Origin of the sequence: Pseudooceanicola pacificus, assembly GCF_009789075.1 — a bacterium.
GTDB classification, from domain to species: domain Bacteria; phylum Pseudomonadota; class Alphaproteobacteria; order Rhodobacterales; family Rhodobacteraceae; genus Pseudooceanicola; species Pseudooceanicola pacificus.
Genome location: NZ_WNXQ01000007.1, coordinates 1 through 111051, shown reverse-complemented (window position 1 = coordinate 111051; position 111051 = coordinate 1). Strand labels below are relative to the sequence as shown.

The 111051-nt window shown below is 66.9% G+C and carries 110 protein-coding genes and 1 tRNA gene (1 of these 111 only partly in view); 67 read left to right on the top strand and 44 right to left on the bottom strand.

The genetic code is table 11. The features are described from left to right. A protein-coding gene (locus GLS40_RS12900; RefSeq protein WP_160383142.1) for an SDR family NAD(P)-dependent oxidoreductase crosses the window boundary here: on the bottom strand, positions 1–696 show its 5' portion. 57 nt of this gene lie to the left of the window's left edge; only the first 696 of its 753 coding nucleotides appear in the window; the start codon lies at positions 694–696; its stop codon lies off the left edge, out of view. A 201-nt stretch (positions 697–897) separates the two neighbouring features. On the opposite strand from GLS40_RS12900, the gene GLS40_RS12895 reads away from it, so the two are divergent. The 8 genes from GLS40_RS12895 to GLS40_RS12860 all read left to right on the top strand — a co-directional run bounded on the left by GLS40_RS12895 (position 898) and on the right by GLS40_RS12860 (position 10449). Next, positions 898–1347, top strand: coding sequence for a methyltransferase family protein (locus GLS40_RS12895; protein ID WP_202076142.1), 450 nt, complete (start codon positions 898–900; stop codon positions 1345–1347). A 127-nt stretch (positions 1348–1474) separates the two neighbouring features. Next, positions 1475–3049 (top strand): Re/Si-specific NAD(P)(+) transhydrogenase subunit alpha, encoded by a 1575-nt coding sequence (locus GLS40_RS12890; RefSeq protein WP_160383141.1) that lies wholly within the window; start codon positions 1475–1477, stop codon positions 3047–3049. A gap of 13 nt (positions 3050–3062) precedes the next feature. Further along, entirely contained in the window at positions 3063–4496 is a 1434-nt protein-coding gene (locus tag GLS40_RS12885; protein ID WP_160383140.1) for an NAD(P)(+) transhydrogenase (Re/Si-specific) subunit beta, read from the top strand. Between the two features lie 496 nt (positions 4497–4992). After that, positions 4993–5913 carry a LysR family transcriptional regulator gene (locus tag GLS40_RS12880; RefSeq protein WP_235905908.1) on the top strand — a complete coding sequence of 307 codons (921 nt, stop codon included), beginning with the start codon at positions 4993–4995 and terminating at the stop codon, positions 5911–5913. A 109-nt stretch (positions 5914–6022) separates the two neighbouring features. After that, entirely contained in the window at positions 6023–7552 is a 1530-nt protein-coding gene (locus GLS40_RS12875) for an amidase (protein ID WP_160383139.1), read from the top strand. An 11-nt stretch (positions 7553–7563) separates the two neighbouring features. Beyond that, positions 7564–8847, top strand: coding sequence for a TRAP transporter large permease (locus tag GLS40_RS12870; RefSeq protein ID WP_160383138.1), 1284 nt, complete (start codon positions 7564–7566; stop codon positions 8845–8847). Between the two features lie 23 nt (positions 8848–8870). After that, the gene (locus GLS40_RS12865; RefSeq protein ID WP_160383137.1) at positions 8871–9845 is read left to right on the top strand and encodes a TRAP transporter substrate-binding protein; all 975 of its coding nucleotides are present in this window, start codon (positions 8871–8873) and stop codon (positions 9843–9845) included. A gap of 64 nt (positions 9846–9909) precedes the next feature. Next, positions 9910–10449 carry a TRAP transporter small permease gene (locus tag GLS40_RS12860; protein WP_160383136.1) on the top strand — a complete coding sequence of 180 codons (540 nt, stop codon included), beginning with the start codon at positions 9910–9912 and terminating at the stop codon, positions 10447–10449. A gap of 296 nt (positions 10450–10745) precedes the next feature. Here the strand turns inward: GLS40_RS12860 and GLS40_RS12855 are convergent, their stop codons facing one another. The 4 genes from GLS40_RS12855 to GLS40_RS12840 form a co-directional block, all read right to left on the bottom strand. Further along, positions 10746–11807 carry a YeeE/YedE thiosulfate transporter family protein gene (locus GLS40_RS12855; protein ID WP_160383135.1) on the bottom strand — a complete coding sequence of 354 codons (1062 nt, stop codon included), beginning with the start codon at positions 11805–11807 and terminating at the stop codon, positions 10746–10748. Positions 11808–12027: 220 nt separating this feature from the next. Further along, the gene (locus tag GLS40_RS12850; protein ID WP_160383134.1) at positions 12028–12990 is read right to left on the bottom strand and encodes an ABC transporter permease; all 963 of its coding nucleotides are present in this window, start codon (positions 12988–12990) and stop codon (positions 12028–12030) included. Next, on the bottom strand, positions 12983–13990 hold the full coding sequence (locus GLS40_RS12845; RefSeq protein WP_160383133.1) for an ABC transporter permease: 1008 nt from the start codon (positions 13988–13990) through the stop codon (positions 12983–12985). Before GLS40_RS12845 ends, GLS40_RS12850 begins: the two co-directional genes overlap by 8 nt. Before the next feature lie 118 nt (positions 13991–14108). Continuing rightward, positions 14109–15818, bottom strand: coding sequence for a peptide ABC transporter substrate-binding protein (locus GLS40_RS12840; protein ID WP_160383132.1), 1710 nt, complete (start codon positions 15816–15818; stop codon positions 14109–14111). A gap of 269 nt (positions 15819–16087) precedes the next feature. On the opposite strand from GLS40_RS12840, the gene GLS40_RS12835 reads away from it, so the two are divergent. From GLS40_RS12835 to GLS40_RS12820, 4 genes are all read left to right on the top strand, one after another. Beyond that, positions 16088–17908, top strand: coding sequence for an ABC transporter ATP-binding protein (locus GLS40_RS12835; protein WP_160383131.1), 1821 nt, complete (start codon positions 16088–16090; stop codon positions 17906–17908). A gap of 301 nt (positions 17909–18209) precedes the next feature. Then, a complete protein-coding gene (gene argE / locus GLS40_RS12830; protein ID WP_160383130.1) occupies positions 18210–19373 on the top strand; it encodes an acetylornithine deacetylase in 1164 nt (387 codons plus the stop codon). 3 nt (positions 19374–19376) lie between these two features. Continuing rightward, positions 19377–20543, top strand: coding sequence for a M20 aminoacylase family protein (locus tag GLS40_RS12825; RefSeq protein WP_160383129.1), 1167 nt, complete (start codon positions 19377–19379; stop codon positions 20541–20543). 24 nt (positions 20544–20567) lie between these two features. Continuing rightward, a complete protein-coding gene (locus GLS40_RS12820; protein ID WP_160383128.1) occupies positions 20568–21731 on the top strand; it encodes a M20 aminoacylase family protein in 1164 nt (387 codons plus the stop codon). Between the two features lie 284 nt (positions 21732–22015). On the opposite strand, the gene GLS40_RS12815 is transcribed toward GLS40_RS12820, so the two are convergent. From GLS40_RS12815 to moaA, 3 genes are read right to left on the bottom strand one after another with little or no spacing between them, the layout of a single operon-like run. After that, positions 22016–23074, bottom strand: coding sequence for a glycosyltransferase family 4 protein (locus GLS40_RS12815; protein WP_160383127.1), 1059 nt, complete (start codon positions 23072–23074; stop codon positions 22016–22018). 59 nt (positions 23075–23133) lie between these two features. Continuing rightward, complete coding sequence (locus tag GLS40_RS12810; RefSeq protein ID WP_160383126.1) at positions 23134–24438, bottom strand: 3-deoxy-D-manno-octulosonic acid transferase; 1305 nt, start codon at positions 24436–24438, stop codon at positions 23134–23136. Continuing rightward, positions 24438–25445, bottom strand: a complete 1008-nt coding sequence (moaA, locus tag GLS40_RS12805; protein ID WP_160383125.1) for a GTP 3',8-cyclase MoaA — start codon at positions 25443–25445, stop codon at positions 24438–24440. The genes GLS40_RS12810 and moaA overlap by 1 nt, the downstream gene beginning before the upstream one ends. A gap of 85 nt (positions 25446–25530) precedes the next feature. Between moaA and GLS40_RS12800 the strand changes: the two genes are divergently transcribed. Continuing rightward, entirely contained in the window at positions 25531–26022 is a 492-nt protein-coding gene (locus GLS40_RS12800) for a hypothetical protein (RefSeq protein ID WP_160383124.1), read from the top strand. 107 nt (positions 26023–26129) lie between these two features. Here the strand turns inward: GLS40_RS12800 and GLS40_RS12795 are convergent, their stop codons facing one another. Genes GLS40_RS12795 through glmU form a run of 5 tightly spaced genes read right to left on the bottom strand, consistent with a single transcriptional unit; the run spans position 26130 to position 30819 of the window. Next, positions 26130–26810, bottom strand: coding sequence for a DNA alkylation repair protein (locus tag GLS40_RS12795; RefSeq protein WP_202076138.1), 681 nt, complete (start codon positions 26808–26810; stop codon positions 26130–26132). Positions 26811–26819: 9 nt separating this feature from the next. Further along, on the bottom strand, positions 26820–27392 hold the full coding sequence (locus GLS40_RS12790; protein WP_160383123.1) for a pyridoxamine 5'-phosphate oxidase family protein: 573 nt from the start codon (positions 27390–27392) through the stop codon (positions 26820–26822). Positions 27393–27404: 12 nt separating this feature from the next. Continuing rightward, positions 27405–27623 carry a 4-oxalocrotonate tautomerase gene (locus GLS40_RS12785; protein WP_160383122.1) on the bottom strand — a complete coding sequence of 73 codons (219 nt, stop codon included), beginning with the start codon at positions 27621–27623 and terminating at the stop codon, positions 27405–27407. Positions 27624–27653: 30 nt separating this feature from the next. After that, the gene (gene glmS, locus GLS40_RS12780) at positions 27654–29471 is read right to left on the bottom strand and encodes a glutamine--fructose-6-phosphate transaminase (isomerizing) (protein ID WP_160383121.1); all 1818 of its coding nucleotides are present in this window, start codon (positions 29469–29471) and stop codon (positions 27654–27656) included. A gap of 4 nt (positions 29472–29475) precedes the next feature. Continuing rightward, positions 29476–30819, bottom strand: a complete 1344-nt coding sequence (gene glmU / locus GLS40_RS12775; RefSeq protein ID WP_160383120.1) for a bifunctional UDP-N-acetylglucosamine diphosphorylase/glucosamine-1-phosphate N-acetyltransferase GlmU — start codon at positions 30817–30819, stop codon at positions 29476–29478. A gap of 141 nt (positions 30820–30960) precedes the next feature. Here glmU and GLS40_RS12770 point away from each other — a divergent pair, with 141 nt between their 5' ends. Together GLS40_RS12770 and GLS40_RS12765 are read left to right on the top strand one after the other, a co-directional pair. Then, positions 30961–31629 (top strand): HAD-IA family hydrolase, encoded by a 669-nt coding sequence (locus GLS40_RS12770; protein ID WP_160383119.1) that lies wholly within the window; start codon positions 30961–30963, stop codon positions 31627–31629. Between the two features lie 48 nt (positions 31630–31677). After that, on the top strand, positions 31678–32877 hold the full coding sequence (locus GLS40_RS12765) for a DegT/DnrJ/EryC1/StrS family aminotransferase (RefSeq protein ID WP_160383118.1): 1200 nt from the start codon (positions 31678–31680) through the stop codon (positions 32875–32877). Between the two features lie 548 nt (positions 32878–33425). Here GLS40_RS12765 and GLS40_RS12760 read toward each other — a convergent pair. Beyond that, the gene (locus tag GLS40_RS12760) at positions 33426–33899 is read right to left on the bottom strand and encodes a CreA family protein (RefSeq protein ID WP_160383117.1); all 474 of its coding nucleotides are present in this window, start codon (positions 33897–33899) and stop codon (positions 33426–33428) included. Then, positions 33899–34378, bottom strand: a complete 480-nt coding sequence (locus tag GLS40_RS12755) for a pyridoxamine 5'-phosphate oxidase family protein (protein ID WP_202076137.1) — start codon at positions 34376–34378, stop codon at positions 33899–33901. Before GLS40_RS12755 ends, GLS40_RS12760 begins: the two co-directional genes overlap by 1 nt. Positions 34379–34522: 144 nt before the next feature. On the opposite strand from GLS40_RS12755, the gene GLS40_RS12750 reads away from it, so the two are divergent. The 39 genes from GLS40_RS12750 to GLS40_RS12560 all read left to right on the top strand — a co-directional run bounded on the left by GLS40_RS12750 (position 34523) and on the right by GLS40_RS12560 (position 70419). Further along, entirely contained in the window at positions 34523–35686 is a 1164-nt protein-coding gene (locus GLS40_RS12750; RefSeq protein ID WP_160383116.1) for an isovaleryl-CoA dehydrogenase, read from the top strand. 3 nt (positions 35687–35689) lie between these two features. After that, complete coding sequence (locus tag GLS40_RS12745; RefSeq protein ID WP_160383115.1) at positions 35690–36010, top strand: hypothetical protein; 321 nt, start codon at positions 35690–35692, stop codon at positions 36008–36010. Beyond that, complete coding sequence (locus tag GLS40_RS12740; RefSeq protein ID WP_160383114.1) at positions 35997–37556, top strand: AMP-binding protein; 1560 nt, start codon at positions 35997–35999, stop codon at positions 37554–37556. The genes GLS40_RS12745 and GLS40_RS12740 overlap by 14 nt, the downstream gene beginning before the upstream one ends. Beyond that, entirely contained in the window at positions 37553–39157 is a 1605-nt protein-coding gene (locus tag GLS40_RS12735; protein ID WP_160383113.1) for a carboxyl transferase domain-containing protein, read from the top strand. Before GLS40_RS12740 ends, GLS40_RS12735 begins: the two co-directional genes overlap by 4 nt. 15 nt (positions 39158–39172) lie before the next feature. After that, the gene (locus tag GLS40_RS12730) at positions 39173–40135 is read left to right on the top strand and encodes an NAD(P)H-dependent flavin oxidoreductase (protein ID WP_160383112.1); all 963 of its coding nucleotides are present in this window, start codon (positions 39173–39175) and stop codon (positions 40133–40135) included. 36 nt (positions 40136–40171) lie between these two features. Further along, on the top strand, positions 40172–42109 hold the full coding sequence (locus tag GLS40_RS12725) for an ATP-binding protein (RefSeq protein ID WP_160383111.1): 1938 nt from the start codon (positions 40172–40174) through the stop codon (positions 42107–42109). 349 nt (positions 42110–42458) lie between these two features. After that, on the top strand, positions 42459–43124 hold the full coding sequence (locus GLS40_RS12720) for a glutathione S-transferase family protein (RefSeq protein ID WP_160383110.1): 666 nt from the start codon (positions 42459–42461) through the stop codon (positions 43122–43124). Further along, positions 43121–43780, top strand: a complete 660-nt coding sequence (locus GLS40_RS12715) for a glutathione S-transferase family protein (RefSeq protein ID WP_160383109.1) — start codon at positions 43121–43123, stop codon at positions 43778–43780. The genes GLS40_RS12720 and GLS40_RS12715 overlap by 4 nt, the downstream gene beginning before the upstream one ends. A 106-nt stretch (positions 43781–43886) precedes the next feature. Continuing rightward, positions 43887–45551, top strand: coding sequence for a vWA domain-containing protein (locus GLS40_RS12710; protein WP_160383108.1), 1665 nt, complete (start codon positions 43887–43889; stop codon positions 45549–45551). A 321-nt stretch (positions 45552–45872) separates the two neighbouring features. Next, positions 45873–46238: an NADH-quinone oxidoreductase subunit A gene (locus GLS40_RS12705; RefSeq protein ID WP_160383107.1), complete on the top strand. Its 366-nt coding sequence runs from the start codon at positions 45873–45875 to the stop codon at positions 46236–46238. After that, on the top strand, positions 46229–46762 hold the full coding sequence (locus tag GLS40_RS12700) for a NuoB/complex I 20 kDa subunit family protein (RefSeq protein ID WP_160383106.1): 534 nt from the start codon (positions 46229–46231) through the stop codon (positions 46760–46762). Before GLS40_RS12705 ends, GLS40_RS12700 begins: the two co-directional genes overlap by 10 nt. Positions 46763–46765: 3 nt before the next feature. Beyond that, positions 46766–47380: an NADH-quinone oxidoreductase subunit C gene (locus GLS40_RS12695; protein WP_160383105.1), complete on the top strand. Its 615-nt coding sequence runs from the start codon at positions 46766–46768 to the stop codon at positions 47378–47380. Next, entirely contained in the window at positions 47377–47568 is a 192-nt protein-coding gene (locus tag GLS40_RS12690) for a hypothetical protein (protein WP_235905907.1), read from the top strand. Before GLS40_RS12695 ends, GLS40_RS12690 begins: the two co-directional genes overlap by 4 nt. Next, positions 47565–47960 carry a nuclear transport factor 2 family protein gene (locus GLS40_RS12685; RefSeq protein WP_160383104.1) on the top strand — a complete coding sequence of 132 codons (396 nt, stop codon included), beginning with the start codon at positions 47565–47567 and terminating at the stop codon, positions 47958–47960. Before GLS40_RS12690 ends, GLS40_RS12685 begins: the two co-directional genes overlap by 4 nt. 21 nt (positions 47961–47981) lie before the next feature. Beyond that, positions 47982–49196: an NADH-quinone oxidoreductase subunit D gene (locus GLS40_RS12680; RefSeq protein ID WP_202076148.1), complete on the top strand. Its 1215-nt coding sequence runs from the start codon at positions 47982–47984 to the stop codon at positions 49194–49196. A 76-nt stretch (positions 49197–49272) separates the two neighbouring features. After that, positions 49273–49578 carry a hypothetical protein gene (locus GLS40_RS12675; RefSeq protein ID WP_235905906.1) on the top strand — a complete coding sequence of 102 codons (306 nt, stop codon included), beginning with the start codon at positions 49273–49275 and terminating at the stop codon, positions 49576–49578. Next, a complete protein-coding gene (locus GLS40_RS12670; protein WP_160383102.1) occupies positions 49578–50756 on the top strand; it encodes an NADH-quinone oxidoreductase subunit E in 1179 nt (392 codons plus the stop codon). Before GLS40_RS12675 ends, GLS40_RS12670 begins: the two co-directional genes overlap by 1 nt. Before the next feature lie 55 nt (positions 50757–50811). Continuing rightward, positions 50812–51618, top strand: a complete 807-nt coding sequence (locus GLS40_RS17995) for an endonuclease (protein ID WP_235905919.1) — start codon at positions 50812–50814, stop codon at positions 51616–51618. A gap of 12 nt (positions 51619–51630) precedes the next feature. Then, positions 51631–51870, top strand: coding sequence for a DUF5337 domain-containing protein (locus GLS40_RS12660; protein WP_328598900.1), 240 nt, complete (start codon positions 51631–51633; stop codon positions 51868–51870). Between the two features lie 4 nt (positions 51871–51874). Further along, positions 51875–53170: an NADH-quinone oxidoreductase subunit NuoF gene (nuoF, locus tag GLS40_RS12655; RefSeq protein ID WP_160383100.1), complete on the top strand. Its 1296-nt coding sequence runs from the start codon at positions 51875–51877 to the stop codon at positions 53168–53170. 9 nt (positions 53171–53179) lie between these two features. Beyond that, positions 53180–53800 (top strand): DUF3291 domain-containing protein, encoded by a 621-nt coding sequence (locus GLS40_RS12650; protein WP_328598899.1) that lies wholly within the window; start codon positions 53180–53182, stop codon positions 53798–53800. Then, positions 53797–54504: a class I SAM-dependent methyltransferase gene (locus tag GLS40_RS12645; protein WP_160383099.1), complete on the top strand. Its 708-nt coding sequence runs from the start codon at positions 53797–53799 to the stop codon at positions 54502–54504. The genes GLS40_RS12650 and GLS40_RS12645 overlap by 4 nt, the downstream gene beginning before the upstream one ends. Beyond that, the gene (locus GLS40_RS12640) at positions 54504–54875 is read left to right on the top strand and encodes a hypothetical protein (RefSeq protein ID WP_160383098.1); all 372 of its coding nucleotides are present in this window, start codon (positions 54504–54506) and stop codon (positions 54873–54875) included. Before GLS40_RS12645 ends, GLS40_RS12640 begins: the two co-directional genes overlap by 1 nt. Then, complete coding sequence (locus tag GLS40_RS12635) at positions 54866–55366, top strand: DUF3291 domain-containing protein (protein ID WP_160383097.1); 501 nt, start codon at positions 54866–54868, stop codon at positions 55364–55366. The genes GLS40_RS12640 and GLS40_RS12635 overlap by 10 nt, the downstream gene beginning before the upstream one ends. Positions 55367–55496: 130 nt before the next feature. After that, positions 55497–55895 carry a DUF5333 domain-containing protein gene (locus GLS40_RS12630; RefSeq protein WP_160383096.1) on the top strand — a complete coding sequence of 133 codons (399 nt, stop codon included), beginning with the start codon at positions 55497–55499 and terminating at the stop codon, positions 55893–55895. A 6-nt stretch (positions 55896–55901) separates the two neighbouring features. Continuing rightward, the gene (gene nuoG / locus GLS40_RS12625) at positions 55902–57920 is read left to right on the top strand and encodes an NADH-quinone oxidoreductase subunit NuoG (RefSeq protein ID WP_160383095.1); all 2019 of its coding nucleotides are present in this window, start codon (positions 55902–55904) and stop codon (positions 57918–57920) included. Positions 57921–58123: 203 nt separating this feature from the next. Further along, entirely contained in the window at positions 58124–58462 is a 339-nt protein-coding gene (locus GLS40_RS12620; protein ID WP_235905913.1) for a hypothetical protein, read from the top strand. A gap of 20 nt (positions 58463–58482) precedes the next feature. Further along, complete coding sequence (gene nuoH, locus GLS40_RS12615) at positions 58483–59523, top strand: NADH-quinone oxidoreductase subunit NuoH (RefSeq protein ID WP_160383094.1); 1041 nt, start codon at positions 58483–58485, stop codon at positions 59521–59523. Between the two features lies 1 nt (position 59524). Continuing rightward, positions 59525–60019: an NADH-quinone oxidoreductase subunit NuoI gene (gene nuoI / locus GLS40_RS12610; protein WP_160383093.1), complete on the top strand. Its 495-nt coding sequence runs from the start codon at positions 59525–59527 to the stop codon at positions 60017–60019. A gap of 36 nt (positions 60020–60055) precedes the next feature. Next, positions 60056–60463: a carboxymuconolactone decarboxylase family protein gene (locus GLS40_RS12605; RefSeq protein WP_160383092.1), complete on the top strand. Its 408-nt coding sequence runs from the start codon at positions 60056–60058 to the stop codon at positions 60461–60463. After that, the gene (locus GLS40_RS12600) at positions 60460–61068 is read left to right on the top strand and encodes an NADH-quinone oxidoreductase subunit J (protein WP_160383091.1); all 609 of its coding nucleotides are present in this window, start codon (positions 60460–60462) and stop codon (positions 61066–61068) included. Before GLS40_RS12605 ends, GLS40_RS12600 begins: the two co-directional genes overlap by 4 nt. 167 nt (positions 61069–61235) lie before the next feature. Beyond that, a complete protein-coding gene (locus GLS40_RS12595; RefSeq protein WP_160383090.1) occupies positions 61236–61703 on the top strand; it encodes a hypothetical protein in 468 nt (155 codons plus the stop codon). A 14-nt stretch (positions 61704–61717) separates the two neighbouring features. Beyond that, positions 61718–62023, top strand: a complete 306-nt coding sequence (gene nuoK / locus GLS40_RS12590; protein WP_160383089.1) for an NADH-quinone oxidoreductase subunit NuoK — start codon at positions 61718–61720, stop codon at positions 62021–62023. A 4-nt stretch (positions 62024–62027) separates the two neighbouring features. After that, positions 62028–64181, top strand: a complete 2154-nt coding sequence (gene nuoL, locus GLS40_RS12585) for an NADH-quinone oxidoreductase subunit L (RefSeq protein WP_160383088.1) — start codon at positions 62028–62030, stop codon at positions 64179–64181. Next, positions 64181–65725 carry an NADH-quinone oxidoreductase subunit M gene (locus tag GLS40_RS12580; RefSeq protein WP_160383087.1) on the top strand — a complete coding sequence of 515 codons (1545 nt, stop codon included), beginning with the start codon at positions 64181–64183 and terminating at the stop codon, positions 65723–65725. The genes nuoL and GLS40_RS12580 overlap by 1 nt, the downstream gene beginning before the upstream one ends. A 12-nt stretch (positions 65726–65737) precedes the next feature. Then, entirely contained in the window at positions 65738–67177 is a 1440-nt protein-coding gene (gene nuoN, locus GLS40_RS12575; RefSeq protein ID WP_160383086.1) for an NADH-quinone oxidoreductase subunit NuoN, read from the top strand. Next, positions 67174–67947: a biotin--[acetyl-CoA-carboxylase] ligase gene (locus GLS40_RS12570; RefSeq protein ID WP_160383085.1), complete on the top strand. Its 774-nt coding sequence runs from the start codon at positions 67174–67176 to the stop codon at positions 67945–67947. Before nuoN ends, GLS40_RS12570 begins: the two co-directional genes overlap by 4 nt. Positions 67948–67975: 28 nt before the next feature. Next, positions 67976–68755, top strand: coding sequence for a type III pantothenate kinase (locus GLS40_RS12565; RefSeq protein ID WP_160383084.1), 780 nt, complete (start codon positions 67976–67978; stop codon positions 68753–68755). After that, positions 68752–70419 (top strand): ribonuclease J, encoded by a 1668-nt coding sequence (locus GLS40_RS12560; protein ID WP_160383083.1) that lies wholly within the window; start codon positions 68752–68754, stop codon positions 70417–70419. Before GLS40_RS12565 ends, GLS40_RS12560 begins: the two co-directional genes overlap by 4 nt. 123 nt (positions 70420–70542) lie before the next feature. Here the strand turns inward: GLS40_RS12560 and GLS40_RS12555 are convergent, their stop codons facing one another. From GLS40_RS12555 to GLS40_RS12525, 8 genes are all read right to left on the bottom strand, one after another. After that, complete coding sequence (locus tag GLS40_RS12555) at positions 70543–70887, bottom strand: PilZ domain-containing protein (RefSeq protein WP_160383082.1); 345 nt, start codon at positions 70885–70887, stop codon at positions 70543–70545. A gap of 135 nt (positions 70888–71022) precedes the next feature. After that, complete coding sequence (locus tag GLS40_RS12550; RefSeq protein ID WP_160383081.1) at positions 71023–72510, bottom strand: DEAD/DEAH box helicase; 1488 nt, start codon at positions 72508–72510, stop codon at positions 71023–71025. A gap of 217 nt (positions 72511–72727) precedes the next feature. Continuing rightward, complete coding sequence (locus GLS40_RS12545; protein ID WP_160383080.1) at positions 72728–73393, bottom strand: DedA family protein; 666 nt, start codon at positions 73391–73393, stop codon at positions 72728–72730. A 117-nt stretch (positions 73394–73510) separates the two neighbouring features. Then, positions 73511–74695 carry a vWA domain-containing protein gene (locus GLS40_RS12540; RefSeq protein WP_160383079.1) on the bottom strand — a complete coding sequence of 395 codons (1185 nt, stop codon included), beginning with the start codon at positions 74693–74695 and terminating at the stop codon, positions 73511–73513. Positions 74696–74699: 4 nt separating this feature from the next. Then, entirely contained in the window at positions 74700–74867 is a 168-nt protein-coding gene (locus tag GLS40_RS17850; protein ID WP_202076135.1) for a hypothetical protein, read from the bottom strand. 1 nt (position 74868) lies between these two features. Then, on the bottom strand, positions 74869–76239 hold the full coding sequence (locus GLS40_RS12535; RefSeq protein ID WP_202076134.1) for a DUF2927 domain-containing protein: 1371 nt from the start codon (positions 76237–76239) through the stop codon (positions 74869–74871). Next, positions 76239–76694: a GNAT family N-acetyltransferase gene (locus tag GLS40_RS12530; protein ID WP_160383078.1), complete on the bottom strand. Its 456-nt coding sequence runs from the start codon at positions 76692–76694 to the stop codon at positions 76239–76241. The genes GLS40_RS12535 and GLS40_RS12530 overlap by 1 nt, the downstream gene beginning before the upstream one ends. Before the next feature lie 82 nt (positions 76695–76776). Further along, on the bottom strand, positions 76777–77616 hold the full coding sequence (locus GLS40_RS12525) for an AAA family ATPase (protein WP_160383077.1): 840 nt from the start codon (positions 77614–77616) through the stop codon (positions 76777–76779). 734 nt (positions 77617–78350) lie between these two features. On the opposite strand from GLS40_RS12525, the gene dksA reads away from it, so the two are divergent. Then, positions 78351–78773, top strand: coding sequence for an RNA polymerase-binding protein DksA (gene dksA, locus GLS40_RS12520; RefSeq protein ID WP_160383076.1), 423 nt, complete (start codon positions 78351–78353; stop codon positions 78771–78773). Positions 78774–78892: 119 nt separating this feature from the next. After that, on the top strand, positions 78893–80113 hold the full coding sequence (locus GLS40_RS12515; protein WP_160383075.1) for an FAD-dependent monooxygenase: 1221 nt from the start codon (positions 78893–78895) through the stop codon (positions 80111–80113). Between the two features lie 4 nt (positions 80114–80117). Here GLS40_RS12515 and mnmA read toward each other — a convergent pair whose 3' ends face one another. Continuing rightward, complete coding sequence (gene mnmA, locus GLS40_RS12510; protein ID WP_160383074.1) at positions 80118–81260, bottom strand: tRNA 2-thiouridine(34) synthase MnmA; 1143 nt, start codon at positions 81258–81260, stop codon at positions 80118–80120. Positions 81261–81405: 145 nt separating this feature from the next. Between mnmA and sciP the strand changes: the two genes are divergently transcribed. The 5 genes from sciP (at position 81406) to GLS40_RS17845 (ending at position 87257) form a co-directional block, all read left to right on the top strand. After that, positions 81406–81684: a CtrA inhibitor SciP gene (gene sciP, locus GLS40_RS12505; protein WP_160383073.1), complete on the top strand. Its 279-nt coding sequence runs from the start codon at positions 81406–81408 to the stop codon at positions 81682–81684. A 120-nt stretch (positions 81685–81804) separates the two neighbouring features. Beyond that, positions 81805–82521, top strand: a complete 717-nt coding sequence (ctrA, locus tag GLS40_RS12500; protein WP_160383072.1) for a response regulator transcription factor CtrA — start codon at positions 81805–81807, stop codon at positions 82519–82521. A gap of 150 nt (positions 82522–82671) precedes the next feature. After that, positions 82672–84924 (top strand): NAD-dependent DNA ligase LigA, encoded by a 2253-nt coding sequence (gene ligA / locus GLS40_RS12495; protein WP_160383071.1) that lies wholly within the window; start codon positions 82672–82674, stop codon positions 84922–84924. Beyond that, a complete protein-coding gene (gene recG / locus GLS40_RS12490) occupies positions 84921–87011 on the top strand; it encodes an ATP-dependent DNA helicase RecG (RefSeq protein WP_160383070.1) in 2091 nt (696 codons plus the stop codon). Before ligA ends, recG begins: the two co-directional genes overlap by 4 nt. Before the next feature lie 87 nt (positions 87012–87098). Further along, positions 87099–87257, top strand: a complete 159-nt coding sequence (locus GLS40_RS17845) for a hypothetical protein (protein WP_202076161.1) — start codon at positions 87099–87101, stop codon at positions 87255–87257. A gap of 208 nt (positions 87258–87465) precedes the next feature. Here GLS40_RS17845 and GLS40_RS12485 read toward each other — a convergent pair whose 3' ends face one another. After that, positions 87466–88902, bottom strand: a complete 1437-nt coding sequence (locus tag GLS40_RS12485; RefSeq protein ID WP_160383069.1) for a methyl-accepting chemotaxis protein — start codon at positions 88900–88902, stop codon at positions 87466–87468. A gap of 55 nt (positions 88903–88957) precedes the next feature. Then, a complete protein-coding gene (locus tag GLS40_RS12480) occupies positions 88958–89410 on the bottom strand; it encodes an iron-sulfur cluster assembly scaffold protein (RefSeq protein ID WP_160383068.1) in 453 nt (150 codons plus the stop codon). Positions 89411–89475: 65 nt separating this feature from the next. Here GLS40_RS12480 and hisI point away from each other — a divergent pair, with 65 nt between their 5' ends. Further along, entirely contained in the window at positions 89476–89835 is a 360-nt protein-coding gene (gene hisI, locus GLS40_RS12475) for a phosphoribosyl-AMP cyclohydrolase (protein ID WP_160383067.1), read from the top strand. On the opposite strand, the gene gluQRS is transcribed toward hisI, so the two are convergent. From gluQRS to GLS40_RS12455, 4 genes are all read right to left on the bottom strand, one after another. Next, a complete protein-coding gene (gene gluQRS, locus GLS40_RS12470) occupies positions 89816–90700 on the bottom strand; it encodes a tRNA glutamyl-Q(34) synthetase GluQRS (protein WP_160383066.1) in 885 nt (294 codons plus the stop codon). The two genes, hisI and gluQRS, sit on opposite strands and share 20 nt — an antisense overlap. A gap of 34 nt (positions 90701–90734) precedes the next feature. After that, positions 90735–92087 carry a methylenetetrahydrofolate--tRNA-(uracil(54)-C(5))-methyltransferase (FADH(2)-oxidizing) TrmFO gene (trmFO, locus tag GLS40_RS12465; RefSeq protein WP_160383065.1) on the bottom strand — a complete coding sequence of 451 codons (1353 nt, stop codon included), beginning with the start codon at positions 92085–92087 and terminating at the stop codon, positions 90735–90737. 39 nt (positions 92088–92126) lie between these two features. After that, positions 92127–93437, bottom strand: coding sequence for a cytochrome-c peroxidase (locus GLS40_RS12460; RefSeq protein ID WP_160383064.1), 1311 nt, complete (start codon positions 93435–93437; stop codon positions 92127–92129). 194 nt (positions 93438–93631) lie between these two features. Further along, on the bottom strand, positions 93632–94417 hold the full coding sequence (locus tag GLS40_RS12455) for an enoyl-CoA hydratase (protein ID WP_160383063.1): 786 nt from the start codon (positions 94415–94417) through the stop codon (positions 93632–93634). A 57-nt stretch (positions 94418–94474) separates the two neighbouring features. Here GLS40_RS12455 and GLS40_RS12450 point away from each other — a divergent pair, with 57 nt between their 5' ends. From GLS40_RS12450 to rpsI, 3 genes are all read left to right on the top strand, one after another. Next, the gene (locus tag GLS40_RS12450) at positions 94475–94924 is read left to right on the top strand and encodes a PaaI family thioesterase (RefSeq protein ID WP_160383062.1); all 450 of its coding nucleotides are present in this window, start codon (positions 94475–94477) and stop codon (positions 94922–94924) included. Positions 94925–95120: 196 nt separating this feature from the next. Beyond that, the gene (rplM, locus tag GLS40_RS12445; RefSeq protein WP_160383061.1) at positions 95121–95582 is read left to right on the top strand and encodes a 50S ribosomal protein L13; all 462 of its coding nucleotides are present in this window, start codon (positions 95121–95123) and stop codon (positions 95580–95582) included. Between the two features lie 2 nt (positions 95583–95584). After that, a complete protein-coding gene (gene rpsI / locus GLS40_RS12440; RefSeq protein WP_160383060.1) occupies positions 95585–96085 on the top strand; it encodes a 30S ribosomal protein S9 in 501 nt (166 codons plus the stop codon). Positions 96086–96306: 221 nt separating this feature from the next. Here the strand turns inward: rpsI and GLS40_RS12435 are convergent, their stop codons facing one another. From GLS40_RS12435 to GLS40_RS12390, 10 genes are all read right to left on the bottom strand, one after another. Further along, positions 96307–96927: a TetR/AcrR family transcriptional regulator gene (locus GLS40_RS12435; protein WP_160383059.1), complete on the bottom strand. Its 621-nt coding sequence runs from the start codon at positions 96925–96927 to the stop codon at positions 96307–96309. Beyond that, positions 96920–97789: a polyphosphate kinase 2 gene (gene ppk2, locus GLS40_RS12430; RefSeq protein ID WP_160383058.1), complete on the bottom strand. Its 870-nt coding sequence runs from the start codon at positions 97787–97789 to the stop codon at positions 96920–96922. Before ppk2 ends, GLS40_RS12435 begins: the two co-directional genes overlap by 8 nt. Before the next feature lie 108 nt (positions 97790–97897). Then, positions 97898–98848, bottom strand: a complete 951-nt coding sequence (locus GLS40_RS12425; protein ID WP_328598898.1) for an alpha/beta fold hydrolase — start codon at positions 98846–98848, stop codon at positions 97898–97900. Continuing rightward, positions 98841–99773: a homoserine O-succinyltransferase gene (locus GLS40_RS12420; RefSeq protein ID WP_160383056.1), complete on the bottom strand. Its 933-nt coding sequence runs from the start codon at positions 99771–99773 to the stop codon at positions 98841–98843. The genes GLS40_RS12425 and GLS40_RS12420 overlap by 8 nt, the downstream gene beginning before the upstream one ends. Before the next feature lie 51 nt (positions 99774–99824). Further along, positions 99825–100682 (bottom strand): ATPase, encoded by an 858-nt coding sequence (locus tag GLS40_RS12415; protein WP_160383055.1) that lies wholly within the window; start codon positions 100680–100682, stop codon positions 99825–99827. A 51-nt stretch (positions 100683–100733) separates the two neighbouring features. Further along, on the bottom strand, positions 100734–101657 hold the full coding sequence (locus tag GLS40_RS12410; protein WP_160383054.1) for a DMT family transporter: 924 nt from the start codon (positions 101655–101657) through the stop codon (positions 100734–100736). Positions 101658–101708: 51 nt separating this feature from the next. Continuing rightward, positions 101709–102581 (bottom strand): DMT family transporter, encoded by an 873-nt coding sequence (locus GLS40_RS12405; protein WP_160383053.1) that lies wholly within the window; start codon positions 102579–102581, stop codon positions 101709–101711. A gap of 54 nt (positions 102582–102635) precedes the next feature. Further along, positions 102636–103160, bottom strand: a complete 525-nt coding sequence (locus tag GLS40_RS12400) for a DUF1697 domain-containing protein (RefSeq protein ID WP_160383052.1) — start codon at positions 103158–103160, stop codon at positions 102636–102638. Further along, positions 103157–104422 carry a cation:proton antiporter gene (locus GLS40_RS12395; RefSeq protein WP_160383051.1) on the bottom strand — a complete coding sequence of 422 codons (1266 nt, stop codon included), beginning with the start codon at positions 104420–104422 and terminating at the stop codon, positions 103157–103159. Before GLS40_RS12395 ends, GLS40_RS12400 begins: the two co-directional genes overlap by 4 nt. Positions 104423–104766: 344 nt before the next feature. Then, entirely contained in the window at positions 104767–105465 is a 699-nt protein-coding gene (locus GLS40_RS12390) for an endonuclease/exonuclease/phosphatase family protein (protein WP_160383050.1), read from the bottom strand. Between the two features lie 37 nt (positions 105466–105502). Between GLS40_RS12390 and GLS40_RS12385 the strand changes: the two genes are divergently transcribed. Together GLS40_RS12385 and GLS40_RS12380 are read left to right on the top strand one after the other, a co-directional pair. Next, a complete protein-coding gene (locus GLS40_RS12385) occupies positions 105503–106138 on the top strand; it encodes a hypothetical protein (RefSeq protein ID WP_160383049.1) in 636 nt (211 codons plus the stop codon). Positions 106139–106178: 40 nt separating this feature from the next. After that, a complete protein-coding gene (locus tag GLS40_RS12380; RefSeq protein ID WP_235905905.1) occupies positions 106179–107051 on the top strand; it encodes a DMT family transporter in 873 nt (290 codons plus the stop codon). A 130-nt stretch (positions 107052–107181) separates the two neighbouring features. Here the strand turns inward: GLS40_RS12380 and GLS40_RS12375 are convergent. The 4 genes from GLS40_RS12375 to GLS40_RS12360 all read right to left on the bottom strand — a co-directional run. After that, positions 107182–107256, bottom strand: a tRNA-Gly gene (locus GLS40_RS12375). A gap of 105 nt (positions 107257–107361) precedes the next feature. After that, a complete protein-coding gene (locus GLS40_RS12370) occupies positions 107362–108672 on the bottom strand; it encodes a type IV secretory system conjugative DNA transfer family protein (protein WP_235905911.1) in 1311 nt (436 codons plus the stop codon). Positions 108673–109125: 453 nt separating this feature from the next. After that, the gene (locus GLS40_RS12365) at positions 109126–109899 is read right to left on the bottom strand and encodes a thermonuclease family protein (protein ID WP_160383046.1); all 774 of its coding nucleotides are present in this window, start codon (positions 109897–109899) and stop codon (positions 109126–109128) included. Between the two features lie 193 nt (positions 109900–110092). Continuing rightward, on the bottom strand, positions 110093–111051 hold a 959-nt coding region (locus GLS40_RS12360; RefSeq protein ID WP_160383045.1), incomplete at its 5' end, for a biotin/lipoyl-containing protein.

Genomic DNA, 111051 nt, shown 5'->3' with positions numbered 1-111051 from the left:
ATTGCAGAGCCAGAGCGCGGCGGCGGCAACCTCCTCGGGCGCGATCAGCCGCTTGTGGCGGTTGGCGCTGATCATGATGTCGCGCGCCTCTTGCTGCGAAACGCCGGCGCGTTGCGAGATGCTGTCGGTGTTGCGGGTCACGATCGGTGTGTCGACATAGCCCGGGCAGATCGTGTTGAAGGTATAGGGCGCGCCCATGAAATCCTCGGCAAAGGACCGGATCATGCCGATCACCCCGTGTTTGGAGGCGGCATAGGCCCCGGCACCGGCCGATCCGCGCAGCCCGGCGATGGAGGAGACGGCGATGACCCGCCCCCAGTCGGTGGTGATCATCGACTGCAGGCTTTCGCGCACGGTGTAGAAACAGCCGTCGAGGTTGGTGGCCATGATCTTGCGCCAGAATTCCGATGAGGTCTTGTGCAGCTTGCGCCCCTCGGCGATTCCGGCATTGGCGACGCAGATCTGCACAGGGCCGCGGACCTCGACCGCCCGGGCGGTGACATCGCGGATCATCGCCTCGTCCGTCACGTCCATGACCAGCGGGTGCATCCCCGGTTCCGCCACGTCCTTGAGCACATCCATCCGGCGCCCGGTGATCGTCACCTCGGCCCCCTGCGCGACAAGCGCCCGCGCGATGGCCAGCCCGATCCCCGTGCCGCCACCCGTGACGATGGCGTGTTTTCCCTTGAGATACATCCCGTCCTCCTCTGGCTTCGGGCCAGCTTAGCCGAGGGGGCGAGGGGGCAAGGGCGCCCTTACAGCGGCGCGGCGCGGCGTGTTGGCGCGCCTTGGCAACCCCCTGCAACACTTGGCGGAATCGGGATGCGCGGGAAAATGTTCCAATGCGGCAACAGGCCTATTGGCGCGGCCCCGAACCGGGCATATAGCGGTGGCATGATGAAGTGGATCGACATGCCCCCGGTGTGGCTCGCCAGCTTCCTGGCACTGGCCTGGGCGCAGAAAAGATGGCTGCCCTCGGGGCTGGACCTGGGCGAGGCATGGCCGGCCTTCCTGGGCGGGCTGCTGGTGGGCGGGGGCGTCCTGCTGCTGGCCCTGGCCGCGATGGAGATCCGGCGCCACCGCACCACGATCATCCCGCGGCGGGAGGCCTCGGCCCTGGTGACCACGGGCATCTACCGCCGCTCGCGCAATCCGATCTACCTGGGCGACACGATGATCCTGCTGGGCATGATCTGCTACTGGGAGGCGATCCTGTCGCTTGCCCTGGTGCCGGTTTTTGTCTGGAGCATCGAGATGCGGTTCATTGTGCCCGAGGAAGATCATTTGCGCCGCAAGTTTCGCATGGATTTCGCACGCTACTGCCAGAATACCCGTCGATGGGTTTGACTCGACACGACAGAACGTGCATCCCCTTTCGTAACCTCGCGCAACAATATTGCGCGTAAATTGATTTATCGCGGGCCGGCATCAGTCGACGCGCGAATGAATGGTGGTCAGAAGGGAGACTCCAAGAGTGAAGATCGGAACGCCAAAAGAAGTGTTCGAGGGCGAGGCGCGCGTCGCCATGACGCCGGACTCGGCGCTGCAGTTGCAGAAGCTGGGACACGAATGCTTCGTGGAAACCGGCGCGGGTGAAAAGGCGGGATTCACCGATGCCGCCTATGAGAAGGCCGGCGTGACCGTCCTGCCCACGGCCGAGGCCCTCTGGTCAGAGGTCGACGTGATCGCCAAGGTCCGTCCGCCGTCGGATGCCGAAGCAGGCATGCTGACCGCCGACAAGACGTTGATCTCGTTCTTCTATCCCGCCTCCAACGAGGCGTTGATGGAGCTGTGCAAATCCAAGGGTGCCTCTGTCATCGCGATGGACATGGTGCCCCGCATCAGCCGCGCGCAGAAGATGGACGCACTGTCGTCGATGGCCAATATCGCGGGCTACCGCGCGGTGATCGAGGCGGGCAACAACTTTGGCCGGTTCTTCACCGGCCAGGTGACCGCCGCGGGCAAGGTGCCCCCGGCCAAGGTGCTGATCGTCGGCGCCGGCGTGGCGGGTCTTGCCGCCATCGGCACCTCGACCTCGCTGGGTGCGATCACCTATGCCTTCGACGTGCGCCCGGAAGTGGCCGAGCAGATCGAGTCGATGGGGGCCGAATTCGTCTACCTCGATTTCGAGGAAAAGGCCGCGGACGGTGCTGCCACCGGCGGCTATGCCGCGCCCTCCAGCCCCGAATTCCAGGCCAAGCAGCTTGAGAAATTCCGCGAGCTGGCGCCCGATATCGACATCGTCATCACCACCGCCCTGATCCCGAACCGGCCCGCGCCGGTGCTCTGGACCAAGGACATGGTCGAGATGATGAAGCCCGGTTCGGTCATCGTCGACCTGGCGGCCGAGCGTGGCGGGAACTGCGAACTGACGGTTCCGGACGAAAAGCTGGTGACGGAAAACGGCGTGACCATCGTGGGTTACACCGATTTCCCCAGCCGGATGGCGACCCAGTCCTCGACGCTCTATTCGACCAATATCCGCCACATGATGACGGATCTGACGCCCGGGAAGGACGGCGTCGTCAACCACAACATGGAAGACGACGTGATCCGCGGCGCAACGGTGGCCCACAAGGGCGAGATCACCTGGCCGCCGCCACCGCCGAAGGTCGCCGCCATCGCGGCGCAGAAGCCCAAGGAAAAACCCAAGGAGCTGACGGCGGAAGAGAAACGCGCGGCCGAGGTCGCCGCGTTCAAGAAGCAGACGCGCAGCCAGGTCACCCTGCTGGCCGTCGGCGCGGTGATTCTGCTGGCCATCGGCCTGGTGGCGCCCGCCAGCTTCATGCAGCACTTCATCGTCTTCGTGCTGTCGGTCTTCATCGGCTTCCAGGTGATCTGGAATGTGTCGCATTCGCTGCACACGCCGCTGATGGCCGTGACCAACGCGATCTCGTCGATCATCATCCTGGGCGCGCTGATGCAGATCGGCTCGGGTTCGTTCCTGGTGATCCTGCTGGCGGCGCTGTCCGTCTTCATGGCCGGGATCAACATCTTCGGCGGCTTCCTCGTGACGCGGCGCATGCTCGCCATGTTCCAGAAATCGTAAGGAGCGGGTGACAATGGAATTCGGATTCACCACGGCGGCCTATGTGGTTGCGGCCGTCCTCTTCATCCTCTCGCTCGGCGGCCTTTCGGGGCAGGAGAGCGCGAAACGCGCGGTCTGGTACGGCATCACCGGCATGGCGCTGGCGGTCTGCGCCACGCTCATCGGCCCCGGGTCGGGCCTGTGGCTGCTGTCGCTGCTGCTGATCGCGGGCGGCGGTGCCATCGGCTATGTGGTCGCGCAGCGTGTCCAGATGACCGAGATGCCGCAGCTTGTCGCCGCGATGCACTCGCTGGTCGGCCTGGCGGCGGTCTTTGTCGGCTATAACGCGCATTTCGAGCTGAGCCGCGTGCTGGCCATGGACCCGGCCGAACGCGAGGCGCTGCACGGCTTTGCCGAGCTGCTGGCGCACAAGACAAGCGTCGAGCAGTCGATCCTGCGGGTCGAGCTGTTCCTGGGCATCTTCATCGGGGCCGTGACCTTCACCGGCTCGGTGATCGCCTACGGCAAGCTGGCGGGCAAGGTCAGCTCGGCGGCGACCAAGCTGCCGGGCGGGCATGTCTTGAACGCCGCGGCCGCGGCGCTCTCGGTCCTCTGCCTGATCTGGTACTTCGGCTCGGGCGGGTTCCTGCCGCTGTTCCTGATGACGCTCTTCGCGCTGTTCATCGGCTATCACCTGATCATGGGGATCGGCGGGGCGGACATGCCTGTCGTGGTGTCGATGCTCAACTCGTATTCGGGCTGGGCGGCGGCGGCCATCGGCTTCAGCCTCGGCAACGATCTGCTGATCGTGGTCGGCGCGCTGGTGGGCTCTTCGGGCGCGATCCTGTCCTACATCATGTGCAAGGCGATGAACCGGTCCTTCGTGTCGGTCATCCTGGGCGGCTTCGGCGGCTCGGCGGGCCCCGCGATGGAGGTCGAGGGCGAGCAGATCGCAATCGACGCCGACGGCGTGGCCACCGCGCTGGACGAGGCGGATTCGGTCATCATCATCCCGGGCTACGGCATGGCCGTGGCGCAGGCGCAGCAGTCGGTGTCCGAGCTGACCAAGCGGCTGCGGGCCAAGGGCAAAGAGGTGCGTTTTGCCATCCACCCGGTGGCGGGCCGTCTGCCCGGGCACATGAACGTGCTGCTGGCCGAGGCCAAGGTGCCCTATGACATCGTGCTGGAGATGGACGAGATCAACGAGGACTTCCCGGATACGGACGTCGTCATCGTCATCGGCTCGAACGACATCGTGAACCCGGCGGCGCAGGACGACCCGAACTCTCCCATCGCCGGGATGCCGGTGCTGGAGTGCTGGAAGGCCAAGCAGGTCTTTGTCTCCAAGCGGGGGCAGGGCACCGGCTACTCGGGTATCGAGAACCCGCTGTTCTTCAAGGACAACACCCGGATGTTCTATGGCGATGCGAAGAAGTCGCTGGACGAGCTTCTGACCAAGATCAGCTGAACAGGCGGGGGCGGAGATCGCCCCCCGCCCCTTGCCCCGGTCGGGCAGAGGGGGCGACATCGGAACGGGCGGCTCTGCGGGGCCGCCCGTTTCCGTCCGGACCTGCGGCGGCTGGCCTGTCGGCGTTGACTGTTCGCACGAATGGGATACCAAGGGCCGCCGGCCTGACCCGCTCTCAGGCGTCGGGGACCGGCTGCACCCCGCAGCGATCTCTGCGTCACCTGTCCGCTTGCAGGTGAATGCCCCTGGTCTTCGACCGCTCTTGTCACCTGTCCCCGCCGACACCGGACCACCCAACCGTCGACCAAAATCCCCGTGGCCAAGACGCATCCCAGGGCCGCGAGGCGGGGCCATTGCGATCCCCCGCCGCGTGGCGCCCCCGCTCAACCGGGCTGCAATCCAGTTGAACTCGCCCCCGCAAGCGGCATAGTTGCACGGTCTTGGTCAGTGGAAAGCGGTCATGCCGAACTTGCAGCGCGGGACTCTCACAAGGCAGTTGACGCTTCGCCATCTGCGCGTGATCCACGGGCTGGCCGAACACCGCCTTGTCGCGCGGGTGTCGGCGGCCCTGAACGTCACGCAGCCTGCCGTGTCCAAACAGATTGCAGAGCTGGAAGAGATCGTCGGCACCCCGATCATCCGGCGCGAACGCAACCGCCTGCACCTGACCCCGGTGGGGCTGAGGCTGGCAGAGCACGCGCGTCAGGTGCTCAACCAGCTTGACCGGGCCGAATTCGACCTGCAGGCGATGGCCAGCGGCGTCGCGGGCACCGTGAATATCGGCGTTGTCAGCTCTGTCGCGCCCATCGTTCTGCCCAAGGCGATCAGCCTGTTCAAGAACGCGGCGCCAAATGCGAGTCTGGCCATCACCGAGGGGCATTTCGTCTCTCTCTTTCCGCGGCTGGAGGCGGGGCAGCTCGACCTGCTGATTGCCCGGATCTGGCAGCCGGGCGACCTGGAGGGGATCGACCAGACGGTCCTGCTCAGGGAACCGCTGGTCATCGTGGCCGGGCGGGGCCATCCGCTGGCGGCGATGGAGCGGATCACCTGGAAGGAGGCGGTGCGCTGGCCCTGGATCCGGCCGCAGCCGGATTCGGTGGCCCGCCGGGCCGGCGATGCGCTCTTTGCCGAGTGCGGGGTCACGCCGCCGGGCAATACGATCTCGTCCCTGTCCCTGGCGCTCAACCTCGAACTGTTCCAGGAACTGCCGGTCCTGGGCATGTACCCGCAGAGCCTGGCCAAGGTCCATGTCGCCCGGGGCGAGCTGGTGGTGCTGCCGCTTGAAACCGGCGATTTCCTGTCCGAGGCGCGGTGTTTCTGGAAAACCGGCGCTCTGCAGGACAACAGCGCCTTCGCGCTGTTCATGAATTGCCTGATGCAGACCTCGCAACCCGGTAAAACCATTCCGTTTGGTTAAGGTTTCTGGCGAAAAACTCACTGTTTTTGCCGAAATCCCCATCATACCTTGAGCAAAGTTTCTGGGAGGAGCTGGCGCTCGCGGATCGTGACGGCCAGTCGGAGAGAATATGGACGACGCGAAAACCGTTGGGCTGCCCGCCCGGCAGGTCCTTGCCGCCTTTGCGCGGGGGGAGCTGACCCCAAGCGCCTATCTGGAGGCCTGCCTGTCGCGTATTTCGCGTGTGAACCCCTTCATCAACGCGCTGACCGCTTTTGACACCGAACGCGCCGTGGCCGAGGCCGCGCAGGCCGGTGCACGCTGGCGCGCCGGGTCGCCGCGCGGCCCGCTCGACGGGCTGCCGCTTGGGGTCAAGGATCTGCAGGATACCGCCGGTCTGCTGACCACGCATGGCAGCCCCCGGGCCAAGGCGAACCTGCCGGCCAGCGACCTGCCCATGGTGGCCCGTCTGCGTGCGGCCGGTGCCATCGTTCTGGCCAAGACCAATGTGCCCGAGCTTGGGGCAGGCGGAAACACCCGCAACCCGGTCTGGGGCGCGACCGGCAATCCGTTCAACCCGGCGCTGACCGTCGGCGGCTCCTCGGGCGGATCGGCCGCGGCGCTGGCCGCTGATCTGCTGCCGATCTGCACCGGATCGGACACGGGCGGATCCCTGCGCCTGCCCGCCGCGATCTGCGGTATCGTCGGCTACCGCCCGTCGGTCGACGTGGTGGCCCATCCGACCCGGCCGCTCGGCTGGTCGGGGATTTCGGTCCTCGGGCCGATGGCGCGCGATGTCGATGATCTGATCCTGATGCTGCGCTCCGTGCACTGGGCGCATCGCAACGACCCGCTGTCTGTATCCTACCCCGCCGACAGGTTCGACAACCTGGCGGACAGGCCGCTGCATGGGCTTCGCCTGGGCTATTGCGAGGATTTCGGCGGCGCGCCGGTCGATCCGGATATCCGCGCGACCTTCCTCAAACGCATCGAAAAGATCGCCCCTAAGGTCGCGGAGTGCCGCCCGGTCGACATGAGCCTCGGCGCGATGGACCGGGTGTTCGACATCCTGCGCGCCGAAGGCTTCCTGACGGCCTTTGACGGCCCGGTGCGCGAGACACCCGACCTGTTCGGCCCGACGATCCACGCCAATGTCGACCTGGGCCGGACCTTCACCCTGGCAGACCGGGGCTGGGCCCATGCCGAACAGACCCGCATCCTGCGGGCCTTCAACGCGCGGATGCAGGGGCTGGACGCGATCCTTCTGCCAACCGTGCCGGTCACGCCGTTCCCCTGGAGCGAACCCCATGTCGCGCAGATCGACGGCACGGAGATGGATATCTATTACCGCTGGCTGGCGCTGACCTATCGCGGATCGCTGTCGGGCGGCCCCGCGATCACGCTGCCCGCCGGGCGGGACGGGGCGGGCATGCCCTTCGGGCTGCAGATGCTGGGCGCTCTCAGGGGCGATGACGAACTGCTGGCCGTGGCCCGCACGATGGAGGCCTTTCTGGAACAGGACCCCGAAACCGCCCGCCCGCGTCCCGACCTGTCGCGGTTGCGCGCCGTGACGCCGGATCTTCGGTCGATCGTGACGCATCCGCCCGTTCTTCATCCACCACGGCCGGGCGCTGACCCGACCGTGCGCACCGCCGTCTGAGGTCCCCGACCATGTGGTTTCTCCCCGCTCTCTTCCTGCTGCTGCTGATCAGCGGCACGGCCTTCGCCTATCTCATGGGGGCGGTGTCGGTCTTTGCCTTCATCATGGCGGGCAAGGCGCAGTTCCTGTCGGTGATGCCGCAGCGCATCTTTGCGCAGCTCGACGTCTTTGCCTTCATGGCGATGCCGCTGTTCATCCTGACGGCCGAGATCATGACGCGGGCCGGGGTGACGCGCAGCCTGATAGATTTCGCCCTGTCCATCGTCGGACGCATGCGCGGCGGGCTGGGGCATGTGAACATCCTGACATCGGTCTTCTTCGCCGGGATTTCCGGCTCGGCCATCGCCGACAGCGCCGCCCTGTCGCGCACCTTCGTCCCCGAGATGGAGGCGCGCGGATACGATCGATACTATGCGGGCGCGATCACCGCCGCCTCGTCCATGATCGGGCCGATCATCCCGCCGTCGATCATCATGATCATCTACGGCGGGCTGACGGGGGCCTCTGTCGCCGCGCTCTTCGCCGCAGGGGTCGTTCCCGGTGTGCTTCTGGCCGTGGCGCTCATGGTGCTGAACGCGGTGATCGCCCGGATCCGCAATCATCCCGGCGGTGCCTCGCCCGACCTGCCGAAGTTCTGGCCCAGCCTGCTGCGCGCGGCCCCCGCGTTGCTGCTGCCCGTGGTGATCCTGGGCAGCCTTGTGCTGGGCCTTGCGACCCCAACCGAAGGCTCGGCCGTCGCGGTCCTTTTCGCGTTGATCGCCGGGCAGTTCTACACCGGGCTGAACCGCAGGATGATCCTCGATGCGCTGGAAGCGACCGCACGGCTGACCGGCACGATCTTCATCATCCTCGCGGCGATTTCGATCCTCGGCTTCCTTGCCGGTCAGCTGGGGTGGAGCGAGGCGCTGGCCGGCTGGGTTGCGAGCTTTGGCCTGACGGGCACGAAGTACCTGTTCTTCCTTGTCGGCATCTTCCTGATCGCGGGCATGTTCATGGACACCCCGGTGGCGCTGACGCTGCTGATCCCGCTCTTCGCGCCGCAGGCGGTGGAGCAGGGGATCAACCCGACACATCTGGGGATCGTGCTGTGCTTCAACCTCTGCGTCGGGCTGATCACGCCCCCGCTCGGCAAATGCCTCGTCGTCGTGTCGGCGCTGACCAACCTCAACTACTGGCGGCTGGCCTATACCGCGCTGCCCTTCGTGGCGGTGCAGGTCGCGCTGCTCTTCTCGCTCGCCTACTGGCCGGAACTCTGCCTCTGGCTGCCGCGCCTGGCGGGCTTTTCCGTCGATTAAGACCCACCAAGGGAGGACTGATAGTGAAACTGAAACAAATCGCGCTGGCTGCGCTCATGGCCACCGCCTCGGCCGCCTCGGCCGAAGTGAAGATCGCGCTGGACAGCGCGCCCGAACTCGAGAATTCGGGCACCTATAACTGGGTGCAAGGCTTCAAGGGCGTTCTGGAAGACGCCGGGATGGATGTGCGCGAGATGCCGCGCGACTCCGTCGGCAACGAGGCCGAGAAATTCGACCAGCTCTCCACCGGTCTGCTTGAACTGTCGCTTTCGGACGTGCGTGCCATCGCCCAGGTCGATCCGTTCATCTACGGCCTGCGCCTGCCGTATATCTTCGACGACTCCGCCCACATGCAGCGCGCATTGGCCGAGGGCAAAATCTTCGACCGGGTGAACGAAGCCGTCGCCGGTCAGGATGTCATGCTGCTGGCCATCGTGCCGATCGGCCCGTCCTCGGGCATCATCACGACCGATGCGGCCGTGCGCACCCCCGAAGACATGGCCGACCTGCGGATGCGGGCGCTGGATGACGCGCAGATCGCGATGTACAAGGCCTGGGGCACCACCGGGACCATCGTGCCCTGGGGCGAAGTGCCCGCGGGCCTGCAGACCGGCGTGATCGACGGCTACCTGAATTCGCCCTTCATCCCGATTGCCTTTGGCCAGACCGATTTCGTCAAGAACTTCTCGGACTCGCGGACGATCATCCCGATCCGGGCCGTGATCGTGTCGAAGATGTGGTACGATGGCCTGTCGGAGGACCAGCGCCAAGTGGTCAACGACGGTGTGGCCGCGGGCAACGCGGCGGCCCAGGCCTGGCTCGACAAGGTCTCCAGCGCGGCGCTCACGGCGCTGGAGGACAAGGGCGTGACCGTGCAGCGCCTGACGGACGAGGAACGCGGCGCGTTCCGCAAGCTGTCGCAGCAAGTCTATGACTCCGGCCTGATGCCGTCCGAAGACGTCAAGGTCTGGACCGATCTGTCCAGCGCCACCCGCTGAACCACCGGGGGGCGCCGCATCCGGCGCCCTCACCCCTCTCCCCCAGATCCGACGAGGATAGCCGGTGTCCAATTTGATCATGGCCCTGAGCAACGGACTTCACCGCACCGCCCGCAGCGTTGCCATCTTCGCCGTGGCGGGCATGTTCGTCACGGTGATGGTTCAGGTCGTCGCGCGCTACATCTTCTCGTCCCCGCCGATCTGGACCGAGGACGTGGCCCGTTACATGATGGTCTGGACCGGGCTTCTGGGCACGACGCTGTCCTTCAAGACCCGCTCTGACGCGATCCTGATGCAGAGCGTCTTTCCCCCGCGTCCCTCTGTCCTGGGGCTGATTGCCGAGGCGATCCGCTCGGCCGCGGTGCTGAGCTTCATCCTGCCGGTCATCTGGTTTTCCTTCATGGGGCTGCGCGGCGGACTGGCCAAAGGCTACCTGGGCCGCCAGTCGGGCCTGACGGCCGACACCCTGGGGATCGCCATGATCTGGATCGCCGTGGTCGTGCCGATTGCCATGATCATCATCCTGATCCACCTCGCCGCGCAATGGGCGGAAGACCCGGCCGCACAGCGTGACGCATCGCCCGCCGAGGGCGGGCTGGACTGACGGGCGTTGGACACCCCGCGCTTCGCAAGCGCGGCGGTCCCGCGCAGGGAGCCGAGCCTGGGCGAGACTGTCGCCCGGGGGGAGGGGGTCCGGTCAGAGCGCTGTTTGCAGTGCCCCCGACGCGGGACGCGGCGGTATGGAGAGGCATCGCCCGCGGTATCCAGGGACAGTTCCATTGACCACGGTGGAGGGGGCGCTGCCCCCGCCCGCGCTGCGCGCGGACTCCCCCGGAGTATTTTGGACGAGATGAAGGATCGGGGCAGGCGAAGAGGCCGGCGGTGGTCGCGGGGCCGGGTCTATTCGGCCGGCTGTGCGGCGTGGCGGCTGTCCGGGGCGGCGCGCGGGGCGAGGAGGGCGTCGGCCAGCTTGGCGCCGGCCGCGATGGAGGCCAGCGCGATCAGCGCGGCGAGGCCCAGCGTCGGGACCCCGGCGAGGCCCGCGCCGATGGTGCAGCCCCCGGCCAGCACGCCGCCAAGGCCCATCATCGCGGCACCGGCGAGGTAGCGGCCGGTCTGGCGCGGGCTTTCGAAGCTCTGCCAGCGGAAGGTGCCGAAGATCAGCGCCGCCGCCAGCGCACCCGCCAGCACGCCGCCCACCAGCCCGGTGCCGAAGCCCGCGGGCACGGCGGTGGAGGCGACGGTCCAGAACAGCGTCTCGGTCATCGGTGCGATGAAGGACAGGCTTTCCAGCGTGATCGGGTCGAACTCGTCGTAAAGGACATAGCCCGTGCCGACCCAGCCCAGCGGGACCAGCAGCCCCAGCAGGGCGGCCATGACCAGCGTGCCGGGGCGGTTGCCCGAACGGACCACCAGCGCCAGGGCCGAGATGACCAGCACGGCGGTCCAGACCACGCTGCCGCCCGGCCAGTTGGCAAGCGAGCCGGCGCTGCCCAGGTCGAACGTGACCGAGGCGAGGGCGGTGCGCAGCGGGGCCAGCACGCCCTTGAGCGTGGCATGGGCGACAATGGCGAAGACCACGATCACCAGTGCCGCGCGCAGGTTGCCCCCGGCGGCCAGCACGCTGAGGCGCGAGATGCAGCCGCGCGTCAGCACCATGCCCGCGCCGAACAGCGCGCCTCCGCCCAGCAGGGCCAGGATCGGCAGGCTGGCCGTGGTGTAGCGGTGCCCTTCGAAATCCAGTACCCCCGCCCAGGTGGCGGCCTGGGTGCCCAGGACGGCGACCGCGAGGGCCAGCATCCAGACGCCGGTCGCCTGCCGCCGGTCCTCGCCCACCAGGGCGCGGCGGAAGCAGAAGGCCGTGCGCTCGGCCAGCAGGCCGAAGACGGCGCCCAGGACGAGGGCCAGGATGACGCTGGCGGCGCGGGGGGTGAGGGTCTCGAACCCGAAAGACTCGAACATCGTGCGGACTCCATGCGCGATCGGTACCAGCCCATTACAAAGCCGGGCGGGCACAGTTCAAGAGATGCGCAGGTGTGAATACCTGTTTCCGCCGGAACGTTTTTCCGGCTGCCTTGCCAGGGGGCGGACAGTCGTCCAATTGGGCGGTGGCGGGCGGAAAGCGGTGATGTCCCGGCCGCGCGGGGGCCGGGACAGGTGCCTTATTTTCAGGCGGGGCGGCTCAACGGCCCCGGATGCGGGGATCGAGCGCGTCGCGCAGCCCGTCGCCGAGATAGTTCACCGAGAGCACCGAGAGCGAGATCGCGATCCCGGGCAGCATCACCCGCTCGGGGTTCTGCTGCATGTAGTCGACCGCGTCGAACAGCAGGCGGCCCCAGGTCGGGAAGTCGGGCGGGAAGCCCAGGCCGAGGAAGGACAGCGCGCTTTCGGTGATGATCGCATTGGCGATGCCCAGGGTGGCCGAGACCACGATGGGCGAGACCACGTTGGGCAGGATGTGCCGCAGGATCATCTTGAACGGCGTTGTCCCGATCGAACGGGCGGCGAGAACGAATTCCCGCTCCTTCAGCGCCAGCACGTCGCCGCGCACGATACGCGCGGTCGGCATCCACGAGGTGATGCCGATGGCCACCACCATCAGGATGAAGATCCCCGTCTCGGGCCCGAAGTTCTTGGACAGCATGTCGCGGAACAGCATGACCATGACCAGCAGCAGGGGCAGCAGGGGCAGGGCCAGGAACAGGTCCGTCAGGCGCATCAGCGGCCCGTCGATGCGGCGGAAATAGCCCGCCAGCACCCCGACAAGCGAGCCGAGGAACAGCGCCAGCAGCATCGCGGTGACACCCACCGCGACCGAGACCTGCCCGCCCGCCATCATCCGGGCCATCATGTCGCGGCCCAGCTGGTCGGTCCCGAAGGGATGCGCCAGGCTGGGGCCCTGGTTGCGGGCGCGGATGTCGATATAGGACGGGTCGATCTGCCAGAGCAGCGGGCCGAGGAAGACGCCGGCCAGGATCAGGATGAAGACCACCGCGCCGGCCATCGCGCCCTTGTGGTGGGTGAACTGGCTCCAGACATCGGCCCACTGGCTGCGGGGCGGCGCGGTCGGCACCGGCGCGGCCAGCACCGCGGCGGCCGGTGTCGTGGCGGGGGTCTGGTCTTCGGGAGAGTTCGGCTCAGTCATAACGGATCCGCGGGTCGAGGAGGCCATAGAGGACATCCGCGATCAGGTTGAAGAGGACGATGAGCACCGCGAAGATGAAGGTCAGCGTCTGCACCATCGGGATGTCGTTGGCCTGGATGGCGGTGATCAGCAGCTGGCCGATGCCGTTCACCTTGAACACCTGCTCGGTGATGATCGCGCCGCCAAAAATCTGCGGCACGCCAAGCGCGATGACGGTGACCACCGGGATCATCGAGTTGCGCAGCACATGCACCAGAACGACAACACGTTCGTTCAGGCCCTTGGCACGGGCGGTGCGCACATAGTCCTGGTTGAGGTTGTCCAGCATCGAGGCGCGCATGAACCGGCTGAGCTGCGCGGTGATCTGCAGCGCCAGCACCATCACCGGCATGATCATCTGCCTGAGCTGGACCATGAAGGTTTCCCAGTCATAGACCTTGTGGGTGGTGTCGTAGATCGATGGCAGCCAGCCCAGGTTGACCGCAAAGATCACGATCACCAGCACGCCGGAAAAGAACGGCGGCACCGAGAAGCCGACCATCGACACGAAGGTGCCGACATTGTCGAAGATCGAATACTGGCGATAGGCCGAATAGATGCCGATCGGCAGGGCGATGACGATGGCCACCAGATAGGCGGTGCCCACGACCCACAGGGTCTGCGGCATGCGCTGGATGACGATGTCCATCACCGGCGAGCGGGTCTGCCAGGACAGCACGCGCGAATCGCCGGCCGAGAAATGGGTGTTGAAGATGCTGTCGATCAGCACCTGCGGTTCGATCCAGAAGAACTGGACCAGCCATTTCCAGAAACGGATGGGCAGCGGCTCTCCCAGTCCCAGGGACTGGCGGATCTGCTCGCGCACCTCGGGCGGGATCGTCAGCGGCAGCTGTGCCGTGGGATCGCCGGGCGCCAGGTCGAGCAGCAAGAAGATCACCAGCGCGATGAAGAGCAGCGTCGGAATCGAAAGGAGAAGCCGTCGGAAAAAGTAGGTCAGCATACAGGCGGCCTGCTTTCTTTGGAGAGCGGAGGAATGTGCATATCGGAGGAGTGCCGGGCGCGCCGCGCCGCAGAAGGGGCAGGGGGGCGGTACGAAGCCGCCCCCCTGCGTTGCCTGATCACTTGATCCGGTACCAGTCAGCGATGTTCCACAGTTCGCTGTCCCAGTCGTTCATCAGAACGCCGCCCAGCGAATTGGCGTGGGCCGACTGACCGCCACGGTAGACGAGCGGAATGATCGAATAGCTCTGCATGATCATGTCGTTCATCTGCTTGGCCAGATCGGCACGCTTGTCCAGTTCCGCGGTCCGCGACATTTCGGTCACGAGCTCGTCATAGGCCGGGTCGCAGAAGCGCTGGATGTTGGCGCCCTGCCACTGCGACTTGGGCGTCGGGATGTCCGAGCAGCGCCAGTTCGCCATATAGGCCTCGGGGTCCACGCCGGAGAAGTTGTTGGTGTACATCTCGATGTCGGCATAGAACTTCTGGAAGGTATCCGGCGAGGACGGGTCACCGCCGAAGAAGACCGAAGCGTCGATGTTGCGCAGCTCGGTTTCGACACCCAGCTCGGACCACCACTGCTTGATCAGCGCCTGAGCGTCCTGACGCACGGCGTTGGTCGAGGTCTGGTAGAGAACGGACAGGCGCATGCCGTCCTTGGTGCGGATGCCGTCGCCGCCGGGAACCCAGCCGGCGTCATCCAGCAGCTTCTTGGCGCCTTCGATATCCTGCGTCATGCAGTCGTCGTTGGCGGTCGAGGCATAGGCCTCGGGCCCGGGCAGCACGTTGCAGGTCACCTTGCCCGCGCGGCCATAGCCGATGTCCACCAGCAGCTGGCGGTCGATGGCCATCGACAGCGCCTTGCCGACCATCGGATCGGTCAGGAACGGGTGCTTGTTCTCGCCGTTCATGAAGACCGACCGCTTGTCCGGGCCGAGCGCCGAGTCGGGGTTGGTCTGGTTCAGGTGCAGACGCTCGACCGAGGTCGCGAAGGCCACGACGACCTCGCCCTTGCCGGCGGCTGCCATCTTGTCCAGCACTTCAGGCGCAAGCTGCAGGTTCCAGGCGTAGTCGAATTCGCCGGTTTCCAGAACCGAACGCGCCGCCGAGGCCGCGTCGCCGCCGCCCTTGAAGGTGATGCTCGCGAAGGCCGGCTTGCTGGCATCGCGGTAGTTCTCGTTGGCCGAGAGGGTGATCACGTCGTTCGGCTTGAACTCGTCCACCACGAAGGGGCCGGTCCCGATCGGGCCGAAGTTGGCGTCGGTGCATTCCGGGGCGCTGGCGCCCAGGCAGTCCTTGAACTGCGCTTCCTGGATGATCGGCGATTCCGACCCCACGAAGGCGGTGTAGGGGAAGGGCTTGGGCTCCTTGAACTTGACCACGACCGTCATGGGATCGGGGGCCTCGACCGCTTCGACACCGTCGAAATAGGACACCTGCGCGCAGCCGCTGTCGGGGTGGGTGCAGTATTTCCAGGTGAAAACGGCGTCCGACGCGGTGAAGTCCGAGCCGTCCGACCATTTCACGCCCTCAGAGAGCTTGTAGGTGATCGACTTCAGATCCTCGGCCACGCCGCCGTTTTCGACGGTGGGGATCTCGTCGATCAGCATCGGCACCATCTCGCCCTTCTCGTTGAAGCGGATGAGCGGTTCGATGATCATCGAGGAGCTTTCGACTTCCTTGGTGCCGCCCGACAGGAACGGGTTCAGCGTGGAAGGCGCTTGCCAGTAGATGATGTTGAGCTGCCCGTCTTCGCCGCGTTCGGCGAATGCAGCGGGCGCGAATGCGAGCGAAGCCGCAGCGCCCAGCAATAGGGTTCTAACCTTCATGTCTTACTCCTTGTTGGTCCGACACGGGGCCTTCTTTCGGGCCCGCGCCGCTGGTACAGGACGTTCGTCCGTGGAAGGCACCCTGCACCGGACGTCCCCGGAGGGTCAGCGAGACCCTCCCCACGGTTGCGACTCATCGAAAACGGGATCCGATTAAATTGCAAGCCTCCGTCGGGGCTGACGCAGAGAGAACTGCTTGGCCCGTTTGACATTTCGGGGATGCTGTCTGTAGCGTCAGCACATTCTTCAAGCAGGACGGACCACCGCGTATGCTGGACCACCCCATCGCCCGTATCGAAAATCTTCGCGTGGAATTCGAAACCCGCGGCGGAAACGTCGTGGGGGTTGAGGATGTCAGCTTCTCCATCAACCCGGGCGAGACTGTCGCCGTGGTGGGGGAATCGGGGTCCGGCAAGTCCGTCTCGTCCCTGTCGCTGATGCGGCTGGTGGAATTCGGCGGCGGCAAGATCACCGGCGGGCACCTGCTGTTCGACCGGGTCAAGGGCGGCGAGCTGGATATTGCCAGTGCCGATCAGGACCTGATGCGCACGATCCGCGGCAACGAAATCGGCATGATCTTTCAAGAGCCTATGACCGCGCTGAACCCCGTTTTCACCGTCGGCCGCCAGCTGACCGAGGGCCTGCGCGTGCACAAGGGCATGAGCAAGGACCAGGCCTATGCCCGCGCGCTGGAGCTGCTGAAACAGGTGCGCATCCCCGAACCGGAGCGGCGGCTGAAGCAGTTCCCGCACGAGCTTTCGGGCGGCATGCGCCAGCGCGTGGTGATCGCGATGGCCCTGGCCTGCGAGCCGCGCCTGCTGATCGCGGACGAGCCGACCACCGCGCTTGACGTGACGATCCAGGCCGAGATCCTGGCCCTGATCGACCGCCTGAAACGGGAAACCGGCACGGCGGTGATGTTCATCACCCATGACATGGCGGTCGTGGCGCAGATGGCGGACCGCGTTGTCGTCATGTACCGCGGCAACAAGGTCGAAGAGGGGACAGTTCAGGAGATCTTCGACTCACCCAAGCACGATTACACCAAGGCCCTGCTGGCCGCGGTGCCCAAGCTGGGCGAGATGACCGGCAAGGCCTATCCCGAACCGATGCGCCTGCTGGGCGTGGACGCGGACGAGGTCAAGCCGATCGTCGGATCCGAGGACGATCTGCTGGTGGTCAAGCACCTGACCACGCGATTCCCGGTCAAGGGCGGGTTCTTCCGCCGTACGGTGGCGAACGTTCACGCGGTCGAGGATGTGTCCTTCACCATCAAGAAGGGCCAGACCCTCAGCCTGGTGGGCGAATCCGGCTGCGGCAAATCTTCGGCCGGGCGCTCGCTGCTGCGCCTGGTCGAACCGAAGTCGGGGCATATCTACCTCGACGGCAAGGACATCATGGCGCTGGATCAGGGCGGGCTGCGCAAGGCCCGGCTGGACATGCAGATGGTGTTCCAGGATCCCTTTGCCAGCCTCAATCCGCAGATGCAGCTGGCCGACCAGGTGGCCGAGCCGATGTGGAACTACGGCACCAAGAAGGGGGCCGATCTGCAAAAGGCCGTGGAGCGCCTGTTCGACCGGGTGGAGCTGCCGCGCAGCTTCCTGCGCCGCTTTCCGCATGAGCTGTCGGGCGGCCAGCGCCAGCGCGTGGCCATTGCCCGCGCCCTGGCCCTGAACCCCAAGCTGATCGTCGCGGACGAGGCGGTGTCGGCGCTGGACGTGTCGGTGCAGGCGCAGGTTCTGAACCTGATGATGGAACTGCAGGCCGATCTGGGCCTGTCCTTCCTGTTCATCAGCCACGACATGGCGGTTGTCGAACGGGTCAGCCATCACGTGGGTGTGATGTACCTGGGCCGCATCGTCGAGATGGGCAGCCGCCGCGCGGTGTTCGAAAACCCGCAGCACCCCTATACCCAGGCCCTGATGAAGGCCGTGCCCGTCGCCGATCCGGCCCGCCGTAAGGGCGAGCACGAATTGAATTTCAAGCCGATTCCCTCGCCCATCCACCCGGTGGACTACGAACCGGCGATGTCGGAATATCGCAAGGTGGCCGACGACCATATCGTCCTGACCACGGACAGCGGTTACTGATCGGACCTTTTCCTATGCCGGCCCCTGTGGACGTCACGCTTGTATTCCTGTCCGATGCGATGACTCTGACCGGAACACGCCGCGACCGGCGGGACCGGCCGTCGGCCCGTGCCCCTGGCCGGCGGACGGACATCGCGCCCGGCCCGCTGCATCCGGCCGCCGACGACATGACATTCGACCTTCCCCACCGGGCCCCGGCCAAGGGCCGCCACCGGCGCGGGTGTTCCGAAACGCCGGCCCCGCGCCGGCATCTGCAATCGGCCGTCTCTGACGCGCCGGAAACCACGAAAGAAGCCCGACGATGAGCACCCGCCTCACGCCCTACGAGATCATGGAGAAGCTCGTCTCCTTCCCCACGGTCAGCCGCGACACCAACCTTCCGCTGATCGACTGGGTCGAGGACTACCTGACCTCGCACGGTGTCGAGGTGTTCCGCCACCTGCACCCCGACGAACCCAAGGCGGGCCTGTGGTGCCACGCCGGGCCGATGGTCGAGGGCGCGGTGGTGCTGTCGGGCCATACCGATGTGGTGCCGGTCGACGGGCAGGACTGGTCCAGCGACCCCTTCACCGTCACCGAACGCGACGGCCGCTATTACGGCCGCGGCTGCTGCGACATGAAGGGTTTCGACGCGCTGGCGATCTGGGCGATGGTCGAGGCGGCCAATTCCGACATCAAGCGCCCCCTGCAGCTGGCCCTGACCTATGACGAGGAAATCGGCCTTGCCGGGGCCGAACCGCTGCTGAGCGACGCCAAGGACAAGTTTCCCAAGGGCGAACTGGCGATCATCGGCGAGCCGTCGACCATGCAGGTGGTCACCGGCCACAAGTCGGGCCTGGCCTATTACGTGCATTTCATCGGCTACGAGGTACATTCCTCGATGTCGCATATCGGTGTCTCGGCGATCCACGAGGCGGCCAAGATGATCGTCTGGGCCAACGAGATGAACGCCCTGGGCATGGCCAAGCAGCCCGAGGGCGTGGATGCCATGTTCAACCCGCCCTGGACCAATGTGCATGTCGGCATGATCGAGGGCGGCACCGCGCATAACATCACCGCCAAGGACTGCAATTTCGTCATCGGTTTCCGCTGCGTGCCCGGCGATCCGCATGAGCTCTGGGCCGAGCGTTTCAAGGCCGAGGTCGCCCGCATCGAGGCCGAGATGAAGGCCATCCGCCCCGAGGCCCGGATCGAGTACACCACCCGGTTCGACGGCCCCGGCCTGACCCCGGAAACCGACGGCGCCGCCGAGCGCTTCACCCGGATGCTGACCGGCGACAACGGCAGCCATGTGGTGTCCTACGGGACCGAGGCCGGGTATTTCCAGAACCACGGATATTCGTCCGTGGTCTGCGGCCCCGGCGACATCGCGCAGGCCCACCAGCCGGACGAGTTCATCGAGATTTCCCAGTTCAACGCGGGCCACGACTTCATGCGCCGCGTGCTGGAGCACCTGAAAGGATAAGCCATGCCCGTGCGCAACCGTATTGCCGAGATGCAGGCCGAGATCGCCGAATGGCGGCAGGATTTCCACCGCCACCCCGAAATCCTCTACGAGGTGCACCGCACCGCCTCGGTGGTGGCCGAGAAGCTGCGCGCCTTTGGCTGCGACGAGGTGGTCGAGGGGATCGGCCGCACCGGCGTCGTCGGTGTCATCAAGGGCAAGTCCGACACCAGCGGCCGGGTGCTGGGCCTGCGCGCCGACATGGACGCCCTGCCGATCCACGAGGCGACGGGGCTCGATTACAAATCCGAAACCGACGGCGCGATGCATGCCTGTGGCCATGACGGCCATACCGCGATCCTGCTGGGCGCGGCGAAATACCTGGCCGAGACGCGGAATTTCGACGGCACTGCCGTGGTGATCTTTCAACCGGCCGAGGAAGGCGGGGCAGGGGCGCTGGCCATGTGCCAGGACGGGCTGATGGACCGGTTCGCCATCCAGGAGGTCTATGGCCTGCACAACATGCCCGGTCTGCCGGTGGGTGAATTCGCCATTGCCTCCGGCGGCGTTCTGGCCGCCTGCGACGAGATCACCGTGACGATCAAGGGCAAGGGCGGCCATGCCGCGCAGCCGCACAAGGCGATCGACCCGGTGCTTGCGGCCTCCAACGTGGTGCAGGCGCTGCAATCCGTGGCCTCGCGCAATGTCGACCCCACCGGGCAGATCGTCGTCTCGGTCTGCACCTTCCGCACGGTGACCGAGGCCTATAACGTGATCCCGGAAACCGTGCTGCTGAAGGGCACGGTCCGCACGCTGGATCCGGCGGTGCGCGAACTGGCCGCCGAGCGGGTGCCCGCGATCATCCACCACACTGCGCAGATCTACGGTGCCACCGCCGAGGTGGAGTACAAGCGCGGCTACCCGATCACGCTGAACGCCGAGGAGAACACCGACTATGCCGCAGACGCGGCCGAGGTCGTCTCGGGCCCGCTGGACCGGAACACGCCCCCGCATCTGGGCGGCGAGGATTTCGCCTATATGCTGGAAGAGCGCCCCGGCGCCTATATCTTCCTCGGCAACGGGGACAGCGCGCCGCTGCACCATCCGGAATACAACTTTGACGATGCCGCGATTCCCGCCGGCTGCAGCTGGTTCGCCGAGATGGTCGAACGCCGCATGCCCGCCGCCTGAGCCGCGCCAGGAAAGGACCCAGAAATGCCTGTCAAGAACCGCTTTGCCGAACTCCAGGCCGAGATCACCGAATGGCGCCGAGATCTGCACGAGAACCCCGAAATCCTGTTCGACGTGCACCGCACCGCCGGCGTGGTCGAGGAAAAGCTCAAATCCTTCGGCTGTGACGAGGTGGTCACCGGCATCGGGCGTACCGGCGTGGTGGCCGTGATCAAGGGCAAGTCCGATACCTCGGGCAAGGTGATCGGGCTGCGCGCCGACATGGACGCGCTGCCGATCCTCGAAGCGACCGGGCTCGACTATGCCTCGAAAACCAAGGGCGCGATGCATGCCTGCGGCCATGACGGCCACACCGCCATGCTGCTCGGCGCCGCCAAGTACCTGTCCGAGACGCGGAATTTCGACGGCACCGTCGTGGTGATCTTTCAGCCCGCCGAAGAGGGCGGCGGCGGCGGCAAGTTCATGTGCCAGGACGGCATGATGGACCGGTTCGGCATCCAGGAGGTCTATGGCATGCACAACTGGCCCGGCATGCCGCTTGGCCAGTTCGCGATCCGGCCCGGCCCCTTCTTTGCCGCAACCGACCAGTTCGAGATCACCGTGAACGGCAGGGGTGGCCACGCCGCGCAACCGCAGAAGACGGTGGACCCGACGGTCATGGCCTCGCATCTGGTGCTGGCGCTGCAATCCATCGCCTCGCGCAATGCCGACCCGATCGAGCAGATCGTCGTCTCGGTCACCTCCTTTGTCACGGCAAGCCAGGCGTTCAACGTGATCCCGCCCTCGGTCACCCTGCGCGGCACCATCCGCACCCTGACGCCCGGGATGCGCAAGCTGGCCGAGGACCGGCTGAAGGCCATCGCCACCTCGACCTGTCTGGCCTATGGCGGCGAGGCCGATGTGAATTTCCTGCCCGGCTATCCGGCGATGGTGAATTCCGAGGCCCAGACCGAATTCGCGGCCGAGGTCGCGGCGGCGGTCGCGGGCAGCTGCGACGTGGCCGATATCACCATGGGCGGCGAGGATTTCGCCTATATGCTGGAAGAACGTCCCGGCGCCTATATCCTGGTGGGCAACGGCGACAGCGCCCCGGTCCATACGCCGCAGTATAATTTCGACGACGAGGCGATCCCGGCAGGCTGTTCCTGGTGGGCCGAGATCGTCGAACGCCGGATGCCCGCCGCCTGAGTCGCGCGGCCTGCCGCATGCCCGCGGCCTGATCCGTACGGCCGGGTAGGGCGGGAAGCCGGATGCCCTGCCGCGACCCTCTCCCCCGGGACAGGGTCGGGGCGAGCGGGTTCGTCGCGGCTTTTCTGTACGCTCGTGTATGGTCTATGCGGACTCCGGTCGACATGCCCCGGTTGGGTTTAGGTTCTGCTCAGGCGCCGAGCGCCCGGCACCGGCTCGCACAGCGCAGCACCCGATGCGTGCCTTTGCGACGGATGCAATGGCCGTCCTTCCGCAAGCTGCCGTCAGCCGTCCTGCCCCAGCAGTTCGCGGTAGAGCGCCACAAGCGCCGCCGCCTCGTCCTCGATCCGGAAATGCGCCAGCACATGGCTGCGCGCCGCGGCGCCCATACGCGCCAGCTCGGCGGGGTTGTCCAGCAGCGCCCCGGCGCCCTCGACCATCGCCGCGATATCCTCGGCCGGGATCAGGCGGCCGGTCTCGCCATCGGCCACCAGCTCTTCGAAGGCGCCGACCCGGGTCGCCAGCACCGGCACGCCGCAGGACATCGCCTCCAGCGGGGTCAGGCCGAACCCCTCCCATCGCTGCGGCGCGACGTAGAGGTCCAGCGCGCGGTACCAGTCGGACATCTGCCAGACCGCCACCTCGGGCAGGAAACGGATGCGGTCCTCCAGCCCGGCCTCGGCGACGCGCGCCTGCAGACCGGCCTCGAAGGCCTGGTGCTTCTCGGTCGCGCGGCCCATCACCAGCGCCACCACGCCGGAGCGCGTGGCCAGCAGGCGGATCATCGCATCGACAAAATCGCCGGTGCCCTTCTGTTCGCGGATCCGCCCGTAACAGCCGACCAGCAGCGCGTCCTGCGGCAGGCCCAGCAAGCGCCGCTGCGCGGATTTGTCGATGGCGGGCACGAAGCCCTCGGTGTCGATCCCGTGGTGGATCACGGTCGAGCTGCGGTCGAGGTAACCCGCCGTGCGCGCCGAGGTCGACACCACCGCATCCATCTGCGCGATCAGCCACTTGGTGAACCCGGTGTGATGGCGCTGCGAGGCCGAGGTGAACAGCAGCTTGAGCCGCTTGCCCAATACCCGCTTCAGCGCGATGCCCGCCAGCATCTCGACATTGCGGCGGGCGTGCCAGACGCGGGCCCCCGAGGGACCGCTGCGCGACATGAAGGGCAGGGCGGCGAGGGGCACCTGCGGCACGACGGGCGGCATCTCGGGCGCGGCGGCGGCGATGGCGATCTGCTGCGCCTGCAACGGGACCAGGCGCACCACGGTCGAGGTCACGCCGGACAGGCGCCGCTTGAAGTTCGGCGCGATCACGTCGATGCGGGCGATATCTTCCATGGTGTCCTCTGCAACAGGCCAGCCGAGGTCTATCCTCCGCAAGGCGGATCGGGAAGGGCTCAGTCCAGCAGGGTGTCGAGTACGGAACGCGCCAGCCCGTCCAGCCGTTCCTCCTGCGCCGTCGCCAGCCGCTCTGCGCGTCGGCCGATATCCGCCATGCGGCCCGGGTCGTCCAGCAGGTCGGCCAGCGCCCGGCCGAGCGCGGCGCCGTCGCGCACCTCCAGCGCCGCGCCGCGATCGTCGAAATCCGCATAGGCCTGGGCAAAGTTCGCGTGGTTCGGCCCGTGCAGCACCGCCGCCCCGGCCCGCGCGGGTTCGTAGAGGTTGTGCCCGCCCTGCATCCCGAAGCTCGCGCCCAGGAACAGCACCGGGGCCAGGGCGTACCACAGCCCCATCTCGCCCATCGTGTCGGCGACATAGACCTCGGCCCCGCCGGGATCCTCGCCCGCGCCGCGCCGGCGGGTGGTCAGGCCCTGGATACGGGCCATGGCGGCGACCTCCTCGCCCCGCTCGGGGTGGCGGGGGGCCAGGATCAGGCGCAGGCCCGGGTGACGGGCCCGGGCGGCGGCATGGGCGCTGAGCACCGCGTCCTCCTCGCCCGGGTGGGTCGAGGCGGCCAGCCACAGCGGCCCGTCCGCGTATTCGCGGTGCATCTCCTTCAGCATCGCCGCGTCCACCGGCAGGGGCGCCGACATCGCCTTGAGGTTCGGCCCCTGCGCCAGCATCGTGGTATCGGCACCCAGGGCGCGCAGCCCCTCGGCCGTGGTCTGATCCTGCGTGCGGATCAGCGAGAAATGCCGCAGCAGCCAGCGCGCCGTATCCGGGAACTTGGCCCAGTTGCGCAGCGAGCCGCGCGACATCCGCGCATTCAGCAGCGCCAGGGGCGCGCCCGAGGCATGCGCCTCGGCCACCATCTGGGGCCAGAGCTCGCTTTCGATCAGCACCACCGCATCGGGCCGCCAATGCGCCAGGAACCGCCGCAGGGCCGGCGCGGTATCGAGCGGCGCGAACTGATGCAGGCAGCCCTCGGGCATCCGCCGCGCCATCACCTGGGCCGAGGTGCCGGTGCCCGTGGTGATCAGCGCCGAGATTTCGGGACGCAACGCCAGGATCCGCCCGATCAGCGCCAGCGCCGAGACGCTTTCGCCCACGCTGGCCGCGTGAAACCAGATCAGCCTGCCCGCGGGCCGGGCCAGGGTGGCATGGCCCATACGTTCGGGAATGCGATCCGCCGGGGTGCCCTGCCGCGCCAGCTTGTGGCGCACGCGGGAATAGGCCAGCGGCGCGATGGCGCGGGCGACAAGCCGGTAGAATCGGTAGAACGGCGGCGGCGGGCCGGGATCGGGCCGCAGGGCGGCGGACATCAGCCGCCCGTGTGGCTCATATGGCGCGAGACCTGGCCATCGGCCCGCTGGCGGGAATAGTCGAAATCGTGCCCCTTGGGCTTGTGCGCGATCGCGTTGCGGATCGCCTCGCGCAGGGGCGCGTCATCGCCCGGATGATTGCGCAGGGCGGGGCGCAGGTCGGCCATGTCCTCCTGCCCCAGGCACATGTAAAGCTGCCCGGTGCAGGTCATCCGCACCCGGTTGCAGCTTTCGCAGAAGTTATGCGTCAGCGGTGTGATGAAGCCGATCTTCTGCCCGGTTTCCTCGACCCGCACATAGCGCGCCGGGCCGCCGGTCCGTTCCGGCAGGTCGGTCAGGGTGTAGCGGGTGGCCATCTGGGCGCGCAGGTCGTTCAGCGACCAGTACTGGCCGACGCGATCCTCGTTGCCCAGGTCGCCCATCGGCATGACCTCGATCCAGGTCAGGTCCATGCCGCGCGCGGCGCAGAATTCGGCCAGGGTGAACAGCTCGTCCTCGTTGAACCCCTTCAGCGCCACGGCGTTCAGCTTGACGCTGAGGCCCGCGGCCTGTGCGGCATCCAGCCCCTTCAACACCTGCTCCAGCCGGCCCCAGCGGGTGACACGGGCGAATTTCTCGTCATCCAGCGTGTCGAGAGAGACATTCACCCGCCGCACCCCGGCGGCGTAAAGCTGATCGGCGAACCGCGCCAGCTGCGAGCCATTGGTCGTCAGCGTCAGCTCGTCCAGCGCGCCCGAGTCGAGGTGGCGCGTCATCCCCTCGAAGAAGGTCATGATATCGCGCCGCACCAGCGGCTCGCCCCCGGTGATCCTGAGCTTGCGCACCCCCAGCCCGACAAAGGCGCTGCACATGCGGTCGAGCTCTTCCAGGGTCAGCAATTCCTTCTTGGGAAGGAAGGTCATATGCTCGGCCATGCAGTAGACGCAGCGGAAGTCGCAGCGGTCGGTGACCGAGACTCGCAGGTATGAAATCGGCCGGGCGAAGGGATCTATGAGCGGAGCTTCCATGCCGCGAACCTATGCCTCGGCGGGGATCCGGGCAAGAGGCGGTTGTGCAATTGATGCTTAGGTCCAATGTCCCTAACCTTGTGGCATGACTCGCATTTCCCGTTCGCCGCTTGCGGCCCATGCCATTCTCCTTGCCCTGGCCGTCGCGGTTTCGGGCTGTTCCGTCGTCGACCGCTTCAAGCCGGGCGGCAGGACGCCCGAGCCGACGGAGGCCGCGATGCCCGCGCCCGACGCGGGCGACGAGGCAGCCGCCGGGGACGACGCAGAGGCCGCCATCGCCGCGGACACCACCGCCGGGGACGAGAAACCGGCCGATCCCACGCCGGGGCCGGCGGGCAAGCTGGGCACCACCGTCGCCTCGCTGGGCGATCCGGCCGAGCCGGGGATGTGGCTGGAAACCCCGCTGGTCAAGGTCAGGGGGCCGGGGCAGGTGGTCTATCAGGGCCGCACCGCGGATGTGGAATTGCGCCCCATCGACGGGCCCGCCACCTCGGGCAGCCGCATGTCGCTGGCCGCCTTCCAGACGCTTCAAGTTTCAGTGATCGACCTGCCAACCATCGAGGTGCGGCGGAAATGATCCGCCACATGGTGCGGGGCTGAGTCGCAGGGCGGACTCGCTGCGCGTGGCGCACCACTGTCAGCGCCATGCCCGCGCAGGCCCGAAGGCGCCGCCCGCCGGAGCGGCTAGATATATTTCGACGCTTCCTTGCGGGCAAAGTGCTTCATCCCCGCGCCGTGGTCGGACAGGAAGGCGCGCACCCGTTCGGGATCGTGTTTGGACAGGTCGCGCAGCCACCAGGCGATGGCCTTCTGGATGAACCACTCCCGATCCGGCACATAACCTGCCGCCCAGCCCAGCACCCGTTCGCGCGCCGCGCGTTCGGCCTGCGACGGGTGGTTCTGCTTTGTCAGCGGCAGGGTGATCACCAGCGCCGCGCGCCGGGTCCAGAGGTGATCGGACCGGGTCCAGCCCTCGACCTCGTCCAAGCGCGAGAGATCCGCCATGATCCGCCGTTCGCCCGCGTCGCAGGCGTGATCGGCAATGGCCCAGGCGTCGAAATCCGGGACCCACGACCGGATCAGCGCCCAGACCTCCGCGTCCGGCCGGATCCGGGCCTGGGTCAGCAGCTTGGCGGCGGCGATGCGCGCCTCGTGGATATCGCTGCGCCACAGGCCGGCCGCGACCTCCAGGCGCTGTTCCAGCTGCATCTGCTGCCGCCAGTCGCGGGCCAACTCGTTCAGCACCGGGTTCGCCACACCCAGATAGCCGCGCGCCACCTTGTGATAGGCGGCCTGCTGCGCGGCCTTGTCGGCATCGCCCCGGGCGCGCAGGATCGCAAGCGCGGCGTCTGCGGTCAGGCTCATCTCAGGTCCTCAGGGGGTCTTGGCATCCGCCGACAGGTTCCCGGCGACGATGCCGGTCTCCATCCCGTCGATGGTCTGCCGGTTGCGGTCGGCCCAATAGGCGCGCAGCCCCTCGGGCCCGCGCTGTTCGGCCCAGCTGGTCAGCACCTCGCGGTCTTCCCTGTAGTCGTAGAGCGGCACGGCATAGCCGCAGGACTGCTGGAACATCTCGACCGTCATGTCATAGACCTGCCGCGCGCCGATCGCCTCGGGGAACAGGCCGTTCAGCGACTCCCAGTCGGGATCGTTGCGATGGACGGTGCGGGCGGTGCCATAGGCGCGCAGGATGTTCGGCGGCCCCTCGAAGGTGCACCACATCACCGTCATCCGGTTGACCCGCAGCAGATGGCCCGCCGTCTCGTTCCCCGATCCGGTCAGGTTGCGCCAGATCAGGCGGTTCGGGCCCATCACCTTCAGGCTGTCCATGCCCTTGGGGGAAATGTTCACCCGCCCGTCCTCGGCCGCGGTGCCGACAAAGAAGATATGCTGCTTCTCGATGACCTTGCGGTAGCGGTCCTCGATGCTGTCGTATTTGGTGGCCATCTCGCCCTCCTGTCACGCGCCGGATTTCAGCGTCAGGGCCCGCGCGCTTGCCCGGGCTGGGTCAGCGCCGCCCCGGCTTGCGCTCTTCACCTCGCGCATGCGGGCCGGGGGAGTGTCCCAAATCCTCGGCCCCGCGACCAGGCCGCAGGCGCGGGCGGTTTCGCGCATGATGCGGGCCTTTTCCGTGTCGTCGAACCCGCCGCCCAGCACGTGGATGTCGATCAGTGGCATGTCTGTCCTCCCGGCGCTGCGCAGGGCAGGTTACTCCACGGTCACCGACTTGGCGAGGTTTCTGGGCTGGTCCACGTCGGTGCCCTTGGCGATGGCCGTGTGATAGGCCAGAAGCTGAGCGGGCAGGGCATAGAGAATGGGCGTCAGCAGCGGGTCGATCCGGGGCAGCGTGATCGAGCGCCAGACCTCGCCGGCCTGTTCGATCCCCGCGCTGTCCGAAATCAGCAGCACCTTGCCGCCACGGGCCATGACCTCCTGCATGTTCGACACGGTCTTGTCGTAGAGCGCGTCGCGCGGGGCCATGACAACCACCGGCACATGGCTGTCGATCAGGGCGATGGGGCCGTGCTTGAGTTCGCCCGATGCATAAGCTTCGGCGTGTATATAGCTGATTTCCTTCATTTTCAGCGCGCCTTCCATGGCGATCGGGAACATCAGCCCCCGTCCCAGGAAAAGCACGTCCTGTGCCTCGGCCAGCTCGTTGGAGACATGGGCGGCAAAGGCGTCGGTATCCAGCGCATTGCCGATCACCGCCGGCAGGTTGCGCAGCTGCGACAGGACATCGGCCAGCCGCTCGGGGCTGATCTCGCCCCGCTGGCGGGCGGCTTCCAGCGCCAGTATCAGCAGCACCGTAAGCTGACAGGTAAAGGCCTTGGTCGAGGCGACGCCGACCTCCACCCCCGCGTGGATCGGCAGCACCAGGTCGCTTTCCCGCGCGATGGAGCTTTCGGCGACATTGACCACCGCCAGGATGGACGACGCCTTGCCCTCGCAGTACCGCAGGGCCGCCAGGGTGTCCGCCGTCTCGCCCGATTGCGACACGAACAGCGCCGCCGTCCGCGCCGGGATCGGCGGTTCGCGGTAGCGGAATTCCGAGGCGACATCGACCTCGACCGGCAGCCGCGCCAGCTGTTCGAACCAGTATTTCGCGGTCAGGCAGGCGTAGTAGGCCGTCCCGCAGGCCACCAGTGTCAGGCGGTCGACGGCGGTGAAATCGAAGCCGCCGTCGGGCAGGGCGATGGTGTCGCCGTCGGGCATGTAGGCCCTGATCGCCTCGCCGATCACGCGGGGCTGCTCGGCGATCTCCTTGCCCATGAAATGCTTGTGCCCGCCCTTGTCGACCATCGTGTTGTCGATGCGGATCGTCTTGACCGGCCGGTTCGCCAGCGACCCGTTGGCATCGCGGATCTCGATGCTCTGGCGGGTGACGATGGCCATGTCGCCCTCTTCCAGATAGGTGATCCGGTCGGTCAGCGGGGCCAGCGCGATGGCGTCCGAGCCGACGTAATTCTCGCCATCCCCGTGGCCCACGGCCAGCGGCGGGCCCTTGCGGGCGGCGATCAGCAGGTTGTCGTCGCTCTCGAACAGGAAGACGAGGGCAAAGGCGCCCTCCAGCCGCGCGATGGTGGCCGCGGCCGCGTCGACGGGCGACATGCCCTCCGACAGGTGGTGATTGGCCAGCAGGGCGACGGTTTCGGTATCCGTCTCGGTCTGGTGCGCGATGCCCTTGGAGGCGAGATCGGCGCGCAGCTCGCGAAAGTTCTCGATGATCCCGTTATGCACCACGGCCACCGGCCCGGCGCGGTGCGGGTGGGCGTTGCCCTCGGTCGGTGCCCCATGCGTCGCCCAGCGGGTGTGCCCGATGCCCGACTTGCCGGCGAGCGGGTCATAGACCAGCGCGTCGGACAGGTTGACCAGCTTGCCGACCGCGCGGCGGCGGTCCAGCCTGCCGTCCTGGATCGTGGCGATGCCCGCGCTGTCGTAGCCGCGGTATTCCAGCCGCTTCAGCGCCTCGACCAGAAAGGGCGCCGCCTCGTGAGAGCCGAGGTATCCGATGATTCCGCACATGGGCTCAGCCCCCCTTTGCCTTCTTGGCCCGCAGGATCTCGAACAGCTTGCGGGCCATTCCGGGCTTGTTGACCTGTTTCGCACGGGCAATCGCCAGGGCGCCGGGTTCGACATCGGCGGTGATCACCGCGCCGGTTGCCGTCATCGCGTCGTCCCCGACCGAGACGGGGGCAACCAGCATCGTGTCCGACCCGATGAAGACGCGGGCGCCGATCCGGGTCTTGTGCTTGAAGACGCCGTCGTAATTGCAGGTGATCGTGCCCGCGCCGATGTTGGTCTCCTCGCCCACCTCGGCATCGCCGATATAGGTCAGGTGGTTCACCTTGGCCCCCCGGTCGATGCGCGAGGCCTTGATCTCGACGAAATTCCCGATGTGCACATCCTCGGCCAGTTCCGCCCCCGGGCGCAGCCGGGCAAAGGGCCCGACGATGGCCCCGCGCGAGACATGGCAGCCCTCCAGATGGCTGAAGGCCCGGATGCGCGCGCCGGATTCGACCGTCACCTCGGGGCCGAAGACGACGTTGGGCTCCACCTCGGTATCCCGGCCGATTACGGTGTCATGCGAAAAGAAGACCGTGTCGGGTGCGGTCAGCGTCACCCCGTCCTCCATCGCAGTGGCGCGGGCGCGGGCCTGAAAGGCGGCCTCGGCGGCGGCAAGCTGGTCGCGGGAATTGACGCCCAGCGTCTCGGCCTCGTCACAGGTGACGGCGGTGGCCGACAGGCCCCGGTCGCGGGCGATCTGCACGATATCGGTCAGGTAGTATTCCCCGGCGGCATTGTCGTTGCCCACCGCCGCGATCAGGGAAAACAGCGTCGCGGCATCGGCGCAGACGACGCCGGAATTGCACAGGGTGATCTGCCGCTCGGCGGCGTCGGCATCCTTGAACTCGACAATGCGCTCCAGTGCCTCGCCCGCCATGACAAGACGGCCATAGCGGCCCGGGTCGGCGGCCTCGAACCCCAGCACGACGACGTCATGGCGCAAGCGCGCCTCGCGCATCGCCTCCAGCGTTTCGGTCGAGATGAAGGGCGTGTCGCCATAGAGCACCAGGGCATCGCCCTCGAAGCTTGTCAGCAGGGGCGCGGCCTGGGCCACGGCATGGCCTGTGCCAAGCTGTTCCTGCTGCACCACGATCTCGGCGGCCTCGTCCCAGTCCCGCGCGGCGGCGCTGACCTGGTCGGCCCCGTAGCCCGCGACAACCACCATGCGCGCGGGGTCCAGCGCCAAGCCGGCCTTCATCGCATGCACCAGCATGGGCGCGTTGCCGATCCTGTGCAGCACCTTGGGCAGGTCCGAGTTCATGCGGGTTCCGGCCCCCGCCGCGAGGATGACAAGTGCGATGCTCATGGATGCCTGTGGCGCCTTCCGGGTTGTTCTTGGCTTCAGCCCGTTTTATCCGGATGGCAGGCCCGTGCAAGGGAGCCACGGTTAACGTTTGATTGCGGCCTGTGACAAGGGCTGCGCGATTTTCCGCCACAGGGGGCAGATATGGTGCCGGTCACGGTGATCTTCGATCTCGACGGAACGCTGGCCGATACCAGCGGCGACCTGCTGGCGGCGGCCAATGCCTGTTTTCGCGACATCGGCGCGGGGGATGTGCTGGGCCCGGCCGATGCCGGCACGGCGCTGAACGGCGGGCGGGCGATGCTGCGCCTTGGCATGGGCCGCATCGGACGCGAGGGGGACGAGGCCGAGGTCGACCGGCTCTATCCCGTTCTGCTGGGCCATTACGGCGCGGCGATCGACACCCATACGGCGATCTATCCCGGCGCGATGGCGGCGGTGGCGCGGCTGGTGGAGCAGGGCCATGCGGTCGGCATCTGCACCAACAAGCCCGAGGGGCTGGCGCAACTGCTGCTGACCCGGCTGGGGGTGCGCGACGCCTTTGCCTCGCTCGTCGGCTCTGACACGCTGGCGGTGCGCAAGCCCGATCCGGCGCCGCTGCGCGAGGCCGTGCGCCGGGCGGGCGGCGATCCCCTGCGCGCCTGCCTGATCGGCGACAGCCGCACCGACCGGGACACCGCGCGGGCGGCGGGCGTGCCCTGTGTCCTCGTGGGCTTTGGCCCGGCGGGGGGCGACATGGCGGCGCTGGAGCCCGAGGCGATCATCGGCCATTTCGATGAGCTGCCCGGCGTGGTGGCGCGGCTCTTCGCCTGAGCGTCATCGCCCATTGACGCCGCCGCCACGCGGCGCGAAGGATGGCGCATGGAGCGTTTCACCGGCAGTTTCACCCAGCAGGAGCCGATCCCGGAAGAAGGGATCGAGGCCGCGCTTGCCGTGCTGCGCCACGGCCGCCTGCACCGTTACAACGTCGCCGCCGGAGAGGTGGGCGAGGTCGCGCTGCTGGAACAGGAATTCGCCGCCGCCATGGGGTCGCGCTATGCGCTGGCCGTGGCCTCGGGCGGGCATGCGATGGCGACGGCGCTGCGCGCGGTCGGGGTGAAGCCGGGCGATGCGGTGCTGTCGAACGCCTTCACGCTGGCACCGGTGCCGGGGGCGATTGCCTCGATGGGCGCGGTGCCGGTCTATGTCGGCGTGACCGAGGCGCTGACCATCGACCTGGATGATCTGGCCGCTAAGGTGGACCGCGCCCGGGTGCTGCTGCTGTCGCATATGCGCGGGCATATCTGCGACATGGACCGGCTGATGGCGATCTGCGATGCCGCCGGGGTGGTGGTGATCGAGGACTGCGCCCACACGATGGGCGCCACCTGGAATGGCGTGATGTCCGGGCGACACGGGCTGATCGGGTGTTATTCCACCCAGACCTACAAGCATATGAATTCGGGCGAGGGCGGGTTCCTGATCTCGGATGATGACGAGGTGATGGCCCGCGCGGTGATCCTGTCGGGCAGCTACATGCTCTACGGCCGTCATCTGGCCGCGCCGGGGCCGGAGGTCTTCGAGCGGGTGAAATACGTCACGCCCAATGTCTCGGGCCGGATGGACAACCTGCGCGCCGCGATCCTGCGCCCGCAGCTGCGGCGGCTGACCGAACAATGCGCCGCCTGGACCGAACGGTATCAGCTGGTCGAGGAGGGGCTGCGCGGCACGCCCGGCCTGACGGTGATCGACCGGCCCGGGGCCGAGGTCTATGTCGGATCGTCGATCCAGTTCCTGCTGCTGGACTGGACCGAGCGGGCGATCGGCGAGGTCCTGTCGCGCTGTGCCGCCCGGGGGGTGGAGCTGAAGTGGTTCGGCGGGGCCGAGCCCACGGCCTTTACCTCGCGCTACGATTCCTGGCGCTATGCCCCGGTCGAGCGGATGCCCGCGACCGACCGCATCCTGCGCGGGATCATGGACATGCGCCTGCCGCTGACCTTCTCGCTGGAGGACTGCGCGCTGCTGGCCCGGATCATCCGGGCCGAGGTGGCCGCGGTTCAGCAGGGGATGGCGGCGGAGTAGGGCCGGCGGGTGGGGGCGTCCGGTCGTGTGGCCGAGTCCTGTGGCCGATAGGTTCCTGGGCTGAGACGGGCTGCCAGCCTAGTCTTGTCCTCTCCACACCGATCTTCGCGTTGCTCACCGGGTTCTCCTGCGCGTGAGCGTGCGTACGGAGGGCGGCGCCCGACCCTGGGAGGGCATGCGCCCCGGCTGGTGCTCGACGCTTCGCAAGCAAGCATTGATGCCGGAAATGCGGCGTATGACATCGCCAAGCGCCCTCCCGGGGGGAGGGTCGGGCGCCGCCCGGCCTGCGGCCGGGCGTGACGGTTCCGCTTATGTGCGGTGCTTCCTTCCGGGTGCATGGGTGAAGACTGTCCCGAACACGCTCCAGTGGAGCGTTTCAGGTCAGAATGCGCCAATCGCAGGCGGGTGACGCTCGGCGGACCGCCGGGCGGGACGGTTCCGCTTTTGTGCGGTGCGTCCTCCCCGGGGGAAAAATCCCTCTCGGAATCGCTCCGGACCTCCGTTTCAGATCCGAACGCGCGACGCGCAGGCGGGCGTCGCCCCCGCCCTCACTCCAGCCCCTTCACCTCACCCGCGTTCCACAGAGGCACCGTCGAGATCGCCAGCTTCGCCGACCCGTCCGTCAGCTCTGCCGCATGGGCCAGATAGATCAGCGTCTTGTTCTTCGCGTCATAGATCCGTTTCACCCGCAGCGACTTCAGGATGATCGAGCGCGAGGTGCGAAAGACGTCCTCGCCTTCCTCGCTCCGGTCGATGTCGCCGATGGTGATCGGCCCGGTCTGGCGGCAGGCGATGGAGGCGTTCGAGGGGTCCTCGAACCAGTTCCCCTTGGACAGCCGGTCGATCAGGCCACGGTCGAAATAGGCGACATGACAGGTCACGCCCTCGACCTCGGGGTCGTTGACCGCCTCGATTATGATGTCGTTGCCGATCCAGTCGACCCCGACCTCGCCCACCTGTTCCGCCGCAACCGGAGAGGCGACCGCGGCAGCCAGGGCCGCCGCACAGAGCGCCGCGCGCATCAGAACCGCACCACGCCGTGATCGCCCGCATCGGGCGTCTTGCCGGTCAGGCTGGCCCTGGCGATCTGGTAGAGGAACCCGGCGCCGCCCTCGGTCAGCCAGACCTCGGCCCGGGCGGGGGTGAACTGCACCAGCCGCACATTGGCATCTTCGCGCCCGTCCTTGAACCAGGCGGCGGCCACCGGCGACCAGAGCGCGTCGAGCTTGGCCTTGTCGTCCGAAACGCTCAGCCGCCCCTCGACCCGCGCATAGATACGGGCACTGTCATCCGCGACGACATACTGCACGGATGACCCGGACTGCGCGGCCCTGTGGCATTCGGTGCCCTCGGCGGTGATGAACCACAGCGCGCGGCGCGCGGGATCGGTGAAATGCGACATTGGCACCACCCGGTCGCCATCGGTGTGCAGCATGCCGGCGGTGACATCGTCGATTCGGTCCCAGAAGGCGTCTTTCTGGTCTTGCGTCAGGTCTTTCATGACAGGGTCCTTTCCTTGGCATCCTGCAGGGATGCGCTTGCCGGTGCAACGCACGGCGCCCGGCGGATGTTCCAGCCGCTTGACCCGGTCCGGGCAATATGCGAGCAATATGAACAAGTGTTCATTAAGCTGGAGGAGGCGCCGATGTTCACCGGGTCCATGCGGTTCGATCTGGGCGAGGACGTGAATGCGCTGCGCGAGGCGGTGCATCGCTGGGCGCAGGACAGGATCAGGCCGATCGCGGCCGAGATCGACGCCTCCAACACCTTCCCTCCCGAGCTCTGGACAGAGCTGGGCGAGATGGGCCTGCTGGGCGTCACCGTGCCCGAGGAATACGGCGGCGCGGGGCTGGGCTACCTGGCCCATACGGTCGCGGTGGAAGAGATCGCGCGCGCCTCGGCCTCGGTCTCCCTGTCCTACGGGGCGCATTCCAACCTCTGCGTGAACCAGATCAACCTGAACGGCACGCCGGAGCAGAAGGCGAAATACCTGCCAGGCCTGATCTCGGGTGCGCATGTGGGCGCGCTGGCGATGAGCGAGCCTTCGGCCGGTTCGGACGTCGTGTCGATGAAGCTGCGCGCCGAGAAGCGCAACGATCACTACCGGCTGAACGGCAACAAATACTGGATCACCAACGGTCCCGATGCCGACACGCTGGTCGTCTATGCCAAGACCGACCCCGATGCCGGGTCCAAGGGGATCACCGCCTTTCTGATCGAAAAGTCGATGACCGGCTTTTCCACCTCGAAACATTTCGACAAGCTGGGCATGCGCGGGTCCAACACGGCCGAGCTGATCTTCGAAGATGTCGAGGTGCCGTTCGAGAACATCCTGGGCGAAGAGGGCAAGGGCGTGCGCGTCCTGATGTCGGGCCTGGATTACGAGCGTGTCGTGCTGTCGGGGATCGGCACGGGGATCATGGCGGCCTGCCTGGACGAGGTGATGCCCTATATGGCCGAGCGCAAGCAGTTCGGCCAGCCGATCGGGACCTTCCAGCTGATGCAGGGCAAGATCGCCGACATGTACACCAAGATGAATTCGGCCCGCGCCTATGTCTACGAGGTCGCCAAGGCCTGCGACCGGGGCGAGGTCACGCGCCAGGACGCGGCGGCCTGCGTGCTCTATGCCTCGGAAGAGGCGATGGTTGTCGCCCATCAGGCGGTGCAGGCCTTTGGCGGCGCGGGCTACCTGAACGACAATCCCGTGGGCCGCATCTTCCGCGATGCCAAGCTGATGGAGATCGGGGCGGGCACGTCCGAGATCCGCCGGATGCTGATCGGGCGGGAACTTATGGGCCAGATGGGATGAGCGATGCGCCCCGCCCGCATCGGCCTGCTGGCCCTGCTGGCCGCCGCGGCCTTCCTTGGCCTGCGGTTCGGCTGGCACCATGCCACCCGCAGCGAAAGCGACGCGGTGGCGCGGACGGTGGAGCATTACCTGCGGATGGAGCGGGATCGCGGCCACGCGCCCAAGGCCACGGACTGCAGTGCCAAACCGGACGGAACGCGCGGCGGCTGGCTGATCGTGACCTGCCTGCCGGGGCACCTGCCGCCGGGACAGGGTTACGAGATCGGCCTGGACGACTGGGGCCGCATGCGGATCCGGAGCCCGTATCGCGATGCTGAGCCATGACCGGACATATGACGAGATCCGCGCCGGATTCCGCTGGGACCTGCCGGTGCGCCTGAACATGGCGGCGCAGGTCTGCGACCACTGGGCAGAGCGCGATCCCTCGCGCACGGCGGTGATCGACCTGACGGGCACGCGGCGGCGCGATGTGTCCTACGCCGCGCTGCGCGAAATGGCCGAACGGCTGGCGCTGGCGCTGCGCGACATGGGCGTCGGGCGGGGCGACCGGGTGGGCGTGCTGCGCTCGCAGGATGCCTGGTGCGCGGCGGCCCATATCGCGGCGTGGAAGATCGGGGCGATCTCGGTGCCGCTGTTCAAGCTGTTCCGCGAGGACGCCCTGGCCAGCCGGCTGCGCGATTCCGGCGCCCGGATCGTGGTGGCCGATGACGAGGGGCAGCGCATGCTGGCGCCCCTGGGCCTTGCCGCGCTGGTGCCCGAGGCGGCGGAACTGCCCGACGGCATCTGCCCGACCGGGGAGACAGGCCCCGAGGACCCGGCGGTGCTGATCTACACCAGCGGCACCACGGGCAGCCCCAAGGGCGCGCTGCACGGGCACCGGCTGCTGACCGGCCATCTGCCGGGGGTCGAACTGTCGCACGATCTGCTGGGCCAGGAGGGCGATTGCCTCTGGACCCCGGCGGACTGGGCCTGGATCGGCGGGCTGTTCGACGTGCTGATGCCGGGCCTCGCGCTTGGCGTGCCGGTGGTCGCCGCGCGGATGGCCAAGTTCGAGGTCGCGGAATGTCGCAGGATCATCGCCGAAGCCTCTGTCCGAAATGTGTTTTTCCCGCCAACCGCCCTCAGGATGCTGAAGGCGGCGGATGCGGGGATCGCCGGGTTGCGGACTGTTGCCAGCGGCGGCGAGCCCCTGGGGGCCGAGATGCTGGACTGGGGGCGCCGGGCGCTTGGACTCACCATCAACGAATTCTACGGCCAGACGGAATGCAACATGATCGTCTCGGCCTGCGCCGCGCTCTACCCGGTGGTGCCGGGTGCCATCGGGCGGCCCGTGCCGGGGCACGAGGTGGCCGTGATCGGGCCGGGCGGCCAGCCGGTGGAGGGCGAGGGCGACGTGGCGGTGAAACGCGGCTCGGCCTCCATGCTGCTGGAATACTGGCACAAACCGCAGGAGACGGCGGCGAAGTTCCGGGGCGAGTGGATGCTGACCGGCGACCGGGGCGTGATGGCCGAGGGCGTGCTGCGTTTCCTCGGCCGCGAGGATGACGTGATCACCAGCGCGGGGTACCGCATCGGCCCGGCCGAGATCGAGGACTGCCTGCTGAAACATCCCGCCGTGGCGACCTGCGGCGTGATCGGCAAGCCGGATGCGCTGAGAACGGAAATCGTGAAAGCTTACATTGTGTTGCGGGACGGAGTTGAAGCGTCGGACGCGCTGGCGGAAGAGCTGATGGCCCATGTGGGCGCGCGGCTGGCCAGCTATTCCCGCCCGCGCGAGGTGGCATTTGTCGCGGCCCTGCCGATGACCGTGACCGGCAAGGTGATCCGCAAGGAATTGAAGGCCCGTGCGGCCCGGGAGGTGATGGCATGAAACTGGTCTCGAAGGCCCTGACCGGGTCGGAAGAGTTCCGCGCAAACGTCAAGGGCCACATGGAAGCCATTGAAATCGTGCGCGAAGCGGCCCAACTGGCGGCCGAGGGCGGGGGCGGCAAGGCGCGCGAGCGGCATATCTCACGCGGCAAGATGCTGCCCCGGGACCGGGTGGCCAACCTGCTCGACCCCGGCTCGCCCTTCCTGGAAATCGGCGCAACCGCCGCGCATGGCATGTACGACGGCGCGGCGCCGGGCGCCGGGCTGATCGCGGGCATCGGCCAGGTCGCCGGGCGCGATGTCATGGTGGTCTGCAACGACGCCACCGTGAAGGGCGGCACCTACTATCCCGTCACCGTGAAAAAACACTTGCGGGCGCAGGAGATAGCCGGGGAAAATCTTCTGCCCTGCATCTACCTGGTCGACAGCGGCGGGGCCAATCTGCCGAACCAGGACGAGGTCTTTCCCGACCGCGATCACTTTGGTCGCATCTTCTACAACCAGGCGCGGATGAGCGCGAAGGGAATCCCGCAGATCGCCGTCGTCATGGGCTCCTGCACCGCCGGGGGCGCCTATGTCCCCGCGATGTCCGACGTCACGATCATCGTCAAGGAGCAGGGCACGATCTTCCTGGCCGGCCCGCCGCTGGTGAAGGCCGCAACCGGAGAGGTCGTGTCCGCCGAGGAACTGGGCGGCGGCGACGTGCACACCCGCCTGTCGGGCGTGGCCGATTACCTGGCCGAGGATGACGGCCATGCCCTGGCGCTGGCCCGGCAGGCCGTCGCCTCGCTGAACCGCGTGCCCTGGCAGGGCGTGCAATGGCAGGCGGCCGAGGCCCCGGCCTATGACCCCGAGGACCTGCTGGGTGTCGTGCCGCCCGACCTGCGCACGCCCTATGACATCCGCGAGCTGATCGCCCGGGTGGTCGACGGTTCGCGTTTCGACGAGTTCAAGGCGCGCTTTGGCGAGACGCTGGTAACCGGCTTCGCCCATGTCGAGGGCTGCCCGGTCGGCATCATCGCCAACAACGGCGTGCTTTTCAGCGAGTCCGCCCAGAAGGGCACGCATTTTATCGAGATCTGCTCGCAGCGGAACATCCCCCTGGTGTTCCTGCAGAACATCACCGGCTTCATTGTTGGCCGGAAATACGAGAACGAGGGGATCGCCCGCCACGGGGCCAAGATGGTGACCGCCGTGGCCACCACCTCGGTTCCCAAGATCACGATGGTTGTCGGCGGCTCTTTCGGTGCGGGAAATTATGGCATGGCGGGAAGGGCTTATCAGCCGCGCTTCATGTGGTCCTGGCCGATCTCGCGGGTCTCTGTCATGGGCGGGCCGCAGGCGGCGGGCGTGCTGGCCACCGTGCGCCGCGATGCCATCGAACGCGCGGGCGGCACCTGGTCGCCAGAGGAGGAGGCCGAATTCAAACGCCCCACCATCGAAATGTTCGAACGCCAGTCCCATCCGCTCTATGCCTCGGCCCGGCTCTGGGATGACGGGATCATCGACCCGCGCAAGACCCGATCCGTGCTGGCGCTCAGCCTGCGGGCCAGCCTGAACGCGCCGATCGAGGACACGCGCTTTGGCGTGTTCCGGATGTAGATTGGAGGGCTGGCCATGATCTCGACCAGACTGACGGACCGTTTCGGCCTCGACCATCCGGTTGTCAGCGCGCCGATGGCCCGCGCCGGGGGCGGACGGCTTGCCGCTGCCGTGACGGCGGGCGGCGGGCTGGGCCTGATCGGCGGGGGCTATTGCGACCGCGACTGGATCCGCGCGGAACTGGACGCGGCGGGGAATGCCGCCGTGGGCATGGGCTTCATCACCTGGAAGCTCGACCAGGCGCCGGGGCTGCTGGAGGAGGTGCTGGAGCGCCGCCCGCGCGCCGTCTTCCTCAGCTTCGGCGACCCGGTGCCCCATGCCGCGGCCATCGCCGGGGCAGGCGTGCCGCTCTTCGCCCAGGTTCAGAGTGTCGAGGATGCCCGCCGCGCGGTCGCGGCCGGTGCCGCTGTCATCGTCGCCCAGGGGACCGAAGCGGGCGGGCACGGCGCAAAACGCGCGACCCTGACGCTGGTGCCCGAGGTGGCGGATTACCTCGCCGCCGCCGCGCCCGACACGATCCTGCTGGCCGCCGGTGGCATTGCCGATGGCCGGGGGCTGGCGGCGGCGCTGATGCTGGGGGCCGAGGGCGTGCTTTGCGGCACCCGCTTCTGGGCCACGGCGGAATCGCTGGTGCCCGAGGCGCAGAAGCGCGCGGCGCTTGAGGCGGATGGCGATGCGACCCTGCGCGGCTCGGTCATCGACGTGGCGCGCGGGATCGACTGGCCCGCCCGGTTCGACCTGCGGACCATGCGCAACCCGTTCATCGACAGGTGGCAGGGCGACCTGCCGGGGCTGGCGGGCAACGCGGCGGAAAAAGCGGCCTTTGCCCGGGCCGCCGATGCGGGGGATATCGACACCGCCCCGGCCATCGTGGGCGAGGGGATCGGCGTGATCCGCGACCTGCCCGGCGCCGCCGAGATTCCCGCCCGCCTTGTGGCCGAGGCCGAGGCGCTGTTGACCGGCGGGTGGCGGAGATGAGGCGGGCAGGCGGAACGCAAGGAACGGAGCATTAGGATGTTCGACAAGATACTCATCGCGAACCGGGGCGAAATCGCCTGCCGCGTGATCCGCTCCGCGCAGGAGATGGGGATCGCCACCGTGGCGGTCTATTCCGATGCCGATGCTGCCGCGATGCATGTCGCGCTGGCCGACGAGGCGGTGCATATCGGCGGGCCCGCGCCAGCCGAAAGCTATCTGCGGGGCGACAGGATCATTGCCGCCGCGCAGGCCAGCGGGGCGCAGGCGATCCACCCCGGCTACGGCTTTCTCTCCGAGAACCCGGATTTTGTCGAGGCGGTAGAGGCCGCCGGGCTGACCTTCATCGGGCCCTCCGCCCGGGCGATCAGGGCCATGGGCCTAAAGGACGCCGCCAAGGCGCTGATGGAGGAGGCGGGCGTGCCCGTCGTGCCCGGCTATCACGGGGCCGACCAGTCGGACGATCTGCTGAAGGAGGCGGCCGAGGGGATCGGCTATCCGGTGCTGATCAAGGCCGTCGCGGGTGGCGGGGGCAAGGGAATGCGGCTGGTCGAGCGTGGCGCGGATTTCGCCGATGCGCTGGCCAGCGCGCGCAGCGAGGCGCAGACCGCATTTGGCAATCCGGCCGTGCTGATCGAGAAATTCGTGACCGCGCCCCGGCATATCGAGGTGCAGGTCTTTGGCGACGGCACCCGGGCGGTGCATCTGTTCGAGCGGGACTGCTCGCTGCAGCGGCGGCATCAGAAGGTGATCGAGGAAGCGCCTGCGCCCGGCATGACCGAAGAGGTGCGCGCCGCCATGGGCGCCGCCGCCGTGCGCGCGGCCGAGGCGATTGGCTATGCCGGGGCGGGGACGGTGGAATTCATCGTCGACGGTTCGGACGGGCTGCGGGCGGACGGGTTCTGGTTCATGGAGATGAACACCCGGCTGCAGGTCGAACATCCGGTGACCGAGGCGATCACAGGCGTCGACCTGGTCGAATGGCAGATTCGCGTCGCCTCGGGCGAGCCTCTGCCCGTGGCGCAGGCGGATCTGACGATCACCGGCCATGCCTTCGAGGCGCGGCTATATGCCGAGGATGTGCCGCGCGGGTTCCTGCCCGCGACCGGTACGCTGTCCCATCTGGCCTTTCCCGGCGGTTGCCGCGCGGATACCGGGGTGCGGACCGGCGACCGGATTTCCCCGCATTACGACCCGATGATCGCCAAGGTGATCGTGCATGGGCCGACGCGCCGGATCGCCTTGCAAAAGCTCGCGCGCGCCCTGGCGGGGACCGAGGTGGCGGGCAGCGTGACCAACCTCGCCTTCCTGGGCGCCTTGGCGGCGCATGAGGGCTTTGCCCGGGGCGAGGTGGACACCGGGCTGATCGGGCGCGACCTGCAGGCGCTGGTGGCCGAGCCCGAGGTGCCGGTGCAGGCGGTGGCCTGGGCGGGCCTCGTGGCGCTTGGGCTGGACCGTGCGCCGGGGGCCTTCGACGGCTTCGCGCTCTGGGTGCCGATGCGCCGGGCGGTTGTGCTGAGCCTTGGCGATGTCGTTTACGATATCTCTGTCGAGTCCGGCGGCGGCGGCGAGATGACCGTGCGTTTTGATACGGCCGAGGTGACGGCGCGCTGGCGCGACGGACGCTGGACGCTGGATGGCACCCCTGCGCCTGCGCATCATCATGCGGCGGACCGGGTGACCGTCTTTCGCAACCACGGGCTGGCCTTTGACGTGCCGGACCCGCTGGCCCGCGATGCCACCGCGGCCTCGGGCGATGTGGTCGAGGCGCCGATGCCCGGCATGGTCAAGGCGATGATGGCGGGGGCCGGGGATCACGTGACCGCCGGGCAGCGTCTGGCGGTGCTGGAGGCGATGAAGATGGAACATGTCCTGGCCGCCCCGCGTGACGGAATCGTCGCCGAGGTTCTGGTGAGCGAGGGCACCCAGGTGGAGGCCGGGGCCGCGCTGATCCGGCTGGAGGCGGTCGAAGACTGAGACGGCATGGATTTGCAAATTGCCGGGGTGACCTCTTTGCAAACCGCAGATGCGGGGAGGCCCTGTGCAACTTTGCCCCCATCCTGGCGCATCCGTTCGCACAGGGCAGGTGCGGCGGGGTGCCAGGTGACGTGGCACCCACGCTGTCCCATCCGAGTGAAAACGGCAGGGACTGTGAGGCCCGTCGCGACTTTGCAAATACCCTGGTTCAGCCCTTTGCAAGGTGCCCGGAGAGCAGGGCGGGAGGACGCCGGGCAGGGGGATTTGCAAACTGTCCGATCACCCCGTTTGCAAATCCGTCTGCGGCGTGGTTTGCAGTGACATCCATATGCATACCGGGGGTCAGCCGATGATCGTACTGCACCATGTCCACCAGACACGCTCCATGCGGGTGCTCTGGCTGCTGAACGAGCTGGGCGTGGACTTCACCGTCATCGGCCATCCCTTCGACCGCACCTTGCGGGACCCGGAATACCTTGTCCTGTCCCCCGCCGGCCGCGTGCCCGCGCTGGAAATCGACGGCGAGCGGATGTTCGAGAGCCTCGCGATCATGCAGTACCTGTGCGAGAAATTCCCCTCGCGCCTTGGCGGCGATCCCAGGGCGCTGGACCGGGCCGAATGGCTGAGCTGGCTGAACTTTTCCGAAACCATCAGCCAGCACACCGCCGCGCTGACGCAGCAGCACGTGATGCTCTACGAGGATTCCATGCGCTCGCCCATCGTGATGCGGCTGGAGGCGGCGCGGATCGGCAAGTGCTACGCCGCGATCGAGGCGCGCCTGTCGACCCCGATCGAGAACCGCGAGACCCTGCTGACCAGCGGCTTTTCCGCCGCCGATATCGCGGTCGGGCAGGCGGTCTACATGGCGCAGTTCTTTGCCCGGCTCGACGATTACCCGGAAACCGCGAAATGGTACGCGCGCCTGGCCGAGCGCCCGGCCTTTCGCGCCAGCCTGCCGCCCGAGGGGGCGGCCCTGTTCGAACGGGATTTCTTTCCCGCATGGGAGGACGGATGACCATCAGACTGCATCACATCGCCTGTTCGCGCAGCTTTCGCATCCTGTGGCTGCTGCAGGAAATGGGCATCACGCCCGAGATCGTGACCTATTCGATCACCGACGGATCGCTGCGCACGCCGGACTATCTGGAACTGTCGCCCGCCGGCCGGGTGCCCGCGCTCGAAATCGACGGGCACGTGCTCTACGAAAGCGGCGCGATCACGGAATATCTGTGCGAGACCCGGCCCGACCATGGCCTGGGCCGAGCGCCGGGCGACCCTGAGCGGATCGCCTATCTGGAGGCGCTGCATTACGCCGAGACGATGGGCAACCTGATCGCCAACCTGAACCTGCAGTGGCTGTTCCTGCGCGATCCCGCGCAGCGCTCCGAGACGGTGCTGAAGGTCGAGGCCCGCCGCCTGGCCGGCACGATGGCCCCGCTGGAACGGATGCTGGCAGGGCAGGACCATGTGCTGCCCTCGGGCTTTTCCGCCGCCGACACGATGCTGGGTTACAACATGCTGGCCGCGCCGCGCTATGTGCGGATGGACCCCTTTCCGAAGCTCGCCGCCTATTGCGAACGCATGGCGGCGCGCCCGGCTTACAGGGCCGCGGCCGAGATGGACGGGGCACAGCAGTTCTATCGCCAGGATTTCTACGAGGTCGGTTCCTGAGGCCCTGGCCCGGCGCATGGCCGCAAGGTGGGGTATACCCGTCTTTGGTCATGGGCCGAAATAATGGTATGCTGTCGCTGATATTTTAGAGCGACAGGAATTTACCATGTTCAAACAATTTGTTGCAGCCTGTCTTGCGGTGCTGTGCCTTGCGCTTCCGGCGCGGTCTCAGGACCGTTCGATGATCGTTCTGGACGGATCCGGCTCGATGTGGGGGCAGATCGACGGGGTGGCCAAGATCACCATCGCCCGCGACACCCTGCGCGACGTGCTGGCCGCCGTGCCCGAGGGCAACGAGCTGGGTCTGATGGTCTATGGCCACCGCCGCAAGGGCGATTGCGCGGATATCGAGCTGGCGGTGCCGGCGGGACGGGGGACGGCCGGTGCGATTTCGGATTTCGCCGCCGGGCTGAAGCCGAAGGGCAAGACGCCGCTGTCCGCCGCCGTGAAGCAGGCCGCCGAACAGATGCGCTATACCGAGGACAAGGCGACGGTGATCCTGGTCACCGACGGGCTGGAAACCTGCGATGCCGACCCCTGTGCCCTGGGCGCGATGCTGGAGGAAACCGGCGTCGATTTCACCGCGCATGTGGTGGGCTTTGGCCTGACCGCCGAGGAGGGCGCGCAGGTGTCCTGCCTGGCTGAGGAAACCGGCGGGCGCTATATCGAGGCCTCCAATGCCGCGACCCTGGGCGAGGCCCTGACGCAGACGGTGGTGGCCGTGGCCGAACCGGCCCCCGTGCCCGAAGCCGCGCCCCAGCCCGCGCCGGAACCCGAACCCGCGATCACCGTGAACCTCAAGGCCCATGCGACCCTGTCCGAGGGCGGGCCCGCCTATGACGAAAAGAAACTCCGCTGGGAGCTGACCCCGGTTGACGCCAATGACAAGCCGGTGGGCCGGCGCGCCGCCGAGACCTATAATGCGGCATTCGAGGCCGATGTTCCGGCCGGGCGTTACCTTCTGTTCACCCGGTTCGGGGGCGTGATCCGCGAACGGATTGTCGAGCTGAACCGCGATGCGCTGAGCGAGATCGTCGTCAACATGGATGCCGGGCTGCTGACCCTGGTGCCCAAACGGGCCGCCGATCAGGAGGGGGCGGACAAGGCCGTGCAGGTCAAGGCGCGCAACGGCGATGTGGAACAGGCCGGATATGGCGAGAGCACGTTCCTGATGCCGGCGGGGGATTTGTCGCTGCTGGCACGTCACGCCGCCGCCGAGGTCACCGAGACCGTGACCCTGGCCGCGGGGCAGAGCCTGCGCCACGAGATGATCGTTTCGACCGGTGTGGTGCTGCCGCATGCGCTCTATTCCGAGGCGGGCCCGGCGATCGAGGACAACTCCGTCAACTTCCGCTATGTGCCCGCCGAGAAGCCGATCAGCGGCAAGCGCCGGCAGATCGGGGCGAACTACGGCTCCAACCGCTACAACCTGCCTGCGGGGGACTACCAGGTGCTGGCCAGATTGGGGTCGGTCGATGTCGAAGGCCCGCTGTTCACGGTTCATCCGAACCAGCTGACGGAGGTGACGGTCAATCTGGACGCCGGGGTGCTGCATGTCTCGGCCCCCGGGGGGTATCAGATCCGCCTGCTCACCAAGGACATGATGACCGGCAAGGAGCGCCAGATCAACGCCCAGTACGGCGAGGAATTCCAGAGGGTCGTGCCCGCAGGCACCTACATCGTCGATGTCCGCTACAAGATCGACAAGGCCGATGTGCAGCAGCAGGTCTCGGTCAAGGCCGGCACCCGCGAAGAGGTGACGGTCGAGTGATCGGGGGAATCGCGCGCTCCGCGGGGGGCGCGCGGTGCAGATCCGGGCCGCAGGGTGCGGCGCCCTGACGCCGGGTCATCCTGCCAGCGCGCGCTGCGGGCTGGCCGGGCGGGGGTGCTGGCCGGTCCGGGGGCCTTGAGGGGCTTGGTTTTTCTGCCTGTGCACAATGTGCGGCCCAACCGGGGGCAGGGGGCGATCCAAGTGCCCGGAAAGTCATGCAATGTGAACGCCTTTGGTTGACCATGCCAAGGGGCGAGAGTAAACCCTGACCAGCCAATGCGGGCCCCCGGGGGCCTGCCCGCGCAAGCAAAGGAGCCGCTCGTGGAAGAGATGCTGAGGGAATACCTCCCCATCCTCGTGTTTCTGGCCATCGCGATCGTGCTGGGCCTCGTGCTTGTCCTCGCCGCTGTCATCGTCGCGGTCCGCAACCCGGACCCTGAAAAGGTCAGCGCCTACGAATGCGGTTTCAACGCCTTCGACGATGCGCGGATGAAGTTCGACGTCCGGTTCTATCTGGTCTCGATCCTGTTCATCATCTTCGATCTCGAAATCGCCATGCTGTTTCCCTGGGCTGTCGCCTTCAAGGATGTCAGTATGGTCGGCTTCTGGTCGATGATGGTTTTCCTGGCCGTACTGACCATCGGCTTCTGCTACGAATGGAAGAAAGGGGCGCTGGAATGGCAGTGAGCACCGCCGTGAATACCGCCGGGGCCGACCCCGAGGTCGCGACCCAGGCCCTCAACCGCGAGCTGCAGGACAAGGGTTTCCTGCTGACCTCGTCCGAGGACATCATCAACTGGGCGCGCACCGGCTCGCTGCACTGGATGACCTTCGGTCTGGCCTGCTGCGCGGTCGAGATGATGCACACCTCGATGCCGCGCTACGACGCCGAACGTTTCGGCATCGCGCCGCGCGCCTCTCCGCGCCAGTCCGACGTGATGATCGTCGCCGGCACGCTGACCAACAAGATGGCCCCCGCGCTGCGCAAGGTCTACGACCAGATGCCCGAGCCGCGTTACGTGATCTCGATGGGATCCTGCGCCAATGGCGGCGGCTATTATCACTACAGCTATTCCGTGGTGCGCGGTTGCGACCGGATCGTTCCGGTCGACATCTACGTGCCCGGCTGCCCGCCCACGGCCGAGGCGCTGCTTTACGGCATCCTGCAACTCGCCCGCAAAATCCGCCGCACCGGCACGATCACGAGGTAAGCCATGCCCCTGGACATTGCCGCGCTCGAGGAACTCGGCGCCACGATCGAGCTGAAGCGCCCCGACAACGTGCTCGCCTGGGATGTCACCCACGGCGAGCTGAACATCGACGTGACCCCGTCGGGCATAGCGGATTTCGTGGAATTCCTGCGGACCGAACCGACGTGCAAGTTTTCGAGCCTGGTGGACATCACCGCAGTCGACTACCCCGAGCGCCCGAAACGGTTCGACGTGGTCTATCACTTCCTGTCGATGTACCAGAACCAGCGCATCCGCCTGCGCGCCGCCCTGCGGGAAGAGGAGATGATCCCCTCGATCACCGCCGTGCATCCTAGCGCCAATTGGTTCGAGCGCGAGGTCTTCGACATGTTCGGGATCATCTTCTCGGGCCACCCGGATCTGCGCCGCATCCTGACCGACTATGGCTTTCGCGGCTATCCGCTGCGCAAGGATTTCCCGACCACCGGCTATACCGAGGTCCGCTATGACGAGGCCGCCAAGCGCGTCGTCTACGAGCCGGTGAAGCTGGTGCAGGAATACCGGCAGTTCGACTTCATGTCGCCGTGGGAGGGTGCCGAATACATCCTGCCGGGCGACGACAAGAAGGACGCGAAATGATGGGCATGGGCGGCGGCATCTTCTGGTGGATCGTGATGGCGGTGCTGCTGGTCATCCCGTTCTACCGCATCCTGCCGCGCTATGGCCTGCCGGCCTATGCGGCCTTTCTGGCGGTCTTTCCGCTGGTGGCGCTGATCCTGCTGTGGATCATCGCCTTCAAGGACAAGTTCGACGAGGCGGCGAAATGATGGACGGCGCAACGATCGACACGCTTGAGGCCGAGGTGCGCGCCGCTGCGGACAGCTATGCCCGGGCGCTTCACATGGCCGATGGCGCGGCGCTGGATGCGCTCTGCGCCGCCTGCTTCGCGATGAGCTGTTCCGAGGGCGGGCAGATCGTGACCTTCGACCGGGCGACCTTCATCGCGCGGGTCGGCGGGCGCGACGCGCTGGACGGCGCCCCGGATTACGCGGTGAGCGAGGTCCGGATCGCCGGTCCCGAGATGGCCCATGTCGAGCTTGAGGTCGCGGTGCCGCCGCGCCGCTTCCGCGACTATCTGGGCTTTCTCAAGGTCGATGGCGAATGGCGGCTGGCAACGAAACTCTACCGGGTCGTGGACGGCCCGGCGATGGTGGGCTGAGGCCCCGGAGGTAGGCAGATGATGGACGGTTCGAACCAGTTCGGCGACGCCCAGACGGGCGAGCAGAAGATCCGCAACTTCAACATCAACTTCGGCCCGCAGCACCCCGCGGCCCACGGCGTGCTGCGCCTTGTTCTCGAACTCGACGGCGAGATCGTGGAACGCTGCGACCCGCATATCGGCCTGCTGCACCGCGGCACCGAAAAGCTGATGGAAAGCCGCACCTATCTGCAGAACCTGCCGTATTTCGACCGGCTGGACTATGTGGCCCCGATGAACCAGGAACATGCCTGGTGTCTGGCCATCGAAAAGCTCTGCGGTGTCGAGGTGCCCCGCCGCGCCAGCCTGATCCGGGTGCTCTATTCGGAAATCGGGCGCGTGCTGAACCACCTGCTGAACGTGACCACGCAGGCCATGGACGTGGGCGCGCTGACGCCGCCGCTCTGGGGCTTCGAGGAACGCGAGAAGCTGATGATCTTTTACGAGCGGGCCTGCGGCGCGCGTCTGCACGCAGCCTATTTCCGGCCCGGCGGCGTGCATCAGGACCTGACGCCCAAGCTGATCGACGATATCGAGGAATGGGCCAGGGAATTCCCGTCTGTGCTCGACGATATCGACAGCCTGCTGACCGAGAACCGGATTTTCAAGCAGCGCAATGCCGACATCGGCGTGGTGAGCGAGGAAGACATCCAGCTCTACGGCTTCTCGGGCGTGATGGTGCGCGGTTCGGGCCTGGCCTGGGACCTGCGGCGCGCGCAGCCCTATGAATGCTACGACGAGTTCGATTTCCAGATTCCCGTGGGCAAGAACGGCGACTGCTACGATCGCTACCTCTGCCGGATGGAAGAGATGCGGCAATCGACCTCGATCATCCTGCAGGCCATCGCCAAGCTGCGCGAGACGCCCGGCGACGTGATGACCCGCGGCAAGATCACCCCGCCCAAGCGCGGCGAGATGAAGACCTCGATGGAAGCGCTGATCCATCACTTCAAGCTCTATACCGAGGGCTTCCGCGTCCCCGAGGGCGAGGTCTACGCCGCCGTCGAGGCACCGAAGGGCGAATTCGGCGTCTACCTCGTGGCGGACGGCACCAACAAGCCCTACCGCGCCAAGCTGCGCGCGCCGGGCTACCTGCACCTTCAGGCGATGGACCATATCGCCACCGGCCACCAGCTGGCCGATGTGGCGGCGATCATCGGCACGATGGACATCGTGTTCGGCGAGGTCGACCGCTGAAACCGGGACCGGCCCGCCGCCGCGGCGGGCGGAGAACTTGACATGCACGGCCCCCGGCAGAATGACTGCGGGCCGGATGAGCCAGAGGACGACCGACGTGAACATTATCCGCATGACTGCCGCCATTGCCGCGCTGGCCCTGACCAGCGCATGCGCCATGCCGCCGCAGGGGGCGAGCCCGGAACAGATGGCCGCCTATGACAATGCCGTCGCCTCGATGGGCTGCGAGATGCGGACCGAACGCGAATACCTGGCGGTCGAGCTGCAGACCGGCCTGACCCGTGAACAGACCATCCAGGCCGGCCAGTTCCGCATGGCCTCGGGCGCGGCGGTTCCGCTGGAAGGCGGCGGTGTCAAGCTGGTGACGGGGGCCTGTGCCTGATGCTGCGCCGTCTCTACCACGAACAGCCCGACAGCTTTGCCTTCACCCCGGCCAACCGGGCCTGGGCCGAGGGTCAGATTTCCAAATACCCCGAGGGGCGGCAGGCGTCGGCCATCATCCCGCTGCTCTGGCGCGCGCAGGAGCAGGAGGGCTGGCTGAGCCGTCCGGCCATCGAACATGTCGCCGCGATGCTGGACATGGCCTATATCCGGGCCCTTGAGGTCGCGACCTTCTACTTCATGTTCCAGCTGCAACCCGTTGGCAGCGTTGCACATGTTCAGGTCTGCGGCACCACCTCCTGCATGATCTGCGGGGCCGAGGATCTGATCGGCGTCTGCAAGGACAAGATCGCCGCCAAGGCACATGAACTGTCGGGCGATGGCAGGTTCTCGTGGGAAGAGGTCGAATGCCTGGGCGCTTGCGCCAACGCGCCGATGGTGCAGATCGGCAAGGATTATTACGAGGATCTGACCGCCGAGTCGTTTGCGGCCCTGCTGGATGACTTTGCCGCCGGCAAGGTGCCGGTGCCCGGCCCGCAGAATGGCCGCTATGCCGCGGAACCGCTGAGCGGGCTGACCAGCCTGACGGAATACGACAGCGGCAAGACGCAGTACAATGCCTCGGCGCAGGCCGCGGTGGATCTGCAGGACACCATCAAGCGCATCGACGGGACCGAGGTGCCGCTGCTGACGCCCTGGAAGGGCGACACCAAACATCCCGAGACCCGGGGCGACACCTCGGCCGATCCGCGTCCCGCCGCCGGCAAGCCCGCGGACGAGACCGGCGTGAGCGAGCAGGAGGCGACAGCCAAAGGCACCGGCGGACCGGCGCCTGAAGCGCAGGCCGAAGCCCCGGCAGATGACCAGCCCGTGGCCGCCGAAGGCCCGGGGGTGAAGCCCGAGGGGCTGAGCGCGGCGCGCGGCGGCCAGGCCGACGACCTGAAACAGATCAAGGGCGTGGGTCCCAAGCTGGAGGACCTGCTGCATTCGATGGGGTTCTACCACTTCGACCAGATCGCCGCCTGGGGACCCGAGGAAATCGCATGGGTCGACCAGAACCTGCAGGGCTTCAAGGGCCGCGTGACCCGCGACACCTGGGTCGCGCAGGCGAAAAAGCTGGCGGCGGGCGAGGAGACGGAATTCTCGTCGCGGGTGAAGAAGGGTGACGTCTACGACTGACGGGGCAACTGCATGGGTGTGACCGGCACGATCCGGATCACGAGAGGGGACTGAGATGGACATGAACACGGCCGAAGGACGCTGCAGGGCGATCTGCTGGATTGTCGGTGCCGTGGTGGCCATCATCGCCTATGTCCTGTTCCGGCCCGCCCTGGCCATCCTGCTGGCCCTGATCGTGGCCCTGGTGCTGGGCGTGATCGTGGCCACGGTGCTGATGCGGCTGTTCTGTGTGGGCAAGGCGGGGTCCGCGCCCTCCGAGGCGCTGTCGCCCGATGCGGTGGCGCCTCCGGCCTCGGCGCCCGTGCCGGGGGCAGGGGCCGCGCTCACCGCCGATCCGGCCCTGGGCGCGCAGGGCGGCGCGCCGGTGGCAACCGCGGCCACCCCGCCGGTCCCGGCGCCCGAGCCCGTGCGGGAGGACACCGTGGCCCCCGCGGTGGACGCGATGCCGGTCGAGGACGAGCCTGCGGAGGTGCCGGACGCCCCGGCAAAGATGGCGAAGATGCCCGATATCTCGGACCCCGAGGTCGAGGATGCGGATGCCGGCACCGCCGCCGATATGGCGGTTCCGGGCGAGGGGAGCCGCCCCGAAGGTCTGACCGCCCCGCGCGACGGGCAGGCGGACGACCTGAAGCGGATCAAGGGTGTCGGCCCCAAGCTGGAGCAGCTGTGCAACCAGATGGGGTTCTGGCACTTCGACCAGATCGCCGCCTGGGGGGCGGAGGAGGTCGCCTGGGTCGACCAGAACCTGGTCGGCTTCAAGGGCCGGGTCAGCCGGGACGACTGGGTCGGGCAGGCCAAGCTGCTGGCCACCGGCGCAGAGACGGAATTTTCCAAACGCGTCGACAAGGGTGACGTGTATTGACCGATGGACGGAATGAACAGGGAAGACACCGAACGGGCCTATGCCCGCAAGGGCCGCACCGTGGGGCTGGCGATCGCCGCGACCATGGTGATCTGGCTGGGCGGTACCACGCTGGTGGCCGCCATGGGCTGGCAGGCGCGTTACGTCTTCCTGTTCGACCTCGCCGCGATGGCCGCATTCGTGTGGATTTTTGCGGTGTTGTGGCAGATGTGGCGCTTGCGCCAGGAATTGAAAGACAGCGGGCAGAGGTAATGTGATGCTCAAGGACCAGGACCGGATTTTCACGAACCTCTACGGGATGCATGACCGTACCCTGAAGGGCGCGCAGCAGCGCGGCCATTGGGATGGCACGGCGGGCATCATCCAGAAGGGGCGCGACTGGATTGTCGACCAGATGAAGGCCAGCGGCCTGCGCGGCCGGGGCGGCGCGGGCTTCCCCACCGGCCTCAAGTGGTCGTTCATGCCCAAGGAAAGCGACGGTCGGCCGGCCTATCTGGTGGTGAACGCGGATGAATCCGAACCGGGCACCTGCAAGGACCGCGAGATCATGCGCCACGATCCGCATACGCTGATCGAGGGCTGCCTGATCGCCTCTTTCGCGATGAATGCACATGCCTGCTATATCTACATCCGCGGCGAATACATCCGCGAGCGCGAGGCCCTGCAGGCCGCCATCGACGAAGCCTATGACGCGGGCCTGGTGGGCAGGAATGCCGCCGGGTCGGGCTGGGATTTCGACATCTACCTGCATCACGGCGCCGGGGCCTATATCTGCGGCGAGGAAACCGCCCTGCTGGAAAGCCTTGAGGGCAGGAAGGGTATGCCCCGGATGAAGCCGCCGTTCCCGGCGGGCGCGGGCCTTTACGGCTGCCCGACCACGGTGAACAACGTCGAATCCATTGCCGTGGTGCCGACGATCCTGCGGCGCGGGCCGGAATGGTTCGCAGGCTTCGGCCGTCCGAACAACGCGGGCACCAAGCTATTTGCCATCTCGGGCCATGTGAACAATCCCTGCGTCGTCGAAGAGGCGATGTCGATCACCTTCGAAGAGCTGATCGAGCGTCACTGCGGCGGCATCCGGGGCGGGTGGGACAACCTGCTGGCGGTGATCCCCGGCGGGTCCTCGGTGCCCTGCATCCGGGGCGAGAACATGAAAGAGGCGATCATGGATTTCGACTATCTGCGCGAGCAGCGGTCGGGTCTGGGCACGGCCGCCGTGATCGTGATGGACAAGTCCACCGACATCGTGAAAGCGATCTGGCGCCTGTCGAAATTCTACAAGCACGAAAGCTGCGGCCAGTGCACGCCCTGCCGCGAAGGCACCGGCTGGATGATGCGCGTGATGGACCGCCTGGTGACCGGCGATGCCAGCGTCGAGGAAATCGACATGCTGATGGACGTGACCAAGCAGGTCGAGGGGCACACGATCTGCGCCCTGGGCGATGCGGCGGCCTGGCCGATCCAGGGCCTGATCCGCAACTTCCGCGACGAGATCGAGGACCGGATCAAGCACAAGCGCGGCGGGTCCGCCGGCGTCCTGGCGGCGGAGTGATCTGACCGGATGGCGGGGATCAGGTTCACGATGCCGGGACAGGCGCAGCCCGGGGCGACGGCCGGGGCGGCACCCGTTCAGACGGGCGCGGCCTTGGCCAAGGGGCGCGCGCGCCCTGGCGGCCTGCGCCCCGCCGCGTCCGGCATGCACCTGGCCGAGTTCAACATCGGCGTGCTCAGGCACGACTGGGACGATCCCCGCGTCGCGGATTTCGCTGACAATATCGACCGCGTGAATGGCGTCGCGCGCCGCAGCCCCGGCTTTGTCTGGATGCTCGGCGACGACGAGATGGAAGCCGCGCAAACCGATGGCGAGGGCGTGCTGGGCGGCAACCCGAGAACCGCCAGCACCCTGTCGGTCTGGACCGATGCCGGGTCGCTGGGCGATTTCGTCTTCAATACGGTGCACAAGCTGTTCTACCGGCGCGGCCCGGAATGGTTCGAAGAGCAGACCGGCCCGCGGTTCGTGATGTGGTACGTGGCGCCCGGCACCCGTCCGACAATCGAAGAGGCCAAGGCGCGGATAGATCACTACGGTGCGCATGGCGACAGCGATCATGCCTTTGGCTGGTCTTACTTGAACATGGGTGCAGGCTATCGCTGGCACCCCTGCACGGAGGATGCGGCATGAAACGGTTCGAATTCGACCCCGACGGCGATGTGGCCGAGGATATCCGCACCAAATACGGCCACGACAGCGATCTGCTGAAGATCTACGCCGGGACCAAGGATGTGCAGGTGAACAAGTGGCACCATTACATCCCGATCTATGACCGCTACTTCAGCCCCTATCGCGGCAAGCCCATCAAGATGCTGGAAATCGGCGTCAAGAAGGGCGGGTCGCTCAAGATGTGGCGCGAATATTTCGGTGACGAGGCGATCATCTACGGCATCGACATCGACGAGAAATGCCGCGAATTCGACGGTCAGGCCGCTCAGGTGCGCATCGGCTCGCAGGACGATCCCGAATTCCTGGACGAGGTGGTCGACGAGATGGGCGGGGTGGACATCGTGCTGGATGACGGCAGCCACGTGATGCAGCATATCATGGCCTCGCTCATGGCGCTTTATCCGCGGCTGTCGAACGGCGGGCTCTACGCGATCGAGGACCTGCACACGGCCTTCTGGCCCGGCTTCGGCGGCGGGCTGAAATCGCGCGGCAACTTCTTCAACCGGGTGCGCCGGATGGTGGATGACATGCACCGCTGGTACCACGACGGCAAACCGACATTTCCGCAGATGGACAAGGCCATCTCGGGCATTCATATCCATGATTCCATGTGTCTCTTCGAAAAGGCCGAGATACCGAAACCGACGTTCTCCCGGGTGAAATGATGAAGGCAAGTTCCGCTCTCCCGCGCCTCTGCGCGGCCGTCTGTGTCCTGGCTCTTGCGGCCGGGGCCGGCTGTTCGCGCAACAACCGGGTGCTGGTGAACAACAATGCCTTCGACGGCGTCTATTTCCGCGCCAGCCTGACCGCCGACAAGGAAAACCCGCAGCGGTTCTCGGTCCTGGTGCGCAACGCGGCCCGCACGCTCAAGGGCGCGAAGGAGGCCGGGCGCTACGAGGCGACGAAGTACTGCGCCAAGTATTACGGCTGGTCCGAGGTCGATTGGGCCATCGGCCCCGAGACGCCGGATGCGCAGCTGCGCCTGAACGAAGACGGCGACCTGATCCTGAACGGGGAGTGCACGGGATGGGTGTGAAGCCGGGCCATCACCTGGCCGAGCTGAACATCGGCCGCCTCGTCGCGCCGACCGACGACCCGCGCGTGGCCGAATTCATGGCCGCGCTCGACCGGATCAACGGGCTGGGCAAGCGGATGCCCGGTTTCGTCTGGATGATGGAGGGCTCGGGCGAGCCTGGCACCGGCAATACCGAGACCAAGCTGGAGGGCGATCCCCGGTTCGTCAGCAACCTGACGGTCTGGGACAGTGTCGAGAGGCTGGAGCATTTTGTCTGGAACACCCTGCACCGCCAGTTCTACGAGCGCCGGGCCGAGTGGTTCGAGGTGCTCGGCGGGATGCATTTCGTCATGTGGTGGGTCCCCGAGGGGCATGAGCCCACCATCGACGAGGCGATGGAGCGTCTGGCCCATCTGGAGCAGCATGGCGCCAGCGCGCACGCATTCGACTGGGCCTGGCTGAAAGAGGCCCGCCTGTGGCGCGAGCGCAGCTGCCGGGTTGCGGCCGAGTGAGTGAAGTGATGCGCATAACCCCTTGTTCATCCGGCTGTTATTGCATAGCAGCGGGCATGAAACCCATCTGGGGGACAGATGGGGGCTGCACTGGCGCGGCCCTCTTGTCCTGCACGAAGGGAGAAGACTGATGCGCATGATCCTGGGCCTTGCCCTTGCCACGATGATCGCCGTGCCGGCCGCCGCCAAGGTGCCGCTGCGCGAGGTGTCGGAAATCGACGACAACATGCTGTGGGTCGCGCTTGCGATCGAGATCAGCGACCGCTGCGACGCCATCTCGCCCCGCACGCTGAAGGGGCTGAGCTATCTCTTCGGCCTGAAGAACCGGGCTGAATCGCTGGGCTACACCCGCGCCGAGATCAAGGCCTATGTCGACAGCGATGCCGAAAAGGCGCGCATGCGCCAGCGGGGCGAGGCCTATGTGCGCGCCCGCGGACTGAACCCGGATAGTGACGCGGACCTCTGTACCCTGGGTCTGCAGGAAATCGAGAAAGGCTCTCAGGTGGGCGCCTTCCTGAGAGCAAAGTGAGGTAGTATGGCTGACCTTCGCAAGATCGTCATCGACGGCACCGAGATCGAGGTCGATCCGGCACTGACCCTGATCCAGGCCTGCGAACAGGCCGGGGTCGAGATCCCCCGCTTCTGCTACCATGAGCGGCTGTCGATCGCGGGCAACTGCCGGATGTGTCTGGTCGAGGTCGTGGGCGGGCCGCCGAAGCCCGCCGCCTCCTGCGCGATGCAGGTCAAGGACCTGCGCCCCGGGCCGGAAGGCGCGCCGCCGGTGATCAAGACCAACAGCCCGATGGTCAAGAAGGCCCGCGAGGGGGTGATGGAGTTCCTGCTCATCAACCACCCGCTGGACTGCCCGATCTGCGACCAGGGCGGCGAATGCGACCTGCAGGACCAGGCGATGGCCTATGGCGTCGACTTCTCGCGCTACCGCGAGCCCAAGCGCGCCAGCGACGATCTGGACCTGGGTCCGCTGGTCGAGACGCATATGACGCGCTGCATCTCCTGCACCCGCTGCGTGCGCTTCACCACCGAGGTGGCGGGCATCACCCAGATGGGCCAGACCGGCCGGGGCGAGGATGCCGAGATCACCAGCTACCTGAACCAGACGCTGGATTCGGAACTGCAGGGCAATATCATCGACCTGTGCCCGGTGGGCGCGCTGGTCTCCAAGCCCTATGCCTTTACCGCCCGCCCGTGGGAGCTGACCAAGACCGAGACCATCGACGTGATGGACGCGCTCGGCAGCAACATCCGGGTGGACACCAAGGGCCGCGAAGTGATGCGCATCCTGCCGCGCAACAACGACGGCGTGAACGAGGAATGGATTTCCGACAAGACCCGTTTCGTCTGGGACGGGCTGCGCCGCCAGCGGCTGGACCGGCCCTATGTGCGCGTCGACGGCAAGCTCAAACCCGCCACCTGGCCCGAGGCGCTGAGCGCCGCCGCCACGGCGATGAAGGGCAAGAAGGTTGCCGGTCTGGTGGGTGACCTCGCCTCGACCGAGGCCGCCTTTGCGCTGAAATCGCTGGTCGAAAGCCTGGATGGAACGGTCGAATGCCGCACCGATGGCGCCAAGCTGCCGGCGGGCAACCGGTCGGCCTATGTCGGCACGGCGACGATCGAGGATATCGACAGCGCCGCCTATATCATGCTGATCGGCTGCAATCCCCGGGCCGAGGCGCCGGTGCTGAACGCCCGGATCCGCAAGGCCTGGCTGAATGGCGCGCAGGTGGGCAGTATCGGGGTCGATGCCGATCTGACCTATGATCATTTCAGCATGGGCAGCGACCGCAAGGCGCTGGCCGATCTGGCCCAGCACGAATTCTCCGAGGTCAAGGAAAAGAACTCGGTCATGATCGTGGGGCAGGGCGCCCTGACCGGCGACGACGGCGCAGCCGTCCTGGCCGAGGTGATGACCGCCGTCGAACGCACGAACGGCAAGCTGCTGGTCCTGCACACCGCCGCCGGCCGTGTCGGCGCGATGGATGTGGGTGCGGTGACCGAAGGCGGGATGCCCGCCGCGCTGGACGGGGCCGAGGTGGTCTATAACCTGGGCGCCGACGAGATCGACATCGCCGACGGGCCCTTCGTGATCTACCAGGGCAGCCACGGCGACCGGGGCGCGCACCGCGCCGACGTGATCCTGCCCGCCGCCGCCTGGACCGAGGAGAACGGCCTGTTCGTCAACACCGAGGGCCGTCCGCAGCTGGCGCTGCGCGCCGGATTCGCCCCGGGCGAGGCGAAAGAGAACTGGGCCATTCTGCGCGCCTTTTCGGCCGAGCTGGACGCCGTCCTGCCCTTCGACAGCATGGCGCAGCTGCGCCGCGCGATGGTCGAGGCGGTGCCGCATCTGGCGCAGGTCGACGCGGTGCCGGACAACGCCTGGCAGATGCCCGAGGCGGGATCGCTGGGCGAGGGCGACTTTACCCTGGCGGTGAAAAGCTTCTACCTCACCAACCCGATCGCCCGCGCCTCGGAGGTGATGGCGGATCTGGCCGCCCGGGCCAGCGCGCGCAACACCGCGCCCCTGGCGGCGGAATGAAGACAAGGGCCGGCATAACGGTGGTGGCGCTCCTGTCGCTGGTCTCCTGCATGGGAGACAGCGGAGAGGACGTGCCGCCCGCCGGGCTGGATGCCCTGCCGGCCGCGCCCGAGGTGCAGTCGATGGCGCTGGACCCGGCGGCGGAAACGCTTCCCGGCGAACCGGTCGCGATGGCCGATGCCGCCTCTGCGGCCGGGGCGCAGATGCCCGAGGCCGGGGACGAAGCGCCCTTCGACCCGAAATATCAGGGGATCGAGACCCGCCTTCTGGATGGCGACCTCGTTTCCTTCAACGTCCGCATGCGCGGCGCCCGCACGGGCGAGGACGTGTCGCGCTATGCCGAATGTGCTGCAGCGCAGTACACACTCATCCGCGGTTACGGTTTCGCGCGGCATGTCCGCACGAAAGTCGCGGAAACGGGTGGCCTCTGGCAGGCAGATGCGGTTTATACGATCTCGGAATCGCTGCCCAAGGGATTCAAGACGATAGATGCAGAGGTGACGACCGCCGCCTGTGTCGAATCGGGGATACCGACGGTATGACGGCAGGTATGTGAGGACAGATGGCTGAGTTCTTTTCATCCAACCCACTGGGGATCGCGCTTCTGATCATAGGGCAGGTCCTGCTGATCGTCGTACCACTGCTGGTGGCACTGGCGTTCCTTCTCTATGCGGATCGCAAGATCTGGGCCGCGGTCCAGCTGCGGCGCGGGCCCAACGTGGTTGGCGTCTTTGGTCTGATGCAGAGTTTCGCGGACTTCCTGAAATACATCACCAAGGAAGTGGTGATCCCGGCGGGCGCGGACAAGGCCGTGTTCATCATGGCGCCGCTCACCAGTTTCGTGCTGGCGATGATCGCCTGGGCGGTGATCCCGTTCAACGACGGCTGGGTGCTGTCGGATGTGAATGTCGCCGTGCTCTACGTCTTTGCCGTCTCCTCGCTGGAGGTCTACGGCGTGATCATGGGCGGATGGGCGTCGAACTCGAAATACCCGTTCTTGGGCTCGCTGCGCTCGGCGGCGCAGATGATTTCCTACGAGGTGTCGCTGGGCCTGATCATCATCGGGATCATCATCTCGACCGGTTCGATGAACTTCGGCGACATCGTGCGCGCACAGGACGGCAACCTCGGGCTGCTGAACTGGTACTGGCTGCCGCATTTCCCGATGCTGTTCCTGTTCTTCATCTCGGCCCTGGCCGAGACCAACCGCCCGCCCTTCGACCTTCCCGAAGCGGAATCCGAACTGGTGGCGGGCTATCAGGTGGAATACAGCTCGACCCCGTTCCTGCTGTTCATGATCGGCGAATACGTCGCAATCGTGCTGATGTGCGCGCTGGTCTCGCTCCTGTTCTTCGGCGGCTGGCTGTCGCCCATCCCCGGGCTGCCCGATGGGTTCCTGTGGATGGCGTTCAAGATGCTGGCGGTCTTCTTCATGTTCGCCATGGTCAAGGCCATCGTGCCGCGCTTCCGCTATGACCAGCTGATGCGCATCGGGTGGAAGGTCTTCCTGCCGCTGTCGCTGGGCTGGGTCGTGATCGTGGCGTTCCTTGCGAAATTCGAAGTCCTCGGCGGGGCATGGGCCCGCTGGACGATTGGAGGCTGACATGGCGAATGTCGACTACGCACGCGCAGCCAAGTACTTTCTGCTGGCGGATTTCTTCAAGGGCTTCCGCATGGGCTTCAAGTACCTGCTCAAGCCCAAGGCCACGCTGAACTATCCGCATGAAAAGGGCCCGCTGAGCCCGCGTTTCCGGGGCGAACACGCCCTGCGCCGCTATCCCAACGGCGAGGAACGCTGCATCGCCTGCAAACTGTGCGAGGCGATCTGCCCCGCGCAGGCCATCACCATCGACGCCGAACCGCGCGAGGACGGATCCCGCCGGACGACGCGCTACGACATCGACATGACCAAGTGCATCTACTGCGGCTTCTGCCAGGAAGCCTGCCCGGTGGATGCCATCGTCGAGGGCCCGAATTTCGAGTTCTCGGCCGAGACGCGCGAAGAACTGTATTACGACAAGGCCAAGCTGCTGGCGAACGGCGACAGGTGGGAAGCCGAAATTGCCCGCAACCTGGAACTCGATGCGCCCTACCGATGATCCGTCCCCTGGGACATAAGCCCGAAAGCGTCTGTGATGAGTGATGCGAAGACCCCCTTCGAGATGATGATCGAGCAGGCGCAGGCGATGGCGAAGGCGATGAACCCGGCGCTTGAGAATTTCACGCCCAAGTCGTTCGAGTCGATGTGGCCGACGCTGCCCAAGGAATGGATGGAGGTCGCCTTTGGCAAGGCCTTCAACAAGGAGGGGCTGGACAGCAAGACACGGCTGTTCCTGACCCTGGCCGGGCTGACCATGCAGGGCGCCCAGGCCGAAAGCCAGATCAGGATCACCGTACGCCACCTGCTGGAGTCCGGTGCGACAAAACAGGAAGTGGCCGAGGCCATCGCGCAGATGTCGATGTTCGCGGGCATTCCGGCCATGACCAAGGCGGCCGGCCTCGCCAAGGAGGTCATGGACGAAGGAGAGGAAGACAAGGAATGACCATCGCCACGCTATCCTTCTATCTCTTCGCGATCTCGCTGCTGGCCGGCGGGCTGTTCACCGTGATCAGCCGCAACCCGGTGCATTCGGTGCTCTGGCTGATCCTCAGCTTCCTCTCGGCGGCGGGGCTCTTCGTCCTGCTGGGGGCGGAGTTCGTGGCCATGCTGCTGATCATCGTCTACGTCGGCGCGGTTGCGGTGCTGTTCCTCTTCGTCGTCATGATGCTGGATGTCGACTTTGCCGAGCTCAAGGCCGAGATGGCGCGCTACATGCCGCTGGCCCTGCTGATCGGTGTCATCCTGCTGATGCAGTTCGGCCTGGCCTACGGGTCCTGGGCCGAGGCCGAGACCGCGCAGAGCGCGCGCCAGGCCATCACGCCCGACGGGGTCGAGAACACCGCCGCCCTGGGCCTGCTGGTCTATGAGCAGTATTTCCTGGCATTCCAGCTGGCCGGGCTGATCCTGCTGGTCGCGATGATCGGGGCGATCGTGCTGACCCTGCGCCACCGGGTGGACGTCAAGCGCCAGAACGTGCTGGCGCAGATGTGGCGCGACCCGGCCAAGGCGATGGAGCTGAAGGACGTCAAGCCGGGGCAGGGGCTCTAGGCGTGACACGCCCCGGCGCAGGCCGGGGCCCCGCGCCCCCGGGGCGCAGCGGAACGGCCGCCCCCGCAACGGGGCAGATCACAAGGTCCGGCAGGGACCGACAGGACGGCGCGGGTGACAGGCCCGCACAATGGCCCCGCGGGGCCGGACACAGGAATGGGACAGCGATGCGGTCTGCGAACCGAACAGCCATCCGGACGACGGGCGCCCTCGGGGCCGCCCTGGCGCTTGGCGCCGCTCCGGCGGTGGCGACGGTGCTCAGCCTGCCCTGCTATTACGACGACGCCAGCGGCACCCTTGCGATGCCCGGCACTCCGGCGGCGGAAAACGGCGACATCGTCGAGCCCTATACGCTGGAAAACGGCTTTGTCGCCTGGGACTGGTGGGGCCGGGAGATCACCGGCACGGTGCCGAAGCTGAGCGTGGTGGAACATTGCGCCACGGGCCGCGCGCTGGTGGTCAGCTATGGCACCCGCGCGCCGGTCGCGGCACATGACGCCTGGCGCGACAAGGTGTTCGGCGAGACGCCCGCCACCCTGCGCCAGATCGGCGAGGCGGTGGCGGAACTGGGCGGTTCGGCCCGCACGGGCAAAAGCGGGTACGGCGACTGCGCCTGTACCCAAATGGGATACTAGGACGGACGAGAGAGATGATCGGCATAGAACATTACCTCACCGTGGCGGCGGCTCTGTTCGTCATCGGCATCTTCGGGATCTTCCTCAACCGGAAGAACGTGATCATCCTGCTGATGTCGATCGAACTGATCCTGCTGGCGGTGAACATCAACCTCGTGGCCTTTTCGTCCTTCCTGGGCGATCTGGCGGGGCAGGTCTTCACCCTCTTCGTGCTGACCGTGGCCGCGGCCGAGGCCGCCATCGGTCTGGCGATCCTGGTCTGTTTCTTCCGCAACCGTGGCACCATCGCGGTTGAAGACGTCAACGTGATGAAAGGCTGAACGCATGGTTTCGATCATCCTCTTCGCGCCCCTGCTGGGCGCGATCATCGCGGGCTTCGGCTGGCGCATCGTCACCGAACGCGGCGCCATGTGGATCACCACCGGCCTGCTGTTCCTGGCCTGTTTCTTCTCGTGGATCGTCTTCCTGTCCTTCGACGGGGTGACGCAGCACATCCCGCTGCTGCGCTGGATCGAAAGCGGCACGCTGGCCACCGAATGGTCGATCCGGCTGGACCGGCTGACGGCGATCATGCTGATCGTGGTCACCACCGTCTCGGCGCTCGTGCACCTCTACAGCTTCGGCTACATGGATCACGACCCGCAGTGGAAGGACGGCGAAACCTACAAGCCGCGCTTCTTTGCCTATCTGTCCTTCTTCACCTTCGCGATGCTGATGCTGGTGACGGCGGACAACCTCGTCCAGATGTTCTTTGGCTGGGAAGGCGTGGGCGTCGCCTCCTACCTGCTGATCGGCTTCTACTACCGCAAGCCCTCGGCCAATGCCGCCGCGATCAAGGCCTTCGTGGTCAACCGGGTGGGTGACTTCGGCTTCGCCCTCGGGATCTTCGCGCTCTACTTCATGGTCGACTCGATCAACTTCGACGATATCTTTGCCGCCGCCCCCCACCTTGCGGGGATGGAGCTGAGCTTCCTCGGCTTTGGCTGGGGCGCGACCGAGATCATCGTGATGCTGCTCTTCATCGGCGCCATGGGCAAGTCGGCGCAGCTGCTGCTGCACACCTGGCTGCCCGACGCGATGGAAGGCCCGACCCCGGTGTCGGCGCTGATCCACGCGGCCACCATGGTCACTGCCGGTGTCTTCATGATGTGCCGCATGTCGCCGCTGGTGGAATTCGCGCCCGACGCCAAGTCGATCGTCGTCTTCATCGGCGCCACGACCGCCTTCTTCGCGGCAACCGTGGGTCTGGTGCAGAACGACATCAAGCGCGTGATCGCCTATTCGACCTGTTCCCAGCTGGGCTACATGTTCGTGGCGGCGGGTGTCGGCGTCTACAGCGCGGCGATGTTCCACCTTCTCACCCATGCCTTCTTCAAGGCGATGCTGTTTCTCGGCGCCGGCTCGGTCATCCACGCGATGCACCACGAGCAGGACATGCGCAACTACGGCGGGCTGAGGAAGAAGATCCCCTATACCTTCTGGGCGATGATGATCGGCACGCTGGCGATCACCGGCGTCGGCATCCCGCTGACCCACATCGGCTTTGCCGGGTTCCTGTCCAAGGATGCGATCATCGAAAGCGCGTGGGCCGGCACGGCGGGGGGCTACGGCTTCTGGATGCTGGTCATCGCGGCACTGTTCACCAGCTTCTATTCCTGGCGGCTGATCTTCATGACCTTCTACGGCATCCCGCGCGGCGACAAGCACACCCACGATCACGCGCATGAAAGCCCGATGGTCATGCTAGTTCCGCTTGGCGTGCTGGCGCTTGGCGCGGCCCTGTCCGGGATGATCTGGTACGGCTCGTTCTTTGGCGACCACAACAAGGTCAACGCCTTCTTCGGCCTGCCGCATCACGCGGAATCCTCGGAAGAGGGCCACGGCGAGACGGCCGCGGCCGGGCATGGCGACACGGCGGCCGGCGAAAGCCACGGCGAGACGGCGATGGCCGACACCGCCCACGGCGCCACCGCAGAGGCTGCGGCCGATGCCGGTCACGGCGCGGATCTCGGCGCTGGCATGGCCCCGCAGGGCGCGATCTACATGGGCGAGGACAACCATGTTATGGACGAGGCGCACCATGCCCCCGTCTGGGTCAAGGTCAGCCCCTTCATCGCGATGGTGATCGGGTTCGTGCTGGCCTATGTCTTCTACATCGTCGACGTGACGATCCCGGCCCGCCTGGCCGAGAACCAGCGCCCGCTGTACCTGTTCCTGCTGAACAAGTGGTACTTTGACGAGCTCTACAACTTCATCTTCGTGCGCCCCGCGTTCTGGATCGGCCGCTTCCTGTGGAAGCGCGGCGACCAGGGCACGATCGACGGCGGGATCAACGGGCTGGCGATGGGGATCATCCCCTTCTTCACCCGCCTCGCCGGCCGGGCGCAGTCCGGTTACATCTTCACCTATGCCTTCGCGATGGTGATCGGGATCGCGGTCCTCGTCACCTGGATGTCGATCGGCGGAGGAGCGGAATAATGGCGAACCTCCTTTCCATCACCTGTTTCATCCCCGCGGTCGCGGCGCTGATCCTGGCCATCTTCCTCAGGGGTGAGGACGAGGCGGCACAGCGCAATGCCAAATGGGTGGCGCTGATCGCAACCTCGCTGACCTTCCTGGTCTCGCTCTTCATCCTCGCGGGGTTCGATCCGGCCGACACCGGCTTCCAGTTCGTCGAGGAACGCGACTGGCTGCTCGGCCTGCAGTACAAGATGGGCGTCGACGGGATCTCGGTCCTCTTCGTGCTGCTCACGACCTTCATCATGCCGCTGGTCATCGCGGCCAGCTGGGACGTGGACAAGCGGGTCAAGGAATACATGATCGCCTTCCTGGTGCTGGAAACGCTCATGCTGGGCGTGTTCATGGCGCTGGACCTGGTGCTGTTCTACCTGTTCTTCGAGGCCGGCCTGATCCCGATGTTCCTGATCATCGGCATCTGGGGCGGGGCGAACCGGATTTACGCATCCTTCAAGTTCTTCCTCTACACCTTCCTCGGCTCGGTCCTGATGCTGGTGGCGATGGTCGTGATGGCGGCGCAGGCCGGCACCTCGGACATCCCGACGCTGATGACCTTCGAATTCGGCTCGGAAACCTTCTCGCTGCTTGGCATCCAGGTCGTGGGCGGGCTGCAGACGCTGCTGTTCCTGGCCTTCTTCGCCAGCTTCGCGGTGAAGATGCCGATGTGGCCGGTGCACACCTGGCTGCCTGACGCGCACGTGCAGGCCCCCACGGCCGGTTCGGTCGTGCTGGCGGCGATCCTGCTGAAGATGGGCGGCTACGGCTTCCTGCGCTTCTCGCTGCCGATGTTCCCGGTCGGGTCCGAGGTCATGGGCCCGCTGGTCTTCTGGATGAGCGCCATCGCCATCGTCTACACCTCGCTTGTCGCGCTGGTGCAAGAGGACATGAAGAAGCTGATCGCCTATTCGTCGGTCGCCCACATGGGCTATGTCACCATGGGCATCTTCGCGGCGAACCAGCAGGGCGTGGACGGCGCGATCTTCCAGATGCTGTCGCACGGCTTCGTCTCGGGCGCGCTCTTCCTCTGCGTCGGGGTGATCTACGACCGGATGCACACCCGTGAGATCGACGCCTATGGCGGCCTGGTGAACCGGATGCCGGCCTATGCGATGCTGTTCATGCTCTTCACCATGGCCAACGTCGGCCTGCCGGGCACCAGCGGGTTCGTCGGCGAATTCCTGACCCTCATGGGCATCTTCCAGGTCAACACCATCATCGCCGCCGTGGCGACGCTGGGCGTGATCCTCTCGGCGGCCTATGCGCTGTGGCTCTACCGCCGGGTGGTCATGGGCGACCTGATCAAGGAAAGCCTGAAGACCATCACCGACATGACCCGCCGGGAAAAGGCGATCTTTGCCCCCCTCGTGGTCATGACCATCCTGCTGGGGGTCTACCCCAGCCTGGTGACCGACATCATCGGCCCCTCGACCGAGGCGCTGGTTTCCCACTACGAGACTGCCACCGCCGAGTTCAATGGCTCGACGGATGTGGCGGCATCGCACTGACGGAGCGACGAGATGCAGGCTGATCTGAACGTCATCCTTCCCGAAATCATCCTGTCGCTCTATGCGATGGGGGCGCTGCTGGCGGCGGTCTACACCACCAAGGACAAAGCGGCGGGGCTGATCACCTGGGCGACCTCGGCGGTCTTCGTGCTGCTTGGCGTCTGGATCATGGCGACCGTGGGGGACGAGGATGTCACCGCCTTCAACGGCATGTACATCGACGACGGCTTTGCCCGCTTCGCCAAGGTGGTGATCCTGTTCTCGGCCGCGGCGGTGCTGGTCATGGGCCAGGAATACATGGCCCGGCGCGGGATCCTGAAGTTCGAATATCCGGTCCTCGTCACCCTTGCCGTGGTCGGCATGATGGTGATGGTGTCGGCGGGCGATCTGATCATGCTCTACATGGGGCTGGAGCTGCAGTCGCTTGCGCTCTACGTCGTGGCCTCGCTGCGCCGCGACAGCGTGAAATCGACCGAGGCGGGGCTGAAATACTTCGTCCTCGGCGCGCTCAGCTCGGGCCTGCTGCTCTATGGCGCCTCGCTGATCTACGGTTTCTCGGGCACGACGCTGTTCTCGGGCATCATCGGCGCGGCGGGCGAGGGCTACACCCCGATCGGCCTGTTGCTGGGCCTGGTCTTCATGCTCTCGGGCCTGGCGTTCAAGGTCTCGGCCGTGCCGTTCCACATGTGGACACCCGATGTCTACGAGGGCGCGCCGACCCCGATCACCGCCTTCTTCGCAACCGCGCCCAAGGTCGCGGCCATGGGCCTCTTTGCCCGGGTCGTCTACGATGCCTTTGGCGGCGTGGTGGGCGACTGGCAGCAGATCCTGGCCTGCCTGTCGGTGCTGTCGATGTTCCTGGGTGCGATCGCGGCGATCGGCCAGACCAACATCAAGCGCCTGATGGCCTATTCCTCGATCGCGCATATGGGCTATGCGCTCATGGGCCTCGCTGCGGGGACCGAGCTGGGCGTGCAGGCGATGCTGATCTACATGGCGATCTACGTGACCATGAACATCGGCACCTTCGCCTTCATCCTGACGATGGAGCGGGACGGCGCGCCGGTGGTCGATATCGCCTCGCTCAACATGTATTCCAGGCAGCAGCCGGGACGGGCCTTCGCGGTGCTGATCCTGATGTTCTCGCTGGCCGGCGTGCCGCCGCTGGTGGGCTTCTTCGGCAAGCTGTACGTGCTGCGCGCGGCCTATGACGGCGGGTTGGCCTGGCTGGCGGTCGCGGGCGTCGTGGCCTCGGTCATCGGGGCGTTCTACTACCTGCGGATCGTGTTCTACATGTACTTCGGCTCCGAGGGCTCGACCCTGGAAACCGGGCGTTCGCCCGTGCTCTGGACGCTGCTCATGGGCTCGGCCGCGATCATGGTGCTGGGGATGATCAACCTCTTCGGCATCGAAGCGGCGGCCGCCTCGGCCGCGATGACGCTGGTTCAGTGACACCGGGCCAACCGGATGCCTATGCGGGCTGGCCTTCGGGCTATGCCCGCGTGGTGCTGCCGGAAACCGACAGCACCCTGAACGAGGCCGAGCGCCGGTTCGACGACCTGACCGGCCCGACCTGGATCCTGGCCCTGCGTCAGACCCAGGCGCGCGGGCGCCGGGGCAAGGCCTGGACCCATCCCAAGGGCAATTTCGCGGCCACGCTGGTGCTGCCGCTGGACGAACCGCCGGGCCGCGCGGCGCTGCGCAGCTTTGTCACCGCCCTGGCCGTCTATGACGCTTTCGTCGCGCTCAGCGGGCGGGCCGAACCGTTCCAGCTGAAATGGCCCAATGACGTGCTGCTGAACGGCGGCAAGGTGGCCGGCATCCTGCTGGAGAGCGTGCAGCGCAGGGGCCGCGTCGTGGGCCTGAGCATCGGCATCGGCGTGAACCTGGCCGAGGCGCCCGATCCCGCGACTCTGCCCGCGGACGCGCTGCGCCCGGTGGCGCTGGCGCAGGAGACCGGCGCGCTGGTCACGCCCGAGGATTACCTGGCGGTCCTTGCCGAAACCTATGCCGCCCACGAGGCGAGCTTTGCCGTGCTGGGCTTTGCCCCGATCCGCCGCCTGTGGCTGGACCGGGCCGCACGGCTGGGCAGCGAGATCCTGGCCCGCACCGGCACCGCCGAGACGCGCGGCATCTTCGAGACCATCGACGACGACGGACGGCTGATCCTGCGCACCGGCGCCGGGCGGCAGGCCATCGCGGCGGCAGACGTCTTTCTGTGACATCCATCCCCGGGGAGGGGGGAGATCCATGCTTCTCGCCATCGACTGCGGCAATACCAATACCGTGTTTTCCATCTGGGACGGGGAACGTTTCCTCTGCACCCTGCGCACCTCGACCGAACACCAGCGGACGGCGGACCAGTATTACGTCTGGCTCTCGACCCTGCTGGCGCATCACCGGATCCCGATGGAGATCGACGCGGTCATCATCTCGTCCACCGTGCCGCGCGTCGTGTTCAACCTGCGCGTCCTGTCGGACCGCTATTTCAACTGCCGCCCGCTGGTGGTGGGCAAGCCGGAATGCCTGCTGCCCAAGTTGCCGCGGGTGGACGAGGGCACGCAGGTCGGGCCCGACCGGCTGGTGAATTCGGCCGGTGCCTTCGACCGCTATGGCGGCGATCTGATCGTGGTGGATTTCGGCACCGCCACCACCTTTGACGTGGTGGCCCAGGACGGGGCCTATGTCGGCGGCGTGATCGCCCCGGGGGTGAACCTGTCGCTGCAGGCCCTGCACGAGATGGCGGCGGCGCTGCCCCATGTCGACGTGACCAAACCGCAGAAGGTGATCGGCACCAATACCGTCGCCTGCATGCAATCGGGCATCTTCTGGGGCTATGTGGGCCTCGTCCGCGGGGTCTGCGACCGGATCCGGGGCGAATATGATCGCCCGATGCGTATTATCTCGACCGGCGGGCTTGCGCCGCTCTTCGGACAGGGCGATACGCTCTTCGATGAATTTGACGAATTCATAACCATTCACGGATTGCGCATCATCTACGACTTCAACAAGGCACAGGGTAACGTATGACATCCGACAGATTGATCTACCTCCCTCTCGGCGGCGCCGGGGAGATCGGGATGAACGCCTATGTCTACGGATACGGCAAGCCGGGGGAGGAACGCCTGATCCTCGTCGATATCGGCGTGACCTTTCCCGACATGGACGGCACCCCGGGGGTGGATCTGATCCTGCCGGACATCACCTGGCTGAAGGAACGCCGCAACCAGCTGGAGGCGGTCTTTATCACCCATGCGCATGAGGATCACGTGGGCGCCGTCGGGCACCATTATGAATCGCTCGGCGCCCCGATCATCGCCCGCGCCTTTACCGCGAATATCGCGCGCGGCAAGCTGTCGGAATACGGGATTCCGGACAAGGCGGTGCGCACCGCCTCGGCCTGGCCCGAGCAGGTCAGCTTTGGCCCGTTCAAGGTGGGCTTCCTGCCGATCTCGCATTCGATCCCCGAAAGCTCGGCCCTGGTGATCGACACGCCCGCCGGGCGGGTCATCCACACCGGCGATTTCAAGCTGGACGCCAACCCCCTGGTGGGCGAGGCCTTCGACCCCGATCTCTGGGCCGAAGTGGCCAGGCCCGGGGTGCGCGCGCTGGTCTGCGACTCGACCAATGTCTTTTCGCCCGCGCCGGGCCGGTCGGAATCGACCCTGGGCCCCAATATCCAGGCGCTGATCGCCAGCGCGCCGGGGATGATGGTTTCGACCACCTTCGCCAGCAACGTCGCCCGGGTAAAGACACTGGCCGAGGCGGCGGATCGCGCCGGCCGGTCGGTCTGCCTGCTGGGCCGCGCCATGCGGCGGATGATCGAAGCCTCGATCGAAACCGGCGTGCTGACCGATTTCCCCAAGGTGGTCAGCCCCGAGGACGCCCAGTCGATCCCGCGCGAGAACCTGATGCTGATCGTCACCGGCAGCCAGGGCGAGCGGCGCGCGGCCTCGGCCCAGCTGGCGCGGGGCAAATACCTGGGCTTCGAGATGAAGGAGGGGGATACCTTCCTCTTTTCCTCCAAGACCATTCCCGGCAACGAAAAGGGCGTGATCCGCATCATGAACGCCTTTTCGGAAAAGGGTGTCGAGATCGTCGACGACAACGGCGGGATGTACCATGTCTCGGGCCATGCCAACCGGCCCGACCTGGAGCGCATGCACCAGATTGTGGATCCGCAGATGGTGATCCCGATGCATGGCGAACACCGCCACCTGCGCGAACATGCCAAGCTGGCGAAATCGCTGGGGCGCGAGGGGATCATCGCGGTCAACGGCACGATGCTGGACCTGTCGGGCAATGCGCCCACGGTGGCCGAATATGTCGAGACCGGGCGCACCTATCTTGACGGGTCGACCCAGATCGGCGCGATGGACGGTATCGTGCGCGACCGGATCCGCATGGCGCTGAACGGGCATGTCACCGTGACCGTGATCATAGACGAGGATGACGAACCGCTGGGCGATCCCTGGTGCGACGTGATGGGCCTGGCCGAGATGGGCCGCAGCCGTGCGCCGCTGGTCGATGTGATGGAAGAGGACCTGAGCCAGTTCCTGAACCGGGCCGGGCAGGCCACCCTCACCGATGACGACAAGCTGGGCGAGGCCCTGCGCCGCGTCGTCCGCCAGACCGCGCAGGACGAGATCGGCAAGAAGCCCGAGGTCACCGTGGTGGTCAGCCGCCTGAGCTGAGAGCGGGGGCCAGGGGCAACTCGGCGGGGCCCCGGCGCGGGGGCCGGGGCGTGTCGGGCTGCGATGTGAAGGCTTGGCGCGATATCTTGGCGTTGCGCCGATGCCTTGGCCGCCTGTCGTCTCTCAACCACTCATCAGCCGGGGCCGATAGTTGCGGTGGCGGATGAACAGGGCGTTGAGCGAGGCGACGGCGGATTGCGGGTTGCGGAAGGCCAGCCCGACCTCGTTGCCCGCGATCCATTGGATATCGACCTTCATGAAGCCGATCTGGGCGATCTGCAGGCCGCGGACCGTGTCCATCGGATAGGCAGCGGCGGCCAGCGGCAGGGTCAGCCTTGCGCCACCCAGCGACATGTCGACTGTACGGCACCGTGCGGAATGCTCTTCGAAGACGAGAGTGCAATCCTGGGTTATCTTGTAACGTTCATGCGCGCGGCGGTTGTTCCCGCCCGGACTGATTTTCCACATGCTGCCTCACTCAATACACACCAAAGCCCACACCCAAGACAGTTTATTGTAGCAACAACTTAACGCTGGGTAAACTTGTAGGTGTTTTCAGTGCGCGGACAGTCCGTTCACAGAACTATCCACAGGGCAGGCGGATCAGACGGCTTTGCGCTCTTCGAAGCTGAGGGCGATGAAGCTGGGCATGTGATCGCCCATCCCCGGCGTGGCATTGTCCGACCCGCGCGAAGAGGAACGGCCACGCGACGGGCTGCGCTCGGGCTTGGGGGCCTCTTCGCGGGCGGGGGCCGCCGGGGCGGCGGCTTCTTCGGTTTCGCGCGGTGCGGCGCTCTCACGCGGGGCGGAGCTGCGGGACGACGACGAACTGCGCGAGGACGACGAGCTGCGCGAGGAGGAGCTGCGCGAGGACCGCGAGCGCGACGAGGAGGCGGTGGTGTCCTCGGCTGCGATGTCCTCGGCCGGATCGGCCGTGGCGCTTCCCGCCGGGGCGTCGAGGCGCGGGATCGGTTTCTCGACCAGCTTTTCGATATCGGCCAGGTTCTTTTCGTCGCGCGGGATGCAGATCATCACCGCCTTGCCGTTGCGCCCGGCACGGCCGGTGCGGCCGATGCGGTGGACATAGTCCTCGGCGTGGCTGGGCACGTCGAAGTTGAACACATGGCTGACCGAAGGCACGTCCAGCCCGCGCGCCGCCACGTCCGAAGCGACCAGCAGCTTGAGCGAGCCATCGCGGAATCCGTCCAGGGTGCGCGTGCGGGTCGACTGGTCCAGGTCGCCGTGGATCGGCGCGGCATCCAGCCCGTATTTCTTCAGCGATTTCGCGACGATATCGACATCGACCTTGCGGTTGCAAAAGACGATCGCATTGGTCAGCGCCTCGCCCTCGGCCTCGATCAGGTCGCGCAGCAGGCGGCGTTTCTCGGAGGGTTCGCGATCCTTGCGCGAGCCTTTGAACATCACCACGCCCTGGGTGATGTTCTCACCGGTCGTGGCCTGGCGGGCGACCTCGATCCGCGCGGGGGCGGAGAGGAAGGTATTGGTGATGCGCTCGATCTCGGGCGCCATGGTGGCCGAGAAGAACAGAGTTTGCCGGGTGAAGGGCGTCAGCGAGAAGATCCGCTCGATATCCGGGATGAAGCCCATGTCGAGCATGCGGTCGGCTTCGTCCACCACCATGATCTGCACGCCGGTCAGCAGCAGCTTGCCGCGTTCGAAATGGTCCAGCAGGCGGCCGGGCGTGGCGATCAGGACGTCGACGCCACGGTCGATCAGCATGTCCTGTTCCTTGAAGGACACGCCCCCGATTAGCAGCGCCTTGGTCAGTTTGACGTATTTGGCATAGGTGTCGAAGTTTTCGGCGACCTGTGCCGCCAGTTCCCGCGTCGGGCAGAGCACGAGCGAGCGCGGCATCCGCGCCCGGGCGCGGCCCTTGGCCAGCATGGTGATCATCGGAAGGGTGAAGCTGGCGGTCTTGCCGGTGCCCGTCTGGGCGATGCCCAGGACGTCCTTGCCCTGCAGGGCGTGGGGGATGGCCCCCGCCTGGATCGGGGTCGGGTGTTCGTACCCGGCTTCGGAGATGGCCTTGAGGACCTTGGGGTCCAGATTCAGATCGGTAAACTTGGTCATGTGTATCCGTCGAATTGACGGACACTGTCGGGCCCGCCGCGTCTGGTGGGGTCCGGCCCGGATGGCCCTGCATTCTAATGCAAATTTTAACCCCTGTGCGGCGGCATGTAGCGCAATAGCAACAATTGGTCAATGGGCGGGATGGCCAGTCCGGCAAAAGCTGCGCATAGAAGGAAGATTTTTGTGGATTGGCGGGATCGCGGGGGCATCCCGGGGCTCAGCCCTCGCTGTCGCGCAGCTGCCCGGCGCGCCGGCGGGCCCGCCAGATGCCCAGCCCGATCAGGGCCAGCATCAGGATCACCAGCCCGGCGACCTCATGCGCCAGCATCGCGACATGGGCGATCTGGTCGGCGAACAGATAGCCGAGCCCGAGGTTGATGCCGACCCAGACCGCCTCGCCCGGGATGCCCCAGGCGGCAAAGCGGCTCCAGCCCAGGCCGGCGGCCCCGGCGGCAAAGTTCACGTAAGGCCCCAGCGGGGAAATCGGCCAGCGGCTGAGCAGAACCCCCGGGCCGCCGCGGCGCCGGGTCCAGTCCTCGGCCCTCAGGCGGGCGTCGCGGCGTTTCGGGGCCCGGTCCAGCCAGCGGATCAGCGGCCCGCGCCCGGCGCGCCCGACGAAATAGGCGATCTGGTCCCCGGTGATCGCGCCAAGGAAGCTGGCCACCGCCAGCTGCCACAGTTCGGCGTCGCCGGTGGCCGCGATGGCGCCCGCGATCAGCATGGCCAGCGAGGCGGGCACCGGCAGTGCCAGACAGGACAGGCCGCAGAGCAGGAACATCAGCGAGGGGCCATGCGCGGCAAGCGCCATCGGCAGCCAGGCCTCGAACTCGGCGGCCTTTTCCATCGTCTTCAGTGCTAGGGTGCCGTCGGCCGGTTCCGTCATCGCCCGAGTGAACCATCGCAGCGCGCCCCGGTCCAGCCGCAGCACCGTTCACCGTCGGCCACGTCACCGTGACCGGCGGCATCTGCCGGGTTTCGCATCATCCGCCGGGGCTGGGGTCTAACGGGTCAGTTCCTTCATGCCCTTGGAGAGTCCTTCCAGCGTCATGGGGACCATGCGCTCGTCAAAGATCTCGCGGATCAGCTTGATCGACTGGGTGTAGCCCCAGTATTTCTCGGGCACCGGGTTGATCCACAGGTTGTCGGACCACTGTTCGCGCGCGCGGCGCAGCCAGGTCTCGCCGCTTTCCTCGTTCCAGTGCTCGTTCGCGCCGCCGGGATAGGCGACTTCGTAGGGGCTCATCGAGGCGTCGCCGACAAAGATCGCCTTGTAGTCGTGACCGTAGGTGCGCAGCACTTCGCGCGTGGGCGTCTGTTCCGACCAGCGGCGGCGGTTGTCGCGCCACAGGCCCTCGTAGATGCAGTTGTGGAAGTAGAAATATTCCATGTGCTTGAATTCGGAGCGCGCGGCCGAAAACAGCTCTTCCACCACCTTGATATGCGGGTCCATCGAGCCGCCGACATCGAGGAACAGCAGCACCTTGACCGCGTTGCGCCGTTCGGGCCGGGTCTTGACGTCGAGGTAGCCGTGTTCGGCGGTCGAGCGGATCGTGCCGTCGAGGTCCAGCTCCTCGTCGGCGCCGTCGCGCGCCCAGCGACGCAGGCGTTTCAGCGCGACCTTGATGTTGCGGGTGCCCAGTTCGACCGTGTCGTCGAGGTTCTTGAACTCGCGCTTGTCCCAGACCTTCACCGCGCGCTGGTGGCGGGATTTCTCCTGCCCGATGCGCACGCCCTCGGGGTTGTAGCCCTCGGCGCCAAAGGGCGAGGTGCCGGCGGTGCCGATCCACTTGGACCCGCCCTGGTGGCGCTTTTGCTGTTCGCGCAGGCGTTCCTTGAGCGTCTCCATCAGCTTCTCGAAACCGCCGAGGGCCTTGATTTCGGCCTTTTCCTCTTCGGTCAGGTGCTTTTCGGCCATCTTGGTCAGCCAGTCCGAGGGCAGTTCGACCGCCTCCAGCACCTGGTCGAAGGTGATGTTTTCCAGCCCCTGGAAGGTCTTGGCGAAGGCGCGGTCGAACTTGTCGATATTGCGCTCGTCCTTCACCATCGAAGTGCGCGCCAGGTAGTAGAACGCTTCGACATCATAGGTCGCCAGGCCCACCTTCATCGCCTCTAGGAACGTCAGGTATTCGCGCAGCGAGACCGGAACGGCGGCAGAGCGGAGGTTTTCGAAGAAGGGGACAAACATGAGATCAGACCGTGGCGCGGTGAATGAAGATCGTGGCGAAGAGACCCGCCAATGCGAAGATCATGGCGTAAACGGCCGCGTATTGCAAAATATCCGCGCGGCGCCCCCCGCGTGCGCGGGCCCGCAGGCCGCCAAAGATGGCGCCTGCAATCAGTGCGACGATGACGATCATGTCAGCCTCCGGTTCGTTGTGGGTTGAGCGAGGCGATCTCGCTCAGCTTGGCGCGCACGGCCCATTCGGGGCCGAAGCCGAAGCGCGCCCAGCCCAGGCTGTCGCGTCGGACGGCGCGCGCCTCGGCGCTGCGGCCGAGCTGGTCCAGCGCCTCGGCCCGCAGCATCAGGAGCGAGGCAAGCAGCGCGCCGTTCTCGTAGCGCCGGGCCAGTTCGGGTTGGCCGCGCAGCAGCCGCAGCGCGCCCGCGCCGTCGCCACGGGCGATGGAATGGGCGGCAAGCTGGGCGGCGACATAGGCATTGTGGATCTCGGTCTCGGGGCGGGCGGCGTAGATCGCGCGGGCCTTGCGGTAATGCGTCAGGGCGGATTCCGCGTTGCGGCCCTGGGTCAGGCGCGCATAGGCGTAATGCGAGAAGGCCAGCCGGTGATCCGTCCAGCCCTCGCTTTCGGCAATCGCCAGCGCACGGCCGGCGGCGCGGGTGCGCGCGGCGGGCGAGGCGCCGGGGCCAAGCGCGTTCTGGATCGCATCGGTCCAAGCGCGGGGCGTTTCGGGCAGGAAGCGGGCCGGGCGCCCTTCGCCCCCCGGGTTCAGCCGGGCGAGGATGGCGGGCAGGCGGGCGGCGACCTCGTCGCGGCTCATCCCGCTGTGCAGCGCCGGGTCGTAATAGGCGCGCAGGATCAGCATGTCGAAGGGCGTCAGCACCGTATGGATATTGTCGTCGTTGAAGACCGAATCCGGCAGCCGGTACAGGTCGTTCAGCGGGCCGAGCGCCTGTGCGAGTTCCTCGTGCAGGCAGTCGCGGACCTCCTGCGGGCTGACGTCGTTGGGGATGAAGATCGCGATGGTCTCGCGTTCGTCCAGCCCGGCCCAGTCCGACAGGTTGCGGCGGCGGGCGGCGGAGTATTGCGACAGCCGGGTGATGTTGGGCACAACGAAGCAGGCGGCCTGCGGCAGGTAGCGCCGGATCGAGGCGCCGGGCACGGCCTGGATGGTGATCCCCGCCGCGCCGGTGGAGCGTGCGATATCCAGACCCGCCTCGCGTCGCATCCGGGCCAGCACGCGGTCGAGCTCGGCCGACATGCCCGGGGGCGGGGCGCCGGTGACGCGCACGCGGATCGGCCCTTCGAACCGGGTCAGCCGTTGCAGGCTGCGGCCGGATTCCAGCGCGAATGCCAGGTCCAGGAAATCACGGGCGATTTCGGCATTGGCGCGGGTGACCGGGCGCAGGGGCGCCTCGCCAAAGACCTTCATCGGCGGCATGCGCGGCCCCGACTGGGTCGTCGCGGCACGGGAGGGCGTTTCGGGCCCGGTCGCAACCGGGGCGCAGGCAGACAACGTCAGCAGGGCCAGGGCGACGAGGCGCAGCCCCATCAGAGGGGCCTCTGGTACTTGATGAAATCGGTCTTGGCGGCGATCCGGTCATAGAGCTTCCGGGCGGTGGCGTTGTCCTCTTGCGTCAGCCAGTAGACCGAGGGCGCGCCCCGGCGGTCGGCCTCGGCATAGACTGCCTCGATCAGGGCGCGGCCCACGCCGGTGCCGCGGGTCTCGGGCAGGGCGTAGAGGTCCTGCAGGTAACACACGTTCTCGACCTTCCAACCGTGACGATGGAACAGGTAATGCGTCAGGCCCACGGGCTTGCCGTCAAGAATGGCCATGAAGCAATTGAAATCGTTCGGATCGTCGTTCAGCAACCGGTCAAAGTATACATCATGCACTTCGTCCGTCACGCTGGTGTGGTAGAATTCCAGGTAAAGATCCCAGAGCTGTGTCCAGCTTGCGCGATCATCCGCTTCAAGCGGCCGCACGATCAGGTCATTCTTGGGCATGTGTCACGACTCCGGCATCAGGACGCGCGGTCCGGGGCCGGGTTTGTCCCGGCCTCCGCGCCGCGTCATTGCATTGATGCCCTTATCGCTGGCCCCGGGCCATGAAGGCAAGCCGTTCAAAGAGATGAACGTCCTGCTCGTTCTTCAAAAGTGCGCCATGCAGCTTGGGCAGGGCATTGGCGCCGTCGCGTTTCAGGTCCTCGGGCTGCAGGTCCTCGGCCAGCAGCAGCTTGAGCCAGTCCAGCACCTCCGAGGTCGAGGGCTTCTTCTTCAGCCCGCCGGTTTCGCGCAGTTCAAAGAACTGGGTCAGCGCGGTGGTCAGCAGCGCCTCCTTGATGCCCGGATGGTGAACGGCCACGATCTGGCGCATCGTCTCCATGTCCGGGAAGCGGATGTAGTGGAAGAAGCAGCGGCGCAGGAAGGCGTCGGGCAGCTCCTTCTCGTTGTTCGAGGTGATGATCACGATCGGGCGCTGGCGGGCCTTGATCGTGTCGCCGGTCTCGTAGACGTGGAACTCCATCCGGTCGAGTTCCTGCAGCAGGTCGTTGGGGAATTCGATATCGGCCTTGTCGATCTCGTCGATCAGCAGGACGACCTTCTTGTCCGTCTCGAACGCGGTCCAGAGCTTGCCCTTCTTGATGTAGTTGCGCACGTCGTGCACGCGCTCTTCGCCCAGCTGGCTGTCGCGCAGGCGCGACACGGCATCGTATTCGTACAGCCCCTGCTGCGCCTTGGTGGTCGACTTGATGTTCCACTCGATCATGTCGAGGCCCAGGGCGCTTGCCACCTGTCTGGCCAGTTCCGTCTTGCCGGTGCCCGGCTCGCCCTTGACGAGCAGCGGCCGTTCCAGCGTGACGGCGGCGTTGACGGCGACCGTCAGGTCGTCCGTGGCAACGTAGTCCTTGGTTCCCTCGAATTTCATCGCGAATGCTTCCTCTGCGTGGTCCGAAGCGAGAGTAAAGGACACCGACCGGCACCGCAATCTCTTGCTGGCCGCTCGGCAAGGAGATGCGATTTGAACCGATTCTGCGCAGGGTGGTCCGGTGACCGCCCGGCGGCCCTGCGATCGCGGCGGCGGGCCGCGGAGCCGCGCGGGGTGAAGACAGGCCCGGCGCGAAAGATCCCGGCCGGCACGCCGGGCGAGCGGCGGGGCCCGGGCGCCAGGGCCCCGGACCGAAAGAGGAGGGCGCCGTAACCCCGCGCCACGGCAGTCCAGCCGCGGTGTGCCGGCTGCAACAGGGCCCGGTCCCGGATGCTCGCACAGGCGGCGCCCCGATCCTTGACATTGGCGGGAAGGGGCATCTGCGACACCAGCCTGACGCAGGCCGCAATCAACCTTAATTTCATGATCGAATGGCTCCGGCCAAGTGCCTGTTGGCCGGGGTCGCGGGGCTATCTCTCTAAAGTTTGACGAAAATGCAGGCAATCACTTCAAAACGGCTAAGCACCTGCCAAAGTATTGATTCCCCTTGGATTAGCGAAAACTGGTACACTGTCCGGGTTCGCGACTTATTCACAGTGCCCAACACGCGGACATTTGTAGCGCAAGCCTAGTGACAAGCGAATCTGGTTAGGGTAGATGCTGCGCGCAGGGGTAGTGTGCTGCCTGTCGAAGGTCAGAAAACGACAAAGGCGGCCGTTTTGAGGGAGCCTTGAATGAAAGCCGAGACATTCCTGTCAGACGATTACCGGCCCGCCGAAGACGAGCCATTCATGAACGAGCGCCAGCTCGAATATTTCCGCCGCAAATTGTTGAACTGGAAAGACGATCTTCTCTCCGACAGCCGTGACACCATCGAGTCGCTGCAGGGCAACACGCGCAACATCCCCGATGTCGCCGACCGCGCCAGCGAAGAGACCGACCGTGCTCTGGAACTGCGCACCCGTGACCGCCAGCGCAAGCTGGTCGCCAAGATCGACGCTGCGCTGCGCCGCATCGACGAGGGCGAATACGGCTATTGCGAAGTGACCGGCGAGCCGATCAGCCTCAAGCGGCTGGACGCCCGTCCGATCGCCACCATGAGCCTTGAGGCCCAGGAGCGTCACGAGCGCCGCGAGAAGGTTCACCGCGACGACTGACACCCGGGCCAGCCCACAGTGGGCGGCCTGTCACATCGTGCCTCTTGTCCTTGCGGCAATGCAGAAAAATACCACGCGCCGGGCTTTCGCTCCGGCGCGTTTTGGTATTTGCAGTGCGCATGGATTTTCAGGGATTCAGAACGGTTGTCATCGGTGCGGGGATCGGCGGTCTGGCCGTCGCCCGGGCCCTTGCGCTGCGCGGGGCGCAGGTGACCGTGCTGGAACAGGCAACCGGCATCCGCGAGGTCGGCGCCGGGCTGCAGGTCTCGCCCAACGGGCTGGCGGTGCTGCGCGGGCTGGGCCTGAAATCGGCGATCGAGGCCACCGGCGCTGTCCGGGCCACGGCGGTGTCGCTGCACAATTTCTGCGGCGCGCCGGTGGTGCGCCTGGATCTGGCGCGCCATGCGCCGGGGCAGGGCTATTACTTCTGTCACCGCGCCGATCTGATCGCCGTGCTGGCCGAGGGCGCGCGCCGGGCCGGTGCCCGGCTGCGTCTGCTGCACAAGGTCGACCGCGTCCTGCCGGGCGAGGTGCCCGAGGTCGTCACCTGCAACGGCGCCCGGGTGCGCGCCGACCTGGTGATCGGGGCCGACGGGCTGCATTCCCGCCTCAGGCCCGCGCTGAACGGCGAGGCGCGGCCCGGGTTCACCCGCCAGGTCGCCTGGCGCGCCGTCGTGCCCCAGGAGGGCATGGCCGAGCCCGAGGTGCGCCTGTTCATGGGGCCGGGCCGCCATGTGGTGACCTATCCGCTGCGCGATGGCCGGTTGCGCAACATCGTTGCCGTTGAAGAGCAGCGCCAGTGGACCGGCGAAGGCTGGTCGCAGCGGGGCGAGCCCCGGGCGCTGTCGCAGGCCTTTGCCGGGTTCGGCCCCGAGGTGCGCGGCCTGCTGGACCGGGTGACCGAGGTGCATCGCTGGGGCCTGTTCCGGCATCCCGTCGCGCGCAACTGGACCGGGCCGGGCACCGCTCTGCTGGGCGATGCCGCCCATCCCACGCTGCCCTTCATGGCGCAGGGCGCGAACCTCGCGCTGGAGGATGCCTGGGTGCTGGCCGCGGCGCTGGCTCATGCGCCCGATGTCGGGACCGGGCTGTCGGACTATGCCACGGCGCGCCGGGACCGGGCGGTCCGGGTTGTCGATGCCGCCTCGCGCAATGCCTGGAAATATCACCTGAGCTTTCCGCCCCTGCGCGCCGCCGGACAGGCCGCCATGCGCCTTGGCGGTCGGCTTGCCCCCGCGGCGATGGTGCGCCAGTTCGACTGGATCTATGCCCATGACGTGACCGGCGGGGCGGTGCTGGATCAATCCGCGCCGCAGCCCGCCCTGCCGGACGAGGGCTGAGCCCTCAGCCCTTCCAGATCCAGCCGCCGCCCAGGATGCGCGAGCTGCCGGTGTCGTAGAACACGCAGGCCTGCCCGGGCGACACGCCTTCCTCGGGGGTCAGCAGTTCGACCTCGGCGGTGGTGGCGCTGAGCGGGCGCAGGATCGCGTCGCGCGGGGGGCGGGTCGAGCGGACCTTGACCGAGATATGACGCTCCGACAGGTCGGTGAAGGCACCGTCGCCCAGCCAGTTGATCTCGCGCACCGGGATCGTCCGGGTGGCCAGCAGCTCCTTCGGGCCGACGATGACGCGCCGGGTGTCGACATCCAGCTTGACCACGTAGAGCGGTTCCGACAGCCCGCCGATGCCCAGGCCCCGGCGCTGGCCGATGGTGTAGTGGATCACGCCCTCATGCGTGCCCAGCACCCGCCCGTCGGCATGCACGATCTCGCCCGGCTCGGCCGCGCCGGGGCGCAGCTTCTCGATCACCGAGGCGTAGTTGCCGTTGGGCACAAAGCAGATGTCCTGGCTGTCGGGCTTGTCGGCCACGGGCAGCCCGTATTTCGCCGCCAGCTTGCGGGTCTCGGCCTTGGAGGGCAGGTGGCCCAGCGGGAAGCGCAGGAAGGACAGCTGTTCGGGCGTGGTCGAGAACAGGAAATAGCTCTGGTCGCGGTTGGCATCGGCGGCGCAGTGCAGTTCCGGCCCCTGCGCGCCCTCCATCCGCTGGATGTAATGGCCCGTCGCCATGCAATCGGCATCCAGGTCCCTTGCCGTTTCCAGCAGGTCCTTGAACTTCACCCGCTCGTTGCAGCGGATGCAGGGCACCGGGGTCGCGCCGGCCAGATAGCTGTCGGCGAATTCGTCGATCACCGCGTCCTTGAAGATGTTCTCGTAATCCAGAACGTAGTGCGGAAACCCCATCTCCTCGGCCACGCGGCGGGCGTCGTGGATGTCGAGCCCCGCGCAGCAGGCGCCCTTCTTGGCCAGCGCCGCGCCGTGATCGTAAAGCTGAAGCGTGACGCCCACCACGTCATACCCCTCTTCCGCCAGCATCGCCGCCACGACCGAGCTGTCGACCCCGCCGGACATGGCGACGACGACGCGCGTCTCGGCCGGGGATTTCGCGAATCCCAGCGAGTTCAGTCCTTCGGTGCGGTCCAGTGCCATGCGTCTCTCCTGTCGCCGGTCAGCGGCGTGCGGCAAGTGCCCGAGAATATAGGAAAATGCGATGCTTTCTCAAGGCGCCGTTTCACCCCCCGTTAAAGCCGCAGGGCCATCTTCGCCATGCAAGGGAATGCGGGGATTTATCGCCATGTATCTTAAGAAAGTCCAAGGGCCAAGGGCCGTGACATTGCCGGACGGCAGCGTCATGACCCGGGCCGATCTGCCCGATCCGGGCACCACGAGATGGGTCGCCTCACGCAAGGCGGCCGTGGTGCGCGGCGTCGCCCACGGATTGATCTCGCAGGAAGAGGCTTTGACATGCTATGGGCTGAGCAGGGACGAGTTCCTGGAATGGGTCTCGGCCGTGGCCGAATTTGGTGAAGAAGCTTTGAAGGCGACAAGCGTTCAGAAGTTCCGTCGTACCTAAATGAGGGTATGCCGTGTACATCCTTGAGTTGATTGTCAATTATGTATCTCCACAGTAACCTGTGATTAACTAAATCGCTTCACGATCCGGTGTCGTAGAGCAAATGAATGGAGAACGGGCATGCGCGTCCTTCTGGTAGAAGATGACCCGACGACTTCGAAGAGCATCGAACTGATGCTCACCCATGCCAATCTCAACGTCTACACGACGGACCTGGGCGAGGAAGGCATCGACCTGGCGAAGCTGTACGACTACGACCTGATCCTGCTGGATCTCGGCCTGCCGGACATGAACGGGCACGACGTGCTGCGGCAGCTGCGCCTGGCGCGGATCGACACGCCGATCCTGATCCTTTCGGGCGCGGATGACACCGACAGCAAGATCAAGGGCTTCGGCTTTGGCGCCGACGACTATCTGACCAAGCCGTTCCATCGCGAGGAACTTGTCGCCCGGATCCACGCGATCATCCGGCGCTCCAAGGGGCATTCCCAGTCGATCATCCGCACCGGCAAGGTCTCGGTGAACCTCGACGCCAAGACGGTGGAGGTGTCGGGCAAGTCCGTGCACCTGACCGGCAAGGAATACCAGATGCTGGAACTGCTGAGCCTGCGCAAGGGCACCACGCTGACGAAAGAGATGTTCCTGAACCATCTCTACGGCGGCATGGACGAGCCCGAGCTGAAGATCATCGACGTCTTCATCTGCAAACTGCGCAAGAAGCTGTCGACCGCCACGGGCGGGAACAACTACATCGAAACGGTCTGGGGCCGGGGCTATGTCCTGCGCGACCCCGAGCCCGAGGCGATGGACGAACAGCGCGTGGCCATCGGCGCCTGACCGCCGCGCCCCGCGGAGGCCTGGCCCGGATCGCGCGGCTTCGCGCATTCGGGGCCGCCGCAGACTGGACGCCGCACCATAGGCACCCTATCACTTTTGCGTCGTGACCACCCTCTCCGGGGGATGTCACAGCGCAACAGGGGCGGCCGGATGAGCGAGACGAAATCGATCGAAGCGCTGAGCGAGACTGAGGCAAAGGCGGAACTCGAACGCCTGGCCGCGCTGCTGGCGCAGGCGAACACCGCCTATCACGGCGCGGACGCGCCCGAGATGGCGGATGCGGAATACGACGCCCTCAAGCGCCGCAATGCCGCGATCGAAGAGCGGTTTCCCACGCTCAAACGCCCCGACTCGCCCAGCGATCAGGTCGGCGCGGCCCCGGCCGAGGGGTTCTCGAAGGTCACCCATGCGGTGCGCATGCTCTCGCTCTCGAACGCCTTCGAAGACGCGGATGTGACCGAATTCGACGACCGGATCCGCCGCTACCTGGGTCTGGCGGCGGATGCCCCCCTGACCTTCACCGCCGAGCCCAAGATCGACGGGCTCAGCCTGTCGCTGCGCTACGAGGGCGGCAAGCTGGTGCAGGCCGCCACCCGCGGCGACGGCGCCGTGGGCGAGAACGTGACCGCCAATGCCCGCACCATCGACGACATTCCCGAGGAGATTTCCGGCGCCCCCGATGTGCTGGAGGTGCGCGGCGAGGTCTACATGAGCCACGAGGATTTCGCGGCCCTCAATGCGCGCCAGTCCGACAGCGGCGGCAAGACCTTTGCCAACCCGCGCAACGCCGCCGCCGGCTCCCTGCGCCAGCTGGATGCCGCAATCACCCGGTCCCGGCCGCTGCGCTTCTTCGCCTATGCCTGGGGCGAGACCTCGGAGCCGCTGGCCGACAGCCAGATCGGGGCGATCCGGCGGCTGGAACAGCTCGGGTTCAGCACCAATCCCCTGACCGAACTCTGCGATGGCCCCGCCGAGATGCTGGCCCAGTATCGCCGGATCGAGGCGCAGCGCGCGACGCTTGGCTATGACATCGACGGCGTGGTCTACAAGGTCGACGATCTGGCCCTGCAGGCGCGGCTGGGGTTCCGCTCGACAACGCCCCGCTGGGCGATGGCGCACAAGTTCCCGGCCGAACTCGCCTGGACCCGGCTGGAGGCGATCGACATCCAGGTCGGCCGGACCGGCGCCCTGTCTCCGGTCGCGCGCCTGACCCCGGTCACGGTGGGTGGCGTGGTGGTGTCGAACGCAACGCTGCACAACGAGGACTACATTGCCGGGCGCGACTCGCGGGGCGAGACGATCCGCGACGGTAAGGACATCCGAATCGGTGACTGGGTTCAGGTCTACCGCGCCGGCGACGTGATCCCCAAGGTGGCCGATGTCGACCTGTCCCAACGCCCCGACGGCGCGGAACCCTACGTCTTTCCAGACACATGTCCCGAATGCCGCTCGGATGCGATCCGCGAGGAAGGCGACGCCGTGCGCCGTTGCACCGGTGGCCTGGTCTGCCCCGCCCAGGCTGCGGAAAAGTTGAAGCATTTTGTCTCGCGCGCCGCCTTCGACATCGAGGGGCTGGGCGCGAAACAGGTCGAACAGTTCTACCTCGACGGCTGGGTGAAGGAGCCCGCCGATATCTTCTCCCTGAAGGCGCGCTATGGCCAGGGCCTGCAGCAGTTGAAGAACCGCGAAGGCTGGGGCGAAAAGAGCGCCGACAACCTGTTCGACGCCATCGACACCCGCCGCCGGATCGAGCTGAAGCGCCTGATTTTCGCCCTCGGCATCCGCCACGTGGGAGAGGTCGTCTCGGGCGATTTGGCCCGGCACTACCAGGCCTGGCCCGCGCTGGTCGCGGCCGTCGATGCGGCCCGCCCGGCCGCCGAGGCGCATCTGAAGGCCGAAGAGGCCGAGGCCGCCGAACGCCGCGCCGCCGCCGAAGAGGGCCGGCGCGCCCAGCTCAAGGCGGCCCGCGACAAGGTCTGGACCGAGGCGGAGGTCGGCCCCGAGGCCCGGGCCGCCTGGGACGAGCTGGTCGGGATCGAGGGGATCGGCGCGACGGTGGCGATCTCGCTGACCAAGGCCTTTGCCCAGGCCGAGGAACGCGCCTCGATCGACCGGCTGGCCGCCGCGCTGAGCGACATCGTCGCCGCCGAGGCCCCGTCCACCGCCGACAGCCCGGTGGCCGGCAAGACCGTGGTCTTCACCGGCACGCTGGAAAAGATGACCCGGGCCGAAGCCAAGGCCACCGCCGAGGCGCTTGGCGCCAAGGTCTCGGGCTCGGTCTCGGCCAAGACCGACCTGCTGGTCGCCGGGCCCGGCGCGGGATCCAAGGCGAAAAAGGCCGCAGAGCTGGGAATCGAAACCATCGACGAGGATGGCTGGCTGGCGTTGATCGGCGCGGCATGACCGGCCGGCCGCCCATCCTTTTCCCGCTGTTCGCCGAGCTGACCGCGCTGCCCGGAATCGGTCCTAAATCGGCGCGCCACCTGGGCCAGATCGGGGTCGAGCGGCCGCGCGACCTGCTGTTCCTGCTGCCCCATGCCGCCATCGACCGCCGCCGCCGCGACACCATCCGGGACTTGGAATTTCCCGCGGTGGCGACGGTGGAGGTGACGGTCGGCCCGCATCGCGCGGCGCGCAGCCGGGGCGGGGCGCACAGGGTGCAGGTGCGCGATGCCGAGATGGATTTCTCCCTCGTCTTTTTTCACGCCCGCGCGGAGTACCTGCAGAAACAGCTGCCCACGGGGGCGCGGCGGTTGGTCTCGGGCCGGGTGGAACTGTTCGACGGCGTGCCGCAGATGCCGCATCCGGATCACATCCTGCCGCCCGAAGAGGCCGCCGAGATCCCGGATTTCGAACCGGTTTACCCGCTGACCCAGGGCATCACGCAGCGCATGATGGGCAAGACCGTGCAGGCCGCGCTGGACCTGGCCCCCGACCTGCCGGAGTGGATCGACCCCGGCCAGCTGGCGACGAAAGGCTGGGCCAGCTGGCGCGACGCCCTGTTGCGCGCCCATGCGCCCGAGGCGGCCCTGTCGATTGCTGCGAGCGATCCGGGGCGTGAGAGGCTGGCCTATGACGAGCTGCTGGCACATCAGCTGACCCTGGCGCTGGCCCGTCAGCAGGCCCGGCGCGGGCGGGGGCGCAGCTCAACCGGTGATGGAGCTTTGCGGCGCAAGGTATTGGCATCGCTTCCTTATCAGCCAACCGGGGCGCAGCGGCGCGCGGTGCAGGAGATCGAGGCGGACATGGCCGGGGCCGACCGCATGTCGCGCCTGTTGCAGGGCGATGTGGGCGCGGGCAAGACGCTGGTGGCTTTCCTCGGGCTGTTGATCGCGGTCGAGGCAGGCGGCCAGGGCGTCATGATGGCGCCGACGGAGATCCTGGCGCGCCAGCATCTGGAGGGGCTGGCCCCGCTGGCCGAGGCCGCCGGGGTGCGGCTGGAATGCCTGACCGGGCGGGACCGGGGCGCGGAGCGGCGCGACCGGCTGGCGCGGCTGGCGGCGGGCGAGATCGACATCCTGGTCGGCACCCATGCGGTGTTCCAGGCCGATGTGCAATTTGCCGATCTGCGGCTGGCCATCGTGGACGAACAGCACCGGTTCGGCGTGCGCCAGCGGCTTGAACTGGGGCGCAAGGGCGCGCTGGCGGACGTGCTGGTGATGACGGCAACGCCGATTCCGCGGTCGCTGGCGCTGGCGAGCTACGGCGACATGGATGTCTCGGTGCTGGACGAGAAACCGCCGGGCCGCAAACCCGTGACCACGGCGCTGGTGTCGACCGCCCGGATGGACGAGATCGTCGCGCATCTGCGCGGCGCGATTGCCGAGGGACGGCAGGCCTATTGGGTCTGCCCGCTGGTCGAGGAGAGCGAAAGCGTCGACCTCACCGCGGCCGAGGAGCGGTTCAAGCATCTGCGCGCGGCGCTTGGCGAGGGCAACGTGGGGCTGGTGCATGGCCAGATGCCGCCGGCCGAGAAGGACGCGGCGATGGCGCGCTTCGTTGCCGGCGAGACCGCGGTCCTGGTGGCGACAACGGTGATCGAGGTGGGGGTCAACGTGCCCAATGCCTCGATCATGGTGATCGAGCGGGCAGAGATCTTCGGCCTTGCACAGTTGCACCAGCTGCGCGGACGGGTCGGGCGGGGGGAGGCGAAATCGACCTGCGTGCTGCTCTACCGTGCGCCGCTGAGCGAGGCGGGCGAAAGGCGCCTGTCGCTGCTGCGCGAAACCGAAGACGGGTTCCGCATTGCCGAGGCCGACCTGGAGATGCGCGGCGCCGGGGATGTGATCGGGGTCGCCCAGTCCGGCCTGCCGAGGTTCCGCATCGCCGACCTGGAGCGGCAGGGCGGGCTGATGGCGGTGGCGCAGAGCGATGCACGGGCGCTGCTGGCGCGCGATCCCGGGCTCGAGGGCGCGCGGGGGCAGGCGGCCCGGGTGCTGCTCTGGCTGATGGGGCAGGACGAGGCGATCCGCCTGATTTCCGTCGGCTGACATTTCCCTTGGCCATCAATGGGTTGCCATTTTGTTCCAGAATGTTCTCAAAAAGTTCTTGCCGCGGCGTTAAGGATATGAGAACAAATGAGCAACAACGCAACGCATACGGAGGACCCCGACATGCTGGAACGGATCAAGTCGATGGCCGCGCAATCGCCTGACACCCTGTTGCAGGACGCTGTCGGCGCCGTCGCGTTGATGGTCATGCTTTACGGTGCGCTGCATCTGCCCACCCTGGTCTGAAAGTTTTCTGCCCGCGATTTCGTGCCCGAAGACCCCACGCTGCCTGACATCCCCCAGATGCGGCAGCACTCTGGATTGCCTCTCTGGACGCCGGCTTTGTCTCATTCCCCGGCCGGGTTTTCATGTCCCCCACGAAACCGCATTCCTTCCGCCGCCTTCCCCTGGAAGTGCGGCGGTTTTTTTTTGCCCGCCAGTCAGAACCCGCCAGTCAGAAGCGGTAGGCCAGTCGCAGACCGCCCCAGTGCCGGCCGTGCACCGTGATCGGGGCCGAGACGTCCTTCATCATCACGAATTCCCCGCCGCCCATGTCGCGACGATAGACCTGCAGCAGGAACGGGTCGGTGCTTTGGCCGGCCTTGAGGCCGACACGGTCGTTGAAGATGCGGCGATTGCGGCAATGCGACTGGTTCCACACCGGGTCCTTGCCGGGGCGTTGCGAGAACTTGCGGTTGTGGGTTGGCAGATAACCCTTGCGGTCGACCGCGGCACAGAAGACCACGCGCGGGTCGAGCTGCAGGGTCGGCTCCTGCACCTGGGGAAAGAGCGTGTCGGTCAGATGCGTGAAACGGGCCATGACCTGCGGCGGATCGGTGTTCGGTATCGGCCGGTAGCTGGTGTCGAACAGGTCCTCAATCGCGAGTCGGTCAGCCTCCACCGCCTCTTCGAGCAGGCGGGACAGTTCGGCTGCGTTCTGTTGCGCGGCGGTGATGAAGACCGAGTCGTCGGAGGTGCCGCCAAGCTCGACACTGTCCTGCACGATCGTCTCGGACCCGTCGATCAGGCGGTTGATCCGCTTGTGTGCCGTGCCGACGCCCGAGACGCTGTGATTCACCGCGTCCGATATGCGCGACAGATGGGGGTGGAAGTCCTGCAAGGCCTGCTGGGCTTGGGTCAGGTCGGCCGAAATCAGGTCGGACTGCTGGCGCGTGCCGGCGATCTGGCGGCTGGCATCGCAGAGCACGGCAAAGGTGGCCTCTCCCATCTCGCCGACCTGCTGGGCCCGGCGCGTGACATTGCCGGACTCGGTCTGCAGTTCGGCCACCCAGTCGGTGATGTTGCGCACGTTGCGGCTGACGTCCTGCGAGGCGGTGCCGGTGCGTTGCGACAGCTCGTTGATGGCATCGGCGACAACCGAGAATCCGCGCCCGGCCTCGCCCGCGCGGGCGGCCTCGATCTTGGCGTTTATCGCCAGCATGTTGACCTGCGCGGCGATGGTCGCGATCTGGTCGTTGTTCTGGTTCACAGCGTCCAGCATGTGCTGCACGCTGTTGCTGCGCTGATCCAGGGCGATGATCCAGTCCGTCATCTCGCGCCAGTTGGCGGTGGTGTCGCCCATGCTCTGCTCGGCCTCCTCCAGCCGGGACAGGGCCAGGGCAACCGTGGCGGTCATCCCCGACAGGGTTTCCGTCACCGAGGTATTGACCTGCATCAGGTGCGACGCGCCCTCGTTCAGCGCGCGCAGGCGTTCCAGCTGGTCCTGCGCCTGGCTGTCCAGACCTTCGAGAAACCCGGCGAGATCGACGATTTCGCGGCCGAGGTCCGCCGCGGCATGCGCCAGCCGGTTGATCCTGCGGTCCACCGATGTGGCATCGGCCGGGGGGTCGGCCCGGGCGTTGCCATAATGCGTTGTCTGGGCCGGCTGCATGCGCGCTCCCTCCATGTCGACGGACATGGATTAGAGCGAAATTCCCAATGTGAGGTTAAGCGCAGTTGCTTTGTTCGGCTTTTTCCATCGCCTCGGCCACCGCTTCCAGCGTCAGCATGATCGAGGCGTGGCGGTTGCGATATTCCCGCGCGGGGCGCAGCACCTCCAGCTCCTGGAACGGGGCGGGCGGCGTCGGCCCGTCGTCCTTGAGCATGGATTTGAGCGCATCGCGCGCGGCGATCACCTCGTCCCGGGTGCGCCCGATGATGGCGCTGCCGACGATGCTGGCCGAGGCCTGGCCCAGGGCGCAGGCGCGCACCTCCTGCCCGAAGCCGTCGACCCGCCCGTCGCTCAGCCGCACGTCCACCGTCACCGTGGACCCGCAGAGCGGCGAGCGCCGCTTGACCGTGGCATCCGCGTCGGACAGCCGCTCCTGGTGGGGAATGTCGGCGGCCAGCGCAAGGATCCGCGACGAGTAGAGTTTGATCAGATCACTTTCGCCGGACATGGCTGTTCCTTTCCGCTTCGCCACAATAGATAAGGCGTCGTGATCTCGATGCAAAGGTCGGAAACATGCGCCTCGATCCCAAGACACTGAAGTTCGACCGCGACGGGCTGATCCCGGCCATCGCGCAGGACGAGGAATCCGGCGATGTGCTGATGATGGCCTGGATGAATGCCGAGTCGATCAGGGCCACGCTCGACAGCGGGCGGGTGACCTATTGGTCGCGCTCGCGCCAGGCGCTGTGGCGCAAGGGCGAGACCAGCGGGCACGTGCAATTGCTGGTGGAAATGCGCATCGACTGCGACCGCGACACCCTGCTGCTGCTGGTGCGCCAGACCGGGCCGGCCTGTCACACCAACCGGCGCAGCTGTTTCTACACCGCGGTCGGCAAGACCGAGGAATACGAGCTTATGGGGCCGATGTACTGAGCGGTAGCCCGACCATGCGCCGGATGTCCTGCGCGCTGGCGCCTTCGGCCCGGTAGAGGGCAATCGCCCGGGAGTCGTCGCGTTTCGCCAGCCGCTTGCCTTGGGCATCGCGGATCAGGCGGTGGTGGTGGTAGCCGGGCAGGGGCAGGCCCAGCAGGTGTTGCAGCAGGACATGGATAAAGGTCGCCTCGAAGAGGTCGGCGCCCCGGGTCACCAGGGTGATGCCCTGCGCGGCGTCATCCACCGTCACCGCCAGGTGGTAAGACGTGCCCATGCCGCGCCGGGCCAGCACCACATCGCCGATGCCCTTGCGGACCTCAGCCGCTGTCATCACGGGGCTGCCGGGGCCCTGCGGCGCGTCGGGGCCGGTCTCCGTGAAGCCGAGCGCGTCGATGCCCAGCAGGTCGAGCGCGCGGGCAGTGTCGAGCCGCAGGGCGCCGTCGGGCATTGGCCCGGTGCGCGGATGCCTGGCGCGGCAGGTGCCGGGGTAGACGGGGCCATCCGGGCCGAGGACCGGCGCGCCCTCCTGCGGGGCCTGCAGCGCGGCGGCGATGTCGTGGCGGTTGCAGTCGCAGCGGTAGAGCAGGCCGCGCGACCAGAGTGCCGCGAGCGCCGCGCGATAGGCGGGCATGCGGTCGGACTGGCGCATTACCGGCTCGGGCCAGCTCAGCCCCAGAAAACGCAGGTCGTCGCGCAGCTGCGCATCCCATTGCGGGCGCGCGCGGCTCCGGTCGATATCCTCGATCCGCAGTTGAAAGGTGCCGCCGCTGGCCCGGGCCAGGTCATGCGCGACCCAGGCGGCATAGGCGTGGCCCAGGTGCAGCGGGCCGGTCGGGGATGGGGCGAACCGGGTGTGAAACGTCATCTTCTTAGCCACTTGCCCGGCGGTCTTCACGTTTTCAGGCCGGCGCGGTCGCGCCTTGCAGCCAGTCCTGCCACAGCGCCTTGGCCCGGTCGGTATAGCCCTTGTAGCGATCCTTGCGCCCGCGCCGTCCGCCCTTGACCCCGTCGAGCGGGGGAAACAGGCCGAAGTTCACGTTCATCGGCTGGAACGTCTTGGCATCCGCGCCGCCGGTGATATGCGTCACCAGCGCGCCGGTGGCGGTTTCGGGCGGGGGCGGCGGCAGGTCGATCCCGAGGATCGCCGAGGCCGCCATGCGCCCGGCCAGCAGCCCCATCGCGGCGCTTTCGACATAGCCCTCGACCCCGGTAACCTGACCGGCAAAGCGGATATGCGGGCGCGAGCGCAGGCGCAGGCGGTCGTCCAGCAGGCTGGGCGAGTTCAGGAAGGTGTTCCGGTGAATCCCGCCAAGGCGCGCGAAACTGGCGTTCTCCAGCCCGGGAATCATTTTGAAAACATCGGTTTGCGCGCCGTACTTCATCTTGGTCTGAAAGCCGACGATGTTGAACAGCGTGCCAAGCGCATTGTCCCGGCGCAGCTGCACCACCGCATAGGGTTTCACGTCGGGCCGGTGCGCATTGGTCAGGCCGACGGGTTTCATCGGCCCGTGGCGAAGGGTCTCGCGGCCGCGTTCGGCCATGACCTCGATCGGCAGGCAGCCATCGAAATAGCCCGCCGTCTCGCCCTCGTGAAACTCGGTCTTGTCCGCGGCCAGCAGCGCGTCGATGAAGGCCTCGTACTGGGCGCGGTCCATCGGGCAGTTCAGATAGGCCTTCTGCTCGGCCTCGGTCTCGCCCTTGTCATAGCGGGACTGGGCCCAGACCACATCCATGTCGATGCTGTCGGCATAGACGATGGGTGCGATGGCGTCGAAAAAGGCCAGCCGTTCGCTGCCCGTCTCGGCCTGGATCGCGCGGCCCAGCCCTTCGGAGGTGAGCGGGCCGGTGGCGATGATCCACTGGCCGCTGTCGGGCAGGGCGTCGATCTCGCCACCCTCGACCCGGATGCGGGGGTGGGCGGCGATGGCGGCGGTCACCGCCTCGGAAAACGGATCGCGGTCGACAGCCAGCGCGCCGCCGGCGGGCAGGCGGTGGCGGTCGGCCGTCTGCATGATCAGCCCGCCGGCCTGGCGCATTTCCCAATGCAGCAGGCCCACGGCATTCTGCTCGCTGTCATCCGAGCGGAAGGAGTTCGAACACACCATTTCCGCCAGGTTGCCGGTGCGATGCGCAAATGTGCCGACCTGCGGGCGCATCTCGTGGATCACCACGTCGACCCCCAGCTGGGCGGCCTGCCAGGCGGCCTCGGATCCGGCCATGCCGCCGCCGACGATATGCAATGTCTCTGTCATGCCCGCGATCTAGGCCATCCGGGCCCGCTTGGGAAGGGCTCACCGATCCAGCGGCAGGCCCGAGGGCAGGCGGTCGGGCGGTCCCAGCCGGTCCTTGCCCGCGCCGGGGTCGGTCAGCGCGTCGAGGAAGGCGACCAGGTCGGCGATCTGGGGATCGGTGAGCGAGACCGGCGCGATCTCGGCGGACATGGCGATGCGCATGACCTCGTCGAAATTGTCCATCACGGTCCAGTCGCCGTCATCGAGTGTCACGTCATGCAGCCGCGCCTGCGAGCGGTCATAGCTGCCAAGCGCGCCAAACGGGTCCAGGTGGTGACGCACCACGCCGTCGAGCGTGGCATAGGCGCCGTCATGGCCATAGGGCGCGGTCTGGATCACGTTGCGCAGGGACGGGGTGCGAAAGCGGTAATTGTCTTCCTCCAGCCCCGTCACGGCGCCCCGGCCCAGGTCGACATGGGTTTCGGCGACCAGGCCAGGCCCCATCTGGGGCATGCCGATGGAATGAAACCCGTGATCGGTCTGCAGCGCGCCGGAATGGCAGGCGGCACAGCCGGCGGGGCCGTAGAACAGTTCCATCCCGCGGGTCTGCGCCGAGTTCAGCGCGGTTTTGTCCCCGGCGAGGTAGCGGTCGAAGGGGCTGTCGATGGCCATGAATTCGTGGCCGATATAATCCGCCAGCGCCCGGCCGATATCGGTGATATCCAGCGGCCGGTTGCCCAGCACGGCGGTAAACCTTTCGGCATAGGTCGGGTTGTTGGCGACGCGCGAGGTCACGATGAACCATGCCCCGCCGGGACCGGAGTAATTCCCCGCCGCCACCGCATCGGCCACCGCGTTTTCGCCCGGATGACCGGCCATCTGGTCGGGGTCCGACAGCGGCAACAGGGCCTGCGCGGCCAGGACCGAGGGCACCGGGCGCTGCAGATCTCGCCCCGGGGGCATGCGGATGCCGAAGGGCGCGTCAGGGTCGGCCTCGACCCGGCCGTCGAGCATCAGCGAACGGACGTCGAAAGCGCCGAGGTTGAACAACCCTGGGGCGTTTCGGGCGATCCGCGCGACGGGCCGGTTGCGCGCCGTGACATGGCGGTCGGGCCCAAGCGCCTCGGCCCCTTCGCCCAGCGACAGCGACATGGAATCCGTCGTGCCCATCGAGGGGTGATGGCAGGTGGCGCAGGAGATGTTGAGATTGCCCGAAAGCAGCGGGTCGAAGAACAGGTCGCGGCCCAGCAGGGCGAGGTCCATATCGACCGGAGCGAAATCCGCGTGGGTCACCGGTTCGGGCACGTCGTCGGCCAGAGAGAGAGTGGCCTGGAGAGACAGAATGCCTACGGTGACCCACACGCGTCTCATTCTTCACGTCCATTCAATAAATGCGGTTTTTTCTTAGCAATTGCAAATAAGGCGCAAAAGAGGCCCCGAAGGAATTTCTGTGGCGCATTTGTGGAAACATTGACTGATGGCGCTGATTCAAATGCACAACATTGTGGCACGGGGTCCTGGCTCCTGGTCTTGCCGTCCGGACAGTTGGACAGAAACTCGGCGGATTATTGCTGCCACCCGGGCGATCTTTTGGCGAGGAAGGCCTCGATTCCTTCGTTTGTGTCGTCGAGCAGCATGTTTTTGACCATCGCGTCGCCGGTGAAGGCATAGGCCGACTCGATAGGCATCTCGACCTGGGCGTAAAACGATTCTTTTCCGATGCGCACGGCGGCCCCCAGTTTGGCCGCGATCTTGTCGGCCAGGGCGGTGGTTTCGGCGGCCAGCCGGTCGGCGCGGACGGAGCGGTTGATCAGCCCCATCTCCACCGCCTTGGGCGCGTCGATGAAGTCGCCCGTGGTCAGCATCTCGAAGGCGCGCTTGCGGGACACGTTCCGCGAGAGTGCCACCATCGGGGTCGAACAGAACAGGCCGATGTTCACGCCGTTGACGCCGAACCGGGTATCCTCGGCGGCAACGGCCAGGTCGCAGGTTGCCACCAGCTGGCAGCCGGCCGCCGTGGCGATGCCGTGGACCTGCGCGATGACAGGCTGGGGCAGGGTGCGGATGGCGCCCATCACCCGGGTGCAGCGGGCAAAGAGATCGGCAAAGGCGGCGGCCCCGCCATCGTCGGACTGGCGCGCGGCCTGCATCTCGCGCAGGTCGTGCCCGGCGCAAAAGCCCTTGCCCGCGCCCGACAGGATGACGACGCGCACCCCGGGATCGGCGCGGATCGCGTCGAGTTCGCCCTGCAGCGCGGCCAGCATGGCGTCGGACAGGGTGTTCAGCCGCTCGGGCGCGTTCAGGGTCAGGTGAGCGGTGGCCCCCGTGTCGTGACGTTCCAGAATTGCCATCTTGTGCCTCCTCCCGGTTTCATCGGACTCTAGGGCCGTTAAGGGAAGAGGAAAAGCATGGACCTACGGATGGATGCGGCAGAGTTGCAGGTGTTCCTGGAACGGGAATTCCCGCAGGTGAACAATGAATACCGGATCGAGGCGCTGGCGCCGCACAGCATCTCGGTGCGGCTGGCGGTGCAGAACCGCCACCTGCGCCCGGGCGGCACGGTGTCGGGGCCGACGATGTTCGCGCTGGCGGATGTGACGGTCTATCTGGCCGTCCTTGCCATGATCGGGCCGCGCGCGCTGGCGGTGACGACAAACTGTTCCATCGACTTCATGCGGCGTCCGGCCTCGGGGGCGGACCTGATTGCAGAGTGCAAGCTGTTGAAACTGGGTCGCATTCTGGCCGTGGGCGATGTGCTGATCCACTCTGACGGCGTGGCGGCGCCGGTGGCGCGGGCCACGCTGACCTATTCGATCCCGCCGGTCGGGGTCGAAACGGCCAGCCCCGCAGGGGCGTAGCCGCGCCGGCGGCGGGCGCTGCCGCTGCGGCCCGATGGCCGGCGGGGCGCCTGGGGGCGGGCTGTTTGATGGGGTATTTAAATACCGTAATTGCAATGCCTTGTTTTCAAACGGTTTTATCCGGATGTCTGCGCTTGACTGCGCCCCGGAAACCTTTAGAACACCGCAATCCGAATTCCACGCTCAAGGTAGTGACATGAAAACCTTCACCGCGACTCCGGCGGATATCGACAAGAAGTGGATCCTGATCGACGCAGAGGGCGTCGTTCTGGGCCGTCTTGCGTCGATCGTCGCCATGCGGCTGCGCGGCAAGCACAAGCCGTCGTTCACCCCGCACATGGACATGGGCGACAATGTGATCGTCATCAACGCCGACAAGGTGCAGATGACGGGCAAGAAGCGCACCGAAAAGAAATACTATTGGCACACCGGCCATCCGGGCGGCATCAAGCACCGCACCGCCGAACAGATCCTTGAGGGTGCACACCCCGAGCGGGTCGTGACGGCTGCGATCAAGCGCATGCTGCCGGGCAACCGCCTGTCCCGCAAGCAGATGACCAACCTGCGGGTCTATGCCGGCGCCGATCATCCGCACGAGGCGCAGACGCCCGAAGTGCTGGATGTGAAAGCGATGAACTCCAAGAACACGCGGAGCTGAGAATGGCCGATCAAATCAATTCGCTCGAAGAGCTGAAAGGCGCCGTGTCCGAGACTGTCGGTGGCGTCGCGGCGGCGGCAGATATCGAAATCTCGCGTGAGCCGGTGCGTGACGAGCTGGGCCGCTCTTATGCGACCGGCAAGCGCAAGGACGCCGTCGCCCGCGTCTGGATCAAGCCGGGTTCCGGCAAGGTCGTGGTGAACGGCAAGGAAATGGCCGTCTACTTCGCCCGTCCTGTGCTGCAGATGATCCTGCGCCAGCCGTTCCAGGTGGCCGGTGTCGAAGGTGAATTCGACGTCATGGCAACCGTGGCCGGTGGCGGTCTTTCGGGTCAGGCCGGTGCGGTCAAGCACGGCATCTCGAAGGCGCTGCAACTCTACGATCCCTCGCTGCGCGGCGCGCTCAAGGCCGCCGGGTTCCTGACCCGCGACAGCCGCGTCGTGGAACGGAAGAAGTACGGCAAGCGCAAGGCGCGCCGGAGCTTCCAGTTCTCCAAGCGCTGAGGCATCTGCCTGTCCATTCGGAAAAGGGCCGCCAGTCTGGCGGCCCTTTTTCATTTGGCGGCGACGGGTTCCGCTCCAAGGGTCCCGGCATTCGGGCCGGCGGCACTGTCCGGGGCCCGGGCACCGGCGTCCCGGGGCGAGTGGCACACAGGTCCACCAGGCCCTCCGCCGCCTGTGCGGCAGCGCGAGCTTAGCCGCCGGTCGGACCCGGAGGGATCGCCTCAAGTGTCCGGATTGATCAGCCCCAGCCCGCGCAGGTAGATCCCGATCCCGCTTTCCAGCAGGTCCTCGGGCGGAAAGGGCGACTGCGCGCCGGGGGAATTGCGCGCGAACAGCTCGACCACCCCGTGCGACAGCGCCCAGATATGGGCCGAGAACATCGAGGCCGGCGGCCGTTTCTCGGGCGGGATATGCTGCGAGAGCTCTCCGGCGGCGCGTTCCAGCACGTCCCAGGCCCGGCGGGCGACCTTGGCAAGCTCGGGCGTGCGGTTGACCGACACGCCGCTTTCGAACATCGCGATGTAATGGCCCGGGTACTTGCGCGCAAAGGCAAGATAGGCGCGGCCCGTCGCCTCGAAAGCCGCCAGAGCCGAGGGCTGCCCCTTGTCATAGGCATATTGCATCAGGTCGGCGAAGATCTCGTAGCCCTGGCGCGCCGCCTCGGCGATCAGGTCCTCGCGTCCGTCGAAATGGCGGTAGACGGCGGCGGGGGTCACACCGGCCTGCTTGGCCGCCTCGGACAGGGTAAAGCCGGTCGGGCCCTTCTGCTCGATCAGTTCCAGCGCCGCCTCGACCAGCGCCTGACGCAGGTTGCCGTGGTGATAGCCGCGTTTCTTATGCATCCCAGATGTCCGGCCCGCCCGCGATCTGGGGATCGGGCTTGCCGATGGCCTTGAGGTCGCGGAAGTCGTAATCGACATTCAGCAGAACCTGCCGGATCGCGGCCAGCCGGGCGCGGCGCTTGTCGTCCGAGCGGATCACCGTCCAGGGCGCGGCATAGCTGTCGGACCGGTCCAGCGTCTCCTTGATCGCGGCGGAATAGTCATCCCACTTCTTCAGCCCCTCGACGTCGATCCACGAGAGTTTCCAGTGTTTCAGCGGATCCTGTTCGCGGTCGAGGAAGCGGCGCAGCTGTTCGGCCTGCCCGACGTTCAGCCAGAACTTGAACAGGTGGATGCCCTCGTCGACCAGCATCTTCTCGAAGGTGGGGACCTGGTCGAAGAACTGTTCGCGCTGCTCGGGCGTGCAGAAGCCGAAGACATGTTCGACCACGCCCCGGTTGTACCACGAGCGGTCGAAGAACACGATTTCCCCCGCCGAGGGCAGGTGCTGGATGTAGCGCTGGAAATACCATTGCCCGGCCTCGGTATCCGAGGGCTTGGGCAGGGCGACGACCCGCGCGCCACGGGGGTTCAGGTTCTCGCGGAAGCGCTTGATCGTGCCGCCCTTGCCGGCGGCGTCGCGGCCTTCGAAGATGCAGGCGATGCGGGCGCCCGTCTCCTTGGTCCAGGACTGCAGCTTGACCAGTTCGATCTGCAGCGCCCTCAGCTCCTTGTCATAGGCCTTGCCGTTCATCCGCTCGGAATAGGGGTAGTCCGGGGTGATCACGTCATCCTTGTCGGCGCGGTTGATCGCGTTGCGGATCCCCTCTGGTGCCTTGGTCTTGTGAAAGTCGCTGATCGCACCGTCGAAGGGCAGGGACATAGGGAACTCCTTGTGTTCCGCTGAACTTAAGGTCCCCGGAAGGCGGGGGGAAGCCCCGTGCGGCTGTGACGGGGCGCGATTTGCGAAACCGGGCGCCGGTTCGGGCGGCTAGTCTTCCGCCCTCTCCGCCGCGCGGTCGATGGCGGCGACGACTGCATCCTCGGCGACGTGGTGGGGCATGTGGCCGATGCCGGGCAGCGGGGTGAAATGCACGCGGTCGGGGAAGTCGCGGGCCAGCCGTTCGGAATGGATGTCGATATAGACGGTGTCATCCGCCGTGCCGTGCAGGCTTTCCACCGGGACGGCGATGCGGTCGTAGTGCCGCGACATCTCGACGATCTGCGGTTTCAGGATCGCCCGCTGGCGCGCATTGGCCAGCAGCGAGGCGCGGCGCAGGGTCAGCCCGGCGCCGATGCGATCGGCATAGCCCTTGGGCGCGGATTGCGGGGCAAAGACGGACTCGATCTCGGATTTCACATAGCTTTGCGGCACCCAGGCGGTGATCAGCGTCGCCACCACCGGGCCCCAGACCGGATGCGACAGCGCGCTGTAATAGCCGCCCAACCCGCCGGGCCATTCGTGGCTGGGCGCCGAGACCAGCACCAGGGCCGACAGCGCCTGCGGATGTTCCACCGCCCAGGCCAGCGCCACCGCGCCGCCCAGGCTCTGACCCATCACGATGGGCCGGTCGGCCCCCAGCTGCGCGGCGGCCCGGGTCAGCAGGTCGACCTGCTGCGACAGGGTTTCGCCGGTGTCGTTCAGGCTGTCCGTGTACCCCAGCCCCGGCCGGTCGAAGACGATGACGCGGTAGCGCTCCGCCAGCCTTGGGGCCAGGGAAAAGGTCATGTCGCGGGTGTTGCCCGAAGAGCCGTGGATCAGCACCAGATCCGGGCCCTGGCCCATCACCACCGCATGGACCTGCACGCCGCCGACGTCGATCAGCTGCCCCTCGGGCGGGAACTCGGCCTCGGCCTGCGCCTCGCGCCGGGCGGCCCGCCAGAGGGTGGCGGCCGCGAAGAGCGCCAGGAGTAGGACGACGATGACCAGTGCCCTAAGCACCGTCCGTCCCGATCTTGTCGATGTCGAAAGGGGTCGTCTGGTAGATCTGGTTGATCCAGTTGCCGTAGAGCAGATGCGCATGGCTGCGCCAGCGGTTCTGCGGGCGGGCGTTCGGATCGTCGCCGGGGTAATAGTTCACCGGCACGCCGATGGCGGTGCCTGCGTCCATGTCGCGGTCGTATTCCTGCTTCAGCGTATCGCTGTCGTATTCGAAATGGTTGAAGATATAGAGCCCGCGGTTCGCCTCGTCCTCGACCAGGCAGGGGCCGGTGACAGGGCTGGAGAGCAGGGTCGTCAGCCCCGGGGCCTTGTCGATATCCTCTTGCCGGATCTCGGTCCAGCGGGACACCGGGATCAGGCAGGCATCGGAAAACCCGCGCAGGAAGGGCGAGGTCGTGTCCTCGCAATACTGCTCGTAACAGCCGAACAGCTTGGACGGCAGCAGGTGCTTGGGCACGCCGTGGAAGTGATGGATCATCGCCATGCCGCCCCAGCAGACGCCAAAGGTGGAATGCACATTGGTGCGCGTCCAGTCAAAGACGCGTTCCATCTCTTCCCAATAGGTGACGTCCTCGAACTCCAGATGCTCGATCGGGGCGCCGGTGATGATCAGCCCGTCGAACTTCTCGCCCGTGTGCTCGATCTCCGAGAACGGGCGGTAGAAGCTTTCCATATGCTCGGCGGCGGTGTTCTTGGTCTGATGCTCGGTCATGCGGATCAGCTGAAAGTCGATCTGCAGCGGCGTCGCGCCGATCAGCCGGGCAAACTGGTTCTCGGTCTGGATCTTCTTGGGCATCAGGTTCAGCAGGCCGATCCTGAGCGGACGGATGTCCTGCAGCGCCGCATCGTCTTCCGACATGACCATCACACCCTCGCGCGTGAGCACGTCGAAGGCGGGAAGATCGGAGGGAATCTTGATGGGCATTGGACCAGGCCTTTGCGGGTTGATGCGGGTCGGGCGGAAGATAGCGATTGTTCAGCGGGCCTCAAGAGCCTGCGCTATGACCTCTTCGAAGTCGGCGGCGGACCTGATGCGGGCGATTTCGTCCGCCTCCACGGTGATGCCGCGCCGGGCCATCGCCGCATAGCGCGGCTGCCGGTGGGCCAGGGCCCGGGCATAGGTCCAGCGGACAAAGGCGTCGGGGTCGATGGTGTCGGGCGTCTCGCCGGTTTCGCGCTGGTAGGTGGCCCAGGCATCGGTCAGGAACTCGGGCTGGTAATACATCGGCTTGGGCGCGCGGTCGAAGCGGCGGATCAGCTCGTCGGTATGGGCATCGTCGCCCCGGATCCAGACCAGCAGAGCGGTCTCTTCCAGCGTGGCCAGCAGCGGGTCTTCGGGGTCGTCCGGGTTCACCACCTCGCAGATCGAGCCGCCGCTGTCGCAGACGAAATGCGGATAGCCGTAGAGCTTGAACGCCCGGTTGGCGAAGCGCGGCGTGTCGGACAGGGCGTTGACCTCGGCCTCGCGGTGCTGCGACTGGCGCAGCATGTATTCGTCGAACTCCAGCCCGCCCTTGGCCGTGTCGCCGGGTTTGCCCAGATAGGTCGACAGCGGGGACAGGTTGTTGAAGGTGATGTTGGACCCGATGTAGATCGAATCCGTCATCAGCAGGTTGCGCAGAAAGGGCACCTGCATCGCGTGTTTCTTGGCATTGTCGGCGATGTGCTCGCCCATGTAGCGGGTGCCGATGCGGTAATCGATCGAGTAATGGAACCACGCCCCGTCATCGCGCAGCAGGTTCGACACATGGGTTTTTCCCAGCCCTGACATGCCGAACAGCAGCACCTTCCTGCGTTCGGCATCGCGCCATTCACCGGCCGTTTCGTAGATCATCCTGCCCGCCTTGCTTGCCCGGTCCCGTGTTAGGGACTGCCCCGGGCAGGGTCAAACGGTATCGCGCCGCCGCGGCTTCAGCAGCCGCAGGATCCGCCCGTCCAGGATCGCCAGCCCGCAGGCGATGATCACGAAACCGGCGTATTGCCGGGGATACAGCGTTTCGCCAAGAACCACCGCGCCCAGCAGGATCGCGACGGGGGCGACCAGCAGGGTGACCAGCATCAGGTTGCCGCTGCCGGCCTTGGCGAGGATGGAGTAGTAGAGCAGGAAGGCCCCCGACGTGGCGATCAGCGAATAATACCCGATGGCCAGCCAGGTTGCCGGTGCCAGCGCCAGGGTGACCGGACCTTCGATCATCCAGACCAGCGGGATCATCACCAGGGTCGACATCGTCAGCATTCCGGCCGCCGCGACCTGCGGCTGCAGATGCGACAGCCGCGCCCTGGCCCAGCTACCGGCGCAGCCATAGCAAAAGGCCGCGCCGATGCAGGCCAGCTGCGCCAGCGAGCGCAGGTCGAGCTCTTTCAGCGTGCCCAGCCCCATGGCCGTGGCCACGCCAAAGATGCCGAAGCCGACGCCAGCCGCCTTGCGCACCGTCAGCTTTTCGTCGGCAAAGACCAGCGCCGCGATCAGCACCCCGAAGGCCGCCGTCGAGGCGTTGAAGATCGACACCAGCCCGCTTTCGATATGGGTCTGTCCCCAGGTCAGCAGGCAGAAGGGCAGCACGTTGTTCAGCACGCCCATCACCAGGAACCTGCCCCAGGTCGCCCTGTCGCGCGGCACCTTCAGCCCCATGGCCAGGGCCACGGCCCAGAGCAGCAGCATCGCCCAGAAGGTGCGATGCAGCACCGCGGTGAAGGGGCCGATCTCGCGCAGCGCGATCGAGATCGACAGGAAGGAGCAGCCCCAGATCAGGCCCAACAGCAGAATTTGGCCCCATGCCGCGGTTGATATGGACTTCTGTTCGCTCATGAGGTCACGAGATACCTTTCCGCGCAGCCGGGCAATCCGGAACCTGTGCATTCACGCACGTGTCTCGGACCAGATGTTCAGGTAGTTGCCGCCAAAGATCACCAGCGCCCCGGCCAGCACCCAGATATCCAGCGGTTCGGCATAAAACAGCGCGCCGACCACGGCGATCAGCGGCAGGCGGGCAAAGTCGATGGGCATCACCACCGTGGCGGGGGCAAAGGTCAGCGCCGTGGTCAGGCAGTAATGCGCCAGCAGGCCCGCGCAGCCGATCAGCATCAGCCAGGGCAGGCTGGCCGGCGAGGGCAGGGCGATGTCCCCGTCGAACCCCGCGCAGATCAGCCCCATGCCAAGCTGCAGGGTGGTCAGCCAGAACAGGATCGACCCGGTCGCCTCGGTCCGGGTCAGCCGCTTGGTGATCACGTAGTTCAGGGCAAAGCAGATCGCCGCGGCGGCGGCTGCCAGCAGGCCGGGGCTGATCTCTTGCGCGCCGGGTCGGGCGACCATCAGCACCCCGGCAAAGCCGAGCAGCGCCGCCAGCCAGCGCATCACCGTCATCCGTTCGCCCAGCATCAGCGGCGACAGCACCACCACCCAGATCGGCGCACTGAATTCCAGCGCAAAGACCTGGGCCAGCGGGATCGTCATCACCGCCAGCAGCCACAGGTTCTGCCCGGTGAAATGCGCCAGGTTGCGGGCGAAATGCAGCGGCATCTTGCGGACCCGCACCACGTGCCAGCGGCCGCGCAGGGTCAGCACCACGACCACGATCAGCACCCCGACCGCGCTGCGATAGGTCATGATTTCAAAGGTGTCGAGTTCGAAGCTGACCGCCCGCGCCGCCACCGCCATGGCGATGAAAGAGCCGACCGCGCCGCTCATCCAGACGACGGCGCTCAAGACGTCCGCCCGGCTCGTTCCGCTCATTTCACTTCCTCCGCCGCGTCCTTGTCCTCTGCCCGGGCGGAAGGTGCAAGGGGGTCAGAGCATGTCGCGGACCCTGCGCACGGTGTTGAGGTTGCGCACCGTCACCGGGCGTCCCACGGCGCGGTCCAGCTGGCCGTTCAGCCTGGACCTGCCGATCCCGTTCGGGGTGTAAAGGTAGAGGGCGCGGGCATCGGCCTGCACCTCCTCGCCATTGGTGCAGCAGCGGGCCAGGCGCTCTGCCGCATCCGCCTGCGCCGCGCCGGAGAAAAAGGCGAAATGCACCTGGTTGCCCGCGCCGGTCGCCGCCCAGGGATGGGCGCCGATCGCGGCATCCAGCGCCGCGGCGTCCCGCACCGCAACCGCGGTCTCCAGCCCGAAACGCTGCGTCAGCACGCCCTCGGCCCAGCGGGCCAGGCTGTCGGGATCATCGGCCGCATGCGCCAGCACGACATTGCCGCTCTGGATATATGTCGCCACGTCGCGGGCTCCCTCGGCCTCCAGCGCCGCGCGCAGCTCGGCCATCGCCAGCCTGCCGGTGCCGCCCACATTCACCGCCCGCAGGAAGAGCGCCCATCTCATACCAGGTCCGGTTCCCGTCCCACCCGGTTGGCGAGGCCCGCCACCGTCAGCCCCTGCACGATGATCGAGAAGATCACCACGAAATAGGTTGCCGTCAGGATCAGCGGTTTCCATTCGCCCTCGGGCAGGGCCAGCGCCAGGGCGACCGATATGCCGCCCTTGAGGCCGCCCCAGGTCATGATCGGGATCGTGCCCCGCGCGAACCCCCGGAAGGGGCGCAGCATCAGCACCGGCACCGCCACCGCCGTCAGCCGTGCGACCAGCGCCAGCAGGATCGCGGCCAGCCCGGCGACGACAAAGCCGGTCTCGAAGGTCACGGCAAAGACCTCGACCCCGATCAGCAGGAACAGCACCGCGTTCAGGATCTCGTCGATCAGCTGCCAGAAGGCGTCGACATATTTGCGGGTCGTCTCGCTCATCCCGTAGCGCGCGCCGACATCGCCGATCAGCAGGCCTGCGCAGACCGCCATGATCGGGGCCGAGACATGCAGCGCCACCGCCAGCTCATAGCCGCCAAAGGCCAGCGCCAGGGTGATCAGCACCTCCAGCGAATGGTCGTCGATCAGCCGCATCACCCGAAAGGTCAACCAGCCCAGCACCACACCCAGGAGCGCGCCGCCGCCCGCCTCGGTGAGGAAGAGCCAGGCCGCCTTGCCCGCCTCCGAGCCGCCGTGATCCGCCCCGCCATGCCCGGCGGCGGCCGGAAAGGCCAGGCCCACCAGAAGCAGGTAGACCACATAGCCCACGCCGTCGTTGAACAGGCTTTCGCCGGCGATCTTGGTTTCGAGGTCGCGGCGCAGGTTCGCCTCGCGCAGCACGCCCAGCACCGCCACCGGATCGGTGGGCGAGATCAGCGCGCCAAAGACCAGCGCCACCAGCAGCGGCATCCCGGTGAGCCACGAAAACCCAATGCCCACCACGGCGGTCGACAGCGCAACACCGATGGTGGCCATCAGGAAGACCGCCCCCCACTGCGCCCTGAGGTCCGAAACCTTCACATGCAGCGCCCCGGCAAAGAGCAGCAGGCCCAGCATCCCCTCCAGCAGCGTGTCCGAGAAGTCGATCCCCTCGACGATGTCGCGCACCTGCTGCGCGATGGAAATGGCCGGAATCGCCTGGTCCACCACCAGCACCCCGATCGAGGCCAGCAGCGCCACGACAAGGATCCCGATGGCCGAGGGCAGTTTCAGGAACAGGTAGTTCACCGCCCCGAACACGGCGGCCAGGACAATCAGCAGCGAGGCGATCTGCAGGATGTTCATGGTGCCCTTCCTTTGCGCCGCCCCGTTCGTAGCATGTGACGGTGTCACCGCAATGCCGCTGATCCGGCTGGCCCGCAAGCCTTGGCCGCAGGACGCGGACGGGCGCGCCCGTCACGGCTGCGCCCCCGGGTGCGTTTGCGCGGACTGGCGCGGCTGTTGTCCTCGCCGCGCTGCCGCCCCGGATGGACATGCTGGCGAACGCTACCACGAAAACCCCGGGGCCGGGGCATTTGTCATGCTTCCGGTCCGTGGGGTGGTGCCCGGGCCGGTGCGGTCCTGGCGCAGGAACGCCGCATCGCCCGGGACGGGGGCGGAGAGGGAGGGGCTGACCGAGGGGCGCCCTGTCAGGCGGGCCGGACCTCCGTCCAGACGGGCAGGTGGTCCGAGGCGATGCGCGCGGGTTGCGCGCGGTGGGTGCGGGGCGGTTCGGCGATCAGCTCGGGGCTGATGGCAAAGCGGTCCAGCTCTCCCAGCGGGCGCGGGGCGGGGTAGCTGGCGACGCCGGGCAGCAGGCGGTAAGGGCCGAGCTGTGCCTGCAGGGGCGCCGGATCGCCCCATTCGTTGAAATCCCCGCAGATCACCGTGGGCATCGGGTCCAGCAGCGCAAGGGCCCGCCGGATGGCCGCCAGCTGCAACAGGCGATAGCGCCGGATCAGCCCCAGATGCGCGCCCACCACGCGGACCGGCCCGATGGCGGTGTCGAGGTCGGCCCGCACCGCGCCGCGCGGCTCCAGCCCCGGCAGCTCGATATGGCCGGCGTCGCTGACGCCCACCGGCCCGCGCAGCAGGATGGCATTGCCGTGCCAGCCGAGCGAGCCGGAAGGCTCGCCAAAATCCACCACGCGCCAGCCCTCGGCCTCGGCCATGCCGTGGGGCAGGGCGGCGGGACGGGGCGGCATGCGCTTGTCGGCCTCCTGCAGCACCGCGACGTCGGGCGCGAGGTCGGAGAGCACGGACAGGCTGCGCCCGGGGCGGCGCCTGAGGTCCAGCCCGACACATTTCTGCAGGTTGTAGGTTGCGATCTTGAGCCCGGGTGATTTCATACACTCTCGATACGGCCATCGGGGGACCAAAGTCACCATGCTTGCAAAACAGTCCCTCGTCACACGTGTGATCTGGCTGCTTCTGACCCTTGTCGCCGCCTATTCGGTGATCGAATGGCGCCTGTCGCTGACCTTTGTGGCGCTGCTGACGCTGGGCCTGTCGATGGCGCCCGTCTATGTCGCCCGCTGGGCCGAGATCGAGGTGCCGAATGCCTTTGTCGCCGCCATCGTCATGTTCGTGGGCGGCACGCTGTTTCTGGGCGAGGTTCTGGATTTCTACAACCGCTTCTGGTGGTGGGACATCGCGATGCACGGCGGCTCGGCCGTGGGATTCGGGCTGATCGGTTTCGTGCTCGTCTTCATGATGTTCCAGGGCGACCGCTATGCCGCGCCGCCCTTTGCCGTGGCCTTCTTCGCCTTCTGCTTCGCCCTCGCCATCGGCGCGATGTGGGAGATATTCGAGTTCACGATGGACCAGACCTTTGGCCTGAACATGCAGAAATCCGGCCTTGTCGACACGATGGGCGACCTGATCGTGGACACCATCGGCGCGCTGATCGGCGCGGCCTCGGGCTGGGCCTGGCTGAAGAAGCGGAACCTGGGCCTGCTGACCACGGTGATCGCGGCCTTCGTTCACAGAAACCCGCGCTTTTTCAGTCGCTTCCGAAAATAGCCCCTTGACGCCCCGGCGGCGCTGACCCCTCATGCGCGCCATGAGGAGGAGCCATCTCGACGCCACCGGCGCCGCCCTGCTGATCGTGTTCACACTGATCCTGGGCGTCAATCAGGTCGTCATGAAACTCACGGCCACGGGCCTGTCCCCCCTGTTTCAGGCGGGGCTGCGTTCGGTTGGCGCGGCCATCTGCGTGGGGGCCTGGGTCCGGTGGCGGGGCATCGCCTTTCCGCTGGATCGCGGCATCGTCATATCCGGCATCGTGCTGGGCGCGATCTTCACGCTGGAATTCGGCGCGCTCTACCTGGCGATCGACATGTCCACGGTCTCGCGCGTGTCGATCATCTTCTACTCGATGCCCGTCCACATGAGCATCGCGGCCCATTTCCTGCTGCCGGGCGAACGGCTGAACCGGACGCGGATGCTGGGCCTCGTGCTGGCCATGGCGGGGGTGGTGGTGGTCATGATCGACCGCAACGCGGCGCAGGCCAGCCTGGCCGGGGACCTGCTGGCGCTGGTCGCGGCGCTTGGCTGGGCCTCGATCCCGCTGATGCTGCGGCTGACGCCGCTGTCGCGCATCCCGGCGGAAAGCGCGCAACTGTGGCAGGTGATGGCCTCGGCGCCCATGCTGCTGCTGCTGGCGCCGCTTTTCGGGCCGCTGGTGCGCGACTTCGGGCCGGAACACGTGGCCTATATGGCCTATCAGATCGTGGTGGTCGCGAGTTTCGCCTTCCTGATGTGGTTCGTGCTGCTGCGGATCTACCCGGCCTCCAGCGTGGCAAGCTTCGGCTTCCTGACGCCGATCTTTTCCGTGCTGATGGCCTGGGTCGTGCTGGGCGAGACGCTGCACTGGAACGTGCTGGTCAGCCTGGTTCTGGTGGCCGCGGGTCTGGTTCTGATCAACCGGCGCTAGGCCGCCTTGCCCGTCCGCAGGGCCTTGCCTCAAGGGATCGTCCAGCCCGTACGGCGGCGGGGCACAAGGCCCCGGCCGGCCCGGGTCTGGTATGACCCGTGCTCTAAGCCACCGGAATGTCTGAGAAAATTGGAGCGGGCGAAGAGATTCGAACTCTCGACCCTTACCTTGGCAAGGTAATGCTCTACCCCTGAGCTACGCCCGCGTCCTTGGGTGAGAGAGCATGTATAAATAACCGCCCGGGGCTGCAAGTGGAAAATTGCGGGCTTCGCGGAAAAAATCCGCAAAGCCCGCGGACCGCCGGCGCGGGTCAGCGCCGGGGCCGGTCCCGGCGGGTGGGTCCCCCCGCCAGTTTCTGCAGATCGGGGTCGCTCAGCCAGGACCGCGCGATCAGGATTTCGGGCTCGCGCCCCCACATCGAGGCGACGAAGCGCCCCGGGCCGGTGGCCATCAGCGCCTCGGGGCTGAAGGTGCCGATCAGCTGCGCGACCTCGGTCGCCGCCAGGAAATGCGGCGGCTGCAGGACCGAGATCAGCCCGGCATTGTCGGTCAGCACCCGGTGGGCATCCGGATAGGCCTGTTCCAGCTGATGCATGGTCTGCACCGCCGTCACCGCCCGGATGCCATAGCCGCGCCCCATGCTATAGGCCGTTTCCAGCGAGGGGATGCGCCCGACCGCGCCGGCCTCGTCCACCACGACCAGCGCCGGGGTCTCGGGGATCTCGGCCCGCTCCATCAGCGCCTTGAGGATCATCTCGAACCACAGGCGCAGCAGGGGGCCATAGGCGGCCACCGCCTTGGGCGGCAGGGCGATGTAGATCGCATAGTCCGATCTGTCGGCCAGGCGCGTCAGGTCGATGTCCGAGGGGCCGATCACCCGCCGCACCGCCGACTGGGCAAACAGGCGCATGGCCGTCTGGGCGGTGGTCGCGATGCAGCCCCGCGTGACCTCGGGCGTCTGCAGGAACGAGCCGAAAGCCTGATGGATCGACTCCGGCAGATCGGGATTGTCATCCAGCGCCTCGGCCACCGAGCGCACGAAGTTGGGGCCGTTCAGCATGTCGTGCCAGGCCGTGACCGCGCCCTCGCTCAACCTGGAATTGTTCAGCGCGGCGTAGTGCAGACCGGCCGCGTTCAGCCTGTTGGCACTGTGGTCCCAGAACGGTTCGCGCGACAGCATGCTGCCCGGGTTCAGCGCCTCGGCCAGGATCAGCGCCTGGTCCGAAGGGTCATGAGAGCGCATGATGGACTGCCCCGGATCCAGCCGGCTGGTCTTCATGTCGTCGACCACGCCGAAGGGGTCGATCAGATAGATATCGTGCCCCCGGATCGCGCGCGACAGGGCGGTGCGGCGGTAGAGTTCACCCTTGACGTCCAGCGCCACGACCGGCCCGTCGTGTTCCAGGATCAGCGGGATGATGCGGCCCACCGTCTTGCCGCTGCCGGTTGGCCCGATCACGATCTCATGGGCATCTCCGGGGCAGCGGACGGGCTCTCCCCGCTCGCTGCCCCACTCGTCGGAGCCCTGTTTTTCAAGGCCTCCCCGGCGAGCCCGGCCAACGCCCCCCGCGTCGTGGCCGGCTGATCGAAAGCCCGGGCCAGCCCGTCTGTCACCCGGCATCCGATAGCCGATGACAACAGGTTTGCGGCCCAGGAAATTATCCTGGTTTCCCATCGTATCCTCGTTAGTGTTGTCCTTGACGCTCCCCGCAGCGCCACCCCACGCGACGTGGCCATCCCCCGATGCGCCACCCGTGACAGACTCCCCTCTGGCGCCGTTTTGCGCAATCCTTGACAGCCCAGTAATTCCGGTCAGACGGCCAAGTGCCTTGGCCCCGCAGGGAAAAAAGCCGCTGCCCGGAAATCGGGCGAATCGCGAGGACGAAGGCGTATGGTCACATGCGCCTGGGTATGGTTTGGCCTAAGCCTGCCGGGGGAAAGGGAAAGTGCCGGATTGGCTATGACCGGTGTCCGGATCTCCTTTAGCGGGAATTTGCCGGCGCCCCGGGAATCGGGGCTGGCGGCGATTCCCCGGGCGGGGGTCGGCGCAGTGTTGCCGGCGGCGGACCCGGGGTCAGACCCGGGCCTTGCGCCAGCCGGCGCGGCGCGCCTCGTCCTCGCTGCAGAACCAGCGTTCGCCCTTGAGGCGCGAAATCTGCGTCTCGCCGTAGTAGCGCTGGCCCGGCAGGTGATAGATCCGTTCGCCATCGCGTGCGATGTTGCCCTTGATCCTGCAGTCGCCCGGCGTGGTGTCGGACACCGGCAGCGCCTGTGCCGGCTGGCCACCGCTCGACAGCCGGCGGTAATCCCAGGGCATCTGCGGATTGGCCTGGGACCAGATCCCGCGTTTCGCGGCGCGGGCCGTGCGCTCCTGCGGCAGGTATTCCCTGGAATATCTCACGAAGGCCACGGCATCGCCGCTCGCCACCAGCTGCGCGCCCAGGTCCTGGCCGTCGACGGCGCAATGGGCCAGCAGGCGGCCGTAGCGGTCGTGCCGGGTGCCGTCGCAGGTCACCGGCCCGCTGGCCAGCAGGGCGGCCAGGGCCAGGGTCGCGTCGCGGCCGCAGGCCCGGCTGCCACAGGTCTGCGCGGCCTCGGGGGCGTCGATATTCAGCAGGCGCACGGTTGTCGCACCCAGCCGCAGGGTGTCGCCGTCGATGGCCCGGCCGTGATCGGCGGTGCGCGACAGTTCGGCGGGGCCGATCAGCGCGCCGGACAGGCTGCCTTCGGAGACCAGCGTCGCCGCACCAAGCGCGCCACCTGCAAGAATGGCCGTGACGGTCCAGAGCTTGAGGCTGCGCAACGGGCTGCGGCGTTTCGGTTTGCGAAAAGGATCTACCTTGCCCATCTTGGCCTCACGACTTGTTAAGCTTTGTTAACAGGTTGTGCGGCAAAGGTGGCGTGATTTGGACGTTCGGGCGCAGCGAAACGGGCGCTTCGGTGACAATTTGCCGAAAGATTGACTGGCTTTCGGCGGTGCGCCGCGGATGGGGTCCGCGGCGCAGGGATTGGGCTTGCCCCGGCAGGAACCGGGCACCGCGTCAGTCCGCGACGAATTCCACCAGCAGGTCCTTGGCGTCGATCTGGGCGCCTGCGGTGACATGCACGGCGGCGATCCTGCCGTCGCGGTCGGCGTGCAGGCCGGTTTCCATCTTCATCGCCTCGATGGTCAGCAGCAGGTCGCCCTCCTTGACCTCGCCCCCGGCGGCCACGGCGAGCGAGGCGACGACCCCCGGCATCGGCGCCGCCACATGGCTGGCATTTGTCGGATCGGCCTTGGGCCGGGCGGCGCTGGCGCCGGTGGCCTTGCGGTCGGGGACGCGGATCACGCGGGGCTGGCCGTTGAGTTCGAAGAACACCCGCACGTCGCCGTCATCCTGGGTGTCGCCCACGGTGATCAGGCGGATTTCCAGCGTCTTGCCCGGGTCGATCTCGGCGGTGATCTCCTCGCCCGGTTCCATCCCGTAAAAGAAGGTCAGCGTCGGCAGGGTCCGCACGGGGCCGTAGATCGCGTGGCGCTTGCCGTAGTCCTCGAAGACCTTGGGATACATCAGGTAGCTGTTCAGATCCTCGTCGTCGATCTCGGCCCCGTCCAGCTTGGCGCTGATCTCGCTCCGCAAGGCCTCGAAATCGGCGGGGGGCAGGTGCTTGCCGGGGCGGTCGGTGTTGGGCTTCTCGCCCTTGAGCGCCTTCTTCACGATGGCCTCGGGGAACCCGCCCGGGGGCTGGCCCAGATTGCCGCGCATCATGTCGATGACCGAGTCGGGGAAGCTCACGTCCTTGGCCGGGTTCTCGACATCGGCCCGGGTCAGGCCCTGGCTGACCATCATCAGCGCCATGTCCCCCACGACCTTGGACGAAGGCGTCACCTTCACGATATCGCCGAACATCTGGTTCACCTCGGCATAGGTCTGGGCGACCTGGTGCCAGCGTTCCTCCAGCCCCATGGAGCGCGCCTGCGCCTTGAGGTTGGTGAACTGCCCGCCCGGCATCTCGTGCA

Bases quoted from the DNA above. Each gene is read 5' to 3' on its own strand.
- GLS40_RS12820 (WP_160383128.1), top strand. From the start codon at position 20,568: ATGCCTGTCAAGAACCGCTTTGCCGAACTCCAGGCCGAGATCACCGAA.
- GLS40_RS12560 (WP_160383083.1), top strand. From the start codon at position 68,752: ATGACATCCGACAGATTGATCTACCTCCCTCTCGGCGGCGCCGGGGAG.
- GLS40_RS12850 (WP_160383134.1), bottom strand. From the start codon at position 12,990: ATGACTGAGCCGAACTCTCCCGAAGACCAGACCCCCGCCACGACACCG.
- nuoI (WP_160383093.1), top strand. From the start codon at position 59,525: ATGGCGAATGTCGACTACGCACGCGCAGCCAAGTACTTTCTGCTGGCG.
- GLS40_RS12420 (WP_160383056.1), bottom strand. From the start codon at position 99,773: ATGCCCATCAAGATTCCCTCCGATCTTCCCGCCTTCGACGTGCTCACG.
- GLS40_RS12580 (WP_160383087.1), top strand. From the start codon at position 64,181: ATGGCGAACCTCCTTTCCATCACCTGTTTCATCCCCGCGGTCGCGGCG.
- GLS40_RS12595 (WP_160383090.1), top strand. From the start codon at position 61,236: ATGCGGTCTGCGAACCGAACAGCCATCCGGACGACGGGCGCCCTCGGG.
- GLS40_RS12730 (WP_160383112.1), top strand. From the start codon at position 39,173: ATGATCTCGACCAGACTGACGGACCGTTTCGGCCTCGACCATCCGGTT.
- GLS40_RS12650 (WP_328598899.1), top strand. From the start codon at position 53,180: ATGGCGGGGATCAGGTTCACGATGCCGGGACAGGCGCAGCCCGGGGCG.
- GLS40_RS12485 (WP_160383069.1), bottom strand. From the start codon at position 88,902: ATGCAGCCGGCCCAGACAACGCATTATGGCAACGCCCGGGCCGACCCC.
- nuoL (WP_160383088.1), top strand. From the start codon at position 62,028: ATGGTTTCGATCATCCTCTTCGCGCCCCTGCTGGGCGCGATCATCGCG.
- sciP (WP_160383073.1), top strand. From the start codon at position 81,406: ATGTATCTTAAGAAAGTCCAAGGGCCAAGGGCCGTGACATTGCCGGAC.
- hisI (WP_160383067.1), top strand. From the start codon at position 89,476: ATGCGCCTCGATCCCAAGACACTGAAGTTCGACCGCGACGGGCTGATC.
- GLS40_RS12670 (WP_160383102.1), top strand. From the start codon at position 49,578: ATGCTGCGCCGTCTCTACCACGAACAGCCCGACAGCTTTGCCTTCACC.
- glmU (WP_160383120.1), bottom strand. From the start codon at position 30,819: ATGAGCATCGCACTTGTCATCCTCGCGGCGGGGGCCGGAACCCGCATG.
- GLS40_RS12845 (WP_160383133.1), bottom strand. From the start codon at position 13,990: ATGCTGACCTACTTTTTCCGACGGCTTCTCCTTTCGATTCCGACGCTG.
- GLS40_RS12840 (WP_160383132.1), bottom strand. From the start codon at position 15,818: ATGAAGGTTAGAACCCTATTGCTGGGCGCTGCGGCTTCGCTCGCATTC.
- GLS40_RS12875 (WP_160383139.1), top strand. From the start codon at position 6,023: ATGGACGACGCGAAAACCGTTGGGCTGCCCGCCCGGCAGGTCCTTGCC.
- GLS40_RS12365 (WP_160383046.1), bottom strand. From the start codon at position 109,899: ATGGGCAAGGTAGATCCTTTTCGCAAACCGAAACGCCGCAGCCCGTTG.
- GLS40_RS12605 (WP_160383092.1), top strand. From the start codon at position 60,056: ATGAGTGATGCGAAGACCCCCTTCGAGATGATGATCGAGCAGGCGCAG.
- GLS40_RS12535 (WP_202076134.1), bottom strand. From the start codon at position 76,239: ATGGGGCTGCGCCTCGTCGCCCTGGCCCTGCTGACGTTGTCTGCCTGC.
- GLS40_RS12635 (WP_160383097.1), top strand. From the start codon at position 54,866: ATGGGTGTGAAGCCGGGCCATCACCTGGCCGAGCTGAACATCGGCCGC.
- GLS40_RS12410 (WP_160383054.1), bottom strand. From the start codon at position 101,657: ATGAGCGAACAGAAGTCCATATCAACCGCGGCATGGGGCCAAATTCTG.
- GLS40_RS12760 (WP_160383117.1), bottom strand. From the start codon at position 33,899: ATGCGCGCGGCGCTCTGTGCGGCGGCCCTGGCTGCCGCGGTCGCCTCT.
- GLS40_RS12855 (WP_160383135.1), bottom strand. From the start codon at position 11,807: ATGTTCGAGTCTTTCGGGTTCGAGACCCTCACCCCCCGCGCCGCCAGC.
- moaA (WP_160383125.1), bottom strand. From the start codon at position 25,445: ATGGAAGCTCCGCTCATAGATCCCTTCGCCCGGCCGATTTCATACCTG.
- rplM (WP_160383061.1), top strand. From the start codon at position 95,121: ATGAAAACCTTCACCGCGACTCCGGCGGATATCGACAAGAAGTGGATC.
- GLS40_RS12395 (WP_160383051.1), bottom strand. From the start codon at position 104,422: ATGAACATCCTGCAGATCGCCTCGCTGCTGATTGTCCTGGCCGCCGTG.
- nuoF (WP_160383100.1), top strand. From the start codon at position 51,875: ATGCTCAAGGACCAGGACCGGATTTTCACGAACCTCTACGGGATGCAT.
- GLS40_RS12790 (WP_160383123.1), bottom strand. From the start codon at position 27,392: ATGGCCACCAAATACGACAGCATCGAGGACCGCTACCGCAAGGTCATC.
- GLS40_RS12525 (WP_160383077.1), bottom strand. From the start codon at position 77,616: ATGAAATTCGAGGGAACCAAGGACTACGTTGCCACGGACGACCTGACG.
- GLS40_RS12715 (WP_160383109.1), top strand. From the start codon at position 43,121: ATGACCATCAGACTGCATCACATCGCCTGTTCGCGCAGCTTTCGCATC.
- GLS40_RS12400 (WP_160383052.1), bottom strand. From the start codon at position 103,160: ATGAGATGGGCGCTCTTCCTGCGGGCGGTGAATGTGGGCGGCACCGGC.
- GLS40_RS12810 (WP_160383126.1), bottom strand. From the start codon at position 24,438: ATGTCCGCCGCCCTGCGGCCCGATCCCGGCCCGCCGCCGCCGTTCTAC.
- GLS40_RS12795 (WP_202076138.1), bottom strand. From the start codon at position 26,810: ATGAGCCTGACCGCAGACGCCGCGCTTGCGATCCTGCGCGCCCGGGGC.
- trmFO (WP_160383065.1), bottom strand. From the start codon at position 92,087: ATGACAGAGACATTGCATATCGTCGGCGGCGGCATGGCCGGATCCGAG.
- glmS (WP_160383121.1), bottom strand. From the start codon at position 29,471: ATGTGCGGAATCATCGGATACCTCGGCTCTCACGAGGCGGCGCCCTTT.
- GLS40_RS12545 (WP_160383080.1), bottom strand. From the start codon at position 73,393: ATGACGGAACCGGCCGACGGCACCCTAGCACTGAAGACGATGGAAAAG.
- argE (WP_160383130.1), top strand. From the start codon at position 18,210: ATGAGCACCCGCCTCACGCCCTACGAGATCATGGAGAAGCTCGTCTCC.
- GLS40_RS12870 (WP_160383138.1), top strand. From the start codon at position 7,564: ATGTGGTTTCTCCCCGCTCTCTTCCTGCTGCTGCTGATCAGCGGCACG.
- GLS40_RS12720 (WP_160383110.1), top strand. From the start codon at position 42,459: ATGATCGTACTGCACCATGTCCACCAGACACGCTCCATGCGGGTGCTC.
- GLS40_RS12455 (WP_160383063.1), bottom strand. From the start codon at position 94,417: ATGGCAATTCTGGAACGTCACGACACGGGGGCCACCGCTCACCTGACC.
- GLS40_RS12680 (WP_202076148.1), top strand. From the start codon at position 47,982: ATGGACGGTTCGAACCAGTTCGGCGACGCCCAGACGGGCGAGCAGAAG.
- GLS40_RS12600 (WP_160383091.1), top strand. From the start codon at position 60,460: ATGACCATCGCCACGCTATCCTTCTATCTCTTCGCGATCTCGCTGCTG.
- GLS40_RS12815 (WP_160383127.1), bottom strand. From the start codon at position 23,074: ATGGAAGATATCGCCCGCATCGACGTGATCGCGCCGAACTTCAAGCGG.
- nuoH (WP_160383094.1), top strand. From the start codon at position 58,483: ATGGCTGAGTTCTTTTCATCCAACCCACTGGGGATCGCGCTTCTGATC.
- GLS40_RS12675 (WP_235905906.1), top strand. From the start codon at position 49,273: ATGAGCCAGAGGACGACCGACGTGAACATTATCCGCATGACTGCCGCC.
- GLS40_RS12735 (WP_160383113.1), top strand. From the start codon at position 37,553: ATGAAACTGGTCTCGAAGGCCCTGACCGGGTCGGAAGAGTTCCGCGCA.
- GLS40_RS12785 (WP_160383122.1), bottom strand. From the start codon at position 27,623: ATGCCACTGATCGACATCCACGTGCTGGGCGGCGGGTTCGACGACACG.
- nuoN (WP_160383086.1), top strand. From the start codon at position 65,738: ATGCAGGCTGATCTGAACGTCATCCTTCCCGAAATCATCCTGTCGCTC.
- GLS40_RS17850 (WP_202076135.1), bottom strand. From the start codon at position 74,867: ATGATCGTCATCGTCGCACTGATTGCAGGCGCCATCTTTGGCGGCCTG.
- GLS40_RS17995 (WP_235905919.1), top strand. From the start codon at position 50,812: ATGGACATGAACACGGCCGAAGGACGCTGCAGGGCGATCTGCTGGATT.
- gluQRS (WP_160383066.1), bottom strand. From the start codon at position 90,700: ATGACGTTTCACACCCGGTTCGCCCCATCCCCGACCGGCCCGCTGCAC.
- GLS40_RS12800 (WP_160383124.1), top strand. From the start codon at position 25,531: ATGACTCGCATTTCCCGTTCGCCGCTTGCGGCCCATGCCATTCTCCTT.
- GLS40_RS12700 (WP_160383106.1), top strand. From the start codon at position 46,229: ATGGCAGTGAGCACCGCCGTGAATACCGCCGGGGCCGACCCCGAGGTC.
- GLS40_RS12620 (WP_235905913.1), top strand. From the start codon at position 58,124: ATGCCCGAGGCCGGGGACGAAGCGCCCTTCGACCCGAAATATCAGGGG.
- GLS40_RS12895 (WP_202076142.1), top strand. From the start codon at position 898: ATGAAGTGGATCGACATGCCCCCGGTGTGGCTCGCCAGCTTCCTGGCA.
- ctrA (WP_160383072.1), top strand. From the start codon at position 81,805: ATGCGCGTCCTTCTGGTAGAAGATGACCCGACGACTTCGAAGAGCATC.
- GLS40_RS12640 (WP_160383098.1), top strand. From the start codon at position 54,504: ATGAAGGCAAGTTCCGCTCTCCCGCGCCTCTGCGCGGCCGTCTGTGTC.
- GLS40_RS12385 (WP_160383049.1), top strand. From the start codon at position 105,503: ATGCTTGCAAAACAGTCCCTCGTCACACGTGTGATCTGGCTGCTTCTG.
- GLS40_RS17845 (WP_202076161.1), top strand. From the start codon at position 87,099: ATGAGCAACAACGCAACGCATACGGAGGACCCCGACATGCTGGAACGG.
- GLS40_RS12660 (WP_328598900.1), top strand. From the start codon at position 51,631: ATGAACAGGGAAGACACCGAACGGGCCTATGCCCGCAAGGGCCGCACC.
- GLS40_RS12745 (WP_160383115.1), top strand. From the start codon at position 35,690: ATGCGCCCCGCCCGCATCGGCCTGCTGGCCCTGCTGGCCGCCGCGGCC.
- ligA (WP_160383071.1), top strand. From the start codon at position 82,672: ATGAGCGAGACGAAATCGATCGAAGCGCTGAGCGAGACTGAGGCAAAG.
- GLS40_RS12725 (WP_160383111.1), top strand. From the start codon at position 40,172: ATGTTCGACAAGATACTCATCGCGAACCGGGGCGAAATCGCCTGCCGC.
- GLS40_RS12550 (WP_160383081.1), bottom strand. From the start codon at position 72,510: ATGACCAAGTTTACCGATCTGAATCTGGACCCCAAGGTCCTCAAGGCC.
- GLS40_RS12885 (WP_160383140.1), top strand. From the start codon at position 3,063: ATGGAATTCGGATTCACCACGGCGGCCTATGTGGTTGCGGCCGTCCTC.
- GLS40_RS12415 (WP_160383055.1), bottom strand. From the start codon at position 100,682: ATGATCTACGAAACGGCCGGTGAATGGCGCGATGCCGAACGCAGGAAG.
- recG (WP_160383070.1), top strand. From the start codon at position 84,921: ATGACCGGCCGGCCGCCCATCCTTTTCCCGCTGTTCGCCGAGCTGACC.
- GLS40_RS12565 (WP_160383084.1), top strand. From the start codon at position 67,976: ATGCTTCTCGCCATCGACTGCGGCAATACCAATACCGTGTTTTCCATC.
- ppk2 (WP_160383058.1), bottom strand. From the start codon at position 97,789: ATGTCCCTGCCCTTCGACGGTGCGATCAGCGACTTTCACAAGACCAAG.
- mnmA (WP_160383074.1), bottom strand. From the start codon at position 81,260: ATGGCACTGGACCGCACCGAAGGACTGAACTCGCTGGGATTCGCGAAA.
- dksA (WP_160383076.1), top strand. From the start codon at position 78,351: ATGAAAGCCGAGACATTCCTGTCAGACGATTACCGGCCCGCCGAAGAC.
- GLS40_RS12740 (WP_160383114.1), top strand. From the start codon at position 35,997: ATGCTGAGCCATGACCGGACATATGACGAGATCCGCGCCGGATTCCGC.
- GLS40_RS12370 (WP_235905911.1), bottom strand. From the start codon at position 108,672: ATGCCGGGTGACAGACGGGCTGGCCCGGGCTTTCGATCAGCCGGCCAC.
- GLS40_RS12835 (WP_160383131.1), top strand. From the start codon at position 16,088: ATGCTGGACCACCCCATCGCCCGTATCGAAAATCTTCGCGTGGAATTC.
- GLS40_RS12695 (WP_160383105.1), top strand. From the start codon at position 46,766: ATGCCCCTGGACATTGCCGCGCTCGAGGAACTCGGCGCCACGATCGAG.
- GLS40_RS12825 (WP_160383129.1), top strand. From the start codon at position 19,377: ATGCCCGTGCGCAACCGTATTGCCGAGATGCAGGCCGAGATCGCCGAA.
- GLS40_RS12450 (WP_160383062.1), top strand. From the start codon at position 94,475: ATGGACCTACGGATGGATGCGGCAGAGTTGCAGGTGTTCCTGGAACGG.
- GLS40_RS12405 (WP_160383053.1), bottom strand. From the start codon at position 102,581: ATGAGCGGAACGAGCCGGGCGGACGTCTTGAGCGCCGTCGTCTGGATG.
- GLS40_RS12690 (WP_235905907.1), top strand. From the start codon at position 47,377: ATGATGGGCATGGGCGGCGGCATCTTCTGGTGGATCGTGATGGCGGTG.
- GLS40_RS12540 (WP_160383079.1), bottom strand. From the start codon at position 74,695: ATGTTTGTCCCCTTCTTCGAAAACCTCCGCTCTGCCGCCGTTCCGGTC.
- GLS40_RS12630 (WP_160383096.1), top strand. From the start codon at position 55,497: ATGCGCATGATCCTGGGCCTTGCCCTTGCCACGATGATCGCCGTGCCG.
- GLS40_RS12770 (WP_160383119.1), top strand. From the start codon at position 30,961: ATGGTGCCGGTCACGGTGATCTTCGATCTCGACGGAACGCTGGCCGAT.
- GLS40_RS12435 (WP_160383059.1), bottom strand. From the start codon at position 96,927: ATGCATAAGAAACGCGGCTATCACCACGGCAACCTGCGTCAGGCGCTG.
- nuoG (WP_160383095.1), top strand. From the start codon at position 55,902: ATGGCTGACCTTCGCAAGATCGTCATCGACGGCACCGAGATCGAGGTC.
- GLS40_RS12685 (WP_160383104.1), top strand. From the start codon at position 47,565: ATGATGGACGGCGCAACGATCGACACGCTTGAGGCCGAGGTGCGCGCC.
- GLS40_RS12480 (WP_160383068.1), bottom strand. From the start codon at position 89,410: ATGTCCGGCGAAAGTGATCTGATCAAACTCTACTCGTCGCGGATCCTT.
- GLS40_RS12460 (WP_160383064.1), bottom strand. From the start codon at position 93,437: ATGAGACGCGTGTGGGTCACCGTAGGCATTCTGTCTCTCCAGGCCACT.
- GLS40_RS12555 (WP_160383082.1), bottom strand. From the start codon at position 70,887: ATGTGGAAAATCAGTCCGGGCGGGAACAACCGCCGCGCGCATGAACGT.
- GLS40_RS12750 (WP_160383116.1), top strand. From the start codon at position 34,523: ATGTTCACCGGGTCCATGCGGTTCGATCTGGGCGAGGACGTGAATGCG.
- rpsI (WP_160383060.1), top strand. From the start codon at position 95,585: ATGGCCGATCAAATCAATTCGCTCGAAGAGCTGAAAGGCGCCGTGTCC.
- nuoK (WP_160383089.1), top strand. From the start codon at position 61,718: ATGATCGGCATAGAACATTACCTCACCGTGGCGGCGGCTCTGTTCGTC.
- GLS40_RS12765 (WP_160383118.1), top strand. From the start codon at position 31,678: ATGGAGCGTTTCACCGGCAGTTTCACCCAGCAGGAGCCGATCCCGGAA.
- GLS40_RS12390 (WP_160383050.1), bottom strand. From the start codon at position 105,465: ATGAAATCACCCGGGCTCAAGATCGCAACCTACAACCTGCAGAAATGT.
- GLS40_RS12515 (WP_160383075.1), top strand. From the start codon at position 78,893: ATGGATTTTCAGGGATTCAGAACGGTTGTCATCGGTGCGGGGATCGGC.
- GLS40_RS12645 (WP_160383099.1), top strand. From the start codon at position 53,797: ATGAAACGGTTCGAATTCGACCCCGACGGCGATGTGGCCGAGGATATC.
- GLS40_RS12380 (WP_235905905.1), top strand. From the start codon at position 106,179: ATGAGGAGGAGCCATCTCGACGCCACCGGCGCCGCCCTGCTGATCGTG.
- GLS40_RS12755 (WP_202076137.1), bottom strand. From the start codon at position 34,378: ATGAAAGACCTGACGCAAGACCAGAAAGACGCCTTCTGGGACCGAATC.
- GLS40_RS12710 (WP_160383108.1), top strand. From the start codon at position 43,887: ATGTTCAAACAATTTGTTGCAGCCTGTCTTGCGGTGCTGTGCCTTGCG.
- GLS40_RS12530 (WP_160383078.1), bottom strand. From the start codon at position 76,694: ATGCCCAAGAATGACCTGATCGTGCGGCCGCTTGAAGCGGATGATCGC.